The sequence below is a fragment of the Paraburkholderia phenoliruptrix genome, from assembly GCF_902859825.1.
Lineage (GTDB): Bacteria > Pseudomonadota > Gammaproteobacteria > Burkholderiales > Burkholderiaceae > Paraburkholderia > Paraburkholderia phenoliruptrix.
In genome coordinates this window covers 1-113,612 of the sequence record NZ_CADIKB010000004.1, presented here as the reverse complement: position 1 = coordinate 113,612, position 113,612 = coordinate 1, and the positions used below count along the sequence as shown (strand labels likewise).

The 113,612-nt window shown below is 63.5% G+C and carries 105 protein-coding genes, 1 tRNA gene and 3 pseudogenes (1 of these 109 running past the window's edge); 50 read left to right on the top strand and 59 right to left on the bottom strand.

The genetic code is table 11. The annotated features are described in order from the left end of the window. The 4 genes from HV711_RS06840 to HV711_RS06825 form a co-directional block, all read right to left on the bottom strand. Positions 1-684 carry the 5' portion of a YoaK family protein gene (locus HV711_RS06840; RefSeq protein ID WP_035479883.1) on the bottom strand. It extends 63 nt beyond the left edge of the window, so only the first 684 of its 747 coding nucleotides appear in the window; the start codon lies at positions 682-684; its stop codon lies beyond the left edge, outside the window. A 116-nt stretch (positions 685-800) separates the two neighbouring features. After that, the gene (locus HV711_RS06835) at positions 801-1,505 is read right to left on the bottom strand and encodes a glutathione binding-like protein (RefSeq protein WP_035479885.1); all 705 of its coding nucleotides are present in this window, start codon (positions 1,503-1,505) and stop codon (positions 801-803) included. A gap of 159 nt (positions 1,506-1,664) precedes the next feature. Further along, positions 1,665-1,886, bottom strand: a complete 222-nt coding sequence (locus tag HV711_RS06830) for a hypothetical protein (RefSeq protein ID WP_035479888.1) — start codon at positions 1,884-1,886, stop codon at positions 1,665-1,667. A gap of 167 nt (positions 1,887-2,053) precedes the next feature. Further along, positions 2,054-2,245, bottom strand: coding sequence for a CsbD family protein (locus HV711_RS06825; RefSeq protein ID WP_013587611.1), 192 nt, complete (start codon positions 2,243-2,245; stop codon positions 2,054-2,056). Positions 2,246-2,412: 167 nt separating this feature from the next. Here HV711_RS06825 and HV711_RS06820 point away from each other — a divergent pair, with 167 nt between their 5' ends. Together HV711_RS06820 and dcm are read left to right on the top strand one after the other, a co-directional pair. Further along, entirely contained in the window at positions 2,413-2,739 is a 327-nt protein-coding gene (locus tag HV711_RS06820) for a hypothetical protein (RefSeq protein ID WP_015002073.1), read from the top strand. 288 nt (positions 2,740-3,027) lie between these two features. Further along, on the top strand, positions 3,028-4,302 hold the full coding sequence (dcm, locus tag HV711_RS06815; RefSeq protein ID WP_244142666.1) for a DNA (cytosine-5-)-methyltransferase: 1,275 nt from the start codon (positions 3,028-3,030) through the stop codon (positions 4,300-4,302). 62 nt (positions 4,303-4,364) lie between these two features. Here the strand turns inward: dcm and HV711_RS06810 are convergent, their stop codons facing one another. Together HV711_RS06810 and HV711_RS06805 are read right to left on the bottom strand one after the other, a co-directional pair. Further along, positions 4,365-5,060 (bottom strand): alpha/beta hydrolase, encoded by a 696-nt coding sequence (locus HV711_RS06810; protein WP_013587608.1) that lies wholly within the window; start codon positions 5,058-5,060, stop codon positions 4,365-4,367. Positions 5,061-5,210: 150 nt separating this feature from the next. Next, positions 5,211-6,137, bottom strand: a complete 927-nt coding sequence (locus HV711_RS06805; protein WP_035479893.1) for a LysR substrate-binding domain-containing protein — start codon at positions 6,135-6,137, stop codon at positions 5,211-5,213. Positions 6,138-6,303: 166 nt separating this feature from the next. Here HV711_RS06805 and HV711_RS06800 point away from each other — a divergent pair, with 166 nt between their 5' ends. The 7 genes from HV711_RS06800 to HV711_RS06770 all read left to right on the top strand — a co-directional run bounded on the left by HV711_RS06800 (position 6,304) and on the right by HV711_RS06770 (position 12,939). After that, positions 6,304-7,626: a hypothetical protein gene (locus HV711_RS06800; protein WP_175145030.1), complete on the top strand. Its 1,323-nt coding sequence runs from the start codon at positions 6,304-6,306 to the stop codon at positions 7,624-7,626. 86 nt (positions 7,627-7,712) lie between these two features. Beyond that, positions 7,713-8,657: a glutamate/aspartate ABC transporter substrate-binding protein gene (locus HV711_RS06795; protein WP_028360478.1), complete on the top strand. Its 945-nt coding sequence runs from the start codon at positions 7,713-7,715 to the stop codon at positions 8,655-8,657. 65 nt (positions 8,658-8,722) lie between these two features. After that, a complete protein-coding gene (locus HV711_RS06790) occupies positions 8,723-9,460 on the top strand; it encodes an amino acid ABC transporter permease (protein WP_035479896.1) in 738 nt (245 codons plus the stop codon). 1 nt (position 9,461) lies between these two features. Then, positions 9,462-10,139, top strand: a complete 678-nt coding sequence (locus HV711_RS06785; protein WP_035479897.1) for an ABC transporter permease subunit — start codon at positions 9,462-9,464, stop codon at positions 10,137-10,139. Then, positions 10,136-10,861, top strand: a complete 726-nt coding sequence (locus HV711_RS06780) for an amino acid ABC transporter ATP-binding protein (RefSeq protein WP_035479900.1) — start codon at positions 10,136-10,138, stop codon at positions 10,859-10,861. Before HV711_RS06785 ends, HV711_RS06780 begins: the two co-directional genes overlap by 4 nt. Before the next feature lie 28 nt (positions 10,862-10,889). After that, positions 10,890-11,780, top strand: coding sequence for a LysR family transcriptional regulator (locus tag HV711_RS06775; protein ID WP_035479902.1), 891 nt, complete (start codon positions 10,890-10,892; stop codon positions 11,778-11,780). Between the two features lie 208 nt (positions 11,781-11,988). Beyond that, positions 11,989-12,939: a LysR family transcriptional regulator gene (locus HV711_RS06770; protein ID WP_013587600.1), complete on the top strand. Its 951-nt coding sequence runs from the start codon at positions 11,989-11,991 to the stop codon at positions 12,937-12,939. Positions 12,940-12,994: 55 nt separating this feature from the next. On the opposite strand, the gene HV711_RS06765 is transcribed toward HV711_RS06770, so the two are convergent. Continuing rightward, positions 12,995-13,618: a hypothetical protein gene (locus tag HV711_RS06765; RefSeq protein ID WP_013587599.1), complete on the bottom strand. Its 624-nt coding sequence runs from the start codon at positions 13,616-13,618 to the stop codon at positions 12,995-12,997. Between the two features lie 420 nt (positions 13,619-14,038). On the opposite strand from HV711_RS06765, the gene HV711_RS06760 reads away from it, so the two are divergent. From HV711_RS06760 to HV711_RS06740, 5 genes are all read left to right on the top strand, one after another. Next, the gene (locus HV711_RS06760) at positions 14,039-14,308 is read left to right on the top strand and encodes a hypothetical protein (protein WP_013587598.1); all 270 of its coding nucleotides are present in this window, start codon (positions 14,039-14,041) and stop codon (positions 14,306-14,308) included. Between the two features lie 94 nt (positions 14,309-14,402). Beyond that, positions 14,403-14,882, top strand: coding sequence for a hypothetical protein (locus HV711_RS06755; protein WP_013587597.1), 480 nt, complete (start codon positions 14,403-14,405; stop codon positions 14,880-14,882). A gap of 272 nt (positions 14,883-15,154) precedes the next feature. Continuing rightward, complete coding sequence (locus HV711_RS06750; RefSeq protein WP_035480510.1) at positions 15,155-15,601, top strand: very short patch repair endonuclease; 447 nt, start codon at positions 15,155-15,157, stop codon at positions 15,599-15,601. Positions 15,602-15,762: 161 nt separating this feature from the next. After that, a complete protein-coding gene (locus HV711_RS06745) occupies positions 15,763-16,266 on the top strand; it encodes a YbhB/YbcL family Raf kinase inhibitor-like protein (protein ID WP_013587595.1) in 504 nt (167 codons plus the stop codon). 147 nt (positions 16,267-16,413) lie between these two features. Then, positions 16,414-17,880: an MFS transporter gene (locus HV711_RS06740; protein WP_082201452.1), complete on the top strand. Its 1,467-nt coding sequence runs from the start codon at positions 16,414-16,416 to the stop codon at positions 17,878-17,880. 117 nt (positions 17,881-17,997) lie between these two features. Here HV711_RS06740 and otsA read toward each other — a convergent pair whose 3' ends face one another. From otsA to HV711_RS06715, 6 genes are all read right to left on the bottom strand, one after another. Then, complete coding sequence (otsA, locus tag HV711_RS06735) at positions 17,998-19,425, bottom strand: alpha,alpha-trehalose-phosphate synthase (UDP-forming) (protein ID WP_035480512.1); 1,428 nt, start codon at positions 19,423-19,425, stop codon at positions 17,998-18,000. A 228-nt stretch (positions 19,426-19,653) separates the two neighbouring features. After that, positions 19,654-19,938 (bottom strand): hypothetical protein, encoded by a 285-nt coding sequence (locus HV711_RS06730; RefSeq protein WP_035480513.1) that lies wholly within the window; start codon positions 19,936-19,938, stop codon positions 19,654-19,656. 154 nt (positions 19,939-20,092) lie between these two features. Continuing rightward, on the bottom strand, positions 20,093-20,320 hold the full coding sequence (locus HV711_RS33425) for a hypothetical protein (protein WP_013587591.1): 228 nt from the start codon (positions 20,318-20,320) through the stop codon (positions 20,093-20,095). A gap of 109 nt (positions 20,321-20,429) precedes the next feature. After that, the gene (locus HV711_RS06725) at positions 20,430-21,830 is read right to left on the bottom strand and encodes a sigma-54-dependent transcriptional regulator (RefSeq protein ID WP_013587590.1); all 1,401 of its coding nucleotides are present in this window, start codon (positions 21,828-21,830) and stop codon (positions 20,430-20,432) included. Positions 21,831-22,128: 298 nt separating this feature from the next. Continuing rightward, complete coding sequence (locus tag HV711_RS06720; RefSeq protein WP_013587589.1) at positions 22,129-22,395, bottom strand: hypothetical protein; 267 nt, start codon at positions 22,393-22,395, stop codon at positions 22,129-22,131. Between the two features lie 131 nt (positions 22,396-22,526). Next, positions 22,527-22,844 carry an ElaB/YgaM/YqjD family protein gene (locus tag HV711_RS06715; protein WP_013587588.1) on the bottom strand — a complete coding sequence of 106 codons (318 nt, stop codon included), beginning with the start codon at positions 22,842-22,844 and terminating at the stop codon, positions 22,527-22,529. Between the two features lie 312 nt (positions 22,845-23,156). Between HV711_RS06715 and HV711_RS06710 the strand changes: the two genes are divergently transcribed. From HV711_RS06710 to HV711_RS06700, 3 genes are all read left to right on the top strand, one after another. Continuing rightward, the gene (locus tag HV711_RS06710) at positions 23,157-24,215 is read left to right on the top strand and encodes a sigma-54 interaction domain-containing protein (protein ID WP_028360469.1); all 1,059 of its coding nucleotides are present in this window, start codon (positions 23,157-23,159) and stop codon (positions 24,213-24,215) included. A gap of 241 nt (positions 24,216-24,456) precedes the next feature. Then, positions 24,457-25,095 (top strand): hypothetical protein, encoded by a 639-nt coding sequence (locus tag HV711_RS06705; protein ID WP_244142667.1) that lies wholly within the window; start codon positions 24,457-24,459, stop codon positions 25,093-25,095. Further along, positions 25,092-25,634: a hypothetical protein gene (locus HV711_RS06700; protein ID WP_028360467.1), complete on the top strand. Its 543-nt coding sequence runs from the start codon at positions 25,092-25,094 to the stop codon at positions 25,632-25,634. Before HV711_RS06705 ends, HV711_RS06700 begins: the two co-directional genes overlap by 4 nt. A gap of 116 nt (positions 25,635-25,750) precedes the next feature. Here the strand turns inward: HV711_RS06700 and HV711_RS06695 are convergent, their stop codons facing one another. Both HV711_RS06695 and HV711_RS06690 read right to left on the bottom strand, forming a co-directional pair. Further along, positions 25,751-27,097, bottom strand: a complete 1,347-nt coding sequence (locus HV711_RS06695; RefSeq protein WP_013587584.1) for an ABC transporter ATP-binding protein — start codon at positions 27,095-27,097, stop codon at positions 25,751-25,753. Positions 27,098-27,187: 90 nt separating this feature from the next. Beyond that, positions 27,188-28,939, bottom strand: a complete 1,752-nt coding sequence (locus HV711_RS06690) for an ABC transporter permease (RefSeq protein WP_035480515.1) — start codon at positions 28,937-28,939, stop codon at positions 27,188-27,190. A gap of 751 nt (positions 28,940-29,690) precedes the next feature. Here HV711_RS06690 and HV711_RS06685 point away from each other — a divergent pair. Both HV711_RS06685 and HV711_RS06680 read left to right on the top strand, forming a co-directional pair. Next, positions 29,691-31,382 carry a sensor domain-containing diguanylate cyclase gene (locus HV711_RS06685; RefSeq protein ID WP_013587582.1) on the top strand — a complete coding sequence of 564 codons (1,692 nt, stop codon included), beginning with the start codon at positions 29,691-29,693 and terminating at the stop codon, positions 31,380-31,382. A 122-nt stretch (positions 31,383-31,504) separates the two neighbouring features. Further along, positions 31,505-31,771, top strand: coding sequence for a double-stranded DNA-specific endonuclease (locus tag HV711_RS06680; RefSeq protein WP_028360464.1), 267 nt, complete (start codon positions 31,505-31,507; stop codon positions 31,769-31,771). A 203-nt stretch (positions 31,772-31,974) separates the two neighbouring features. On the opposite strand, the gene HV711_RS06675 is transcribed toward HV711_RS06680, so the two are convergent. Together HV711_RS06675 and HV711_RS06670 are read right to left on the bottom strand one after the other, a co-directional pair. After that, positions 31,975-33,291, bottom strand: coding sequence for an ATP-binding protein (locus HV711_RS06675; RefSeq protein WP_013587580.1), 1,317 nt, complete (start codon positions 33,289-33,291; stop codon positions 31,975-31,977). Next, a complete protein-coding gene (locus HV711_RS06670) occupies positions 33,275-34,000 on the bottom strand; it encodes a response regulator (RefSeq protein ID WP_013587579.1) in 726 nt (241 codons plus the stop codon). Before HV711_RS06670 ends, HV711_RS06675 begins: the two co-directional genes overlap by 17 nt. A gap of 219 nt (positions 34,001-34,219) precedes the next feature. On the opposite strand from HV711_RS06670, the gene HV711_RS06665 reads away from it, so the two are divergent. Continuing rightward, entirely contained in the window at positions 34,220-34,753 is a 534-nt protein-coding gene (locus tag HV711_RS06665) for a Spy/CpxP family protein refolding chaperone (protein WP_028360463.1), read from the top strand. Between the two features lie 195 nt (positions 34,754-34,948). Here HV711_RS06665 and HV711_RS06660 read toward each other — a convergent pair whose 3' ends face one another. Continuing rightward, positions 34,949-35,659: a pirin family protein gene (locus HV711_RS06660; protein WP_013587577.1), complete on the bottom strand. Its 711-nt coding sequence runs from the start codon at positions 35,657-35,659 to the stop codon at positions 34,949-34,951. A 507-nt stretch (positions 35,660-36,166) separates the two neighbouring features. Between HV711_RS06660 and HV711_RS06655 the strand changes: the two genes are divergently transcribed. The 5 genes from HV711_RS06655 (at position 36,167) to HV711_RS06635 (ending at position 41,227) form a co-directional block, all read left to right on the top strand. Beyond that, positions 36,167-36,943, top strand: a complete 777-nt coding sequence (locus tag HV711_RS06655; protein WP_013587576.1) for an ABC transporter substrate-binding protein — start codon at positions 36,167-36,169, stop codon at positions 36,941-36,943. Between the two features lie 319 nt (positions 36,944-37,262). After that, the gene (locus HV711_RS06650) at positions 37,263-37,952 is read left to right on the top strand and encodes an ABC transporter permease (RefSeq protein ID WP_013587575.1); all 690 of its coding nucleotides are present in this window, start codon (positions 37,263-37,265) and stop codon (positions 37,950-37,952) included. After that, on the top strand, positions 37,949-38,662 hold the full coding sequence (locus HV711_RS06645) for an ABC transporter permease (protein ID WP_013587574.1): 714 nt from the start codon (positions 37,949-37,951) through the stop codon (positions 38,660-38,662). The genes HV711_RS06650 and HV711_RS06645 overlap by 4 nt, the downstream gene beginning before the upstream one ends. A 41-nt stretch (positions 38,663-38,703) precedes the next feature. After that, positions 38,704-39,483 (top strand): ABC transporter ATP-binding protein, encoded by a 780-nt coding sequence (locus HV711_RS06640; RefSeq protein WP_028360461.1) that lies wholly within the window; start codon positions 38,704-38,706, stop codon positions 39,481-39,483. 619 nt (positions 39,484-40,102) lie between these two features. Further along, positions 40,103-41,227, top strand: a complete 1,125-nt coding sequence (locus HV711_RS06635; RefSeq protein ID WP_013587572.1) for a porin — start codon at positions 40,103-40,105, stop codon at positions 41,225-41,227. A gap of 177 nt (positions 41,228-41,404) precedes the next feature. On the opposite strand, the gene glnK is transcribed toward HV711_RS06635, so the two are convergent. Beyond that, positions 41,405-41,743 carry a P-II family nitrogen regulator gene (gene glnK / locus HV711_RS06630; protein WP_006048444.1) on the bottom strand — a complete coding sequence of 113 codons (339 nt, stop codon included), beginning with the start codon at positions 41,741-41,743 and terminating at the stop codon, positions 41,405-41,407. A gap of 114 nt (positions 41,744-41,857) precedes the next feature. Then, positions 41,858-43,639, bottom strand: a complete 1,782-nt coding sequence (locus HV711_RS06625) for an NAD+ synthase (RefSeq protein ID WP_035480518.1) — start codon at positions 43,637-43,639, stop codon at positions 41,858-41,860. A 136-nt stretch (positions 43,640-43,775) separates the two neighbouring features. Between HV711_RS06625 and HV711_RS06620 the strand changes: the two genes are divergently transcribed. Together HV711_RS06620 and HV711_RS06615 are read left to right on the top strand one after the other, a co-directional pair. After that, entirely contained in the window at positions 43,776-44,945 is a 1,170-nt protein-coding gene (locus HV711_RS06620) for a GNAT family N-acetyltransferase (protein ID WP_035480584.1), read from the top strand. A 9-nt stretch (positions 44,946-44,954) separates the two neighbouring features. After that, a complete protein-coding gene (locus HV711_RS06615) occupies positions 44,955-45,284 on the top strand; it encodes a GIY-YIG nuclease family protein (RefSeq protein WP_028360458.1) in 330 nt (109 codons plus the stop codon). 14 nt (positions 45,285-45,298) lie between these two features. On the opposite strand, the gene HV711_RS06610 is transcribed toward HV711_RS06615, so the two are convergent. Further along, positions 45,299-47,422, bottom strand: a complete 2,124-nt coding sequence (locus tag HV711_RS06610) for an FUSC family protein (RefSeq protein ID WP_035480520.1) — start codon at positions 47,420-47,422, stop codon at positions 45,299-45,301. A gap of 314 nt (positions 47,423-47,736) precedes the next feature. After that, positions 47,737-48,264 carry an inorganic diphosphatase gene (gene ppa, locus HV711_RS06605; RefSeq protein ID WP_013587567.1) on the bottom strand — a complete coding sequence of 176 codons (528 nt, stop codon included), beginning with the start codon at positions 48,262-48,264 and terminating at the stop codon, positions 47,737-47,739. Positions 48,265-48,541: 277 nt separating this feature from the next. On the opposite strand from ppa, the gene HV711_RS06600 reads away from it, so the two are divergent. From HV711_RS06600 to HV711_RS06590, 3 genes are all read left to right on the top strand, one after another. Next, positions 48,542-49,981 carry an aldehyde dehydrogenase family protein gene (locus HV711_RS06600; RefSeq protein ID WP_035480521.1) on the top strand — a complete coding sequence of 480 codons (1,440 nt, stop codon included), beginning with the start codon at positions 48,542-48,544 and terminating at the stop codon, positions 49,979-49,981. 68 nt (positions 49,982-50,049) lie between these two features. After that, positions 50,050-50,808, top strand: a complete 759-nt coding sequence (locus tag HV711_RS06595) for an SDR family oxidoreductase (protein WP_035480523.1) — start codon at positions 50,050-50,052, stop codon at positions 50,806-50,808. A 195-nt stretch (positions 50,809-51,003) separates the two neighbouring features. Then, positions 51,004-52,323: an MFS transporter gene (locus tag HV711_RS06590; RefSeq protein WP_035480525.1), complete on the top strand. Its 1,320-nt coding sequence runs from the start codon at positions 51,004-51,006 to the stop codon at positions 52,321-52,323. 203 nt (positions 52,324-52,526) lie between these two features. Here the strand turns inward: HV711_RS06590 and HV711_RS06585 are convergent, their stop codons facing one another. From HV711_RS06585 to HV711_RS06540, 10 genes are all read right to left on the bottom strand, one after another. Next, positions 52,527-52,895, bottom strand: coding sequence for a cupin domain-containing protein (locus tag HV711_RS06585; protein ID WP_028360453.1), 369 nt, complete (start codon positions 52,893-52,895; stop codon positions 52,527-52,529). 34 nt (positions 52,896-52,929) lie between these two features. Then, positions 52,930-54,231, bottom strand: a complete 1,302-nt coding sequence (locus tag HV711_RS06580; RefSeq protein ID WP_035480526.1) for an NAD(P)/FAD-dependent oxidoreductase — start codon at positions 54,229-54,231, stop codon at positions 52,930-52,932. A 171-nt stretch (positions 54,232-54,402) separates the two neighbouring features. After that, complete coding sequence (locus tag HV711_RS06575; protein ID WP_035480586.1) at positions 54,403-55,581, bottom strand: porin; 1,179 nt, start codon at positions 55,579-55,581, stop codon at positions 54,403-54,405. A 243-nt stretch (positions 55,582-55,824) separates the two neighbouring features. After that, positions 55,825-57,273, bottom strand: coding sequence for an APC family permease (locus HV711_RS06570; RefSeq protein ID WP_035480530.1), 1,449 nt, complete (start codon positions 57,271-57,273; stop codon positions 55,825-55,827). Positions 57,274-57,558: 285 nt separating this feature from the next. Continuing rightward, positions 57,559-58,497: a helix-turn-helix domain-containing protein gene (locus HV711_RS06565; RefSeq protein ID WP_013587559.1), complete on the bottom strand. Its 939-nt coding sequence runs from the start codon at positions 58,495-58,497 to the stop codon at positions 57,559-57,561. 94 nt (positions 58,498-58,591) lie between these two features. Continuing rightward, complete coding sequence (locus tag HV711_RS06560; RefSeq protein ID WP_035480532.1) at positions 58,592-60,091, bottom strand: aldehyde dehydrogenase family protein; 1,500 nt, start codon at positions 60,089-60,091, stop codon at positions 58,592-58,594. Positions 60,092-60,236: 145 nt separating this feature from the next. Continuing rightward, positions 60,237-60,974, bottom strand: coding sequence for a helix-turn-helix transcriptional regulator (locus tag HV711_RS06555; RefSeq protein WP_035480534.1), 738 nt, complete (start codon positions 60,972-60,974; stop codon positions 60,237-60,239). Between the two features lie 191 nt (positions 60,975-61,165). Next, positions 61,166-62,032, bottom strand: a complete 867-nt coding sequence (locus HV711_RS06550; RefSeq protein WP_035480536.1) for a MoaF C-terminal domain-containing protein — start codon at positions 62,030-62,032, stop codon at positions 61,166-61,168. Between the two features lie 149 nt (positions 62,033-62,181). Next, entirely contained in the window at positions 62,182-63,120 is a 939-nt protein-coding gene (locus HV711_RS06545) for a PLP-dependent cysteine synthase family protein (protein ID WP_035480538.1), read from the bottom strand. Positions 63,121-63,399: 279 nt separating this feature from the next. Then, complete coding sequence (locus HV711_RS06540; protein ID WP_035480540.1) at positions 63,400-64,266, bottom strand: NmrA family NAD(P)-binding protein; 867 nt, start codon at positions 64,264-64,266, stop codon at positions 63,400-63,402. Positions 64,267-64,475: 209 nt separating this feature from the next. Here HV711_RS06540 and HV711_RS06535 point away from each other — a divergent pair, with 209 nt between their 5' ends. Continuing rightward, positions 64,476-65,408 (top strand): LysR family transcriptional regulator, encoded by a 933-nt coding sequence (locus tag HV711_RS06535; RefSeq protein ID WP_035480542.1) that lies wholly within the window; start codon positions 64,476-64,478, stop codon positions 65,406-65,408. Between the two features lie 99 nt (positions 65,409-65,507). Here the strand turns inward: HV711_RS06535 and HV711_RS06530 are convergent. After that, a pseudogene (locus HV711_RS06530) lies at positions 65,508-65,840 on the bottom strand (helix-turn-helix domain-containing protein); the annotation flags it as partial. Positions 65,841-65,846: 6 nt separating this feature from the next. Between HV711_RS06530 and HV711_RS06525 the strand changes: the two are divergent. The 6 genes and pseudogenes from HV711_RS06525 (at position 65,847) to arsN2 (ending at position 69,789) form a co-directional block, all read left to right on the top strand. Then, complete coding sequence (locus HV711_RS06525) at positions 65,847-66,725, top strand: SDR family oxidoreductase (protein WP_051224142.1); 879 nt, start codon at positions 65,847-65,849, stop codon at positions 66,723-66,725. A gap of 179 nt (positions 66,726-66,904) precedes the next feature. After that, a pseudogene (locus tag HV711_RS06520) lies at positions 66,905-67,099 on the top strand (helix-turn-helix domain-containing protein); the annotation flags it as partial. 100 nt (positions 67,100-67,199) lie between these two features. Continuing rightward, positions 67,200-67,523, top strand: a complete 324-nt coding sequence (locus HV711_RS06515) for an ArsR/SmtB family transcription factor (RefSeq protein ID WP_028360441.1) — start codon at positions 67,200-67,202, stop codon at positions 67,521-67,523. Between the two features lie 61 nt (positions 67,524-67,584). After that, positions 67,585-68,079 carry an arsenate reductase ArsC gene (locus tag HV711_RS06510; RefSeq protein ID WP_035480550.1) on the top strand — a complete coding sequence of 165 codons (495 nt, stop codon included), beginning with the start codon at positions 67,585-67,587 and terminating at the stop codon, positions 68,077-68,079. 22 nt (positions 68,080-68,101) lie between these two features. Next, positions 68,102-69,172 carry an ACR3 family arsenite efflux transporter gene (gene arsB, locus HV711_RS06505; RefSeq protein ID WP_035480552.1) on the top strand — a complete coding sequence of 357 codons (1,071 nt, stop codon included), beginning with the start codon at positions 68,102-68,104 and terminating at the stop codon, positions 69,170-69,172. A gap of 152 nt (positions 69,173-69,324) precedes the next feature. Beyond that, positions 69,325-69,789 carry an arsenic resistance N-acetyltransferase ArsN2 gene (gene arsN2, locus HV711_RS06500; protein WP_082201453.1) on the top strand — a complete coding sequence of 155 codons (465 nt, stop codon included), beginning with the start codon at positions 69,325-69,327 and terminating at the stop codon, positions 69,787-69,789. Between the two features lie 201 nt (positions 69,790-69,990). On the opposite strand, the gene HV711_RS06495 is transcribed toward arsN2, so the two are convergent. From HV711_RS06495 to HV711_RS06470, 6 genes and pseudogenes are all read right to left on the bottom strand, one after another. Further along, a complete protein-coding gene (locus HV711_RS06495; RefSeq protein ID WP_035480553.1) occupies positions 69,991-71,370 on the bottom strand; it encodes an amino acid permease in 1,380 nt (459 codons plus the stop codon). An 85-nt stretch (positions 71,371-71,455) separates the two neighbouring features. After that, positions 71,456-72,511: a 4-hydroxy-2-oxovalerate aldolase gene (gene dmpG, locus HV711_RS06490; protein WP_035480555.1), complete on the bottom strand. Its 1,056-nt coding sequence runs from the start codon at positions 72,509-72,511 to the stop codon at positions 71,456-71,458. Beyond that, positions 72,508-73,470 (bottom strand): acetaldehyde dehydrogenase (acetylating), encoded by a 963-nt coding sequence (locus HV711_RS06485; protein WP_035480557.1) that lies wholly within the window; start codon positions 73,468-73,470, stop codon positions 72,508-72,510. Before HV711_RS06485 ends, dmpG begins: the two co-directional genes overlap by 4 nt. A gap of 20 nt (positions 73,471-73,490) precedes the next feature. Further along, positions 73,491-74,258 (bottom strand): 2-keto-4-pentenoate hydratase, encoded by a 768-nt coding sequence (locus HV711_RS06480; protein ID WP_035480559.1) that lies wholly within the window; start codon positions 74,256-74,258, stop codon positions 73,491-73,493. Further along, a complete protein-coding gene (gene mhpD / locus HV711_RS06475; RefSeq protein WP_035480561.1) occupies positions 74,255-75,064 on the bottom strand; it encodes a 2-keto-4-pentenoate hydratase in 810 nt (269 codons plus the stop codon). The genes HV711_RS06480 and mhpD overlap by 4 nt, the downstream gene beginning before the upstream one ends. Further along, positions 75,061-75,279: pseudogene (locus HV711_RS06470) on the bottom strand (tautomerase family protein); the annotation flags it as partial. The gene mhpD and the pseudogene HV711_RS06470, both read right to left, overlap by 4 nt. Positions 75,280-75,399: 120 nt before the next feature. Here HV711_RS06470 and HV711_RS06465 point away from each other — a divergent pair. Next, positions 75,400-76,305, top strand: a complete 906-nt coding sequence (locus HV711_RS06465; RefSeq protein WP_035480563.1) for a LysR family transcriptional regulator — start codon at positions 75,400-75,402, stop codon at positions 76,303-76,305. Between the two features lie 190 nt (positions 76,306-76,495). Further along, on the top strand, positions 76,496-77,098 hold the full coding sequence (locus tag HV711_RS06460) for a phosphatase PAP2 family protein (RefSeq protein ID WP_035480565.1): 603 nt from the start codon (positions 76,496-76,498) through the stop codon (positions 77,096-77,098). A gap of 350 nt (positions 77,099-77,448) precedes the next feature. On the opposite strand, the gene HV711_RS06455 is transcribed toward HV711_RS06460, so the two are convergent. Then, a complete protein-coding gene (locus HV711_RS06455) occupies positions 77,449-78,285 on the bottom strand; it encodes a hypothetical protein (RefSeq protein ID WP_035480567.1) in 837 nt (278 codons plus the stop codon). A gap of 130 nt (positions 78,286-78,415) precedes the next feature. After that, complete coding sequence (locus tag HV711_RS06450) at positions 78,416-79,036, bottom strand: hypothetical protein (protein WP_035480569.1); 621 nt, start codon at positions 79,034-79,036, stop codon at positions 78,416-78,418. 434 nt (positions 79,037-79,470) lie between these two features. Here HV711_RS06450 and HV711_RS06445 point away from each other — a divergent pair, with 434 nt between their 5' ends. Further along, positions 79,471-79,923 carry a hypothetical protein gene (locus tag HV711_RS06445; RefSeq protein ID WP_035480571.1) on the top strand — a complete coding sequence of 151 codons (453 nt, stop codon included), beginning with the start codon at positions 79,471-79,473 and terminating at the stop codon, positions 79,921-79,923. A 68-nt stretch (positions 79,924-79,991) separates the two neighbouring features. Here HV711_RS06445 and HV711_RS06440 read toward each other — a convergent pair whose 3' ends face one another. The 4 genes from HV711_RS06440 to HV711_RS33420 form a co-directional block, all read right to left on the bottom strand. Continuing rightward, on the bottom strand, positions 79,992-81,182 hold the full coding sequence (locus HV711_RS06440) for a heme biosynthesis protein HemY (protein WP_035480572.1): 1,191 nt from the start codon (positions 81,180-81,182) through the stop codon (positions 79,992-79,994). 2 nt (positions 81,183-81,184) lie between these two features. Continuing rightward, positions 81,185-83,206 (bottom strand): fused uroporphyrinogen-III synthase HemD/membrane protein HemX, encoded by a 2,022-nt coding sequence (gene hemDX, locus HV711_RS06435; protein ID WP_035480574.1) that lies wholly within the window; start codon positions 83,204-83,206, stop codon positions 81,185-81,187. After that, complete coding sequence (gene hemC / locus HV711_RS06430; protein ID WP_035480576.1) at positions 83,206-84,255, bottom strand: hydroxymethylbilane synthase; 1,050 nt, start codon at positions 84,253-84,255, stop codon at positions 83,206-83,208. Before hemC ends, hemDX begins: the two co-directional genes overlap by 1 nt. A 420-nt stretch (positions 84,256-84,675) precedes the next feature. Beyond that, complete coding sequence (locus HV711_RS33420) at positions 84,676-84,951, bottom strand: hypothetical protein (protein WP_244142668.1); 276 nt, start codon at positions 84,949-84,951, stop codon at positions 84,676-84,678. On the opposite strand from HV711_RS33420, the gene ppc reads away from it, so the two are divergent. After that, a complete protein-coding gene (ppc, locus tag HV711_RS06425) occupies positions 84,929-87,877 on the top strand; it encodes a phosphoenolpyruvate carboxylase (protein WP_244142669.1) in 2,949 nt (982 codons plus the stop codon). The genes HV711_RS33420 and ppc overlap by 23 nt on opposite strands. A gap of 130 nt (positions 87,878-88,007) precedes the next feature. Here ppc and HV711_RS06420 read toward each other — a convergent pair whose 3' ends face one another. Continuing rightward, positions 88,008-88,760 (bottom strand): class I SAM-dependent methyltransferase, encoded by a 753-nt coding sequence (locus HV711_RS06420; RefSeq protein WP_015002012.1) that lies wholly within the window; start codon positions 88,758-88,760, stop codon positions 88,008-88,010. 178 nt (positions 88,761-88,938) lie between these two features. Here HV711_RS06420 and HV711_RS06415 point away from each other — a divergent pair, with 178 nt between their 5' ends. From HV711_RS06415 to HV711_RS06395, 5 genes are all read left to right on the top strand, one after another. Continuing rightward, positions 88,939-89,763: a helix-turn-helix transcriptional regulator gene (locus tag HV711_RS06415; RefSeq protein ID WP_028360422.1), complete on the top strand. Its 825-nt coding sequence runs from the start codon at positions 88,939-88,941 to the stop codon at positions 89,761-89,763. Between the two features lie 199 nt (positions 89,764-89,962). Then, a complete protein-coding gene (gene argH, locus HV711_RS06410; RefSeq protein WP_035484769.1) occupies positions 89,963-91,369 on the top strand; it encodes an argininosuccinate lyase in 1,407 nt (468 codons plus the stop codon). A 177-nt stretch (positions 91,370-91,546) separates the two neighbouring features. Then, positions 91,547-92,083 (top strand): energy transducer TonB, encoded by a 537-nt coding sequence (locus HV711_RS06405; protein WP_028360421.1) that lies wholly within the window; start codon positions 91,547-91,549, stop codon positions 92,081-92,083. A 397-nt stretch (positions 92,084-92,480) separates the two neighbouring features. Continuing rightward, positions 92,481-93,788, top strand: coding sequence for an MFS transporter (locus HV711_RS06400; protein ID WP_035484788.1), 1,308 nt, complete (start codon positions 92,481-92,483; stop codon positions 93,786-93,788). A 151-nt stretch (positions 93,789-93,939) separates the two neighbouring features. Continuing rightward, positions 93,940-94,119, top strand: a complete 180-nt coding sequence (locus tag HV711_RS06395) for a hypothetical protein (protein WP_013587520.1) — start codon at positions 93,940-93,942, stop codon at positions 94,117-94,119. Between the two features lie 98 nt (positions 94,120-94,217). On the opposite strand, the gene HV711_RS33800 is transcribed toward HV711_RS06395, so the two are convergent. Continuing rightward, the gene (locus tag HV711_RS33800) at positions 94,218-94,352 is read right to left on the bottom strand and encodes a hypothetical protein (protein ID WP_013587519.1); all 135 of its coding nucleotides are present in this window, start codon (positions 94,350-94,352) and stop codon (positions 94,218-94,220) included. 584 nt (positions 94,353-94,936) lie between these two features. Further along, positions 94,937-95,941 carry a lipopolysaccharide heptosyltransferase I gene (gene waaC, locus HV711_RS06390; protein WP_013587518.1) on the bottom strand — a complete coding sequence of 335 codons (1,005 nt, stop codon included), beginning with the start codon at positions 95,939-95,941 and terminating at the stop codon, positions 94,937-94,939. Between the two features lie 211 nt (positions 95,942-96,152). Between waaC and HV711_RS06385 the strand changes: the two genes are divergently transcribed. Further along, positions 96,153-97,667 carry a chloride channel protein gene (locus tag HV711_RS06385; protein ID WP_035484771.1) on the top strand — a complete coding sequence of 505 codons (1,515 nt, stop codon included), beginning with the start codon at positions 96,153-96,155 and terminating at the stop codon, positions 97,665-97,667. Between the two features lie 61 nt (positions 97,668-97,728). Here HV711_RS06385 and minE read toward each other — a convergent pair whose 3' ends face one another. From minE to HV711_RS06345, 8 genes are all read right to left on the bottom strand, one after another. Further along, positions 97,729-97,983, bottom strand: coding sequence for a cell division topological specificity factor MinE (minE, locus tag HV711_RS06380; protein ID WP_006048489.1), 255 nt, complete (start codon positions 97,981-97,983; stop codon positions 97,729-97,731). Positions 97,984-97,997: 14 nt separating this feature from the next. Continuing rightward, a complete protein-coding gene (minD, locus tag HV711_RS06375; protein WP_013338516.1) occupies positions 97,998-98,813 on the bottom strand; it encodes a septum site-determining protein MinD in 816 nt (271 codons plus the stop codon). A gap of 99 nt (positions 98,814-98,912) precedes the next feature. Continuing rightward, complete coding sequence (gene minC / locus HV711_RS06370; protein ID WP_013587516.1) at positions 98,913-99,743, bottom strand: septum site-determining protein MinC; 831 nt, start codon at positions 99,741-99,743, stop codon at positions 98,913-98,915. Positions 99,744-99,961: 218 nt separating this feature from the next. Beyond that, positions 99,962-100,495, bottom strand: a complete 534-nt coding sequence (locus tag HV711_RS06365) for a GNAT family N-acetyltransferase (RefSeq protein ID WP_013587515.1) — start codon at positions 100,493-100,495, stop codon at positions 99,962-99,964. Positions 100,496-100,687: 192 nt separating this feature from the next. Further along, entirely contained in the window at positions 100,688-101,473 is a 786-nt protein-coding gene (gene map / locus HV711_RS06360; RefSeq protein WP_035484775.1) for a type I methionyl aminopeptidase, read from the bottom strand. Between the two features lie 268 nt (positions 101,474-101,741). Next, positions 101,742-101,831, bottom strand: a tRNA-Ser gene (locus HV711_RS06355). Between the two features lie 198 nt (positions 101,832-102,029). Next, the gene (serS, locus tag HV711_RS06350; protein WP_028360414.1) at positions 102,030-103,325 is read right to left on the bottom strand and encodes a serine--tRNA ligase; all 1,296 of its coding nucleotides are present in this window, start codon (positions 103,323-103,325) and stop codon (positions 102,030-102,032) included. A gap of 107 nt (positions 103,326-103,432) precedes the next feature. After that, entirely contained in the window at positions 103,433-104,746 is a 1,314-nt protein-coding gene (locus tag HV711_RS06345; RefSeq protein ID WP_015002006.1) for a replication-associated recombination protein A, read from the bottom strand. A gap of 235 nt (positions 104,747-104,981) precedes the next feature. On the opposite strand from HV711_RS06345, the gene cytX reads away from it, so the two are divergent. Next, entirely contained in the window at positions 104,982-106,298 is a 1,317-nt protein-coding gene (gene cytX / locus HV711_RS06340) for a putative hydroxymethylpyrimidine transporter CytX (protein ID WP_035484777.1), read from the top strand. Positions 106,299-106,390: 92 nt separating this feature from the next. Here the strand turns inward: cytX and speB are convergent, their stop codons facing one another. Further along, positions 106,391-107,383, bottom strand: a complete 993-nt coding sequence (gene speB / locus HV711_RS06335) for an agmatinase (protein ID WP_035484779.1) — start codon at positions 107,381-107,383, stop codon at positions 106,391-106,393. Between the two features lie 182 nt (positions 107,384-107,565). Here speB and HV711_RS06330 point away from each other — a divergent pair, with 182 nt between their 5' ends. Beyond that, positions 107,566-108,477 (top strand): LysR family transcriptional regulator, encoded by a 912-nt coding sequence (locus tag HV711_RS06330; RefSeq protein WP_035484780.1) that lies wholly within the window; start codon positions 107,566-107,568, stop codon positions 108,475-108,477. A 161-nt stretch (positions 108,478-108,638) separates the two neighbouring features. On the opposite strand, the gene lolA is transcribed toward HV711_RS06330, so the two are convergent. Together lolA and HV711_RS06320 are read right to left on the bottom strand one after the other, a co-directional pair. Then, the gene (gene lolA, locus HV711_RS06325) at positions 108,639-109,382 is read right to left on the bottom strand and encodes an outer membrane lipoprotein chaperone LolA (RefSeq protein ID WP_035484782.1); all 744 of its coding nucleotides are present in this window, start codon (positions 109,380-109,382) and stop codon (positions 108,639-108,641) included. A gap of 375 nt (positions 109,383-109,757) precedes the next feature. After that, positions 109,758-112,073 (bottom strand): DNA translocase FtsK, encoded by a 2,316-nt coding sequence (locus HV711_RS06320; protein ID WP_035484784.1) that lies wholly within the window; start codon positions 112,071-112,073, stop codon positions 109,758-109,760. A 322-nt stretch (positions 112,074-112,395) separates the two neighbouring features. Between HV711_RS06320 and trxB the strand changes: the two genes are divergently transcribed. Continuing rightward, a complete protein-coding gene (gene trxB / locus HV711_RS06315) occupies positions 112,396-113,397 on the top strand; it encodes a thioredoxin-disulfide reductase (protein WP_035484786.1) in 1,002 nt (333 codons plus the stop codon). Positions 113,398-113,612: the final 215 nt, after the last annotated feature.

Here is a 113,612-nt window from a genome sequence, read left to right as displayed (position 1 = left end):
TGCGAGCGGCACCGTCGACACAAAGCCCAGATGCTTGAATCCGACGGCGCCCGCGAGGCCGCCCGCGACAAACGAAAGCAGCAGCGATCCCAGCAGAACCAGTTTCTCCCGGTCCGCCTGCACCAGTTCCTGACCTGCAGCCGGCCGTGCGTTCCAATAGACCATTTTGCCGAGTTCGATGCCCACATCCGTGACGAGGCCGGTTACATGCGTGGTGCGAATTTCCGCGCGCGAGAGCTTCGTAATCATCGCGTTCTGCAGGCCCATGACGAAGCAAAGAATACAGACCGTCACCGGCACAAAGAGCACGCGATGCTGCTCGAGATTCGCCCCGACCAATCCGAAACAAAGCAGGAGCACCGCTTCGATGGCAAGCGGCGTGGCGTAGACGCTGCGCAGCTCCCGTCGACGGCCCCAGTTGATCAGAATCGCCGATGCCGCCGCGCCCATCACGAATGAAAGCAGCGAACTCAGCCCCGCAAAGAAGAGGCTCACGTCGCCGAGCACCGCATTGTCCGCGAGCGACGACACGATGCCGGACATGTGCGACGTGTACTGGCCGACGGCGAGAAAACCGCCCGCGTTGGCCGCACCCGCCACGAATGCCAAAGACCGGCCGAGACGCCGATTGGTCGCGTCCGTCCGTTCGGGGGCGGTGAAGCCGCGCAAATAGTTGATGGGCATCGTAAAAACTCACTTCTCGTCGCGTGCGCCGGCCGACCGGCGGGCGCTTCGTCGCGGAAAATCGTAGCACGGACGGCGGGCCCGGCATGCCGCGGCGCCGTCGCGCCCGCTCGCGACTATCCCCGCTTCGGACTATCCAGGCCGCGGATCACCGCCGGCCGCGCGGCGAACGCCGCCAGCACGCGCCTCACGTTCGGAAAGTCCTCGATGCGCACCAGTTCGCCCGCTTCATAGAAACCGATCAGATTGCGCACCCACGGAAACGTCGCGATATCGGCAATCGAGTACTGATCGCCGAGAATCCACTCGCGTCCTTCCAGACGCTGTTCGAGCACACCGAGCAAACGCCTCGATTCGGCCACATAGCGATCGCGCGGGCGCTTGTCTTCATACTCCTTGCCCGCGAATTTGTGGAAAAAGCCGACCTGGCCGAACATCGGGCCGATGCCGCCCATCTGGAACATCACCCATTGGATGGCCTCGTAGCGGCCGGCGGCGTCCTGCGGAATCAGCTGCCCGGTCTTGTCCGCGAGATAGATCAGGATCGCGCCGGATTCGAAGAGCGGCAAAGGCTTGCCGTCAGGGCCGTTCGGATCGATGATCGCCGGAATCTTGTTGTTCGGATTCAGCGACATGAACTCCGGCGTCATCTGGTCGTTGGTGTCGAAACGCACCAGATGCGGCTCGTAAGGCAAGCCGGTTTCTTCGAGCATGATCGACACTTTCACGCCGTTCGGCGTGGGCAGCGAGTAAAGCTGAAGGCGCTCGGGATGCTCGGCAGGCCATTTTTTCGTAATCGGAAAGGCGGACAGATCTGTCATGTGATGAGGTAGCCCTGTGCGGAATGGCAGACGAAAAAACATCGGGACAACGAGCGCAGCCGGCTCGCCGGCGCGGCTCGTCCCGATGCGGACCGCTCAATATAAACCGACTCGGCGCAACGCGTGCGCGAGCCGGCAGGTCCGCGCCTCAGGCGAGGTTCACCACAAATCCTTCGTCGCGCCGCCCGCCCGCACGTTATACCCCTCGCGCCACAACGCGGCGCCCACGGTCACGAGCTGCGTGCGCTGCCCGGCCTCCAGCTGCTCCCACGCCGAGGCGAGCCACGCCGCAAAATTCGCGCAGGTTTCCTCGATGTCGACGGGCGCTCTGCCCTCCAGATACTGTCGTTCAAACATCGAAAGCACTTTTTCCGGTGTCATTGGCGCGGTCTCCATGTAGGGTGTATTGAGTCTAAAGGCGCCGCGGTGCGCGCGACACATTCGACGCGCCAAAGCCGGGTTACTCCCAGGCCGCGCATGCAGTGGACAAAGGCCGCAAAAAGGAAAAGGCGCACGAGGCGCCTTTCCGTGAAGACCCATCACACGCATTACGGGTTATTGCGTTTCGCCTCGTCCTTGGCGTCTTCCTTCGCGTCGCCGTAGCTCTTCTGCACCTTGCCCGCGCCCTGCTGGAGATCGCCCTTCAGTTCCTTGCCGGGGTTGTCGGTGGCTTTGCCCACGGCTTCGTTGATCTTCCCCTTCACCTGTTCACCCACGCCTTTTACCTGGTCCTTGTTCATCTTCGACTCCGCTTTAAAAAGGAATGCCGACGCGAGATTGCGCCAGTGCCCGCTTCGAGCAACGCGCATGCCCGACATCTCATCAGATGAAAAACGGCCAGAAAAATCTTTCACCGGAACCCTAAAGTTCCCCTCCAGCCCGCCGTTATAGCGGCCATGGAGGAGCCATGGACCGCACACCCATCACCCAGTCCGCATCATCGAAAGCGGCTTTGATCGACGGCGACATCACGCACATCGCGCGTGCCATGCGGCTGTCCCTGCAAGGCGACCTTGCCGGCCCCATCCTGCCGCCGTCCTACTGGCGCGAGCGCCTCAATAGGCTGCTCGACATGGGCAATCTGACGCACCCGCAGCTGTGCGCGGTCGACAGTCTTCTCCTGCAGCTCGACCAGTTCGAAGCCGAACCGCCCGTCCCGTGGGACGAACTGGCGCCCGCCACAGCCGCGCTCTTTCCGCCCACGCACGAAACCGGCGCCGGCCACCCGGCCTGACACACCGCTACGGGCTTTGCCGAGGACCGCGCCGCGCGAGCCCGAAACGCGCTCTTCGCGGACCTTTGTGCCTAAAAAACGGCCGCGAACCACGCCGCGGCCCCAACACGTCGCAACGCAGGGACTTCGCGTCACGGCGCAAGCGTACACATCCAACTGTGACAAGCGCATTTCGCGGCTGAGCCTGCAAGTGGGCCGCATTGCGCCCCAAAATTCCTGGACAGGCGGTTATCGAACGGTCAAAATGTCCGCCAAAATTCCCAGCGAAACAGCAATATGACCCGCGACATGACTCTGGCCACACGGCAGGACCTGCTCACACAAGCGTTGCAGGTGTATAGCCAGACGGAAATCGCGGCGCGCTGCGGAAAAAACGTTCGCACCATTCGCCGCTGGAAAACCGATCAGCGTTGTCCCCGCATTGCGGAAGCGGCTTTGCGCGAAATGCTGCAGGCCGGGCCGCGCACGAGGCTCGCCGCAAGCGAGCCCGATTTTCGTTTCATCGACCTGTTCGCGGGCATCGGCGGCATTCGGCGCGGCTTTGAAGCGCATGGCGGCCGGTGCGTGTTCACGAGCGAATGGAACGAGTTTTCGAAGAAAACCTACCAGCAGAATCATCGCGATGGGGACGGCACACACCAGTTCGTCGGCGACATCGTTTCCTTCGCGGAGAACGACGTCCCCGCGCACGATGTGCTGCTCGCCGGTTTTCCGTGTCAGCCTTTCAGCATTGCGGGCGTGAGCAAGAAAAATTCGCTTGGCCGCCCGCACGGTTTCGCATGCATGACGCAAGGCACGCTCTTTTACGACGTCGCGCGCATCATCGATGCAAAACGGCCCGCGGCGTTTCTGCTCGAGAATGTGAAGAACCTCGTATCGCACGACAAAGGCAATACACTGCGGACCATTCTCGAAGTACTGTGCGACGAATTGAAATACGACGTTCACTATAAGGTCATCGACGGCCAGCATTTCACGCCGCAGCACCGCGAGCGGATTGTGATTGTCGGCTTCCGCGAGGAGACAGGATTTTCTTTCGACGACCTGCGCTTGCCTGCGAACGGGCCGCGCCTCGCGTCGATCCTCCACAAAACCGACGGCAGCGAGCCGCTGCTGCCGCACGACGGCGAGCGTTTCTTCGACCACGTTCGCCGCAAGGTGCAGCCGAAATACACGCTAACGCCGAACCTGTGGGCCTACCTGCAGGCTTATGCGGAGAAACATCGCGCGGCCGGCAATGGATTCGGCTTCGGTCTGGTCACGCCTGCCAGCGTCACGCGCACGCTGTCGGCGCGCTATCACAAGGACGGCTCCGAGATTCTGCTCGCGCAAGGTAAAGGCGAACGGCCGCGCCGCCTGACGCCGCGTGAATGCGCGCGTCTGATGGGCTTTCCCGACGACTTCGTGATTCCCGTGAGCGATACGCAGGCGTATCGCCAGTTCGGCAACAGCGTGGTGGTGCCGGTCATGCAGGAAGTCGCGCGCATCATGACGCCGCATATCGGGGCGCTGCTCGCGCGAGACGTTCAGTCTGCGCGAGCAGCGGCGCGCCTGCGCGCATAGCCGTTCGTGCAGCGCGGTTCGATCAGACCTCAGCACATGACCGAACCGCGTGCCGGCAAGACCTAGCCTGCCGAGTCGATCGCAGCCTCGTGAATCAGCGCTGCCACTTCCACCGGCCGCGAAGCGAGCGACGCGTGACTTGCGCCGAGCGTCACGATCTTCCTCGCGTTGAGCCGCGCGGACATCATCTTCTGATTCTCCGGATGAATCATTCTGTCTTCACTGGAAATCTGATACCAGGAAGGCTTCGTGGCCCATGCCGCAGAAGTAATTGGGTCTCCGAACGTTCCGGCAAGCGGCGCCTTCTGCGTCACGGCCATGACAAGCGCCTCGTCTGCCGCCAGATCCTGGCAGAAACTCTGGTGATATTTCGCCGGTTTGATCCACAGGTAGCCGTCGCTGTCGGGCTCGAGATTCGCCGCGGCGTCCGGAAGACGCTGCTGGGTGATGGCGCCGGGACTCTCACCCTTGTCCGGCGCAAACGCCGCGATGTACACGAGCCCGGCCACATTCGCATGGTTGCCCGCCTCGGTGATAACCGCTCCTCCATACGAATGCCCGACCAATAGAACCGGTCCGGCACACTGCGCGATCATCTTGCGGGTTCGCTCGACGTCATCCGCGAGCGACGTCAACGGCAATTCAACGGCACGAATCGACTCGTGACCTCTCCGCGCGAGCTCAACGATGACCTTGCTCCAATGGGCGGCGCCGCCCCAAAAACCATGTACCAGCAAGATCGTAGGCTGATTGCTCATTACAGTACTCCTGTTATTCGAATGGTAATTGCTCTGCACTGAACGCGGCATCAATCGAGGCCGCGCTCGGCACGAGACGCTTCAACCGCTGCCCTGAAAGACAGTGGTCGATACCAGCATAGGTCCAATAAAACAAAAAACGAAAAAGTTTTATCGGTGTGTGGAGACGTCGGGCGCAGTCCGGCCGAGTGCGTCCAGATGGGAGCGGAGAACCTTGATGAAATGCCGTGTCAGCAGGGACGGTGCTGTGTGCGCAGGCATCGCCATGCGCACAGGCACGTCGATCGCCGGCTCGAACGGTTTGACCAGCAACTGGCCGGCAAAGGTGCCGGCGACATAAGGATTGACGATGCCTACGCCGTTGCCCGCGCTGACGAGCGCGCAGATGGTGATCGACGAAGTGGTCTGGATCGCGAAGTCGGTCGGCATGTCATGTGCTTCGAGCACGGCCTTGATCGCAATGGTGAGGTCGTCCATTTCGCCGAGCGAAAGCAGACGCTCGCCCCGCAGCGCCTCCGCCTGCACGGTGCGCAGCGCTTCCAGGCGATGGCCGAGCGGCAGCACGCAAACCGCCGGCACGGTCTTGATGATCTCGGTCTCGAAGTCGAGTTCGTCGAGCTTGCCGGTCGTCAATATCAGATCGAAGAGGTCTTGCCGCAGCAGGTCGGTCAACTGGGGCGTCGCGGCCGTCTGCACATTCAGATACGCCTGCGGGAAGCGCCCACGGAACTCGCGAATGACCTGCGGCAACAGGCCGGTGCCAAGCGTGGGCGTACAGCCGATGTGCAATGCGCCCGTACCTGAATTGCGCAGAATCGACACGACGGATTCGATGCTTTCCAGACCGTTGAAATGCTTCTGCACCGTCTTGTACAGCAGTTGCCCTTCGCTCGTCGGCCGCAGCCGCCCATTGTGCATCTCGAACAGCTTCAGCCCGGAGGAACTCTGCAGTTCGGCAAGACGCCGGCTGATGGAGGGCTGGGTGGTATTGAGCGCGGCGGCAGCCGCGGTCGTCGTACCCATCTGCATGACGGCGCGAAATGCCTGTATTTGCTGGAAGTTTAGTGGCCGTGTCATGTAGGGCAAATCCGATCGACTTGTCGGGCGCGACTATACCAAAAATGAATAGTCATACAGCAAAAATGAATTATCCGACGTTGCAATGTGTCGATATTCTTCAGCCATTGTTCGCCCCGGCACAGCCCGACGGCGTTTTGCTACCTGCACCAGACTCAGCCCGCTCATGACCCCTTCGCCGCATCGCACTATTGCCCCTCTTCCGCTGCATGCGCGATCTGTCAGGCGTCTGTGCCCCATCCGACGGCTGGGCACCGGCGAGCGCCACCATTTCTTCGGCTACTACAACAAGAGCGTGTGGGACCGCACCGGACGCTACGTGCTCGGCAACGAAGTCGCCATGATGGATGCACCGCTTGTTCCGGAACTGCCGGCGGCAGTGGGCTATTTCGATGTTCAGGAAAACGAATCGTTTCATCCGATCGACACGACCACTGCGTGGAACTGGCAAATGGGCTGCCAGTTGCAGTGGCTCGACGGCGACGCCGGCCGCAAGGTGATCTACAACACCCGCACCGGTGACCTGTCCGCGCGCTATCCAGGCTTCGGCGCGACAGTTTTCGACATCGACAGCGGCAGGAAAACTGCGCTCTGCATGCCGGTCTACGTGTGTTCCCCCGATAGCCGCTACGCTCTGTGCGTCGATTACCGGCGCCTTTACGTCACGCACGAAACCATAGGCTACAGCGAGCACGGCGGCCCATTTGCGCTCCAACTCGCACCGGCGGACGACGGCATACACCGTCTCGATCTCGCAACAGGCGAAGCCGCATTGATTGTCAGCTACGACGATTTGCGCCGCTTTCACCATGTTGAGTCGATGGAGCGCGCCATTCACTGGGTGAGCCACATTGAAATCAATCCGGCATCGTCGCGCGTGCTGTTTCTGCACCGCTGGACCGAACGCACCGCAGACGAAACCTGTTTCCTGCACCGCCTCATTACCATGAACCCGGATGGCTCGGACATGCGCCTGCTCGAATGCTCGGATCATCCACTGCCGCAATTAGCGGATGATTTCGATCCTTCCGCGGTCGGCACCTTCGACTATGAGAAGTCCGAATACCAGATCTCGCATCCGTTGTGGCAAGACGATTCGCACATCGTCGTATGGGGCCCACACGCGGGCAGCATCCACTACCACCTGTATGAAGACAGCGATAACGGCCGCGTGCAAGTTATCGGCCGGGATCTGCTGACCGAAAACGGACATATGAGTTTTTCGCCCGTCGACACGCGCTGGCTGCTATCCGACACCTATCCGGACTCGCAAACGAACACACGTATTCTCTTTCTGTACGACATGCACGAAGGTCTTCGCTACGAGATCGGCAAATTCTATGCACCGCCGGATCTGAAGAAGGAAAACCGCTGCGATCTGCACCCCCGCTGGAACCGCGACGGCCTCGCCGTGTGCATCGACTCGGTTCACGAGGGCGCTCGCCAGATGTATGTGATCGACGTATCGCAGATTACCGGCGCACGCTGAAGCCGCGCCAGCACGCAGGAATCGACGCGTGGTCCGCCGCCGCGCCTGTCGGAGAACCGACAACAAAGCATGTTCAGGAGACCCTCATGAAACAGCAGCAACCTGCCCGTGCCGTATCGAGCCGCCGCGGCGCGATCAGCGCCTTCGCCGTGTTCGGCCTTGTCGCGTTGCATGCGCCGAATGCTGCGCGAGCGGCGGAAGCTGAACTGACAGGCACACTGCTCAGGGTCAGCAAAGAACGTGTGATTACCATCGGCTATCGCGACGCATCGGTTCCCTTCTCTTACTACGATGCGAACCAGCAGCCTATCGGCTACTCAATCGACATCGCCAATCTGATCGTCGAGCGCATCAAGACGGAAGTCAAGCTTCCGGACCTGAAGGTACGCACCATTCCGATCACCTCGCAAAACCGCATCTCGCTGCTGCAGAACGGCACGATCGACTTCGAATGCACGAGTACCACAAACAACGCGGAACGCGCGCAACAGGTGTCCTTTTCGAACACCTTCTTTGTGATCGGCACGCGATTGCTCGTCCGCACGAAATCCGGCATCAAGGACTTTGCGGATCTGAAGGACAAAACGGTGGTTGTCGGCGCGGGAACGACTTCCGAGAAAATCCTGCGCAAGATGAATGTCGAAAAGTCGATGAACATGGACGTCATCAGCGCGAAAGATCACACCGAATCGTTTCTCATGCTTTCCACCGGTCGCGCCAAAGCGATGATGATGGACGACGCGTTGCTCGCCGGCGAACGTGCGAAGGCGCGCAATCCAGAGGACTACGAAATTGTTGGCACCCCGCAAACTTATGAAGCCTACGGCTGCATGCTGCGCAAGAACGACGCAACGATGAAAGCCGTCATGGACGCAGCAATCGCCGATGCCCAGAAATCCGGTGCTGCCGCAAAACTGTATCAGCGCTGGTTCCAGCAGCCCATTCCTCCGAAACGCGTCAACCTGGGCTTACCGCTGTCTCCGCGCATGCAGACCCTGTTCGCCCATCCCGACGACAAGCCCACGTCCTGAGCCGCACCGAACAACGATGACGACATACATTCACCGCGCGCCGACGCGCGCAGATTGAGGCACTCATGGATTACAGATGGCACTGGGACGTCCTGCTGCAGCCCGTTGCTACCGGCGAGCCCGCGACCTATCTCGACTGGCTGCTGTCCGGGCTCGTCAACACGGTCGAATTGACGCTGCTCGCTTTTACACTCGCACTCGCGATGGGCACCGTGTTCGGCGTTCTGCGTACATTGCCCAACCGCGCCGCACATGCCGCGGGTGCCGCGTACGTTTCAATCTTTCGCGGCGTGCCGCTGATCGTGCAGTTTTTTATCTGGTTCTTCGCCGTGCCGGAACTGCTCCCTACCGCTTCCGGCGACTGGTTCAAGAGTCTCCCGTCGCATCCGCAGTTTCTGCTTGCGTCGGTGGTTTCACTCGGCGTCTACACAGGGTCGCGAATCTGCGAACAGGTACGCGCCGGAATATCGGCGCGCCCCGTCGGGCAGTTCCATGCGGCCTTCGCACTCGGACTCACCCGCACACAGGCATATCGCTATGTGCTGCTGCCCGTCACCTTTCGCACGATCCTCGGACCGCTGACCTCCGAGTTTCTGATCATATCCAAGAACTCCGCCGTGGCTTCCACCATCGGCCTGCTGGAACTGTCAGGTCAGGCGCGGCAACTTGTCGACTACACCGCGCAGCCATATGAGTCGTTTATCTGCGTAACACTCGCGTATATGGGACTCAACTTCGCGATTCTGCGCGGCATGGGCTGGGTGCGCCGGCGCACCGCGCTGCCTGGAATGATCGGGAGCTGATATGTTCGAGATGGACTGGCAATCCCTCATCGATTCGAGGGACGTACTGTTATCAGGCATGCTAATCACTTTGCAGATTACCGTGGTGGCGATCCTTTTCGGTCTCGCCTGGGGCACAGTGCTGGCGATATTCAGTTTATCCACTCACAGCGCTCTGCGGGTCTTCACGCAAGCGTATGTCTCGCTGTTCCGTTCGATTCCGCTCGTCATGCTGCTGTTGTGGTTCTTTCTGATCGTGCCGCAATTGCTGAAGACGCTTTTCAATCTGCCGTCCACGATCGACTTGCGACTCATTTCGGCACTGACCGCTTATTCGCTGCTCGAGGCCGCATTCTTTTGCGAAATCATTCGCGCGGGCATTGCAAGTCTGCCGCGCGAACAGCTTCAGGCCGGACACGCACTCGGCATGACGTCCGGGCAGACGCTGCGCTATGTGATTCTGCCGCAGGCATTTCGCGCGATGGTGCCGCTCGCGCTCACGCAGTGCATCGTCATCTTCCAGGACACATCGCTCGTCTATGTGATCGCGCTGGGCGACTTCTTCCGGCGAGTGACCGCGATCGGCGAGCGCGACGGCAACATCGTCCCCATGCTGATCGTTGCGGGCGTGGCTTACTGGGCGATCACGACCATGCTGATCGCAATCACCAACGGCGTTCGGATGAGATTTGCAAAATGATTGCATTGAAAGACGTGTCGAAATGGTACGGGCAATTCCAGGTCCTCGACAATTGCTCGATGCGCGTGAGCAAGGGCGAGGTGGTCGTCATCTGCGGACCTTCAGGCTCGGGTAAATCGACGTTGATCAAGACGGTCAATGGTCTTGAGCCTATTCAGCAGGGTGAGATCGCGGTTGACGGAATGTCGCCCGGCCGTAAAAGTGCCCACCTGTCGAAGCTGCGCGCGAAGGTCGGCATGGTATTCCAGCACTTCGAGCTGTTCCCCCATCTTTCCGTCGTAGACAATCTTGCGCTTGCGCAGATCAAGGTGTTAGGCCGCCATCGCGACGAGGCGGCGGCCAGAGGCCTGAAGCTGCTTGAGCGCGTGGGTCTACGAGCGCACGCGGACAAATATCCGGGCCAGCTCTCCGGCGGTCAGCAACAGCGCGTGGCCATAGCGCGAGCACTGTCGATGGATCCGATTGCCATGCTCTTTGACGAGCCGACTTCCGCACTCGATCCGGAAATGATCAACGAGGTACTCGACGTGATGATCGAGCTCGCACAGGAGGGCATGACCATGATGTGCGTCACGCACGAAATGGGCTTCGCCAGAAAGGTCGCCCACCGCGTCGTTTTCATGGATCGCGGACGTATTGTAGAAAACGCCCCGAAGGAAGAGTTCTTCGGCGCACCGAGCACGGATCGCGCGAGAGAGTTTCTCGCGAGGATTCTGCATTGAACACCAGACGCTCTTCTCAGCGCAGCCGATGACGATCAGCGCAAGCCATGACACGCAACTGCGTATGTTTGTCGCCGTGGCGAAATGCCATTCGCTGCGCGCAGCCGCCGACGCTGTCGGCATCACGCAGCCAGCCTTGAGCCGGCATATTCAGTCGCTTGAGCTGAAACTCGGTCACGCACTCTTCAGGCGTCATGGGCGCGGCATGCAACTCACGTCGGACGGCGAAGCGCTGTTTCGCACAGTCGAACCGCTCCTCGATGCACTCGACGAGTCCATCTCGCACGCCGCCGCGCACGGGCCGGGCTGGGGACTGTCGCTACGCATCGCCACGGTGCAGACGTTAATCGGGCACTTCATACCCAGTTTCAGCAAGGAACTGCTGCGAATCTACCCGCAAACGCGCCTTTCGCTGCAATGCGACAGCTCCAGCCACGTGGTGGAAATGGTTTTACGAGGCATGGCCGATCTGGGGCTCACGTATTCGACGGACCTGAGCACCACCGACCTTCAAAGCGTAGCGCTTCACGAGGAACGCCTCGCGCTCTACCACTGCACCAAAACCGATCTCAGCCGCGAGGCCCTGTCGCGGCTCTCGGAGTTGAAGCTTATCTTGCCGCCCCGTCATTTCGGAGTGCGACGCTACGTGGAGCGCGTGCTGGGCTGCCCGATACGGCCGTCGATTGAATGCGACTCGCTGGAGCTCTCATTGCGTATGGCATCCATTAGCCGATCTATTGCCCTGTTGCCGGAACATGTGCCGGAAGATCTAATAGCAAGCTGCAATTTAAAGCGCATAATTCTCGCGGATATTCCCCCCCGGCGGCTTGTCGCCTTCTGGCGTGTACAAAGCAGAAAGCCTGTCGTACTGGACGCGGCGATCGACATCGCCATGCGGACCCGTCCCGTCAAACAATAACATTACGTTAATTCAGCATTATTTCTGAGAGCATGGCACTGCCCCTTGGCCACGCTCATAATTGCACCGCGTTGCTTGACATGCACGCGAACGCTAAACACCTCCTGAAGCCGACAGATAATCAGGCCCAAATTGTCGAAGAAGATCCATTGCATCGTCGAGCGGCTTCATCGGGCAGCAACGCATATTTTTAAACGGTGAGGACACGATGAAGAATCATCAACTTCGCGCGCTCGTCGCCATTGCAGACGCCGGCAGCGTTCGCGGCGCAGCCCGCGCTCTGGGACTGTCGCCCTCCGCGATCACCCAGGCGCTGAAAGATCTCGAAGACTATGTGAACGCGCCCTTGTTGCAGCGCGCGTCGTCGGGGGCGACGCTGACCGAATGCGGCAATACGCTTCTCACTCATGCAAGGCTTATCGTGTCGCAAGTCGAGCGTGCTCATGGCGCGTTGAATGAGATGCGTGGTGAACCGTGCGGCAAGCTCTCCGTCGCGATCACGCCCTGGATTGCCTTATGTTTTCTGCCGGAGATCTTTATCCAGTTCCGCAAGCGCATGCCGAATGTGCAACTGGAGATGTTCGAAGGCCTCATGTCTATTGCGTACCCGCGCCTGCGCGATGGCAGTGTCGAGGTATTCGTCGGCCAGCAGGCACCGGACACGGTCAATACGGAATTCAACTTCCGCCCGCTGTTCTCCTGTGGAGTCACCGTCGTTGCGCGGAAGGGCCATCCACTCGCGCAGTCCCGCTCGCTTGCCGATCTGCTGGATGCGGACTGGCTGGTGTGTCTCGACTCTGACATGGAGTGCCGCCTCTCAAAGAAAATGTTCTATCGCAACGGCTTGCCGGAACCCCGCAACATTCACTTCACCCATTCATTAACGGTAGCGGCGTCGGTACTGCAAAGAACCGATGCAGTCAGCATTTTCCCGTGGCCGCTGGCAGAACTCTGTGTCTCGCGCTTCAAGTTCTGCGCATTTCCGCTGAGAGAAGAGCTGGAAGACACTTCCATCGGCATCGTGTCGCGCAATGCGCATCCTCACAGCGCGGCGGCGAACTGCCTGATCGATATACTTCTGGAAACCATCCGCAATAGCGATAAGACAGGAAGCGTGGAGGCGAGGCGGGTTCTGCAATCCACCGAGTTATTGTTCTGACTCGCGCAGCCGCGAGACCGGCGGCTATGCCCTCTCCGCCGGCTTATCGCTACATTCAGCGAATCGGTTTGCCGTCGCGCGTAATGAGAACCGCTGTTTCGGCGCGATATTTCGCATGCACGCTGTCGCCCACGGCAATCTTGTCGAGCGGTACATCCGGAGCGATTTGCAGCAGAACGCTGCGGGTCGGCCCGCGCAATACCACCTGGCGACGCTTGCGATCGAGGCTTTGCACCGTCGCGACCACGTCGACGTTGCGAAGCTTGACGGACATACCATGCGACATGGGCGTGGCCGACTCTTGTTCGACCCGCGAGCGCACGCCCTTCGCCTCGACTTTTTCCGCCGACAACAACAGTGCGCCTTGATATTCGACGTGAACTTCGTCGCCCACCTTGAGGAGCCTCACATCGGCGACCTCGGGGTCGACCGCGATGATCACAGTCTCTCCGCGCGATCCTTGCACGGTGATACGGCTCGTCGCTGTGTCGACGTTGACGATGCGGCTGGTGAGCCGGGCAATCGCCTCCGCGCCCGGGGCACTGGCCGGCGCGCCGGCGCTCGCGTGTTGAACCTGCGGCGGCTGCTGCGCGCGACTCGCCGACGGATGGACCACCACGATGGCCGCGGCAAACGCTAGGTTCAGCATACTCGACGATCGCACTGTAAGTGCACGCATATCTTGCTCCCTGTTTGTGATGAGTAGGTGTGACGGACAGCGGTCGTGACAACATCAGCGCGTCGAGCAATCAGTCGCCTGTCAACTGTCAGTCGCAAACGTATCGCGCGCACCTGTAGCCTGGGAAGACGCGCATCCGTGAACACGTTAATTGCCTGCGAACAGCGCCGGAACCCGCACGGCAACTTGCGCATTCCATCCATGTCGAAGGCGCCGTCTGTTCACGTCGTCTTCAACGAGCCGTGTTCGGTTTTTCTTTACGCGTACGCCATTCCTGTTCTTCCCGCCCAGAGTTGCTTGCATTAACTTTCCAACACGTTGCAGCGAGTAACGAACCCCGAGCCGCCACTTTCCAAGGTCTGAGTGGTGGACTTTCGCGGCCGCTTAACGCGGCCGCTTTTTTTTCGAGCAGGAGTGTCCATGAAAAAGATCGTTTCCACTTTGTTGTTCTGCATGTTCAGCGCCGCATCCGCATGCTGGGCACAGACGGAAGTCGATAAGACGCCGGCGGGCACGAACGATCAGATCGTCCAGATGCATCAGCGCATTTCCGCGGCTAACCGCACGTATGACGCAAAGGTAGCCGCCGCCAAGCGCGTGTATTCGCGGCAGAAAGCTGCGGCAGCGAAGGAGCGCGACGCCGCGGTCGCCGCCGCGCGCGACGGCGTTCCCTCCGCCGAAACGCAGTAAGCGGCTTGATCGGCGCGCTCGGAGATGCCGATTCCAGCGCGCGATGTGAAGACGATCCAGCACTGGTAAAACAGGTAGAGAAGAGGCGTCGAGCATGAGACGGGACAGCACTGCACGAGCGTTATCGCGCGGCATCAAGGCAAGCACCGACGAGAGCGAACTTCTTGATTCGGATAGCCAACTAATGGAGAACGATCCAGCAAAGGAAAGTAAAAAAGAAAAGGACAACGACGCAAAGAACCGGGAGGCGGCAAAGCGCAAAAGGCTCACTGCATCGAACCTCGATGCAATCATGACGCCCGGCGTCCGCTACACCTGCGTTGCCCTCGCAAGTCAACTGAACAGCAGCACGCGACAAATCAAGGCCTCACTGAGCCAGCTTGTCGACGCCGGCACCGTTCGTCACGTGCAAGAAGCCCGTACGGGCATCTACTGGGTCCCGACAAACGACGAGAAGCAGAGATTCGAGCAACGGCGCAGCGCACGCAGACAGCAGCTCGGCCATACGCTCGAAGGCTATGACGCGGAGTTGCGCAGGCTTCAAAGTCTGTGCATGCTGGTACGCCGGTCTTGAGCCCGCGTCAGCGCTCCTCCGACGCCGCGCGCAATACACCTGCAATCCGCAGCCGACTCCCGCAAGCCACGCGATTTTGCGTAAACTGGCAACTGCCGGTTAGAGCCGGCTTGCCTGCGCGCGGTTTTCATTGAATACCGAGCACGCCCCACGTGGCGCGCATCGTGCTCCCGACCAGGCAATCGCTGCCTAACGAGGAGCCGCATGAGTCCACCGAAGTGCCTTCCCTCCACGCCAGAGCGCTGCCGTTGCGCACACTCGCGTAGCTAGCCATGGTCGATATCGTCGACAGCGCGACGCGCAGCCGCATGATGTCCGGCATTCGCGGCCGCAATACGAAGCCGGAAGTGCTGATCCGCAGCCTGCTGCATCGGCGGGGTTTTCGCTTTCGGCTCGACGCGCGCGATCTGCCCGGACGCCCGGACATCGTGCTGCCCCGCTACCGTGCGGTCGTGCTGGTGCACGGCTGCTTCTGGCATGGCCACGACTGTCATCTTTTCAAATGGCCGCAGACCCGCCCGGACTTCTGGCGCGACAAGATCGGCCGCAATCGCGCGAACGACGACGAGGTCCACGCCGCGCTGCTCGCCGGCGGCTGGCGCGTCGGCGTCATATGGGAATGCGCTTTGCGTGGCGCCAATCGCGATATCGGGGGCGTGCTCACGCGGCTCGAGCAATGGCTGAAGAGCGACGCGCCGAGCTTCGAGGAACGCGGCTAGAGCCGCTCCAAACCCGGGGCGTTGTGCGAGCGAACCGGAAGCCCTCGGTGATACACTCGATTGGCTAACCCGAAGCGGCGCTCACGCGCCGGGCATCGCGAATGCGGCGCGCCGTACCGTTCGCTTCGGCCGTCAAAACCCGCCAAGAAGGGAGGCACACAATGGCTGATTTTCGTCTCTGGTCCGACGATTTCCCCAACAACGGCTTTATGCCGAAAGCGCACGAATACGACGACAAGGCGTTCGGCGTCGACGGCGAGAACATCTCGCCCGCGCTGCAGTGGGAAGGCGCGCCGGCCGACACGCAAAGCTTCGCGCTGACCGTGCACGATCCCGACGCGCCGACCGGCAGCGGCTTCTGGCACTGGGTGATCGTGAACATTCCCGCCGACGCGCGCTCGTTGCCGCGCAACGCGGGCAAGGCCGACGGCTCGCTGCTGCCGCAAGGCGCATTGCAGGTGCGCAACGATTACGGCACGGTGGGCTTCGGCGGCGCGGCGCCGCCGCGCGGCGACAGAACGCACCGCTATATTTTCCGGCTGCATGCGCTGAAGGTGCCGCATCTGCCGATCACTGCCGAAACCACCAACGCGGTCGCGCGTTTCATGACGCACATGAACGAAATCGACTCGACTACGCACACCGGCCTGTACGAGCTCAAATAACGACGCGCTTGCCGCTTGTCGGGTCGACCCGATAAGCGGCGCGGCACTGGCGCGCGCTACGAGCCGCGCGCAAGCCGCTTGCGACGGCATGCATGACCCGCGGCTCGCCGCCACGCGGCGGACCGCTCAAGGCGATTCGACTGATCGATGCACGCACAACCATCCCGCAACGACGGGACAGCCCTGCCCGACGCAGCGGACACGCTTGCCCCGGACAGCGCGCGGGCACCCAATACGGAACACGGCCTGCCGACGCCGCAACGCTATTGGGCGATGCTCGTCATCGCGCTTGCGCTGACGCTGGCAGTGCTCGACAGCGCGATTGCCAACGTCGCGCTGCCCACCATCGCGCGAAATTTGCGGGCGAGCGCGGCCGGCTCCATCTGGATCGTCAACGCCTACCAGCTCGCCATCACCATTTCGCTGCTGCCGCTCGCCTCGCTCGGCGACCGCATCGGCTACCGTCGCATCTATCTCGCCGGGCTGATCCTGTTCACGCTGGCCTCTTTCGGCTGCGCGCTATCCACTTCGCTGGCTACGCTCGCCATTGCGCGCGTCGTGCAGGGCTTCGGCGCCGCTGGCGTCATGAGCGTGAACACCGCGCTCGTGCGCATGATCTATCCGCCGACGCAGCTCGGCCGCGGCGTCGCCATCAACGCGATGGTGGTCGCGGTCTCCTCGGCGGTCGGCCCGACGGTGGCCTCCGGCGTGCTCGCCGTGGCGCCGTGGCCGTGGCTCTTTGCGATCAATGTGCCGATCGGTATCGCGGCAATTGCCGGCGGCTTCAAAGCGCTGCCGATGAACCGCGGCCACGAGTCGCCCTACGACGTGCTGAGCGCGCTCATGAACGCGCTGGTCTTCGGCCTGCTGATTTTCGCCGTCGACGGCCTCGGCCACGGCGAACGGCTCGGCTACGTCGCCGCCGAAATGATCGGCGCCGTGGTGATCGGCTACTTCTTCGTGCGCCGTCAGTTGAGCCGCCCAGCCCCGCTCTTGCCGATCGATTTGCTGAGGATTCCGATCTTCGCGCTGTCGATCGGCACCTCCGTGTGTTCGTTCTGCGCGCAGATGCTCGCGTTCGTGTCGCTGCCCTTCCTGCTGCAGGACGCGCTCGGTTTCTCCCAGGTCGACACGGGCCTCCTGATGACGCCGTGGCCCGCCATCATCATCATCGCCGCGCCGATTGCGGGCGTGCTGTCGGACAAGGTCTCGTCCGGCTGGCTCGGCGGCGTGGGGCTCGCCGCGATGACCGTCGGCCTGCTCCTGCTCGCCACGCTCGGCGCGCATCCCGACGCATGGCAGATCGCGTGGCGCATGGCGCTGTGCGGCGCGGGCTTCGGCATCTTCCAGTCGCCGAACAACCGCACGATGCTGTCGTCCGCCCCGCGGGAGCGCAGCGGCGGCGCGAGCGGCATGCTGGGCACCGCGCGCCTGACCGGTCAGACGCTCGGCGCGGCGCTCGTCGCGCTGATTTTCGGCGTTACGCCGCAGAATGGGCCTGTGATTGCCCTCTACGTCGCCGCCGGATTCTCCGCGGTGGCCGCAGTGGTCAGCACGATGCGCGTCGTGCAACGCGTCGAGCCGCGCCCGGCGTCAGGCTCGCGAAGCGGATAAGCAAAGGGCGCGCATCCTGCGATGCACGCCCTTTCTGCCGTTACCGCCAGTCTTCTTGCCCGCTGCGACGTGACCCGCTCACGCGGCTGAGCAAGCGCCGCGCAACCGCCGAACCGCTTACGACGATGCCGTCACGTCAGCGAGCTTTACCGCTTTGGCCGTCACCGAGGACGCCGTTGCCACGTTGCGCAAGTCGCCGAGGAAGGTATCGCGCCACACGGACAGGTTGTTCTCGCGCATCGGCGCCATCATGTCGGCGTGCCGCGCCTGGCGCTCGGCGAGCGGCATCGAGAGCGCGCGCTCGAGCGCCTCGGCCATCTGCGAGAGATCGAACGGATTGACGACCAGCGCGCCCGGCAACTGCTCGGCCGCGCCGGCGAACTGCGAGAGCACGAGCACGCCCGGATCGGCGGGATCCTGCGACGCGACATATTCCTTTGCGACCAGATTCATGCCGTCGCGCAGCGGCGTCACATAGCCGACCTGCGATTGACGGAACAGCGCCATCAGCAGATTGCGCTCATATTTGCGGTTCAGGTATTGGATCGGCGTCCAGTCGAGCTGCGCGAAGCGGCCGTTGATGCGCCCGGCCTCGCCTTCGAGCGTCTGGCGAATCCGCTGATAGGTCTGCACGTCGGAGCGCGTCGGCGGCGCGATCTGCACGAGCGACACGCGTCCGTGCCAGCCGGGCGCATTCAGCAGCAGACGCTCGAACGCCTGGAAGCGCTCGACGAGCCCCTTCGAATAGTCGAGACGATCCACGCTCATGATCAGCTTGCGGCCGCGCATGCCGTCGCGCAGGCTGCGTACCGGCTTGCGGTCGGTGAACTGCTCGGCGGCTTTGGCGATCGCATCCGGATAGATGCCGATCGGATACGCGGCCACCTTCAGGAAGCGGTTGTACGCGTGCACCATGCCGTCTTCGCTCGAGGTGCCATGATGGCCGCGCTCGATGAAATCGACGAACGACTGGCGATCGGCTTCCGTCTGAAAACCGATTACGTCGTAGCTGCACATCGCCTTCACAAGCTCGTCGTGCGGCGGAATGGTGCGCAGCACTTCGGGAACCGGAAACGGAATGTGCAGGAAGAAGCCAATCGGATTCTTCACGCCCAGATCGCGCAGGCAGCGCGCGAACGGCAGTAGGTGATAGTCGTGCACCCAGATGATGTCGCCGGGCTTGAGCAGCTCCTTCAGCTGCTTGGCGAGCGTCGCATTGACGCGCTGATAGCCCGCATATTCCTGACGGTCGTAGCGCGAGAGGTCGTTGCGATAGTGGAATGTGGGCCACAGCGTCGCGTTCGAAAAACCGCGGTAGTACTGGTCGTAGTCGCGTTTGGTCAGCCCGACGGTCGCATAGGTGACGTTGCCCTGCTTCTCGATCACGGGCGCGGACGGTTCGCTCACCGTCTCGCCGCTCCAGCCGAACCATACCCCGCCGGTTTCCTTCAACGCGTCCAGCACGCCGATCGCCAGGCCACCCGCTGCGGGCCGGCCTTCCTGGGTCGGCGCAACACGATTCGATACCACGATCAGTCTGCTCATTGGCGCTCCACCTGGTTCAGTTGTTTCGTTGCATACGGACATGTGCAAGAGCAATTGCACGCAAGTCGCGTGCCTTTTTTTCGTGCACCGAAAATAAAAATGTATGCAATTGTGACGAACAAGCAGGAACTCGCGATGCAAGTTCAATCTGCGGAATTTTCTTCCAGCCAAGCGATTGCCAGGGAAGATACGTTGCTCGCGGCAAGACGAACTTCGGCGTCGGCCCGTTCAGGCGTCCTGTTCTGAGCCGAGGTCGCGCTGATAGTCGATGCCTTCCTGGCGCACGCCGCCCTGGTTGAACTCGCCGTCGGGCGGCGCGTCCGGGGCGACGCGGTTCTGCGCGGACGGATCGTGGTGCTGTGCGGCCGAAGGCGCCGCTGGCGTGACGGGCGCGCCGGGCGCGGCCTGAGAGTCAGGAACAGGGGCGGAAGACGCGGGTGGAGCGTCCTTGCTCGCAGGACGGCCGTCGCGCTTCGAGTGGCGTGCGGAGCGCCGCAGCGCTGGATGTCTCATGATCGATGCCTCCGGGCAAAGCCGCGCCGCCAGGCGACGGCGGCATCAACACAGTCTAGGAGCGGCAACGGTAAATTGCCGGTAAAACCTGCGTCGCATTTGTAACATGTACACAAAATCCCTACGGGAGGCTAGAGGCGCAAGCCACGATCACTCAGACGCGCAGAGAGATTGGCGGACGCCGACTGGCCTGGGGAGTTTGCGTGGGCTGCGGCGGCGGATCGCCGATCGGCGGCTCGACCGGCTCGATGGGTTGCGGACTCGGATCGGGCACGGTGTCGGGCTCGCCCGGTGTCGGCGGCGCGGTGGGCGGCTCGATCGGCTCCGGACGATGCGCGTGCTTGCGAAGGGGCTGCGCGGGAGCGGCGGCGGATTGCGGCATTGTCGGTGATCCTCGCGATGCGTGTCCGTTCGGATTCAGCAAGGCCTGTGCCGGCTTGCCGTCTGTGAGAGTCGCAGCCGCGCTCCCGGCTGAAGGGCGGCTTGCGGCGCTACGCGTCCGCGCCGCCCAACGCGCGCGATTCGTCGGCGGAATCGCCCTCTTCGCGCGCGTCGTTGCCGTATTCCACGAGGCGGTTGTACAGCGTCTTCAGGCTGATGCCGAGAATCTCGGCGGCACGCGTTTTGACGCCGCCGCACTGCTCGAGCGTGGCCAGAATCAGCTGACGGTCGGCCTCGGCGAGCGACGTACCGAACGGAATCGTGATCGCCGTGCCCGCCGCGGGCTTCGACAACGTGATCTGCAACGGCACCGTCGCGGTGCTGTCCGAGTCGGCGCCCGACATAATGTGCGCACGCTGCACATAGTTCTTCAGCTCGCGCACATTGCCGGGCCACGGGTACGACAGCAGCATCTCCTTCACTGCTGGCGGGAAATGCTTTTTCGTGCCGTGCCGCTCGTTGAGCTCGTCGAGAAACGCCTGCGCGAGCAGCTCCACGTCCTTGCCGCGATCGCGCAGCGGCGGCAGGCTGATCGGAAACACGTTCAGCCGATGGTAGAGGTCGAGCCGCAGCTTGCCCTCCAGCACCGCCTGCTCCGGATCGCGGTTGGTCGCCGCGATGAGACGCACGTCGGTCTCGATTTCCTTCGTGGTGCCCACCCGCATGAACATGCCGGTTTCGAGCACGCGCAAGAGCTTTACCTGCAGCTCGATCGGCATTTCGGTGATTTCGTCGAGGAACAGCGTGCCGCCGTTCGCGCGCTCGAAATAGCCTTTGTGCTGACGGTCGGCGCCCGTGAACGAACCGCGCTCGTGGCCGAACATTTCCGACTCGATCAGATTCGGCGAGATCGCGCCGCAATTCACGGCGAGAAATGCATGTTTGCGGCGCAGGCTCAGCTCGTGCAGCGTCTGCGCGGCCACCTCCTTGCCGGTGCCGGATTCGCCGACGAGCATCACCGAAGCCGCCGTCGGCGCGACGCGGCCGATCTGGTCGTAGACCTCCTGCATGGCCGGCGAATTGCCGAGCATCAGGCCGAAGCGGCCCATGCGGCGCAGTTCGCCGCGCAATGTGCCGATTTCCGCCTTCAGGTCGCCGGCGCGCGGCAGGCGCGACAGAATCGCCTTCACGCGCTGCATGTTGATCGGCTTCACCAGATAGTCGGTGGCCCCCATCTTGAGCGCGTTCACCGCCGACTCGACGGTGGCATGGCCGGTAATCACGATCACTTCCACGCCGGAGCGCGGGTCGAGATCTTCGAACAGTTCGACCCCGCTGCCGTCGGGCAGCTTGAGATCGGTAAAGACAACGTCCGGCATCTGCCGGACCAGTTGAATGCGCGCTTCCCGCAGATCGCCCGCGGTGGCGGTGGTGAGGCCGTCTTCCCCGATGATGGCGGAAAGCGCCTCGCGGGTACTCGCGTCGTCATCGACAATCAGTACATGTGGCATCGCGTCTCGAAAGCCTGCAAGCGTGGGAGGAACAGCATGCGGCGGGGCATGCTAAAAACGGCGACGACCTCGCGCGAGAAGCGGGCATCTATCTCTCAAAGTGAGCATACGCCAACTTCCGTAGACCGCTTGGTCACCGATTTCGCTCAATATTGCAACAATGCACGCGAAAAATTGGGCGTGATCGGCACTATTGTTGTGTATTTACCTATTATAAGGCTTTACTGAGACAATTTAACAGTCCCGGCCCACGCCGCACGCCGGAAGGGCCGGCGCGGCGCGGGGCCGCGAAGCAGCCTCAGCTGCTGTGCGGGAAAGGCCAGGCGTCGGGGTGGGCGGAGCCGTTCGGGCCGTGTGCGCCGGGACCCGCGGTTGCCGCGACGCTTCCGCCGGACTGCGCCGACGAGGCCGACGGCGTCACGACCGCGCCGCCCTCGTCTTCCCAGCGGTTCAACTCGCGCCCCGTCGTCGACTGGGCCGCGCGGCTGCGCTGCACATAGCGCACCGCGAGATAGCCGCCGAGCGCCATGAGCGCACCGAAAATGCCAATTTTGGGTCGAGCCATCATGAACTCCTTATGTTGGGCTGGGGTGGGGCCGGGGTGGGGCTTGCGTTGGCTTGTGCTGATCAAGCGCCAGGCAGGTAAGCACCGGCGCGCGTCCGCGGCGATCGCGGAGGCAGCCGGCCGAACTGCGCTCAGCGCGCGGTCAGCACGCCGAGCACGAAGCCGACGCCCGCAGCGATGGCGACCGAGCTCCATGGGTTCTGTCGCACGTAACGTTCCGTGTTGACCGTCGCGTAGCGGTAGCGCCGGTGCGCGTTTTCCTGCGCGTCGCCGAGCGCGGATTGCAGCGTCTCGACGTGATTGCCGAGCTTCTGGCGCAGTGCGCCGACGCCCTCGCCCGGCACGTTCGCGGCTAGCCGCAGCATTTCCTCCGAATCCTTCAACAGCACTCGCAGATCCTCGACGATCTTCTGGCCGCCGAGTGCAAGCTGTTGCGTCGTGTCAGTCATCTTTCGCTCCTCGTCCAGGTTCAGATGTTCGCGTCGCGCGGGAGCCGCGCTATGTGGCCCAGCGCACGCATGTCGCGGCCGAGCCGCAAGCGCTGTGCCCGGTAAATCTGGGCCGCCCGGGTCGCAACGCGATGACGTCGAAAGCACTTTCGACCGACTTTGTGCGGCGCTTGCCCGAACGCTGTCACATAGATTGCAGGAAGCGCCGCCAAAGTGGTTAAATCGACCTTTGTGAGATAGGACTTTTGCCATCTCGTTCCCAGGCCTGCGCGCCGCAACAACGAAATTCATTTGCACAGGACTTCCCCGTTTATGGCGTCAATCGATCTGGACTCGCCCACTGTGTCCGCCGGCGGCAGCGCTTCCGCCCAAGCGAAGCAGCGCGTCGCCGACGGCATCGCGGGACTCAAATCGTACGGCCTGCTGTACGGCTCGTCGCCGGTGATGCTCGATCTGTACGAGCAGATCGAGCGCGTCGCGAGCACCGATGCAACCGCGCTGATCATCGGCGAATCGGGCACCGGCAAGGAGCTGATCGCCCGCACGATCCACGACCAGAGCAGCCGCCGCGAGGCGCCCTTCGTCGCCGTGAATTGCGGCGCGATTCCCGACGAACTGATCGAAGCCGAGTTGTTCGGCCATGAAAAAGGCAGCTTCACCGGCGCGGTGCAAGGGCGCGTCGGCTACTTCGAGCATGCGAACGGCGGGACGCTCTTTCTCGACGAAGTCACCGAAATGGCGCCCGTGCGCCAGGTGAAACTCTTGCGCGCGCTCGAAACCGGCACGTTCTATCGCGTGGGCGGAAATGAGCTGATCAGCGGCAATGTGCGCGTGATCGCCGCGACCAATCGCGACCCGGCCGTGGCGGTCAAGGAAAACGGTTTGCGCGAAGACCTCATGTACCGCCTCGCGGTTTTTCCGTTGCGCGCGCCCCCGCTGCGCGAACGCGAGAACGACCGCGAACTGCTCGCGCAGCACTTTCTTGCGCAGCTCAACCAGCAGGAAGGCACCAACAAGAGTTTCAGCAAACGCTCGATCGAAACGCTGCGCACGTGGTCGTGGCCGGGCAACGTGCGCGAGCTGAAAAACGCCGTGTACCGCGCGTTCATTCTCGCCGAGAAGACAGTCGAGCTGCCGCATCCGCACCTCGCGTCGAAAGTGAAGCGGCCCGTCACGCAAGGCGATGCGATGAGCGTGTGGATCGGCACGCCGCTCGCCGACGCGCAGAAGCAGATCATTCTCGGCACGCTGAAGTACTGCGGCGGCGACAAGCGGCGCGCGGCAAAAGCGCTCGGCGTCAGCCTCAAAACGCTCTACAACCGCCTAAGCGCATACGGCGACGAAAGCACGGAAGAAGATACAGAACAGTAGACGGGCGCGCGCAGCACTTTCCTCTCGAAACAGTTCGCACCACCAATCAAACCGGCCTGCAGGCCGAGCAGAAACCGGTTTGACGCGCATCATCTTTTGCAATTGCTTGCACTTTCCCTCTGCCATTTACAAAACGCATCCTGCAAAATGCAGCAGCCCATTTTTAACGATGGGACGATCTGCCGCGGGTTCGACGCTTCCTTCGCGCGAACCGCGGCACTTGCAAGAACAGAGACAGGGAATGCAAAACAAAACAGTGTGCGGCGCGTGGTTCGGAGCGCGCCTGGAAACGCTCCTGACACTGCGCTTCGGGTCGCGCGTTGAAGCTGGCGGCCAGCAACCGGCTGCCCGTGGACGTCGTGGGGCCACGGCGTTCGCGGCCCTCGCCGTGGCGCTCGGGTCGACGCTCTCCGGCTGCAGTTCGGTCTACACGGAAGGCGCGACTGCCGGTGCGGGTATCGCCGGCGCCGCGCTCGCCGCGAAAGTCACGAGCAATGCCGCCGTCGCGACCGGCATCGGTCTCGGCGCGGTGGCCGCGGCGCGAGCCGGCGTGCAGTACTCGGAGCGCGTGGTCCACAAGAACACGCAGGACGGCATCGCGAAAATCGCCGGCCCGCTCGACGTCGGCGCAGTCGCCCCGTGGAGCGTCACGCATTCCATGCCGATCGAAGACGACGAGCACGGCCGCGTCACGGTCAGCCGCACGATCAGCGCGGGCGCGCTCGACTGCAAGGAAATCGTCTTCTCCGTCGACCACATCGCCACGAAAAACGTCCCGGCCAGCAGCGCGTTCTACGTCGCGTCGATCTGCCGCGACGGCGATACCTGGAAGTGGGCGTCGGCCGAACCCGCCACCGAACGCTGGGGCGCATTGCAATGACGGCGCGTGCGCTCGCGGCTGCCAAGCCGCTTCGTCGCGTGAGCCTGACGGCGTTCGCCGGTGCGCTGTGCATCGGCGCGAGTGTGCTGATGAGCGGCTGCTCGTCGATCGGCGCGGCCAGCGGCGCGGCCGCCGGTGTGGCGTCCGGTCTCGTCACCTCGAATCCGGCGGTGGGCATCGGCGTCGGTATCGCCGTGCAAGCGGCAACCGACGAGGCCGTCGGCCGCTACATGCGCACCATGCACAGCGATCAGCAGAACCTGATCGCGGCATTGGCCGGCGCCATGCCGGTCGGCGAAACACGGCCGTGGTCCGTCAAACATACGCTGCCCATTGAAAACGGCCACGGCCAGGTGCGCGTCACGCGCGCGTTCGGTTCGGCGCTCGCGCTGTGCAAGGAATTCGTGTTCTCGGTGCAGGACGGCGACGGCCCCAACGCGCACGAAGACTGGTACACGGCCAGCGCGTGTCAGCAGGACAAGGGCTGGAAATGGGCGTCTGCCGAGCCCGCGGTGGAGCGCTGGGGCACTCTGCAGTAGCCGCGACGCGCATGGCGCCCGACGCAGGACAATCCACGGTCCGCGCGGCAGAACGAAAAAACGGCAGGGTCTCCCCTGCCGTTTTCATTGAACCGGGCGCATGAACACGCGTGCGATCACGACTCCACGTCTTCCAGACTGAAGATTTCGGTCTGGTCGTTGTACGAGAAAATCTCGCCGTAGCGGCCCCAGTTGATGACCGCGTCGAGCGTCTCTTCCGCGGCGCTATCCGACAAAAAGTCTTCCAGTTCCTGCTCGAAGCGCACGCGCGGCGCGCGGTGCCCCGGGCGCTCGTTGAGCACCTTCTTGATTCGCGCGGCAAGCGGCACATGGCGCAGCAGATGCTCGGCGAACATCATCTTGCGCTCCTGGGTGCCGAACTCGGCGAACACGCGCGCGGGCGGCGTCAGGAAAATATCGCCCTCGCGCACGTCCGCGAAACCGAGATGCTGGAGCACTTCCGCGACCGGGAACAGATCATCCACTTCCAGGTGCAGCGAACGCGCAATTTCCGGCATGTCCGCGCGGCCGTGGTACGGCGCCGCGGCGAGCGTCTCGATCAGGCCGGCCATCAGGTTGGTCGACACATGCGGCAACCAGCTGTGCAGTTCCAGCCCCTTCCTCGTCTTCTCGTCGGTCTGACGCGCGGTCATCTTCGCGTAGATTTCGTCGACCAGCCGCCGGAACGCCGGGTCGAGACGATTGCGCGGATGCTTGAACGGCACCTTGATTTCGGCAATCACGCGGCCCGGATTCGACGACAACACGAGAATCCGGTCGCACATGAAGACGGCCTCTTCAATGTTGTGCGTGACGATCAGCACCGACTTGATCGGCATGCGGCCTTGCGTCCACAAGTCGAGCAGGTCGGTACGCAAGGTCTCGGCGGTCAGCACGTCGAGCGCGGAGAACGGCTCGTCCATCAGCAGGAGCGTCGGGTCGACCACCAGCGCGCGCGCAAAACCGACGCGCTGGCGCATGCCGCCCGACAGCTCGCGCGGATAAGCGTTTTCGAAGCCGTCGAGGCCGATCAGGTCGATTGCCGCGAGCGCGCGCTCGCGCCGCTCGCGCGCCGCCACGCCCTGCGCCTCCAGTCCGGCTTCCACGTTTTGCAGCACGGTGAGCCACGGGAACAGCGCGAACGTCTGGAACACCATCGCGACGCCCTTCGCCGGGCCCTCGAGCGGCTTGCCCATATAGGTGACTTCGCCGTCGGTCGGCTCGATCAGACCGGCGATGATGCGCAGAAGCGTCGACTTGCCCGAGCCCGAACGCCCGAGCAGCCCGACGATCTCCCCTTCGCGCAGCGACAGGTTCGCGTCGTCGAGAACAAGCAGTTCGCCCTGCGTCTTGTTGAAACCGCGGCACACGTCCTTGACGCGCAGGATTTCTTCGCCGAGGCGCGGCGGCTTCGGCGGCGTCTGGATCGGCGCAGCGGTCATTGCAGCTTTAGGATTTTGCATCGCGTTATGCCTTCAATTCTCAGGAAAACGCCGGGCCGCCCAGGTCTTCGTGCTTCCTCGGGGCCGGCGCGTAGCGGCAGCGGCGGGGCCTCAGTCCAGCCGAAGCTTGGCTTCCGCGTAGGCGTACATCGGGCGCCACAGCAGGCGGTTGAACAACGTCACGAACAGCGACATCACGGCGATGCCGACAATGATCTTCGGATAATCGCCCGCGGCAGTGGACTGCGCGATATAGGCGCCGAGCCCGTGCGCGGCAACCCTGGTGTCGCCCCACTGCACGAATTCCGCGACGATGCTCGCGTTCCAGGCGCCGCCCGACGCGGTGATCGCGCCCGTCACGTAGTACGGGAAGATGCCCGGCAACATGGCCTGACGCCACCATTGCCAGCCGCGAATATGAAAATTCTTGGCCGCCTCGCGATAGTCGTTCGGATACGACGTCGCGCCGGCAATCACGTTGAACAGGATATACCACTGCGTGCCGAGCACGATCAGCGGCGAGAGCCAGACGTCCGGGTTCAGATGGAAGCGCACGATCACGATCACGAACACTGGAAACAGCAGGTTCGCCGGAAACGCCGCCAGGAACTGCGCGAGCGGCTGGATCTTCTCGGCGAGCGCCGGCCGCAAGCCGATCAGCACGCCGACCGGCACCCAGATCACAGAAGCCAGCGCGATCAGCAGCACCACGCGCAACAGCGTGATAAGACCGAGCAGAAACACGTGGCCGACCTCGTCCAGCGACACGCCGGTGCGCACGTAGATGAACACGCGATACACCACATACACGGTGCCGAGCAGCACCAGCGCGCCCCACACGATGTCGCCGACGCGCGAGCTCTTCTGCATCTGCGGAATCGGGAAGCGCGGCCCTTGCAGCGCGGGCAGGCGGAACGGCACGCGCGCCGCCTTCGCGAACATCCAGCCGAGCGGCACGAGCAGCCGGTGAATCAGGCGCGTGCGGCGAATCAGGTCGAGCAGCCAGGATTCGGGCGCGTCGCCGGAACTGGTGTTTTCCATGCGGAACTTGTCGGCCCACGCCACCAGCGGGCGGAACAGGAGCTGGTCGTACGCGAGAATCACCACGGTCATCGCCAGAATCACCCAGCCGATCGCGTGCAGGTTCTTCTCCGTGATGGCCGCTGCGAGATAGGCGCCGATGCCGGGCAGCGTGATCGTGTTGTTGCCGACCGTGATCGCCTCGGAAGCGACCACGAAAAACCAGCCGCCCGACATCGACATCATCATGTTCCAGATGAGGCCGGGCATGGAGAACGGCACTTCCAGCTTCCAGAAGCGCTGCCACGACGTCAGATGAAAACCGCGCGAGACTTCGTCTAGATCGCGCGGCACCGTGCGCAGCGACTGGTAGAAGCTGAACGTCATGTTCCACGCCTGGCTCGTGAAGATCGCGAAGATTGCCGCGAGTTCGGCGCCGAGCACGCGCCCGGGAAAGAGCGCAAGAAAGAACGTGACGGTAAACGAGATGTAGCCGAGCACCGGCACCGACTGCAGGATGTCGAGAATAGGCACCAGCACGAGGCCGGCGCGGCGGCTTTTCGCGGCGAGCGTGCCGTAGACGAGCGTGAAGATCAGCGACGCGACCATCGCCGCGAGCATGCGCAAGGTGGTGCGCATCGCGTACTCGGGCAGATTCGCCGGATCGAGCGAGATCGCCTGGGTTTTCAGTGTCGACATCGGCGCGAGCGTCTCGTGAAAGCCGATCGCCGCCATCGCGATAATGCAGATGATGAGCGGGAACGCGACGAAGTCCCAGCGATTGGGCAGCACGCGCCATGCGGACGCATTGGCGGTGCGCTTCAGGTCAAAGCTGAAATCCATCAGACCCACTCCTTATGTATACAGGCGCTCGAACGCGAGAAGGAGGCCGCGGCTGCCGCGCGGCGGTCTGAAGATCGGTCCGGAAAGCGGAAATCAGGCATGGCAAAACGCGTGTGAGCGGTAAATCGTTAGCGTAGGAGACATCTGGACCGGCAACGCGAGCGCCGCTGGGCAAGCCGCCCCGGAGCGTCGATCGTCAAGCCAGAGTCCTGTCGCCGCAGGCGCCGCCCGTAGGCTGGCGAGCTTTCCTTTGTTTTGGACGGCACGACACTACACCATCCTATGTTTCAGGCACAACCTTTGACGGCAATTCTTGGCAACTTGCAGTGGCCGCCTGACAACGGGCCCGCAATGCGCTGACAGGGGCCTTCCGCCGAAGAGCGTCGGCCATGCCGCGATCATTGGCGCGTGCGCCTCGGGCATCCCTGCGCGCACCATCAAGAAACGTGCGCGGCTGCCGTTAAAAGCTGGATGGATGCCGCCACAATATGGATTTCATTCCCCAATAACGATGCCGTCTGGCCCCATGGCGGTTAAAATCCACAAAGATGCACCTTTATTGGTGGTTTTATCCCGGGCCGCTGCGGCGGCGTACGACCGCCTGGTGCAATAACGGCAAAAACCGACGCGGCCAGAAGGCGCGCGGCGCAACCCCGAGCGAAACGCGGGGCGAGGCGTCGGACCGATCGGCGCCGCGGCGCTGCCACGAATAAGCTAGTTGCATGTCTCAGCCAGACGGATCAGAGGGTCGATGAACAGGACAACCTTGCGCCAGGCAACCGGCCCGATCGGCTTCATGCTGATCGTACTGGCTTGCTGGTTCGTGGCCGGCATGGTCGCGGACCGGATGGTACAGCAAGAGCTCGACGCGGCGCTGCGCGCGCAACGCCAGATGGCCGCGTCGATCGTCGACAACATGGCCGAGGTGATCGCGAGCGACCTTGCCATGTCGCGGGCTATCCCCGCAACCATGGCCGAAATGGACGTGGTCCAGAACGCCCTGGTGCAATCCCGGAATTATGCCGCGAACGGCGAGGCGACGGAACCCGCGCTGCGCGCCGCGTTGCTCAAAGACGCGCGCATGAACGCGGTGAACACCTTTCTGCACCGGGCGCAGGGCTTCTCCGGGCTCGATCAGGTGTGGCTCGTCAATGCAAACGGCATCTGCGTGGCCTCGAGCGACGTGGTAGGCGGCTCACAGGCGCGAGGCGCTTCTTTCGTCGGCGTCGACATGCGCGTGCGCGCCTACCTCACCAACGCGCTGCTGGGCGCGTTCTCGGAGACGTATGGCGTGGGCCGCACGAGCGGCGAACCCGGCATCTTCATCGCGGTGCCGGTCTATGCGGACGGCGAGCTGGCGGGCGCGGTCGTCGCCAAGGTCGGGATCGCGCGGCTGCGCCACTGGGTCGCGCACGTCGGCACCTTCGTCGCCGACGACAACGGCGTCATCATCATGGCGCACGACAGCAAGCTCGAAGGCCGCGCGCTGCCCAACTCTCGCGTCACGAAAATGAGCACCGCCGAGCGCAGCGTGACCTATCGGCGGGACGTATTCCCGGACATCGAGATTCGCGTCGATCCCCTCATGCGCGAGCAGGCGCCGTGGGTCTCCCCCGCGATCGCCGAGCAGCTGTTCGGCTCGACCGGACGGCCGGGGCCGTCGCTGTATCAGACGCGCGGCGGCCTGAATTCGGGGCTCTCGGCGCATCTCGTCGAGCCGCTGTCGGCCTGGCCCGAGCTCCTGCGCAACCATAAACGCGATCATCTGCTGGTGTTTCTGACGCTTGCGGGAACCGTGGCGCTCGCGTGGGTCATCACCGTGTCGTATGTGCGCGAGCGGCGGCATCACCGGGCCACGCGCGATCTCGCCGAGCAGCTGCAGTCGGCGAATACGCTGCTGTCGGCCGAGGCGCGCCACGACGCGCTGACGGGCGCGCTGTCGCGGCGCTATTTCCTCGACCTGCTGCGTCACGAGATCGACCGCGCGCATTTGGGGAACCAGCCGCTGTGCATGGCGATTGCCGACCTGGATCACTTCAAGCAGATCAACGACCGCTTCGGCCATGCGGCCGGCGACCGCGCGCTCGAACATTTCGTCGACACCTGCCGTGCGGAACTGCGCGGCGCCGACGCGATCGGCCGGCTCGGCGGCGAGGAGTTCGGACTGCTGCTGCCGGCCACCGACCTGGCCGGCGGCCGCGAAGTGGTTGAGCGCTTGCGCTTGCGTCTGAAGGCCGTGCCGTCGGCGCAGTTGCCGGCTTCGGTCACGCTCTCGGTGAGCATCGGCATCACCGAGCTTTCCGTCGACGACCTCCCGGAGCGGATCATGAGCCGCGCCGACACGGCGCTCTACGCGGCCAAAACCGGCGGCCGCGATCGCACGGAGGCGCTGCCGCCCGACGACACCGCCCCGCCGGCGCGCACGGTCGCCAACGTCTGGTAACGTCCGTGACGGCGAGTCCGCCGTCTGGTGCCACGCAAGCCGGCCACCGAGCCTCCCGCGAACGAGCAGGTATGATCGACACTGAGTTCGAGTTGTCGCTACCGCTTTAACGGGAGATTCGCATGAAGGGAAATCTGGTCATTGTCTGCCGCGATCAGGACGCTGACGCGTTCGACAATTTGCTGGCCGAATATGGCGCGTTCCAGACGCGGCTGTCGTCCACCGCGTGGTATCTGAAGCTGGACGTCGCGCCGGAAGTCATTCAGGAAGAAATACTTGAGCGCCTCGGCAAATATACGACCCACTATATTTTCGAGGCCGAGAGCGCGACGTGGAATACGGTGGACAGCGAGGCGGCGAACGCGCTGAATACACTGTTCTCGGATTAAAACGCGAGGGTTTGAAGCGGCGGCGGCCGAGGTCGAGCTCGTGGTCGTGGCGGGCAGCCGCGGCGGCGATCAGGAGCCGCATCAGGAGCGGCATCACAGGTCAGCAAGAAGGCCGCCCGGCGAGCGCCGCGAACCAGGGTACAAACCATTCCACAAACCACTCGCGAGGCGGCCGGGCGACCCACGCCGCGCCTGCATCCGAATCACCAGACCGTTTCCGAAGCCGCCCTCGCCTGAGGCACCGCGGCAAACGGAAAGCTCATCAAGACGCGCAAGCCACGGCCTTCGTGATTGCCGATCTGCCACTCGCCGCCGGCACGCCGCACCAGCCGCTCGACAATGGCGAGCCCGAGTCCGCTGTGGCCATTGCCGCCGCGCGCCGGATCGAGCCGCACGAAAGGCCGGCTCGCATTGACGAGGTCTTGCGCGGCGATGCCCTTGCCGTTGTCGCTGACCGACAGCGTAAAGCCCTCCGCGGTGCGCGCAGTGGCGACCACGATGGGCGGCGCGCCGTACGCATGCGCATTGTCGAGCAGGTTCGACAGAATCCGGTCGAGCGTGGCGGCGGGCAGCAGGAAACCCGGGCCCGCCCGCAGGTCGGTTTGCACGGTGGGCGCGCCGGAGGCCACCGCCCGATAGCTGCGCACCACGCGCTCGCACTGCGCGTCGACCTCGACGGCTTCGCTGCGATCCGCGCCGTCGTGCGCGAACACGAGAAACTGTTCGACGATGTGCGTCATTGAATCCACGTCGCGTACGACGCCGTCGCGCATCTTCGCCTCGTCCATCATTTCGGCGCGCAGCCGCAAGCGCGCAAGCGGCGTCTTCAGATCGTGCGCGACGCCCGCGAGCATCACGGCACGGTCGTTTTCCGTGCGCGCGACTTCCTGCACCATCTGGTTGAAGCCATGCGTCAATTGCCGCAACTCGCGCGGCCCGCGCTCGGGCACGGGCGGCACCGGCAGGCCGCGGCCGAAGCGCGCCACCGCCTGCGCGAGAGAGCGCAACGGCTGCTGCAGCGCCCACGCGGCGAAGAGCGCTGCCATCACCGCGAACGAGAAGATGATGACGAGCCACAGCACCGTGCGGTCGAGCGAACGCGGCGGCCGTAACGGCTGCACCGGTACGACGATCCAGCTGCGGTCGGCGGGCGCCCGCACCCACAGCGTGGGCGGACGGCCGGGCAGACCGACGCGCACCTGCGTTCCGGACGGCATGCGGTCGCGTACGTCTTCAATGAAGCGCTCGAGCGGCGGCGGCATGTCCGCCGTGTCGGGCGGCACCTCGGGGCTCGCCGGGTCGACGAGCTTCACGCGCGACGGCAGCGGCTGATCCGGGTTGCGGGCCACGTGCTGACGCACCGCGTCGACGAGAAACGTGGCTTCTTCGACGGCGTAGCGGGTTTGCAGCTGGCTGCGCTCGAGGCGCATGAGCGCATACCACGCGAAATGCGACAGCAGCAGCACCGCGACGACCAGCAACGCCAGCCGTCCGAACAGTGAGTCAATGGGCCGGCGCATGCTGTTCGCCGTCCGGCACGAACACGTAGCCCCGCCCGCGCACGGTCTGGATGAAGCGCGGCGTGGACGGGTCGGTTTCGAGGATGCGCCGCAGACGCCACACCTGCACGTCGATGCCGCGGTCGGTGCCGTCGTATTCGGGACCATGCAGCAGCTCGAGTAGACGCTCGCGCGTGAGCGTGCGCATGGGGTGATTGACGAAGATCTTCAGCAACGCGAACTCGCTGCCCGACAGCGTGAGCGGCTTGTCTTCCTGATGCAGCGTGCGCGACTGGAAATCGAGCGTGAAGCGGCCGAAGCTGAACGGCTCGCGCTGCTCCGGCGCGGCGGCCGAAGGCGACGTGCGGCGACGGCGCAGCACCGCCTGCACGCGCGCGAGCAGTTCGCGCGGATTGAACGGCTTGCCGAGGTAGTCGTCCGCGCCGAGTTCGAGACCGACAATCCGGTCGACGTCGTCCGCGCGCGCGGTCAGCATGATGACGGGAATGTCGTCGCCCGACGCGCGCAGCTTGCGCAAAGCGGTGAGCCCGTCCACGCCCGGCATCATCAGGTCGAGCACGATCAGGTCGGGACGCTCGCGTTCGAGTCTGCGCTCGAGCGAGCCCGCGTCGTGCAGCACCGACACCTCGATCCCCTGGCGGGCCAGATAGTCGCGCAGAAGATCGCGCAATTCGACGTCGTCGTCGACAACAAGTATTTGAGTAGCCATGGAATGGAGTTTAACGCGCGGCAGGAGCGGTTTTCGATTTCAGGCAGGCCTCAAGGGTTACCGGGTGTTACGGTGAAAGCTGCACGTAATGACCCGTAACAGCGGCGCGAAGCCGCGTAACACAGCGCGGCAGGCAGTTCTCTACGCTCTGTCTTACCGAATGCAGGCCGTCAACTGGATCGGATGCATCGTCGGCTATTCCATTACAAGGAGCCTTACATGTCCAACCAAAAAATCTCGCGCGCTCTCGCCGTTGCCGCCACCGCTCTCGCCATCGGCGCGGGCGCGGCCTACGCCGCGCAACCTGCTCACGAGGTGCACGGCGGCCCCGGCGGCTGGCACGGCCACTTCATGAAAGAGCTCACGCAGCTGCACGACCAGTTGAAGCTGAACGCAGACCAGGAAAAGCAGTGGCAGGCCGCGCTCGACACCATGAAGCAAAACCATGAGGCGATGCGGACCAACCACGAGCAAATGAAGAGCCAGTTCAAGGCCGCGCAGCAACAGCCGATTCTGGATCTCAACGCGATGGCCGCGGCTCATCAGCAGATCGAGCAGAAAGACGCGCAACTGCGCCAGCAAACCACGGACGCCTGGCTCAAGTTCTACAACAGCCTGAACGATCAGCAGAAGACCACCGTCAGCACGGCGCTGAAGCAGCGCTTTGCGAAGATGGAAGCGCGTCATGAGAAGATGCGCGAGCGCTGGCAGGAACATCGCGGCGCGGCGTCGGCGCCGGCTGCGAACCAGTAACCCCGCGCCGCCGGCACGGCGGCTTGCGGCTGTCAATGCAGGAACGCCACGGGAACCTTGCGATCCCGTGGCGTTTTCTTTCTTTGTATAGCGGCAGCGCCCCTGTCAGTGCCTCCCGGCGCACGGACTGGGCGGCGCCCGCGCACTCGTTGCGCGCTCAACCATCTGTCGACAGGCGGCGCGCTACAACCCGCTTCAGCCATCCAGCCGGCCCAGGTCGAAGAGCAGCACTTCGGCTTGATTGCCCTGTTCCAGCGTCACCGTGTCCGTGTCGCTGAGCTTGGCGGCGTCGCCGGCCTGCAACACCTCGCCGTTCACCGTCAGCGAACCGCGTGCCACGTGCACGTAGACAAGCCGTCCGTCAGGCACTGCGAAGCTGGCCGTTTCCGCACCGTCGATGAGCGCGGCGTAAATCGACGCGTCCGCATGAATTGTCACCGAGCCGTCGCGGCCGTCGGGCGAGGCAACGACGCGCAGACGGCCGCGCTTGTCCGCGGCGTCGAAGCGCTTTTCCTCGTAGCCCGGCTGATCTCCCGCGCGGCGCGGAATCACCCAGATCTGCAGCAGATGCGCCTCTTCGTCCGGCGACGCGTTGAACTCGCTGTGCATGACGCCCGTGCCGGCGCTCATGCGCTGCACGTCGCCAGGACGGATGGTGGAGCCGTTGCCCATGCTGTCGCGGTGCGCGAGCGCCCCTTCGAGCACGTACGTGACGATCTCCATGTCGCGGTGTCCGTGCGTGCCGAAACCCTGCCCGCCCGCGATGCGGTCTTCGTTGATCACCCGCAGCGGCCCGAAATGGACGTGCTCGGGGTCGCGGTAATCGGCAAACGAAAAGCTGTGATACGAGTCGAGCCAGCCGTGGTTGGCGTGGCCCCGTTCTGCGGAGCGGCGAATTTCGATCATGACGTACTCCCGGTCAAATTGGCGATGACGAGAATGTATGGGCTCGCCGCGCGCCGGACAATCGGGCGCAAGCGCACCGGATCGTTTCGTAAATCCGCGTAATCCGACACGACCTTGCCGTGGCACGCCGCTGAGCGCGGCGGCGCAGGGATACGTCGCGCATACGCAACGCCCGCAGCACGGGGCGGGCGCGGGGGGCATCGCGCACTGGCGCCCGGCCCCTCTTCGGGTAAAATACCGCGCTTTTCTATGCTTGCCGTGGCGCAAGGCGCGTCCGGCACACCCGGACACCGCGCCGAGAGCAGGCCAGCACGATGCCAACGCGGGTCTAACGCGAGGCCCACACCCGGCCAACAGCGGGGCAACGTCAGGCCGACACCGGGCCAACCGCAGGCAAAAAAGCGCGGCGGCGCGGGAATTTTGACCGCCTAGAATAGCGACGGCCGGCCACAAGCCAGGCTCAGTCGGGATCGGACGCGAGGCCGATCAGTTTGACCCAGGAGAAACATGAAGAAGCTCGCACTGTGCGTAGCGCTCGCCGTCATGGCCACCGGCGCCATGGCCAAAGAATGGAAAACCGTACGCATCGGGGTTGACGCCAGCTATCCGCCGTTCGAATCGAAGGCGGCCAGCGGCCAGGTGGTCGGCTTCGACGTCGATCTGACCCGCGCGCTGTGCGCAAGAATGAACGTCAAGTGCGTGTGGGTGGAGCAGGATTTCGACGGCATCATCCCGGCGCTGAAGGGCAAGAAGTTCGACGCGATCGTGTCGTCGCTGACCGTCACGGACAAGCGCCGCGAGCAGATCGATTTCTCCGACAAGCTGTTCGACGCCCCCGCCCGCATGATCGCCAGAACCGGCTCGCCGCTTCTGCCCACCGCTGACTCGCTGAAGGGCAAACGCGTCGGCGTCGAGCAAGGCACGACCCAGGAAGCGTACGCCAAGGCGTATTGGGAACCGAAGGGCGTGACCGTCGTGCCCTACCAGAATCAGGACCAGGTCTACGCCGACCTCACCTCCGGCCGGCTCGACGCCGCGCTGCAGGACGAAATCCAGGCCGACGCCGGGTTTCTGAAAACGCCGCGCGGCAAGGGCTTTGCCTGGGCCGGCCCGGAAGTGAAAGACCCGAAGACCATCGGCGAAGGCACGGCCATCGGTCTGCGCAAGGACGATGCCGAACTGAAGGCGATGTTCAACAAGGCGCTCGCGCAGGTTCATCAGGACGGCACGTTCAGGAAGCTCGAAAAGCAGTACTTCGACTTCGCGATCTATCCCGAACACTGAGCGCTGCGGGTACGCGTCGCGCGGCCGCCGTCTCGCACACCCGCTAAGGGACCTGACTGAGGGCTCCCGTCGAATGCAGCAAAAAGGAGACTCGGGGCTCGCCCGCATGGGCGTGTCCGGGGCTTCGTAATACAGTCGGTCTGGTTTCAAAGAGAGTCGAAAAGCGCGCTGCAGGTCCGGCAACGGCCATGCAGTCATGATTTGCACAGCGGTGCGCTGTGCGCCGCGGATCACGGCGAGCCATGCTCGCGGTACTTGCGGCGCCACGCCGCCCGCGTCTTTCGCGGTGTGTCGCAAACGCATCGTCAAGGACCCCCTTATGTTCCTTCAAGGCTACGGCCCGCTGCTTCTCAACGGCACTTGGCAAACCGTCAAGCTGGCGGTGTTATCGCTGGCGCTCGCTTTCTTGCTGGGCCTGCTCGGCGCGGCGGCGAAACTGTCGAAGAACCGTCTGTCGTACGGCGCCGGCACCGTCTACACGACCCTCGTGCGCGGCGTGCCCGACCTCGTGCTGATGCTGCTGCTCTTCTACAGCATCCAGATCTGGCTCAACAATCTGACCGACATGCTCGGCTGGGATCAGATCGACATCGACCCGTTCGTGGCCGGCGTCGCGGTGCTCGGCTTCATCTACGGCGCGTATTTCACCGAGACCTTCCGCGGCGCGTTTCTCGCCGTGCCGCGCGGCCAGCTCGAAGCCGGCGCGGCCTACGGCATGACGAGCTGGCAAGTGTTCTCGCGCATCATGTTCCCGCAGATGATGCGCTTCGCGCTGCCCGGCATCGGCAATAACTGGCAGGTGATGGTGAAGGCCACGGCGCTCGTGTCGATCATCGGTCTCGCGGATGTGGTCAAGGCTTCGCAGGACGCGGGCAAAGGCACCCTGCGGTTTTTCTTCTTTACCCTGCTTGCGGGCGCGATCTACCTCGTCATCACCACAGTGTCGAACTTCGTGCTGATGTACCTCGAAAAGCGTTACTCGACCGGCGTGCGAAAGGCGGATCTATGATCGAGATCATTCAGGAATACTGGCGTAACTATCTCTACACGGATGGCTACCGCTTTACGGGCCTCGCCATTACGTTGTGGCTGCTCGTCGTGTCGATCGGCCTCGGCTTCTGCCTGTCCATTCCGCTCGCCGTGGCGCGCGTCTCGAAGAAGAAATGGCTCGCGGGTCTCGTGTGGCTCTACACCTACATCTTCCGCGGCACGCCGCTTTATGTGCAGTTGCTGCTGTGCTACACGGGCTTGTACAGCCTCGAAATTGTCCGCAATCACGAGCTGACCAACGCGTTCTTCCGCGACGGCATGCATTGCACGCTGCTCGCGTTCACGCTGAACACTTGCGCGTACACCACCGAAATTTTCGCCGGCGCGATCAAGGCGACGCCGTATGGCGAAATCGAAGCGGCGCGCGCGTACGGCATGTCGTCGTTCACGCTCTACCGGCGCGTGATTCTGCCCTCGGCGCTGCGCCGCGCGTTGCCGTACTACAGCAACGAAGTGATCCTGATGCTGCACGCCACGACCGTCGCTTTTACCGCGACCGTGCCGGACATTCTGAAGATCGCGCGCGACGTGAACTCGGCGACGTATCAGTCGTTCAATGCATTCGGCATTGCCGCCCTGCTCTATCTGTGCATTTCTTTCGCGCTCGTGTGGCTGTTCCGCCGCGCGGAGCGCCGCTGGCTCGCTTACCTGCGGCCGCAAGGCAAATAACCGGGCCCGCGCCCAGCACGTAAGCACGCCCAAGGATTCTGATGAACAACACGAAGCAAAAGCTTTTCGTCGACGAGCTTCATAAACAATATGGCGACAATGAAGTCCTCAAGGGCGTTTCGCTGAAGGCGAATGCCGGCGACGTCATCAGCGTGATCGGCTCGTCCGGGTCGGGCAAGAGCACGATGCTCCGCTGCATCAACTTCCTCGAACAGCCGAACGCCGGGCGCATCTTCGTGGACGGCGAAGAAGTCCGCACGCAGATCGCGAAGAACGGCGCGCTGCGCGTGTCCGACCCGAGGCAACTGCAGCGCGTGCGGACCAAACTGTCGATGGTGTTTCAGCACTTCAACCTGTGGTCGCACATGAACGTGCTCGAGAACATCGTCGAGGCGCCCGTCAATGTGCTCGGTCTCAAGCGCAAGGAAGCGGAAGACCGCGCGCGCGAGTACCTGGAAAAAGTCGGCCTCGCGCCGCGTCTGGAAAAGCAGTATCCGTCACATCTGTCGGGCGGCCAGCAGCAGCGCGTGGCGATCGCCCGCGCGCTGGCCATGCACCCCGACGTCATGCTGTTCGACGAACCGACCTCCGCGCTCGATCCGGAACTCGTCGGCGAAGTGCTGAAAGTCATGCAGACGCTCGCCGAGGAAGGCCGCACGATGATCGTCGTCACGCACGAAATGGCGTTTGCGCGCAACGTGTCCAACCACGTGATGTTCCTGCATCAAGGCCGCGTGGAAGAAGAAGGCCACCCCGACGAGGTGTTCAGAAACACTCGCAGCGAGCGCCTGAAGCAGTTCCTTTCCGGCAGTCTCAAATAGCACAACCTATCGCACAACCTGGTATTTGAGATTCGTCGACGTATCTTGATAACGGGTTGTAGTCGAAGTAGTTTTACAAGGCGCTTACGAGCGCCTTTTTTTGTTTCGGTCACCTGTGTAATCGCCTCGTTTCGGCCCGCCGAACCCCATCCCATGGGCCTCCCAGGCCGCCTTTTGCGCACTAACCTGCCGTATCGCAAGCGTCAATAGTGGCAATCCTTAATCTTGCTGCGCGCGATCCGTGATTCCCTTGTCGTGTAAGGGGTTTCGCCGTTTTAGCGAACCGTGCAACGGGTCTTTGCGCACATCGGTATTGCAATTTGGAGACACAGGTCAACGCCGGTACTAATTTCTTCTCACACTCAAGTCTATTTTTGATAAATTAGTAACCAAAGTAGCAAAACTAAGTTCATTAAAAGTAGTTTTACTTCAAAGCACAGAGGAGAACCGGTCGGCGAGGGATCGGCATGACCACCAGACAGCCCCAAGGCTGCAGGTCAGGACAGGAGACCAATCCGCCCGCTAATCTCCCTGGTACCGATTTCTGTTCGGCGCGGCTCGCGTCCGAACACCATTCGCAGTACTGGGTTTCACTTTTTGACAGGGTATGGAGGAGAAGATGAAGAAAGCTTTGCTCGCCGCTGCGCTGATGTCGGCCGGTGTTGTTGCGCATGCTCAAAGCAGCGTGACGCTGTATGGCCGCCTGGACGCAGGTCTCGAATACATCAGCGGGCTGCCGAACGCCAACTATACCGGTTCGACCTCCCGCTTCCGCGCGGAAAGCGGTGACTGGGGTACCAGCCTGTGGGGTATGAAGGGCGTCGAGGACATCGGTGGCGGCAACAAGGTCCTGTTCCAGTTGGAAGGCTCGTTCAACACGATGAACGGCCAGGGTCCTGGCGGCGGCGGTCTCTTCAATCGCTGGGCAACGGTCGGTCTGTCGAACAGCGCATACGGTACGTTGACGATGGGCCGCATGCTCTTCATCTCGAACGGCGTGTGGGACTTCGACCCGTTCGGTCAATCGAACTGGTCGTCGGCATCGCTGGTGCGTGGCCGCAACTGGCCGCAATCGAGCAACAACATCGCTTACCAGTCGCCGAAGTTCTACGGCTTTGACGTGTACGGCCAGTACGCGCTGTCGAACGCGACGAACTGGAACGGTAACGGCACGACGCCGCAAGGCCGTGAAGCCGGCCTGCAACTGACGTACACCTCGTCGCTGTTCCAGGTTCGCGGCATGTACGACGAAATCCGCAACTCGGCAAACGGCAACTTCACGAACCCGTTCACCGCATCGCGTGAATACACGGCTGCCTTCAACGTGTTCCTCGGCCAGTTCAAGGTCCAGGGCGCGTACCAGGCAGTGCGCACGTCGTCGGCTGCCAGCGCGGCAGGCACCTCGCCGACGTCGCTCGATCACGAATGGGGCGGTGTGACGTGGCAAGCCACGCCGGCTGCTGCACTGATCGCGGCGGTCTACCACGTGAACGCGAACAAGGGCGGCGGCAACGCAACGATCTACACGATCGGCGGCTCGTACAACCTGTCGAAGCGCACGCTGCTCGACATCCAGATCGCAACCGTGCGTAACAGCAAGACGGCCAACTTCGGTCTGGACGCCAACAACGCAGGCAACGGCGGCAACATCACCGCCTCGGACGGCACGGTCTCCTACAACGAGAACCCGCTGCCGGGCCACAGCCAGACTGGCGTGTACGCAGGTATTCAACACTCGTTCTGATCAAACGGTGTTCCCCGAAGGCATTGCCTTCGGGGCTTAGATGGTCTTCAAGAGAATCTTTTTCACGCTGCTGCGAGAGGCGCGTATCGGTGCGATGTCCGCAAGGGTATCGCACCGTTTTTTATTGGCGCGCAAGTTTTGCGATGCGCCGGCGCACCGCTTCGGTGCGCGAATGACTTAGACCGCCGCCTCGTTTTCCTCGCCGGTGCGTATGCGGATCACCCGCTCGACGTCCGCGACGAAAATCTTGCCGTCGCCGATCTTGCCGGTGCGCGCCGCGCCGATGATCGCGTCGATCACCTGATCGCACTGGTTGTCCGCCACCACCACTTCGATCTTCACTTTCGGCAGGAAGTCGACCACATACTCTGCACCACGATAGAGCTCGGTATGGCCTTTCTGCCGGCCGAAGCCTTTGACCTCGGTAACGGTCAGGCCCGTGAGGCCGACTTCTGCGAGCGCCTCGCGCACTTCGTCGAGTTTGAACGGTTTGATGACTGCGGTGATGCGCTTCATGGCGAACCTCGTCTCGTGACTGGAAGAGTGAAAGGAAAGGGGATGATTTTTATTCTACGCCGCGCCGGATGCCTTGAGGCAGTCCGGCGCGCATCGGCGCGCCGCCGCGACGGCTCACGCCACCGGTTCGGTGTAGCGTGACGTGATCGGATAACGCCAGTCGCGGCCGAACGCGCGATGCGTGACGCGAATGCCAATCGGCGCCTGGCGGCGCTTGTACTCGTTGATCTTGATGAGCCGCGTGACGCGCTTCACGTCTTCGGCCGCGTAACCGGCCGCGACGATTTCGGCGAGCGAGCGGTCCTCTTCCATGTACATGCGCATGATCGCGTCGAGCACGTCGTAGGGCGGCAGGCTGTCCTGATCGGTCTGGTTCTCGCGCAATTCCGCGGACGGCGCGCGCGTCAGAATGCGCTCCGGAATCACGTCCTGCTTCTCGAAGCACGCAGCCTGATTACGGTAATGGCACAGGCGATAAACCAGCGTCTTCGCAATGTCCTTGATTACCGCGAAGCCGCCCGCCATGTCGCCGTAGAGCGTGCAATAGCCCACCGCCATCTCGCTCTTGTTGCCGGTGGTGAGCACGATCGAGCCGAACTTGTTCGACAGCGCCATCAGCAGCGTGCCGCGAATGCGCGCCTGGATGTTCTCCTCGGTGGCGTCTTCCGGGCGTCCTTCGAATTCCTGCGCGAGCGAGCTGCGGAATGCGTCGAACATCGGCGCAATCGCGATTTCGTCGTAGCGCACGCCCACGCGGCGGGCCATGTCGGCTGCGTCGGTAGTGGAGATGTCGGCCGTGTAGCGCGAGGGCATCATTACCGCGCGCACGCGCTCCGCGCCGAGCGCATCGCACGCGACGGCCAGCACCAGCGCCGAATCCACGCCGCCCGAAAGCCCGATGATCGCGCCAGGAAAGCCGTTTTTGTTCACGTAGTCGCGCACGCCCATGACGAGCGCCGCGTAGACCTGTGCCTCGAGCGAAAGCTCGGGCGCCGTTGCGCTGCTCACTCCGCTGCCCGCGTTCGCTATGCCGTCGGCCTCGCCGCGCACCGGCGCGCCGTTGTCGAAGTCGACAAGTGCGGTCGCTTCTTCGAACTGCGCCATCTTCGCGACGAGTTCGCCTTGCGCGTCGAGCACGAAGGAGCCGCCGTCGAACACGAGCTCGTCCTGTGCGCCGACCATGTTCACGTAGACCATGGGCAGCCCGGTTTCGCGAATCCGCGCGCGCAGAATGTCGAAGCGCACCGCCTCCTTGTTCAGGTGGAAGGGCGAGCCGTTCGGAATGAGCAGCACTTGCGCGCCCGCCGCTTTGGCCATTTGCGCGGCCGACGCATGCCACGCGTCTTCGCAGATCACCACGCCGTACTTCACGCCGTCGAGTTCGAACACGAACGGCTGCGGGTCGGACGCGAAGTAGCGTTTCTCGTCGAACACCTCGGTGTTGGGCAGATCCTGCTTGCGATAAGTGCCCGCAATCCTGCCGTCGACGAGCAGCGAGGCCGCGTTGAACGTGTCGACCGGCGGCAGGCCGCGCTCGATCGGCCTGTTTGCATTACCATGAGCCTGGTTCGCCCCGCCGTTTGCACCACCGTTTGCACCGCTGTTCGCCCCGCCGTTTGCATCATCACGCAGCGGATGGCCGACGATCACATGCAGCCCCGCAAATTGCTTCAGCTGCGTGGCGAGGTCCGCGAGCGCCGCGGCGCTTGCGGTGTAGAACGCGGGGCGCAGCAGCAGATCTTCGGGCGGATAGCCGGACAGCGCGAGTTCGGGCGCGATCAGCAGTTTTGCGCCGGCATGGTGCGCGTCACGCGCGGCAGCGACGATCTTCGCGACGTTGCCGGCGAAGTCGCCGACGGTGACATTGATTTGAGCAAGAGCGATTCGTGTCTTCATGGCAGGATCGACGGGCAAGCGAGAGCTTGCGCGTCACGCGGCGTGTTATTGGCTCGACGGAACGGACAACTCGGATAAACGAACGACGCAGTACGTGCTTGACGGACCGCGTCGCTCATTGGAACTGTCACACAGATTGAATCAGGAACGCTTTGATTATCGCACGGGCATTCTGGCGTCGCCCTCCGACGTGGACGCCGCCGAATGGAACGCCCTCCTCGCGCGGCAGCCGCAACCCACGCCGTTTTTGCGGCACGAGTTCCTGAGCGCGCTGCACGCCACGCGTTGCGCGGTCGCGGACACCGGCTGGGCACCGCAATTCGTCACGCTGACGGACCCGCTGACGGGCAAGCTCGCGGCGGCCGCGCCGGTTTATCTGAAGGGCCACTCGTACGGCGAGTATGTGTTCGACTGGGCCTGGGCCGACGCCTACAAGCGCAACGGGCTGCCGTATTACCCGAAGCTTCTGTGCGCCGTGCCCTTCACGCCCGTGCAAGGCACGCGTCTCCTTGCCGCCGACGCCCGTGCGTTGCGGCATCTCGCGGCCACCTTGATGGCATTCGCCGAGCAGGCCGACGTGTCGTCGCTGCATGTGCTGTTTCCGACCGAAGCCGAGGCGAACGCGCTCACCGACATGGGCATGATGCAGCGCGAAGGCGTGCAGTTTCACTGGCTGAACGACGGCTACCGCGACTTCGACGATTTTCTTTCGACGCTCGAACAGAAGAAGCGCAAGAACATTCGCGCGGAGCGCCGCAAGGTGCGCGACGCCGGCATCACGATGCGCCGCATCCGCGGCGAGGACATTCAGGACGCCGACTGGCGCTTTTTCAGCAAGTGTTACCGGCAGACTTACCGCGAGCACTTTTCGAGCCCGTATCTGAATCTCGACTTTTTCCGCATGATTGGCGCGTCGATGCCGGAGAACCTGCTGCTCGTGATCGCGGAATACGAGGGCAAGCCGATTGCGAGTTCGCTCGTGGTCTATCAGCGCGACGCAAAAACCGGCGGCACGCTGTACGGCCGTTACTGGGGCGCGCTCGAACACGTGCCGTGCCTGCACTTCGAGACCGCGTACTATCAGCCGCTCGAGTTCTGCATCGAAGAAAAGCTCGGCGCGTTCGAAGGCGGCGCGCAGGGCGAGCACAAGATGGCGCGCGGCTTCCTGCCCACGGTCACGCGCTCGGCCCACTGGCTCGCGCATCCCGCTTTCGCCGATGCGGTCGGCCATTTCCTCGACAATGAAAAGAACAGCATCCACGCGTATGTGGACGAGCTGCGCGAACACAATCCGTTCAAAGGCTGACGCGCGTCCATGGCGTGGTTTCTCTATCTGCTCGAATGCTCCGACGGCAGCGTCTATACGGGCATCGCCACCGACGTCGCGGCGCGCTTCGAAAAACACGCGAGCGGCCTCGGCGCGCGCTACACGCGCTCGCGCAAACCCGTGCGCGTGCTGGCGTCGTTCGAACTGACGGACCGCGCGAGCGCTTCGCGCGCCGAGTATTGGGTCAAGCGGCTCACGCCGGCCCAGAAGCGCGGGCTGGCGGCCGGCGAACGAACGCTGGAATCGGTGTTGCCTTTGCCCGAGCCGGAGTTGGCGGCCGACGCCGACGAAAGCGCGAAACAAGGCGATGCGTCGTAAGCCGGGCGCTTAACCTAACCCCGTGCTTCGCGCATCCGTTCGGTGAGCAGACGCTGCATCAGTGCAAGCTCGCCCACCGCGTCCGCTTCCAGCGAGCTCAGGCGCTCGCGCGGCGGCAGCTCGTGCCGCAGCGGCACGATCGTCCGATTCAGCGCGGCCTCGATATCCGCGCTGACCGCCGTGACCCATGCGCGCAACTGCGCGTCCATATCGTGCTGTTCGTGCCGGTTGGCGCTTAGCCGCAGCTGCGTCGCCGTCCCCGCCATCTTGCGCAGCAGACTCAGCACCGTCAGCGTGACGGTATCGACCATCGAGTCCTCGAGCTTTTCCAGCCGAACGCGCGCGACCGCTTCCTCCGCATTGTTGCTGCCGAGCCCCGCCGCCCTGCGCAGGCGCTCCACGTCCTTTTCGTTGCGGCGCGGCGACTCCAGCGCGGCGAGCAGGTAGGCGAGATTGGCGCGCACGGCATCGCCGAGATACGCGCGGTAGTCGGTTTTCTCGCGCGTCGGCCACAGGTAGAAGGTGGCGAAGAGCGCCAGCACGCAGCCGAGCACGTTGTTGCCGAGGCGCGTCAACGCAAACGCGAACTCGCTCGCGCCGGGCGTCGCGAAGTCGGCGACAAGCACGAAGGTCGGCGTGAGGAACAGCACGAACAGGCTGTAGCTGACAGGGCGCAATGCCATGGTGGCCATGACGAGCGGAAAGACGGCGAGCGAAATGCCGAGCGGCGAATGAATCGCATAGCCGATGCCTGCCGCCAGCACGCCACCGACAATGCTGCCTGCCGCGCGCTCGATGCTGCGCGGCCAGGTCGCGGCAATCGACGGCTGCAGAATCAGCAGCGTCGCCATGGTCGCCCAGTAGCCGAACGGCAAACCCAGCGCGCGAATCACCAGAAAGCCGGCCGTCGTCGTGACGCCGACGCGCGCCGCGTGGCGCAAACCCACGGACTCGAAAGACAGATTCGCCTTGAGCGTCGACCACACTCGCGCGAGCGTGACTGCGACGCTCCCGGCGAACCGCGGCGGCGCCTGCACCGGCGTGAAGTCGACCAGTTCGAAATCGGACTTCAGCTTGACCGGCTCCATCAGCGCGGGTTCGAGACGCCGCGCGAGCCGGCGCAAACGCATCTGCAGCCAGGCGAGATGGGTCCAGCGCGCTTCGTTCGCGTCCACGCCGATGTTGCGCAGCAGTTCGCCCATGCCCGCGAGCAGACGGGCCGCCCGCACGGTATGGCGCGCGGGCGGCTCATTGTTCGCGCCGGCGGGCATCTTTTCGCACGCGCCCGAGACGGCGATCAGATAGGCGAACAACGCCTCGCCTTCGGTCAGTAAGCCGAGCAGCGTGTCGTATGTCTCGCGCGCGCCGGTGCGCGTGGCCGGCACGCGGGCCAGCGCCTTGCGCGAGCGCTCGAGCGCGGCGCGCGCATCGGCGCGAAACTGCGCGGCATGGGTCGCCCACTCGCGCGGCGTGCTGCGCTGCTGCAGCAGACGGGCGCTGTCGAGCGCAATGTCCGCGAGCCGCCAATACACCGTGCGCAACGAAGCGCGGCTCGCGCCGAACGGATGAATGCGCCACACCGTCAGGCTCAGCGCGACCGCGAACAGGCAGCCGAGCAGGTAGACGCCGAGAAACGCGAGTCCTTCGCGGACGTCGCGCATGGGCCGGTCGACCATCACGACGCAGGCGGTGGCGGCGAGAATCGTCACCTGCGAAGTCGCCGCGCCCCAGATGCGGCCGAACGCGCCGAGGCTCGTGAAGACCAGGACTGCGAGCGCCGCGACCGCCGTTCCGCTCGCCGACGCCAAGGCGGTGAGCCCGCCGCATAGCGTGGAAAGCAGCGCGAAGCCCATCATCGACGCAAAGCGCGCGCGGTTGGAACCGGCGGCATCGGCGAGACAGGTCCAGAACGCGCCGATGGCCGCCCAAGCAAAAGTCGGGTCGTGCAGCAGGTTGCCGACCGCCAGCATCGCCGTCGAGGCGCACGCGGCCCGCAAGCCTTCGGCGAGGCTCGCCTCGCTGGCGGAAAACGACACCATCCACACCGGCCGCTTGCGATAGATCGCCGAGGCGATCGCATACAGCCGATTCGACCAGCGGGGCGAGAAAGACGGCGGGTGCGACTTGCGGTTCATCATCCGGACGGTGGGTTCCTGAAGCGGGCGTGTGAGCGGCGCCGGAGCGGCAACCACGAGCCACGAATCTTAAGGGTTTACACCAGGATATAAAAATGGCTTTGGTTCATCCACGCGATGCGTTTCGGCTATGCGAGCGTGCGCGAGGCTGGGCGAATGCCTGGCAGGTCAGCTTGCCCGGCCCCTGGGCGCAACAAAAAACCGCGCGGCCCTGGGCAGGCTCGCGCGGTTTTCTGCTGCATGCGCCGCGGTCAACGAACCGATGACCCGGCCCGACCGGCGCCTAGGCGAATGACATCGGCGACCGAGACGGTGATTTACTTCTTGTAGTTCGCCACGCCTTCGCTGATTTCCTTGTGTGCGGCGTCGATGTCGGCCCAGCCTTCGACCTTCACCCACTTGCCCTTTTCCAGCGCCTTGTATTGCTCGAAGAAGTGCTTGATCTGGTCCTTCAGGTACGCCGGCACGTCGTCGATGGACTTGAGGCTCGCGGTCATCGGGCAGATCTTGTCGTGCGGAACGGCGATCAGCTTCGCGTCCACGCCCGATTCGTCAGTCATTTGCAGCATGCCGAGCGCGCGTGCGCGCACCACCGAGCCGGCCAGCAGCGGGAACGGCGTGATCACCAGCACGTCGACCGGATCGCCGTCGCCCGACAGCGTTTGCGGAATGAAGCCGTAGTTGGCCGGATAGCGCATGCCGGTGCTGATGAAACGGTCGACGACGAGCAGGCCCAGGTCCTTGTCGGCTTCGTACTTCACCGGGTCGCTTTGCGCCGGGATTTCGATGATGACGTTGAAATCTTGCGGAAGGTCTTTCCCTGCGGGGACGTTATTGAAGCTCATGAGCGCTCTCTGGTCAGATGGAATTCGGAGCACGGCATGCGGCGCGCGGGCTCGAAGCGATAGCGATACGGCGAAACTCGCCTCGAACGGTGCGCTGCGGCCGCACAGTGCGGAATGCGCCATTATAGCCAATCGGCCGATGGCATCCCGCGGCGGATCGGCGCGATAATCGTCTGGCGTCTTTCGATTGTGCCTCTCGTTTGTGAACACCGCGCAGCGGCGTTCAGCTCCGTGCTGGTTCGCACGAGCGCCGGCTGCGCGACCTCAAGGAGTCTGCATGCAAGAAGCCCGGCATTTCATCGGCGGCGAGTGGGCCGCTGCCTCAGGCGGCGAGACGATCGCCGTGCTCGATCCCTCGGACGGTCAGCCGTTCACTCAACTCGCGCGCGGCACCGCGGCGGACATCGACGCCGCCGTGCACGCCGCCCGCCGCGCCTTTGAAGGCGCGTGGGGCGCGGCGAGCGCGGCCGAACGCGGACGCGTGCTGTACCGGCTCTCCATGCTCGTCGCCGCCCATCAGGAAGAACTGGCGCAGCTCGAAGCGCGCGACACCGGCAAGCCGCTCAAGCAGGCGCGCGCGGATTCCGCGGCGCTCGTGCGCTATTTCGAGTTCTACGCGGGCGCGGCGGACAAGCTTCATGGCGAAACGCTGCCCTACCAGGCCGGCTACACGGTCATGACGATCCGCGAGCCCCACGGCGTGACCGGCCACATCGTGCCGTGGAATTATCCGATGCAGATATTCGGACGCAGCGTCGGCGCCGCGCTCGCGGTGGGCAACGCCTGTGTCGTCAAACCTGCCGAGGACGCGTGTCTGTCGGTGCTGCGCGTCGCCGAACTGGCGGCCGAAGCGGGCTTGCCCGCAGGCGCGCTGAATGTCGTCACCGGCTATGGCCACGACGCCGGCGCGGCGCTCGCGCGCCATCCGGGCATCGATCATATTTCGTTCACCGGTTCGCCGGAAACCGGCAAGCTCGTCACGCAAATGGCCGCTGAGAACCACGTGCCGGTCACCCTGGAGCTGGGCGGCAAGTCGCCGCAAATCGTGTTCGCCGATGCCGATCTCGACGCCGCCCTGCCCGTGCTCGTCTCGGCCATCGTGCAGAACGCCGGGCAAACCTGCTCGGCGGGCAGCCGCGTGCTGATCGATCGCGCCATTTACGAGCCGCTGCTCGACCGGCTGAGCGGCGCGTTCAATGCGTTGCGCGTCGGGCCTTCGCATGCCGACCTGGATTGCGGGCCGCTCATCAACGCGAAGCAGCAGCGGCGCGTGTGGGACTTTCTCTCCGACGCGCAGCACGACGGCATTGCCATGGCCGCGCACGGCGAGGTGATTCCCGAAGCGCCGGAACGCGGCTTCTACCAGGCGCCCACCTTGTTGCGCGATGTGCCTGCGAGCCACCGTCTCGCGCGCGACGAAGTGTTCGGCCCCGTGCTCGCCGCCATGTCCTTCAGCGACGAAGACGAAGCGCTCGCACTCGCCAACGGCACGCCATTCGGCCTCGTGGCCGGCATCTGGACCCGCGACGGCGCGCGGCAGATGCGTCTTGCGCGGCGCATCCGCTCGGGGCAGGTGTTCATCAACAACTATGGCGCGGGCGGCGGCGTCGAATTGCCGTTTGGCGGCGTCAAGCATTCGGGCCATGGGCGCGAAAAAGGCTTCGAGGCGCTGTACGGCTTCACCGTGCTGAAGACTATTGCGATTCGGCACGGCTAGGTCGTGCGGGGGTTGTCGCTTCATGGTTCACCAGGTCGCGACGTCACAACATAAACAGCGGAGACATTATGCGGTTGACAGGTAAAACGGCCATCGTCACGGGTGGCGGCTCGGGTTTCGGCGAAGGCATCGCAAAGACTTACGCGCGCGAAGGCGCGAACGTCGTGGTCAACGATCTGAACGGGCCGGCCGCCGAGCGCGTCGCAAGCGAGATTGCGCTGGCGGGCGGCAAGGCGATTGCGGTCGCGGGCAACGTCGCGCAACGCGAGGACTGGCAGAAGCTGCGGGAAGCGGCGCTGGAAGACTTCGGCAGCGTGCAGATCGTCGTCAACAACGCGGGCACCACGCATCGCAACAAGCCGGTGCTCGAAGTCACGGAGGCGGAGTTCGACCGCGTCTATGCGGTGAACGTGAAGAGCATCTACTGGAGCGTGCAGGAATTCGTGCCGTATTTCCGCGAGCAAGGCGGCGGCACTTTCATCAATATCGCCTCCACGGCGGGCGTGCGGCCGCGGCCGGGGCTCGTCTGGTACAACGGCAGCAAGGGCGCGGTGATCATCGCGAGCAAGTCGCTTGCCGTGGAACTCGGACCCGACCGCATCCGCGTGAACTGCGTCAATCCGGTGATCGGCGAAACGGCGCTGCTGTCGGAATTCATGGGCGTCGAAGATACGCCCGAGAACCGCAAGCGCTTTCTCGCCGGCATTCCGCTCGGGCGCTTCTCGACGCCGCAGGACATTGCCAACGCCGCGCTGTATCTGGCTTCGGACGAAGCCGAGTTCATCACCGGCGTGTGTCTGGAAGTGGACGGCGGGCGCTGCGTGTAGCGGTACATTCCGTGTTCCATCCGCACTTGCTTGCGTTTGCCAATGAGCCCTTGAGCCCTTGAGCAAGCACCGTTCACGCCCGGCGCTTGCCGGGCTCAGTGTTTTCCCCCGGTATTCAATAGACGTGCGAGCCGCGCCGCACAGCTAGAATCGATTGACGCGGCACTTCAATTCCACAAGAAAAGAGGAGACACCATGGCTAGTCCCGCAGATCCGCTCCACCATCCCGGCGCGGGTGCGCCGCCTTCCACGTTCGAGGAGGCGACCTACCGCAAGGTCAACTGGCGGCTCGCCCCGCTTCTCATGCTCTGCTACGTGGTCGCGTATCTGGACCGCGTGAACGTCGGCTTCGCGAAACTGCAAATGACGAGCGACCTCGGCTTGAGCGACGCTGTTTATGGCTTCGGTGCAGGCATTTTCTTCGTCGGCTATTTTTTCTTCGAAATCCCAAGCAATGTGATCCTGCACAAGGTGGGCGCGCGGGTATGGATTGCGCGGATCATGGTGTCGTGGGGCGTGATCTCCATGCTGACCATGTTCGTCACCACGCCGACCCTGTTTTACGTGATGCGCTTTCTGCTCGGCATTGCCGAAGCAGGCTTCTTCCCCGGCATTATTCTTTACCTCACCTACTGGTATCCGGCGCATCGGCGCGGGCGCATGACGACGTGGTTCATGACGGCAATTGCGCTCTCGGGCGTGATCGGCGGGCCGGTGTCGGGCTATATCCTGAAGACGTTCAACGGCATGAACGGCTGGCATGGCTGGCAGTGGCTGTTTCTGCTCGAAGGCGTGCCTTCGGTGCTCGTCGGCATTCTGGTGTTCTTCGCGCTTGACGACCGCATTGCGAAAGCCAAGTGGCTGACGAAGGAAGAACAGGAGTTGCTGCAGCGCCACGTTTCCGCGGAGGAAGCCACCAAGCACGACATGCCGATCCGCCAGGTGCTGACGAGCGGCCGAGTGCTGATGCTGAGCCTCACCTACTTTTCGTTTGTGATGGGTTTGTATGGCGTGAGCTTCTGGCTGCCGACCATCATCAAGGCGACCGGCGTGAAGGATGCGTTCGCGATTGGGCTGCTCTCGGCGATTCCGTTCGCGGCAGCGGTAATCGCAATGGTGCTCGTCGCGCGCAGCGCGGACCGCACGCGCGAGCGGCGCTGGCACATCGCACTGCCCGCGTTGGCCGGGGCGATCGGGCTCGTGCTCTCGGTGGTCTGGGCGCAGAACACGTTGCTCGCAATGGCCGCTCTCACGCTCGCGACCATGGGCATTCTGACTACGTTGCCGCTCTTCTGGAGCTTGCCGACGGCGATTCTGGCGGGAACGGGCGCGGCGGCCGGCATCGCGATGATCAATTCAATCGGCAATCTCGCCGGGTTCCTGAGTCCGTATGCGGTGGGCTGGCTCAAGCAGGCGACCGCGGCTAACGATTCCGGCATGTATATGCTCGCGGCGTTTATGGTGTTGGGCGGGTTGCTGGCGCTCAGCGTGCCGGCGCGGATCGTCAACCGGTGAGTTGAAGCAGATTGCCGGTGTTCAAGCCCTGGCGGCGACGTGCCGCCGGGGCTTTGTGTTGATGGATGGCGCCGTTACGTTGCTGCGCCGCCAATCGCACAGGACTCGACATGAGAACAACGTTATTCGCAGTCTCTCTTCTACTGTTTACAACGCTTTGCCATGCGGCTGGAATCAGGTTGAGGTAAAGGGTGAGGCGCCGATCACGAAAACGCCAGATAGTGCTTCGTAAAACTGTCGCTTAACACTTCCCATAGCGTAGACGTTCCCTTTTCCACAAACCATGAATCGCCTGCACGGAATAGCGCGCTTCGCCCGGTCGACTCGTCGGTGATACGCACTTCTCCCTGCAGGATCGTTGCCTGTTCACTGAACGGGTACGCGAGGCGGTATGTGCCTTTCGACGTACCGAAGTAGCCCGCGTTGATGGGATCGGCGGGCGCGCCGTGCGTCGCGTCGCCATACGCCTGTACGTCTCCCCCTTCGAGAATCTCGGCTCCGAGCTTGCTCAGGCTGCCCCACGGATGAAGACGCGCGATTGTCATGCTGCGATCGATGATGGTCAGACTCATGATAAAAAATCCCGTGTCGAAAAAAGAATGAAACTCAACGGCGTCCATTCCAGCAGCCGGAGATCTGGTGAAGCGCCTTGCCAAGGCTGACGAGCAACGCGCGATAGCGGTCCTTGCCGCTGATTTCCGCTCGACTTATCGCGCTGATCAGTCGATACCGCTCCGAGCCGCCGAGGACACCCTCCGCAAGAATCTTGCAGATGATCTGGCTCGGCGTGACGCCGAAGCCGGAATAGCCCTGTATGAAGAAGACGTTGCCGTGTCCCGGCAAGGAGCCGATCTGTGGAAAAAGGTTGCGCGTTGTCGCCATAGGACCGCCCCACGCGAGATCGATACGGACATCGTGCAGGTACGGAAATACCTCCAGCATCAAGCGCCGGTTCCATTGCTTGAGATCGGTGGGTACGCGTTCTATCAGCTGCGTCGACGAACCGAACATCAGCCGGTTATCGTTCGTCACCCGGTAGTAATTGATGATCGGCCGGATATCGCTATACGCACCGCGAATCGGGCTGATCTGCTCGATCAGTTCCTGGGTGAGCGGTTCCGTCACCGAGTTGAATGCATACACGTTGATCGTGCTGCGATGCAACTCCGGCTCGATCCTGTCATTGAATCCGTCTACGGCCCACACCAGCTTGCGCGCGCTCACCGAGCCCTTTGCTGTTCTGACTCTGATGCGGTCGCCATAGGTAACCTCCAGCGCCGGGCTGTCTTCGAAAATGCCGACGCCGTAGATTTCTGAAATCGCCTTGGCCTCGCCCAGCAACAGATTCAGCGAATGCACATGCCCACCGCCCATATGCAGCAGCGCGGCTTCATAGACGCTAGAACCGACGATCTGCATGACGTCGCGCCCTTCCATAAAACGTATTTCGTACGGAGAGCCAAGCGACTTGAATTCCTTCTCCCAGTTGCGCAGGGTCTTCGCCTGGCGCGCGTTATAGGCGAGATAGCCGTATCCGCTGCGGAAGTCCGCATCGATGTTGTATCTGGCGATGCGCTCACGCATGATCTGCGGTCCGAGGTCGCTGAGCGCGAATATCGCCCGCAGGCCCTCTTCGCCGACATCGGCCTTGATCGCGTCGAGATCGTGTCCGATCCCGGCCATGACCTGTCCACCGTTGCGCCCCGTGCCGCCATATCCCAGGTAGCGCCCTTCGAGAACCACGGTGTCGGTCACACCCTGCTCCGCCAGCTCGAGCGCCGTGTGAATCCCGGAAAATCCGCCGCCGACGATTACCACGTCTGTTTCAATATCGCCGTCGAGCGACGGGAAACTCAAATCGTATTTCCTGGTTGCCGTGTAGTACGTCGGCGTTTCGTCCGTGTGCATTGCGCGTTCCGTCTGTTTGGAAAGCGTGCGGGCCGGCAACGACCCGCACAATCCTGATGTGCAAACGATCTTAAGCAGACACAACCCACGCCGTTATCACAAATCGGCAGCCGCTCGACCGAAACAAGAGCGCTCTGCTCGCGTTGTTATTTCCCGCGCGGGTCCGCCCTTTCAGAACATCACCCTGAGTCCCGCCATTAACGCGAGCTGGCGATTCGAATTGCTGTTCACGAGGTTCGGAATCTGCGCGTAATTGGCCGTGCCGCCTGTCGCCGGATCGATACCTAGTCCCTGCCCGGAGGCCACCTGCCCGATCGCGACGCCGTACAGCGCCGTGCGCTTGGACAGCGCGTAGGTGGCGCCCAGATTGACCTGATGCAAGCGTGTCGAACCGCCGCCTTCAACGTGCGCGCGGTTGAAGATGTATGCTGCGCCAAGCGTCCATGCCGGCGTCAGGTTGTACGTGGTGTTTAATTCGGCGATATCGAAAGTCACGTCTGCTCCGTCAGGACGTGCGCTGCTCGCGAAGTACGCGCTTTTTTCGAGCTTCGTGTGCGTATAGACGAGCGCGACCATCGCCGGGCCTAACGTGATCGATCCACCGACACCTGCCTCCTTCATGGTGCGGGCATTCTGCAGATTGCAGTACATCGCCGCCGCGTTGCTGCAGGAAAAGTCGCCTATGTAGCCGGAGGTCCCGCCGAGCGCGGCATCGAGCGGATTGTTCAGAGCGAGATAACCGGCGCTCACCGACACGGGGCCGTGGGTATAGGCCGCGGCAACTGCATAGCCGCGCCGTGCGCTGAAGTCGCCGGCCTGGCCGCCCAGACTGAACGTGCCGCCGAAAGTAAACCCGCTAAAGTCGGCGCTTGCGAACTTCACGGCATTGTTCATGTTGAACGCTTCGTTGAGGTTATCGACATCACCGAAGTGCGACCCGTAGAGCGTCGACCACGCGTTGCTCGATGCATAGACGCCGAGAAAGTCGGAGTACGAATCGTATTGCCGGCCGAGGCTGAGGGTGCCGTAGCGATCGTCTCGCAGACCGACCCACGCCTGGCGGCTGAAGAGCGCGCCGTTTTGCAGCATCGCGCCGTTGCCGGTCAGGAACTGGTTCTCGAGCGCGAACATCGCTTTAAGTCCTCCTCCCAGATCCTCGGTCCCCATGAGCCCCCACCTTGACGGCATCAGATAACCGCCTCCGAGCTGCACCGCATGCCCGCCGTGCACGGCGCCGCTCGCGTCGGTGACCTGCTGGTTGGTCGAGTAGATAACCCCGGCATCCACCGATCCATACAGCGTCACGCTGCTTTGCGCGTGTGCGTGGTGAACCGCCGCGCCGAACAGCATGGCGCACACGGCGGCACGTCTCGCTTTAGCTTTCACTTTCTACCTCCTGTGTTTTATCAAGAATTCTGTTGTCCGAACTACTTCGATCTCGCGTGCGACGAACCGCGGGCAAAGCCCATCCCGCTGAGCGGCGCAGAGCGCCCTCATCTGGCGTGCAAGCAGCGGGAATAAATCGGTCGCTACGCGGTGGATCAGAGCGGTGACCTAACGCGGTGACTTAAAGCGGTGACCTGAAGCGATGGGTTACAGCCGCGAGTTGCCGAGTGCGTCGAACGCACGGGGATTGCGCCTCTTGAGCCGGCGAGCAGCGGCGATTCCGGCAATCGCGAACACCGGCATCAACACGGTGAGCCCGTACGAGAGCCCGACGCCTGCGCCGGTCAGAACCGGGAAGTTGACGATGGCGAGCACGAGTACGCCGAGGAGCGCCATACCCGAGAGCACCGGGAACACGAACACGCGCAACGCGCCTTCCTCTCGCTTCGCCGTCCGCGTAAAGAACCGCAGCACGGCCGCGGACGACAGCACCATCAAGGCGATGATGCAAAGCGTCGCAAGATTCGTGAGCCACGAGAACAGCGTGAGCACGGGATCCGACTTGCCGACGATGAACGCAATGACGACACACGCGGCAATCACGGTCTGCAGAACCGAGCCGACGTGTGGGCTGCTATGCGTGGCATGCGTATGCCCGAGCGATGCCGGCAACAGACCTTCGCGCCCGCTTGCATAGAAGTAGCGCGCCGCCGAATTATGGAAGGCGAGAAGACCCGCGTAGACACTCGTGATGAACAGCACGCTCATCGCGTCGGTCAACGCATGGCTCGCGTAGTGATCGGATAGCGAATAGAGAAACGTTGTCGGGTCGGCAAGTCCGTTCAGGGTCTTCACGATCTCGTCGGCGCCCGCGCCGAGCACCATGCACCACAGCGAGAACGCGTAGAAACCGCCGATCAGCAGCACCGAGATATAGGTTGCAAGCGGCACCGTGCGGCGCGGGTCTTTCGCCTCCTCGCTATAGATCGTGGTGGCTTCGAAGCCGACAAAACTGGCAAAGCAGAACAGAAATCCGATGGCAGGCGTGCCGCTCAGAAACACGTGCGGCGTGAACGACGCGAATGTGACGCCGTGCGCGCCGCCCGACTTGAGGATTGCCACGTCGAGAATTAGCACAACGATGTATTCGCCGAACACGAGCAGCGACAGCAGCTTCGCCGACAGGTCGATTTGCCGGTAGCCGAGCACCGCTATGCTGGCCAACGCGACGAGCGAACAGACCCACCACGGCACCGTGACGCCGAGACGCGCGGACAGAAAGCCGGACGCCACTGCCCCGAACATTCCGTACAGCCCGATCTGCATCGTGTTGTAGCCGAGCAGCGCGAGAAACGCCGCAGCACCGCCCGCGGTTCCGCCGAGCCCACGGGACGTGAAGGCGTAGAACCCGCCGGCGTTCGTGACGTAGCGCGACATCGCGGTGTAGCCCGCGGCGAACATCAGCAGGATCAGCACGGTCGCAATGAGCAGTGCCGGCGTGCCGGCTCCGTTGCCCAGCATGATGCCAATGGGGAAGCCGCCCGCAATGGCGACGAGCGGGCCCGCGGCCGAAATGACGAAGAAAACGATGAAGCCGAGGCCGAGCGCGCCCTTGCGTAGCTCGGTCGACGGTGTAGGGTCCATTGCGACACTCATTTGATTCGCTCCCGATGGAATTGCCTGTCTGCTGTCGTAGTGCACGGCAGCGGGGCTCGTCGTGGGCGGTCCAACCGGACCGCACGCTAGCCCGCCGTGTGAATGGCACTGTATGAAGCCAAAAATCGGGTCCGGCAGCACAGATTGGCAAGACGTCGCACGCCTGGGGTTTACGTGTTTGCGTAAGCGCAGGCCGCACGACGAAGTGGCACGAGCGAGCCGGCATTCATACACAGCCGGCCGTGCGGGAGAAATGGGAAGCGGCACTGCATGGCGCCACGAGCGTCAACTTTTTCTCGGCGTCTGCGAGGGCAATTCGCCGAACAGGTCGCGATACTCCCGCGCGAAGTAGCTTAGATGGGTGAATCCCCAGCGGGCGGCGGCATCGCCGATCAGCAATTCGCCCGCCGCTGTGGAGCGCAACAGCTGGCGAACCGCGTTCAGACGGATGGAGCGCAGGTATTCGACCGGCGTGACATTCGCGACGCGCTGAAAGCTCGTCTGAAGCGTGCGCCGGCTACAGCGCAGATGACGGCACAAATCCAGCACCGTGAGAGGCTCTTCGGCCTGGTCCTGAATCAGACGTTCGCAACGCCGCACGATTTCACTGTAAGTGCTGTGCGTCAGGTCGCGTGTCTCATCGGTGGCGGCCTCGAGAAGACCGAGCATGAGGCTCACCACCTCGTCCTGGAAAAGCCGTGTGGCCGCCGGGTTCACGAAGCCAGCCGGGTTGCGGGCCGCGGCCTCGAAATAACGCGTCAGACCTTCGCGCAGGATGCCGACGCGTTCGCCGGGCACGGGCAACACGTGCTTCCTCAACTGACGCACGGCAGCGTCGCCGACCGTGATTCCGACGAGCTCCTCCATCGTGCCGGCCGCGAGGCTGACGACGGCGTAATGCATCGACTCCGGGGTGTAGAGGCGAAACTCCTCGCGCGTGCCGAGTGCCATGATGGCGTAGCCATCGACACGCTGCCCCTGGAACGTGCCCTCCATGGGCGCGGTCAGCGGCACAGCGATAGACGAGAGGCCGTCCGGCGAGACGCCCGACTGCACGACCCGCCGGTTGGTCGCTTCCAGGAAAAACTGGAAGCCGGGGCTGTTCACCTGGAACAGCGTGCCTTCGAAGCGACCGGGCGTGATCTGGCGATACACCTGCTCCCAACCGTTGACGGCATGCGACAGATCGTGGACGTCGGCGAGGGCGGCAATGCGGAATTCCATGGTCCTCTCCTGCGAAACTCAACGCATCGTGCCCGATCAAAATTCGGATTGCGACAAGGTCTTCGGAATTTTCGTACCGCCGATGCCGCGCGCTTCAGTGCGCAATACAGACCGATTTCGTTTCGGTGAAACCCTCGATCGCGTGCCGGCCAAACTCGCGCCCGATGCCCGACTGCTTGTAACCGCCAAACGGCATGCCGGGATCGAGCGGCACATGGCAATTGACCCACACGGTACCCGCTTCGATCTGTGGAACGAGGTTCATCGCCGCGCGCAGGTCGTTGGTCCAGAGGCTCGCGGCCAGTCCGTATGGGCTGTCGTTCGCAAGACGCAAGGCATGAGCCACATCGTCGAACGGCGCGAGCGCCAGCACGGGGCCGAAGACTTCGTCGCGCACGATAGCCGCGTCGGGCGGCACATCGGCGATGACGGCGGGCCGCACGTAATAGCCCGGCTCTTCGACCCGCGCGCCGCCTGCCGCAAATCGCAGCCCCTCGGCGCGGGCGCGCACGAGGTGCTCTTCCACGCGTGCGCGGTGGTGCGCGGAAACCAGAGGGTTGATCTGCGCAGACGGGTCGAGGCCGGGGCCCATCGTCATGGCGCTCACGCTGTCAGCGAGTCCCTCGACCACCTTCGCATATTTGCTGCGATGCACATAGATGCGCGACACGGCCGCGCACACCTGCCCCTGGTTAAGGAGCCCGCCAGCCAGTGCACCTTGCACGGCCTGCTCGACGTCGACGTCCGCCAGCATCACCGCCGGATTCTTGCCGCCGAGTTCAAGCGAAAAGCGCGTCATGTTCTGCACGGCCGCTGTGCCGACCCGCTTGCCGGTGGGCGTCGAACCGGTAAACGAAATCTTGTTGATACCGGGATGCGCCGCCAGCGCCGCCCCGCATTCGGCGCCGCCTGTTACCACGTTGAATGCGCCCGCCGGAATCCCCGCCTCGACGGCAAGTTCGGCCAGCCGCAGCGCCGTGAGCGGCGTTTCGGGCGACGGCTTGATGACGACCGAGCATCCAGCCGCGAGCGCGGGAACGAGCTTCCAGACCGCGATCATCATTGGAAAATTCCACGGCACGATGCCGGCTACGACGCCCACCGGCTCATGCCGCGTAAAGGCGGTATAGCGCGCGCCGGGTGGAAACGGAATCGACACGTCCAGCGTCTCGCCGACGATCTTCGTCGCCCAACCCGCCATATAGCGGACATACTCCAGCGTCGCGCCCACGTCGATCGCACGAGCGACGTTGATCGACTTGCCCTGGTTGAGCGTCTCGAGTTGCGCGAGTTCCTCGGCGTGCGCCTCCAGCACATCCGCGAAACGAAGCAGGATGCGCTCGCGGTCCGCGGGCCGCAGCCCCCGCCATACGCGCGCCTCGAATGCCACGCGAGCGCTGGTCACGGCCCGGTCCACGTCGGTCGCGTCGGCATCCGGCACGGTGGTCAGCACATTGCCCGTCGCGGGATCGAATACGTTCGACCGGCGCGGCGAATGCGCGAGGCAAGCGGCGCCGTCGATGAAAAGGCCGTGTTCCCGTCCGACGAATGCACGGACGGCGTCGCATAGCGCGACTTTCGCATCGATGCTCATATCGTTGATCTCTCGACTCTGGGGTGAAATGGCGTGCCCGGTGTATGTCGGCTCGCGGCGTTCGCGGATCGGACGCCGAGCGCTGCCCCCGACTGTAAAGAACCGGCGCGACGCGCGTTAGCGCAAATCGGCAGATGCGGATTCCTCAGTGGAACAGCACACCGACCAGTTCGGTGCGACTCGATACGCCGAATTTGCGGAACATGCGCAACAGGTGGGTCTTGACCGTGGGCTGGGCGAGCGCCAGATCGCGGGCAATCTGCTTGTTGGAGAGCCCGTTGCGCACCAGCCGCGCGACCTGTTCCTCGCGGTGCGTAAGCCGCGCCGCACGGTTCGCCGCCTCCGGTCCGGCCTGGGAGAAACGCAGCGCAGGTTCGCGGCGCAGCCTGGACGCCAGTGCGACTTCGAGCAACGGCGCAAGCGCGTTCGCGCTTTCCACCTCCGTCCGGGAAAAGGGCGCCTGCGGCGCGAAGCGCAGCAGCGAAAATGCGCCGACGACGTGGCCGTCGGCTCGCAAGAGGACTTCCATCACGTCGACCACCTGGTGAGGTCGCAAGAAGCGCTGCCAGTAGACCGACCGGGCGCGCAGCGTCTCGGGCAGTTCACCGGCGAGCGTGAGCACGCTGGCTTGCTGTTGGACACAGCGCGACGGATGTAACGGGTCCAGCGGGCAATAGCGCTGCAGGTAAGTGCGATGCATGCCCTCTGCCAGGCCGAACAGTTCGAATCCCGATGGCTCGCGATCGCTGCCGATCCGGTAGAACACAGTCGCGCCGGGCCGCACGAGTCTGGCGAGTGTGGCCACCGCGGCTTCAAGCGCATGATCGTCGTGCTTTGCGTGCTGCCGAACGGGGCGAGGACGGATACCGCGGTCACAGATCATGACGTCTCCTTCATGAGCCAATCGAGGCCAGTCGAGGCTTTGCCGATCGATAGTAATGACCGACGCCTCGAGGCCGTGAGCCCAAATCGGCAAATCCCCTGCCCTTCGCCAACATATCGCCTCGCGTTGTCGCGCTCTTCGCGGGCCGGCGCGCGTACCGGTGCCCCTTGCCCGCCGTCAGGACGACATGTTCATTCGGGATGCCGCGTGACGTTGAGCACCCGGGCGTGCGCACCGACCGGGAAATTGGAAAGAGCGTCGAAGCGGTCGCCGTGATAGCCGAAAATCTTGCCGTCGGTCTTCATGCGATCGAGGTCGATCATCACCACGCCGAGCGTCGGCACGATCTTCTCGCGCCAGATGAACAGATACAGCGCGGTGTCGATACCGATTGTGTGGCAACGGTCGACATCACCGAGCCCCGCCTCCACGCCGGACAGACATTGCCACGCGTAGAAGTTCTCGTTCAGATAGATGTGCTCGTAGCGCTCGGTCGCGCTGTAGATATACAGGTTACGCATGCCGATCAATTCCGTCGTCGGCTCATGGAGCGCGGCGCCCTGGGCGCCAGCCTCGGCACCGATCCGGCCGTGGCGTATCTGCGCCTGCACGCCCGTCAGTTCCATTCCGCGCTCGATGCGCGTGAATGCGTCGATCCGCGTTTCCTTTTCGCCCGGCAGCACACCCACGACCACCGTGCAGAGTTGTTTGTTCAGGTCGAGCACATAGCTGGTGCTGGACGCTCGCGCCTCGCCTTCCCCATCCACGAGCGGCTCGTCGGCGCCGATGTAATCCACGAAGTAGATGCCTGCGCGCACCGAGGTCACGCGGCACGCGTGCCGCTCGCGCGGTTGTGCCGGCCGCGCGGCCCCCGGCAGGACACGTTCGACTTCCACCGATTGCGCGGTGTCGAAATGCAGCGTGTCGACGCCTCCGTCTGCGAAGGTCAACACCAATGTGCGTCCTTCGAGATCGCCGACGGGCGCAAGAATGTGACTATTGGGCGCAAAGCCGTCGGCGAGCGCGCCGACTTGAATGAAGGTGGGTTGGGAAGTCATGACGAAGCGGCTCCTGTGGGACGAAGGCTGAACATGCGCCGCTCATTGAACGGCGGCACATGCACCCACTCTACAGACGCGGCGCCGCGCTCGACATCGACCAGAAGGATGACAACGGCTGCTGGGGCTTCATTACATCAAGGAAGCCATCACCCCAGGGTCTGCGCGAACGACTTCAGATACTTCATGCCTGTGTCGCACATGATCGTCACGATGGTGGCGTCGGGGCCCAGCCGTTCCGCGAGTCGCAATGCGCCGGTTACGTTGGCTCCCGTCGAGGTTCCGCAGAGGAGCCCCTCCTCAGCGGCCAGCCGGAACGCCATAGCTCTCGCATCGTCCGTCGAGACACGCTCGAGTTCGTCGGCGATGCCGTCGTGCCAGAGCGGCACGACATAGCCCGCGCCGATCCCGTCTATCTTGTGCGCCCCAGTCGGGCCACCCGACAGCACCGCGGATTCTGCCGGCTCGACCCCGGTGATCCGAATGCGTGCATCGTGCTCGCGCAAGCGCCGCGAAGTCGCGCGCAGCGACGCGGCCGTGCCGACGCTCTGAACGAAGCCGTCGAGACGGCCGCCGGTCTGCTCCCAGATCTCGTCGGCCATCTTCGTATAGGCGTTGAGTTGATCGGTGTTTTCCATCTGCGCAGTAATGTAGGCGCCCATCTCTGCGGCAATCCGATGCGCTTCGCGAATCATGTCCTTGGTCAGCTTTTCGGTCTGCTTGCCGTTGTCGCTGGGGACGATCGTCAGCTTCGCGCCAAGCAGGCGCATGTGGTCCAGTTTCTCCTCCGAGAACGCATCCGATGAAACCAGATGCAGCGGATGCCGCTTGACCGCGCACACCAGTGCGAGCGACACGCCTGTGCTGCCGCCGGTGTATTCGACCACTGCGCCGCCGGGCTTCAGACGCCCGTCGCGTTCGGGCGCTTCGATCATCTCGAGCGCGATCCGGTCTTTCATGCTGCCAGTCGAATTCTGACTTTCGAGCTTGACGAAAACGCGCGCGCCGTTCTTCGGGACCACGTTTCGCAAAGGGACGAGCGACGTGTTGCCGATCGTGTCGAGGATATTGCCGGGAGTCGATTTCATGGTGACCTCTGGAGTAGGCAAACCGGTAAGACGCAAAGGGGCGGCGGAACGACGGGAATGCCTGCGACGTAGACCACGCAGCGAACGCGCCGAGCGCCCAGTTGGAATGCCTCGCAGTCTAGACTCGCGGCGGGGCCGTGCGCCATAGTCAGAAATGACATTAATGGCGACAATTGCGACATTCCTCCCGAGGTGGAATGCCGCCCTTCGTTTGGCGTGGAGCCCGCTGCGCAGGCGGAGCGTCGCGCGCTCGCGCCACGCGTCGCCCGCCGAATGGGTTCAGACCGTACGCGACACAAGTTCGCCCAGAACCGTCTCCAATGCGACGTGGCCGTGCAAGATTTCGTCAGGAGAACTCTCGAAATCGATCCAGCCTTCGTTGAAGCCGTCCAGCATGCGCATGCGCGGTAACGGATGCTTCATGCCCTGCGCGCGGAACAGCGCCTCCCAGGTTCGCCTGTCGACCGCTTCCGCGCGTACCTCACGGCTCAACACGCGGGCGAAGGCCGACGCGAGGTCGTTCGGACTCACCCGGCGGGGGCCTTCGAGCTCGACGGTGCGCACACCGTGCCATGTCTGCTGGAGTAGTTCTGCCGCGACGCGGCCGACGTCCGCGGTGGCGACCATCGGCACGGGCTTGTCGAGCGGCTGGAGGTAACTGGCGACGACGCCGTTGTCGCGCGCGGACGCGACGTCCCACGCGGCGTTCTCCATGAACCAGCCAGGTCGCAGGAACGTCACCGGCATCGGCATCTCGCGCAGCGCCTGCTCCATCAGCGTGAGTTGCGTGAGCAGATTGGGCTCTTTAGCCTGCGCGCCGATTGTCGACAGGCAAACGACCCTTTCGGGGAGCGCCTTCATAAGCGCTGCGGAGACGGCTTCGATCACCTTGCGTGCTTCCGGATACCCGAGCTGCGGATCGAACTCCGGAGGCAGCAGGATAAAAACGCCCGTCGCGCCTGCAAACGCGTCGGCGAGCGATGAAGGGTCTTCCATGCGAGCCGTCGCGATCTCGCAACCGCGCTCCGCCCACGATCCGGCCCGCGTCGCGTCGCGCGCGACTGCGCGCACCGGCTGACCTGCTGCCAGCAGCTGGCGGGCCAGCGCGCCGCCGACCTTGCCGGTGATTCCTGTTATTGCATACATTGCTCATCCTCCAGGTGTGAATACGTCGTTCGCATTCTGGGCAAACACCGAACGAAACAAAACAACATGGATGGCATTAGATAAGTGACAACGAGTCACCAATTCGGCATGATCGACGCGGACGGCACGCATTGCTGCACCGGGTGCCGTCGGCGCGCCGGCCTTCAGTGGCCGCTCGCGATTGGCCACCCCTATTCACTGGAACCACCATGAGATCCAGTAGCGAGAAGCTGTCCGGCAGCATCAGCGTGTTCGCCGCCGTGGTGGATGCCGGGACGTTCGCGGCCGCCTCGGAAGTGATAGGCATGACGCCGCCGGGCGTCAGCCGGGCGATTGCGCGGCTGGAAAAAAGGCTGAACATCCGGCTCTTCAACCGAACCACGCGCTCCGTCTCGCTGACTGAAGAGGGCCGCCGCTTTTACGAGCAGGTCATGCCCCACCTCGCGGGACTGGAGGAAGCGGCCGCGGCCGCGGCAGGTGGCGCCTCCGCGGTGCGCGGAAAGCTGAGAATCAATCTGGACCCTGTCGTCTACCGGACCATTCTCGGGCAACCACTCGATGCGTTCATGGATGCGCATCCCGAACTCGACATCGAGTTCATCGCGCGAGACAGTTTGGGCGACCTCGTCATGGATGGCTTCGACCTCGCCGTGCGATTCGGCGAACCGCAGGCGTCGACGCTGATCGCGAGAAAGCTGCTCGATACCCCGATTGTGACGGTCGCGGCGCCCTCGTACGTCGCGCGCCGTGGACGGCCAGCAAAACCCGAGGACCTCGAAAGCCGAAGCCACCGATGCCTCGAATTTCGCAACCCGGAGACCGGCAAGCCGTTCCAGTGGGAATTCCATCGCAGGCGCAAACGCCTTGTGGTCGACACTCGGGGGCGCCTCACGGTAAACGATCCGGGCGCCCTGCTCAACGCGTGTCTCGCCGGTTCCGGAATTGCGCAGATGCTGCTGCTCGGCGCCGAGCACCTGATTGCCGACGGCCGGCTGATCAATCTCTTTCCCGAGTGGACCGACGAGCGGTACCCCTTATACGCCTACTACCCATCCCGGCATCACGTACCGGCAAAGACCCGGGCGTTTCTTGACTTCATCGTCGAACTGACGGGCAACCAGGAGCGAGCCCGCACGCGCTAGTGCATCGCAGCGCAGGACCGCGCCGGTGCCGACGCAGCGACGGTCCTCGACGCTGCGTCTCTCCACGTCGGCGAGAAATGCCGATCCGTGCCGCGGACGCTACCGATTGCTCGCGCGCAGCTCCCGCACGCCACGGCCGAGCCTGCGACGCAGCAAGGCTCGCAACGTCGCGGAATCCGCGTAGCCCACCTCGCTTGCGATTTTCTCCAGGTCGTAACCCATGGAGACGAGACTCTGCGCCCGCTCGATGCGCAGATCCTGGAAGAACGCCAATGGCGACTTGCCCAGTACCCCCTCCGTACGGCGCTGCAGCGTGCGCGGTCCGACGGCTAATGCGGCTGCCGCGCTCTGAAGCGAAAAACCCACGGAAAGGTTCTCGCGAGCCCATCGCTCGAATCGCGCGACCAGGGGATCGGCGTGTGCAAGGTAATCCACAGCATGCCTAAAAATATTCTGATAACCGGCGCCAGCAGCGGCTTCGGCCGCGACACTGCACAGACGCTCGCACGCGCCGGGCACCGGGTCTTCGCGTCGATGCGCGACAGCGCCGGCCGAAACCAGCCTCATGCCGATACCCTCAGGGCGGGAGGCCTGCATGTCATCGAACTCGACGTGACGGACGATGCGTCCGTCGAACGCGGCGTAGCCTTAGTACTGCAAAATGCGGGTCGTCTCGATGTTCTGATCAACAACGCAGGTATCGGGTCAGCTGGCGTTTCCGAGGCATTCACGACAAGGCAGGTACAGGCACTCTTCGACGTGAATGTATTCGGCATCCAGCGAACCTTGAGAGCGGTATTGCCGGCCTTCAGGAAACAGGGTGAAGGCCTGGTCGTGAACATCGGCTCGATACTCGGCCGCGTGACGTTTCCGTTCTTCGGTCTCTATGGCGCATCGAAGTTCGCCATTGAAGCTTTAACCGACAGCTACCGTTATGAGTTATCGACGTTGGGCATCGACGTCGTCCTCGTTCAACCCAGTCACTATCCAACGAATATCTTCGTCAGCGCGCAGTGGCCCGCCGACGCCGCGCGTGCGCCTGGCTACGGTGAAGCCGGTGCGATTCCGGACAAGATGGTACAGACGTTAATGGCGCTGTTCGCGAGCGACCACGCGCCGAATCCGCACGATGTGGCCGATGCAATCGTGCAGCTAGTCGAGCAGGCAAACGGTACGCGCCCTGCACGTTGGGTCGTGGGGCAGTCATTCGGCGCGGATGCCGTCAACGCTCAAGCGGCATCGGTTCAGGCGCAGGCGCTCGAGAGCCTCGGACTGGCCTACCTCGCCGAGACGAAAAGGCGGTCCGCCACGGCTTGAAGATACGTCCGGGGGAAGGCCAATACCGGTCCGAGTCGCTGCACCTCCGGTGCCGCTTCGCGCAGGCTAACGGCCGTAAGTTGTGTCGAGCGGGTTCTCAGCGTTGAAAACCCTCTCCCGGACCGTTGCGGCGATAGGCTGCGGGCGGGTACATGAACTGTCCGAGGATCTCCCAGCTGTTGAGCATCACCTGCGCACTGAAGGCAGGGGACGAACCGCTCGCCGCCATTGCGCGGCAAATAGGCTATGAGTCGGCAACGGCGTTCAGCCTTGCCTTCAGGCGGATGTACGGGGTGAGTCCGGGGCGCTAGCGGGTTCGATCGCGCGTGGGGCGTGGTGGCGGCGCTGGCGCCGTGAGCATCGCTGAGGCCTAGGAGGTCATCCATAGCGAGCCTTCGAGAAGCTGGGCGGGTTGGTGTGCTTTAGCTGCCGCAGCGATTTGCTTTCGCACAATATTTCGAATATATTGGAAATATGGAAAATAAAGACGTTATCCGCGCACTTGCGGCGCTCGCCCACGAGCTACGCCTGCGTGTGTTCCGCATGCTGGTCGTCGCTGGTCCGAGCGGCTTGACGCCGGGCGCCATGGCGGAGCAACTCGGCGTTCCCAACGCGACGCTCTCCTTTCACCTGAAGGAGTTGATGCACGCGGGGCTCGTCACGCAGGAGCGCGACGGGCGGAGCCTGATCTATCGGGCCGCCTACGACCAGATGAGTGCGGTGCTTGGCTTTCTGACCGAAAACTGCTGCCAGGGACAACCTTGCCTCCAGCCAGGCGCGGACTCGTGCAAATGTTGACGGAGAACCACCATGAAGGGGCTTCACGTCCACGTCTACTCCACGTTGACGATATAACGCCATGACCACGAACGTACTCATTCTGTGCACACACAATTCTGCACGCAGTGTGCTTTCCGAGGGCATGCTGAACCACTGGGCGAAGAAGCTCGGCAAGGACGTCCGCGCGTATAGCGCCGGCAGCGCCCCGAGCGGGCGCATCAATCCGTTCGCACTTGAAGCGCTGACGAACGCAGGTATCGATATGCAAGGCTATCGCAGCAAGAGCTGGGATGAATTCGCGCAGGATGGCGCACCGCACATGCGCATCGTCATCACGGTCTGCGACAGCGCAGCGGCCGAACAGTGCCCGTTCTGGCCGGGAAGCCCTGTCAAGATTCACTGGGGCTATGCCGATCCGTCGAACGTGCCGGGCGGCGATGAAGGCAAGCGGCACGCCTTCAACCTCACGCGCGAAGCGATTGGCTACCGCATGCTGCAACTGCTGGCACTTCCCCTCGAAAGTCTGGACAACGCCGAGTTGCAGCAGGCGCTGAACGACATCCTTCAAAGCTGAACCCTTCCCGTCGAGTCACACAATGAACACCCCCAATGTTGCCGCTTCGGGAACGCCGGCCGCAAAACCGGCCATCAGCTTCTTTGAGCGATACCTGACCGTCTGGGTCGCGCTGTGCATCGTCGCAGGCATTCTGCTTGGGCAGGTCCTGCCCGGTGTGTTCCAGACGATCGGCCGGTTGGAATATGCGCATGTCAATCTGCCGGTCGGCCTGCTGATCTGGGTGATGATCATCCCGATGCTCGTCAAGGTCGACTTCGGCTCGCTCCATGAAGTGCGCCAGCACGTCAAGGGCATCGGCGTCACGCTCGTTGTGAACTGGCTGGTCAAACCGTTCTCGATGGCGCTGCTCGCATGGATCTTCATCAAGCACATGTTCGCGCCGATGTTGCCTGCAGAGCAACTCGACAGTTACGTCGCGGGTCTGATCCTGCTTGCCGCCGCGCCCTGCACGGCGATGGTCTTTGTCTGGAGCCGGCTGACCGGTGGCGATCCGCTGTTCACACTTTCGCAGGTCGCGCTGAACGACAGCATCATGGTGGTCGCCTTTGCGCCGCTCGTCGGCCTGCTGCTCGGCATCTCGGCGATTACGGTGCCGTGGGCGACGCTGCTCACGTCCGTCGTGCTCTACATCGTGATTCCGGTGATCCTCGCCCAGGTTCTGCGCAAGGCGCTGCTCGTCAGGGGGCAAGCGGCGTTCGAAGCCGCGATGGCGAAGATCGGCCCGTGGTCCATCACCGCTTTACTGGCGACGCTGGTGCTGCTCTTTGCGTTTCAGGGCGAGGCCATCCTGAAGCAGCCGCTCGTCATCGTGATGCTCGCCGTGCCGATCCTGATCCAGGTGTTCTTCAATTCGGCGCTTGCCTACGGGCTCAATCGCGCGGTCGGCGAAAAGCACAACATTGCCTGTCCGTCGGCGCTGATCGGTGCGTCGAACTTCTTCGAACTGGCCGTCGCCACTGCAATCGGCCTGTTCGGCTTCAACTCGGGGGCCGCGCTCGCGACGGTCGTGGGCGTGCTGATCGAGGTGCCCGTCATGCTGCTCGTGGTGCGCATAGTGAACCGCTCAAAGGACTGGTACGAATGCGCCTGACGAATATGGAATCAATCACAGAGGGCAAACGTGTCCGATCTCGCTCCTGACCTCCCGCAGGTGGACCCTGCGCTGTTTCGCGTGTCTGACATCAATCGCCTGCAGAAATTGTTCCGGCTGTTGAGAGTCACTGGCACACCAGGACCCGCATCATGCATCTTCGATCAGCAGTCGCAACCGACCTCGCCGCGATAGAGGCATTGCTCAAAGCCAACGAATTGCCTACGGCCGGCGTTGCGGAGCACCTGCCCCATTTCGTCGTAGGAGTGGGTCCATCTGGGACCATCGCGTGTGGCGGCGTTGAATATTACGCCGAGTTCGCTCTCATGCGCTCGATCGTTGTGGCACGGGACGCCCGTGGTCGCGGCCTCGGCGAAACCATCATCGCCCATTTGTTGGCAGCGTGCCGAACGCGGGCGGTTCGATCGGTAGCATTGCTAACGACAACGGCAGAGCACTATTTTGCTGGTCAAGGCTTTGCCCCCGTTGCGCGCAACGAAGTGCCTCCGCCTCTGCTGGCATCCAGCCAATTCCGGGGCCTGTGTCCGGCGTCTGCTATCACAATGCAGAAGGTGCTGATCGTCGACGCTCGGCCCCCACGCCCTACCCCATCCTGAACACCCGAACCACCTCCTCCCATTCCTGCGACTGATGCCGCAAGCTCTCCGCAGCCGCCGCGGCCTCCTCCACAAGCGGCGCGTTCAACGCGAGGATTGACCTCCCGGCAGGCGAGCGTACAAGTGGCGTCCTAAGCATTTAATAAGTTTCGACGGCTAAGATCGTGCTGTTCGACCGAATGCACATCCCGGTCCGCGTCGTCAGCGCAGCTTCGCGCCGGACGTTTGCCCGAACGACGGATGCCTGCGCCGCACGAAGTACGACGCGACGATCGCAAGCGCCGTGGATACTGCAAACCAGAACTGAAAGCGCGATTCGGGGTTGAATGCCTGCGACCCGAGTACGGCGGCGAGCGCAAGCAGCGCGACCCAGTTCGACACGGGATAGAACCACGCACGGAACGCGCTCGGGTCGCGTTGCTCATGCTTCGTCTGCCGGCGCATCGCGAAGTGCGCGACGATAATGAAGATCCACACGATCATAACGAACGCGCCGCTGCTCTTCGCGAGCGTCAGGAACAGGTCGCCGCCGCTCACGAAGTGAATGCCGAGGATCGACACGCAAATCGCAAGGCACAGCGCGAGCGCGTTCATCGGCACGCCTTTCGAGTTGGTGCGACCGAACATCGCGGGCGCATGGCCGCGCTGGCTCAGCGAGAACAGCATGCGCGAATTGGAGTACAGGAACGAGTTCATCACCGACATGAACGACACGAAGAGCACGACCTTCAACGCGACGGCCGCGCCGGTGAAGCCCGCCATGCTGAACAGCGATACATACGGCGACTTCAGGTTGGCCTTGTCGGTCCACGGCATGCACAGGATCAAGATCGATACCGAGCCGACGTAGAACACCATCACGCGCAGAATCACACTCTTGATAGCGCGGATCACGTTCTTACCCGGGTTCTCGGATTCGCCTGCGGCCACTGCCGCGATTTCGCTGCCGCCAAGCGAGAAAATCACGACCATCACGCCGGCGATCACGGGCGAAATGCCGTTCGGCATAAAGCCGCCATGGTCCGTCAGGTTCACGAGCCCGGGCGCGGGGATGCGCGGCTGGAGGCCGAACAGGATCGAGGCGCCGAGCGCCATGAACACGATGATCGTTGCCACCTTCGCGAACGACAGCCAGTACTCGGCTTCGCCGAACGCGCGCACCGAGTACGCGTTGCTCGCGATCAGCGCGGCCAGCATAAACAGCGCGCCAGCCGGGACCGGTAGCCATGGCAGGAAATCGTGAAGGATCACGCCGAGCAGGATCGCCTCGACGGTAATCGTAATCATCGATTTGAACCAGTAAAGCCAGCCGACCGCGAAGCCGGCCCATTCGCCGAGATAGCTGCTCGCATACGTGGAGAACGAGCCGCTGTCGGGATTGCGGGAAGCCATTTCGCCGAGCATGAACATGACCAGCGTCACCATGATGCCACCGATCAGATACGACAGAATCGCCGCGGGGCCGGCGGTTGCGATAATGGATCCGGAGCCGACGAACAGGCCCGCTCCGATGACGCCGCCGAGCGCGATCATCGTGATGTGTCGTTGTTTCAGGCTTTTCTTTAATGAGTAGTCCTGCATGTCTACCTCCATGGTTTGTCTGGATTTATCAATGAATGTGTCTACACCTTGTCTTTTGCGCTAGCGGGCCGGGATGCGTCGGATTCTATGCAGTATGTGACGCGCTTCCATCACGCTCCTGTCCGCCGCGGCTCAAAAGATCCAGAGCCACGTCGACGATCATGTCTTCCTGGCCGCCGACCATCTTGCGCCGGCCGAGTTCTACGAGGATATCGACTGTTTTTAAACCATACTTGCTTGCAGAAAGCTCGGCATGCCGCAAGAAGCTGGAATACACGCCGGCATAGCCGAGCGCCAGTGTCTCCCGGTCAACGCGCACTGGACGATCCTGCAACGGGCGCACCAGATCGTCTGCTGCATCCATCAGGCGGTACAGGTCGCAACCATGATTCCAGCCCTGACGTTGCGCCGCGGCGATGAACACTTCAAGCGGTGCGTTTCCTGCACCTGCACCCATTCCGGCGAGACTGGCGTCGATGCGATCGCAACCTTCTTCGACGGCGACCAGCGAGTTTGCAACGCCAAGGCTCAGGTTATGGTGTGCGTGCATGCCGGTCTGGGTCTGCGGGTCCAACATGTCCTTGAAAGCGCGGAAACGATCCCGGATGTCCGCCATGCCAAGGGCGCCGCCCGAATCCACGACATAGACACAGGTCGCGCCGTAGCTCTCCATCAGTTTCGCCTGCTGCGCAAGTTTCTGCGGCGTCGTCATGTGGCTCATCATCAGGAAACCGACGGGATCCATGCCGAGTTCGCTAGCATATTCGAGGTGTTGGCGCGACACGTCGGCTTCGGTGCAGTGCGTGGCGACGCGCACGATGCGTGCGCCCGCATCATATGCGTTGCGAAGATCATGGATGGTGCCAATACCGGGAATCAGCAGCGTCGCTATCTTCGCAGTCTTGACGCTCTGCGCCGCTGCAGCAATCCATTCGACGTCGCTGTGCGCGCCAAAACCATAGTTGAAACTCGACCCTTCGAGGCCATCGCCGTGCGCGACCTCAATGCTGTCGACACCGGCTTCATCGAGCGCCCTCGCGATAGCCCGGACGTCGGCAATGCTGTATTGATGGCGGATTGCGTGGCTGCCATCACGCAACGTGACGTCGGAGATATAGATTTTCTTGTCGGGCGATGTCATTGAATAGTCTCCTTCCGGCCTCGGACGATGCCGGCAGCTAGGCGTCGGCGTGCCATCATGTCGCCGCATGCGAGCGCGGCCGAGGTCATGATGTCGAGATTGCCCGCGTACGAGGGCAGGTAATGGGCGGCACCTTCTACTTCAAGGAATACCGACGTCTTCAGCCCGTGCTTTGCGCCGACACCAGGCACATTCAGCGGCTTTTCCGGCGAGACAATGTCGAACTGAATCTTCTGTTTCAGGCGATAACCGGGAACATAAGCCTGCACGCTGGCAATCATCTGCGCGACGCTATCCTCAACGGCGCTAACATCTACCAGATCAGACAATACAAACACGGTATCGCGCATGATCAATGGCGGCTCCGCCGGGTTGAGCACGATGATTGCCTTGCCGCGAGTTGCTCCACCCAGCGTCTCGATTGCACTGCGGGTGGTCTCAGTGAACTCGTCGATGTTTGCCCGCGTGCCCGGCCCCGCAGATTTGCTCGAGATAGAGGCGATGATTTCGGCGTAATGGACCTTCGCGACACGCGACACGGCTGCAACGATCGGAATCGTCGCCTGGCCGCCGCACGTGACCATGTTCATGTTGGACGCATTTTCGGTCTCGAGATTGATCGCCGGAATCACATAGGGGCCAACCGCAGCCGGCGTCAGGTCGATAACCTGCACGCCGTGCTTTTGCAGCACATCGTTGTGATGCTTGTGCGCACTGGCCGACGTGGCATCGAAGACGATATCGATGTTCTTGAATGCATCGAGTTTCAAGAGCCCGTCGATCCCCTGCGCTGTCGTCGCCACGCCCATCCTTCGAGCGCGCGCGAGTCCATCCGATTTCGGGTCAACACCCACCATCGCAGCCATTTCGAGGTGCTGGCTGTTGCGCATCACCTTGATCATGAGGTCTGTCCCGATGTTGCCGGGACCGATGATCGCAACTTTCACCTTTTCGTTCATATCCACTCCGAGATTTGGGGTTACGCCGCGGCGTGAAATCCCACACGGCCGAGCTGCTCTATATCGACTGATATGTACTGCCCTGGCTTGATCCACTCCGCTGGCGTCGCACCGCCCGCCATCACAACCCATCCGGCCTGAAGGGGCTCGCCAGCCGCCGCCGATAAACGCGCGGCCGCAACGAGCGAACGTAAAGGATGGCCCAGCAGCGCGGCCGTGGATCCAACCTGGACGACCCGCCCGTCGACGCACACTATCAGCCCGAGGTTAGAAAAGTGGATCTTCGGGTCGCACCAGGCGCCGATTAAAAACCCGCTAGAGGACGCGTTATCTGCGATCACTTCTGGCAACGAGAACTTGAAATTCTTGTAGCGCGAATCGATGATCTCGATTGCAGGAGCGATCGCTTCCACGGCCGCGAGAGCTTCAGGTCCGGTGGCGTTCCCTTCGAGCGGCCGCTTTAGTATGAAAGCGAGCTCCGGTTCGCAGCGAGCATGAACGAAGCGCGAAAGATTAATCGCCGTTCCCTCCTCGATCTGCATTGCATCGGTCAGTCGTCCCCAGATCACATCGGACAGCCCCATCTGAACCATTTTGGCCCGGCTGGTAAAACCCATCTTCACACCGACACGGCGTTCACCGCGTTCGAGTCGGCGGCGGATCGATTCGGCTTGAATACGGTATGCCTCGTCAAGTGACAGACGGCCCTCGGGATCGAACTGCGTGACCTCCGTTGCGTTGAGTGCCGCGTCGTCGAGCAGCGTGGCGAGTTCGGCAATGTTGCTCATGCGTGCACCTCGTTTGTTGATAGCGGTTCGAACACGGCGCGCACGGACCCTAGTCCGTGGATCCGCGTTTCGAACACGTCCCCGGGGATGACGGAGACCATGGGTCCCAAGGCGCCTGATAACACCAGGTCTCCGGCTCTTAAGGGCTGGCCTAGCGATGCCATCGTCCGGGCCAGCCAGACAACTGCATTGACGGGATTTCCCAGACAGGCGGCACCTGCGCCGACCGATACGGGCTCGCCGCGACGCTCCATCACCATGCCGCACAGGCGGAGGTCGAATTCGGACAATTTGCGAGGGATGGTGCCGAGCACGTACGCCGACGAGGACGCGTTATCCGCAATCGTGTCGGTGATGCGAATATTCCAGTCCGCTATCCGGCTGCCGACAACCTCCAGCGCTGGCAACGCGTACTCGATCGCGTTGAGCACCTCAACCTGGGTTGGGTTGTCCATCGCCAGGTCACGTCCGATGACAAAGGCGACTTCGGATTCAATCTTGGGTTGCGTGAGTATCGATGATGGAATTGGCTCACCGTCGCCATATCCCATATCGTCGAAGAGGATTCCGAAGTCGGGCTGGTCCACACCGAGCTGCTTCTGCACGGCGACCGACGTGAGGCCGATTTTGCATCCGACGACGCGGCGGCCTTCGGCCTGGCGACGCTCGGTGTTCACGCGTTGGATCGCGTAGGCATCGTTGATACTTAGTTGGCCATACGTTTCGCGCAACGGCGGGACGTGTTGGCCGCTGCGCTGCGCCGTTGATAGCGCAGCCGCTGCTTCCTCGATAAGGAGCGGCGTCATTTGACGCTCTCCAGAGCGGCGGTGTTGAGTTCGTCCTTGGTGCGCTCGCCTATTGCCCAGTGTGTCGAGGGCACCTCGTTTGCATAGACCCGAATGCTTTCCAGCGGCACATGGAGGGTCTCGTGCACGCTACGGGCGATTGCCTTAAGGCACGCCTTGACGGCGTTGGCGTCGCGGCCCTCGATGATCGAGATGTGGATGATTGGCATGACTCGTTTCCTGGCGTGATATGTGCGACGTCATGATGTACGATGCAAGCCATGACGGTCCAATACCGTTTAGACTCATATTGATACCGAGCCGGTATCGGATCCTGCGCATTGCCTGGAGGAAAGATGGACCTGAAGCAGATGCGCTATTTCATGGCGCTGGCGGAGGAGGCGAACTTTGGACGGGCGGCGGAACGCCTGCACATGGCGCAACCGCCGCTCACACGCAACATCCGTGCACTCGAAGAAGAACTCGGTACGCAACTGTTCGTCCGAACCACGAAGGGCGCCGAGCTGACCGAGGCGGGCCGCGCGTTGATGGAAGAGGTGCCCAACATTCTTGCTCTTGCCCGGCGTGCGGAGGAACAGGCTCAATTGGCCGGGCAAGGCTACCTGGGACGGCTCGATGTCGGCATTTTCAGTTCGGGGATTCTGAACGTCATTCCCCGGCTGCTCGCCGAATTCCATACCGAACGGCCCGAGGTCAAGATTGGCTTGCACAATATGTCGAAGGCCGAGCAGATCAGTGCGCTGCGTGAGCGGCGCATTACGATCGGTTTTAATCGTCTCGTGCCCGACGAGCCCGACATCGCGGTTGAATGGGTTCTAAGAGAACCGTTTCTGGTTGCTCTGTATGAAGGACATCGGCTGTGCGCGAAGAAGACGGTCACGCTGCGGGATCTCGACAACGAGCGGATGATTCTTTATCCCAACGCACCCGTGCATGGTCTCGCGCAAGAGGTGGCCGCTGCGTTTCGCGCCGAGAATCTGCAACTGCGTGTTGAGCAGGAAGTCGAGGACGTGGTGACGTGCATCGCATTGGTTGCGAGCCGTTTCGGCATTTGTGTGACGACAGAATCGGCAGTCAATCTTCGGCTGCCTGGGGTTGTGTACCGCCCGCTCAGATCGACACAGTTGCGGGAAATAGAGTTGACCTGTCTGTATCGTCGTGGGGACAACTCCCCTATTCTGCAAGCGTTTTTGAACCTGGTGCGGAAGTCGCGAGCACACCGGATTCGTGCGCGGCTTTGAGCTGCGGCGGCGAGTTATTCCGGGAGCGTCGAGCAGGCGTGCGGTCGGCAGAGCATCACTTGGTTTGCTATTCCTGATGCTTGAACTCATGTTGGCTTGCTCGCGTCTGTCTGCGTCGTTTGAGTAGCGCCATAAGCATTTCATAAGTTTCGATGGCTAAGATCGGCACATTTCACTGCGATCTAGACCGATGAATGCACTGGAAGCGCTGAACCGCGCACTCTTTCTGTCGATCAACGCGACGCCCTCGACGCCCGTCTGGCTCATCGACGCGGCGCGCTTTATCGCCGATGACGTGATTTACCTCGTGCCGCTCGTGCTCGCCGCGTTGTGGCTCGCGGGCGGCGAGCACCGACGCGCCGCCGCCGTGCGGGTATGCTGCGTGGTGCTGCTGGCGCTCGGCATCAATCAGCTGATCGGTCTTGGGTGGATGCATCCGCGGCCGTTCATGATCGGCTTGGGCCATACGTTTATCGAGCACGCGCCGGATTCATCGTTTCCGAGCGACCACGGTACCGTGTTGGCAAGTGGTGCGTTGACGTTGCTGCTCGCAGGCGAGCGGCGCTACGGGCTGGCGATGCTGCTGGCGGGGTTTGCGGTGGCGTGGGCGCGCATCTTCATCGGCGTGCATTTTCCGTTGGATATGGCCGGCGCTGTTGTTGTCGCTTGCGTCGCATATGCGGTGGTTGCTCCGCTGTGGGGGATGTCCGGCGCGGCGCTGACTCGTGGGCTCGTTGCGGTGTATAGGAAGGTGTTGGCGTGGCCTATTGGGCGGGGGTGGATTTCGTCGTGACGGGGGGCGGTGGGCGGCGTATCGGGTCATCGACGGGATCGGTCGCCGATCATGAGCGAAGGTCACACTTCCTCTGGCACGCGCTAGGCCGCGTCGCGGTTGGCAGCACACAATCCTGTGCGGGTGCTGCTTCCTGAGGTCGAATTAACGGACGTATCGGCAGCAGTCAGCCCGAAGGGGGTTATTTAAACTTGGATTTCGAGCGGCCGTTCGCGAGCGTCTACCTGCCTCCCCGCAGTTAACGGAGTTCGCACGTATCGTCTCAGGCCCCCGGAACGTCTGGTTCGCCCAGCTAAACCGCTTTCGCAACACTAACTGGGATTGTCAGAGCAAGCCGTCGGCGCAGTTGCTTATGAAAGCGGGCAAGATAGTCCTTTGAGACAGGCTACCCGTATGGCCACGTCCCATTTCCCGCGACGGGCGTATGAAACGACGCCGTTTTCAAGCAGACGAACTGCGTCCTTCTCAATGCCTGGATATGCCGTAGGCGTTTCGTAGTCTGCCCAATAAGCAAAGAGCCGAACGAGGTTAGGTTGATCAACTACCCTATACCATCCCGTCAATGAATACGCTGCGATCACCGACAATATTGCCGCAGCGAATGCATCTGCAAACATAACCATTGTCAGCCTCCATCGACTATTCACGAGACGTTTCTGCGAATCATATTTAGAAGGCAGCAGATTTAGCGCCCCCCGAATAAAACCGTCGATGGGCGGTTGCGTGGACAGGGCAATCAATGCGGCGATGATCAGGAGAATTACATAGACAGCGAGGAATACGACTGTGGCGAAGCTGATTGCGACTGCAGGATAGCAAAGAATTGTCCAAAACGTCAGAGTCGTCGGGAAATCATTCGCCGGCAGACTCATTGCTCCGGACACGACGTGCCTGGCCGGCACGCTAGCGATGACCGCAGTAAACGCACTGCAAAATGCCAGCAGCAGTTTGCCGAATGCAGTTCCCCAAATTTGAGCCAAAATCGGCTGCACCCGAATCAAGAATCCGAGTGTCAGGGACACCGCGCAGAGCGCGGCAAGGCCGCTGCTGAAAATTGTGGCCTGAAAATTTTTGCCCATGGCGAGCAAAGAAAGAATGCAGCACAGTAGGGCCACTCCATAGAGCGAATACGCCACTTTCGTTTTATTTTTTTGAGACTGCTGCTCGAGTATTAAGTCGGCTTTCATTCTGTATCTGCATTTTTTCTCAGCATTCGCGGTGCTCATTGCAACCGGTTATATCTAGCACCGTGTTCTGCAAAAACGGCCTTGGCGCACTCCTACGTGACCAAGACGCTATAAACGCTCTACAACCCGCTCACAACTTCGCCGACTTACTCTGATCCGCAGTCGCCGGCGCCACCGGCGCAACCGGCTGATTGTGCGTCCAATTAATAAACCCATTCAGCATCGGATGAAACAGCGGATCATCCAGTCCAGCCATGTTGAAAGCCGTCATATCGATCAGCAAAACAGTTTTTCCGGTGCTCGCATCCGTCGCCTTCAAAGTCCCTTCGAAGTTATAGCCGCCCTTGAACACGGCATTCGGCTCGACGATCAGAAAAGGACCGATCTCTTTACTGAGGTTATTGAGGCCGACCAGATCCGACACGCTCGGAACCTTGCTGCCCAAGTTGCGCTCGATAACAATCGCCTGCAAGTCATCCTTCGTCACGATCTTCTTGAAGGTGTGCATTTCCTTGAAGGCCGCCATGAAGAAATCCACGAAACGCGGGTTGGGATTTTCCGCGTTGATCTTCAGATAAACCATCTGGCTGTAGGCCGGATCGAACTTCTCGGCTACGCGCACGTCCGCGGGCTTAAGGACCGTGTGAGTTGCGTAAAGGCCGGACGTCGGGTCCGGCTTCTCGACGTGCAGCGTCGAATTGCAACCTGCGAGCAGGGCGGCGAACAGAAGTGCAAATGCGATACGAATCATGGACCCCTCGAATTAGTTAGTAATTGGTCGTCATATCGGCATCGCGCGTAAAAACTTGAGTCCTCGCATGGGCAAGCGGCTCTGTCTCGCCGCGTCCACTTTGCCGCCAGGAGTTGACAACCCTTCACAAACCGCAACCATCCAACCGCTAAAAACCAAATCCGAGACAGCCACGCCTTTATAATTATCAAGTCGCCGGGAAACACTCGGCGACCAGGTTTAGCAGCCTGACGTTCCAACCGCACACCCGCCCAGGCGGGTCGTGCGTCCGCTGCTGCACGTCTATATTTCTATGGGCGGGCTGTGGTGGGGGAGCCGCGAGGCTCGCCGGATTGTTGGAACGCCGGTCTGCTAACCCCGCCACGTGCCCGCTCACCCCTTCCCCAAAAAGCGGTTGTCCGGGCGATCCAAAAAGCATCACAGGGAGATCGCACATGACCAAGCCCATCAAAAGCCAACAAGCGCAACGCGCCCCCGTCGACGCCCTCCAGTACGAAAAACTCGCCCTCTCCGCATTCGATCTCTGCGACCGGCAGGTAGCTCAACTGGACACCTTGATTACACTCGCGTCCTCAATACTTAGCAATCCTGCCATTTCACGCGACGAACGGCGTCGCCGTCGAACGCTTCTTGAACTCCTGCTGGACACAGCAGAGCAATACCAACAGGAACTGGAATGCGACCGCGAGCTATTCCAGGTCATCGCGCTCGACGCCAAAGGCGTCCCGCACAGCCGCCTCACCGCGCACCACGCGACCAGGCTGCTCGCCGAGACATCGCAGAAAGCCCAAGCCGCAGAGAACAAAGAAAGCACCACTGCGGCCTGCAAAGAAGCACTCACCAAGCCCGCGCACCTCGCCCAACCGCCGCACACCGCGCCCCACTAACGCGGCAGCACCAAAAAAAATGGCCGCAGCACACGCTGCGGCCATCCATCAAAACAGGCAAAACCACCTCAAACGATATTCATCGCCAACGCACTCTCGCGATAATGCAGGCTCGCCTTCTCGGCATCCCCGAGTTGCTCGTGCAAGCGAGCCAACGCGCGATGCGAGCGGATCTTCAGCGTCTCGTTATCGGCGAGCTTCAACGCGCGCTCCAGGAACGATTGCGCCTTGCCCCACAACTGCTGATGCAGGCACAACCGCCCCAACGCAAACAGCAAGTCCGCATCTTCGGGACGATCCTTCTGCCACGCCTCGGCCTTCTGGATCAGCGGCAATGCGTCGCCGCCCGCAGTGTCCGGATAACGACGCAGCAAGCGCGCATCCCAGTTTTGCGCGAGCGCGTCCTCGACAATCTTGCGCGCTTCCTGCGGCCGATTCAGCGCGACCAGCAGCTCGGCGGCGAGATCGGCGAGGCGCGGCGAATGGCGCTCCGTCGGCGTCAGCGAATTCCACAGCTCCAGCAGCGCATCCGCGTTATGCCGACGATCGCGCAGCAAGTTCTCCGCTGCCAGTTGCCGCAGACGCACAGCCACAGCCGGGTGAATCGCCTCGCGCTTTTCCAGCGTCTTGACGAGCTTCAGCACTTCGGCCCAGTTCTTCAATTGCTGTTGCGCGCGCAACGTGATCTGCTGCGCGTGAATGCGCCGCCCGCCCTGCGATTGCATTTCCTTCAGCGCGGCCAGCGCGCCGTCGGCGTCGCGGCCGTCGGCGCGCATGTCGGCGGTGGCCATGAGACGCGCGTCCTGCCAGTCGGCGCCGTCGATCTGCGCGAGCCATTCGTCGCGCCGCGCATATTCATGCATGCGATGCGCCGCCGTCGCCGCAATCAAACCGGCCGCGCCCTTGTTGTCGCCATTCGCGAGCGCGTCTTTCGCGGCCTTTTCGGCGCGCGAAAAACGCCCGGCGTACAGATTGCCGATCGCGTCACGCAGCGCCGCGCGTGCCTTCGCGACCCGCGCGCGCGCACGATACGCGGCCACCCGCTGCGGCATGTGCCAGATACTCCGCACGATGCGCAAAAGCGCATACAGCAGAATGAACAGCACGACGAGCCCGACCACGAACAGATTCAGCGACATGTCCACGCGGTACGGCGGATACACGAGCAGCACCTGCCCCATGTCGAAGCGCCCGACCACCGCGAGCACGACCGCGACGGCGAACAGCAACGCGAGCCATAGAAGTCCCCGGATCGCCATGATTAACCTCGGCTCCGGTATTGATTAACGGCTTGCAGGCTCGTATTCAGATTAGGCAATTCGACGGCGGCGGAGCCGGCCTCGACCTGCTTGACCAGATCGACCACATTCTGCGTTTTCTTCGACGATGCATCGAAATAACGCGTCAACGCATTCTGCGCCGCCTGCAGGTCGGACTTGAGCGTGGTCTCGTTGCGCGACAACAGCGCGAGCCGCGCCGACAGCAAACGCAGCTTCACATTCTCACGCACGAAATAGCCCTGGTCGGGCGCGACCATCATCGCGTCCGCGTTGTCGATGCGGCGCACCTGCACGAGGCTCGTCAACTGCTGACCGATGCCGCTCGTCACTTCGCGCCACCACACTTTCCAGCGCGGCTCGCCGGTGGCCGCCGAGACCTTCGCCGTGTCGGCCCATGTCGTCGCGTGCGGCGTGGCGCGCGCGATCTGCGCCTCGCCCGAGAGCGGCAGGCTGTCGATCTGATCCACCGCGTTGTCGAGCTTGATGGCAAGACCCGTGAGATCGGTGGAAGGCGCAGCCTTCAGCTTGTCGATGTCCTGCGCAATCGCCTTGCGCACCGCCACCGCCTGCGCGCTGTCCGACGCCGCGAGCCGCGTGTCGGCGCTTTGCAGCGCGAAGAGCGCGAGTTGCGTGTTGCCGGTCAGCTGCAATTGCTGGCTCGCGGCGGACAGCATCTGGCCGACTTCGGCGAGCGTCCAGTCGTCGCGATTGCGCGCGAGATCCGCGTACTGTTGTTGCAGCGCCTGCTGCGCGGCCTGCGCATCGGCGAGCTTGCCTTCCAGTTGCGCGACCTGCGAGTCGGACTGACGCACCGTGGCAAGCGCCTGCTCGGTCTTGATGCGCAGTTCGTTGGTCTGCGTGTCGTTCGCCTGCTGGCGTTGCGCGATCTGCTGCTCGGTGCGCTCGAGCTTGCGATTGAGCGCATAGCCGCCCACGCCCGCGGCGCAAGCCAGAACCACGACGACAAACCACAGCAGCGGTCCGCTCGCGCTGCGGCGCTTTTGCGCTTCGTAGGGCGTGAAGGGTGGGTTCGGCGGCAAGCTTGCAGTCGCGGCCGGCTGGGGTGCAGCGTTCGTGGATGCGTTCGTTTCAGTCATGCGTGATTGAGCCGGTGAATAAGCCGGATTGGACGGTACCGGTTGAACTTCGGTCGGCAGCGCGGAGAGCAAGGCTTGGGCGATGCGCTCGTCGCCCGTGCCGGACACCGTAATCCTATCAAAACCCAATGCCCGCGCGGTCTGCGCGATACGGGGATGCGGCGCGACGAGCGTGGCGCGCTTTAACTGCGCGATTTCGTCGGCGGTGAGGTGTTCTTGCGCGAGTTCGTGCAGATTGCGCACGCCCTCGGAACTGGTCAGGAGCCACGCGTGCGGTTCGCCCGCGAGCAGCTGATGCACGCGCGCCCAAGCGGCGATGGACGGCTCCGGCACGAGGCGCCGGTATGCCGCGACCGTCTCCACTTCGGCACCCGCTTCGCGCAGACGATCCGCGAGCCACTCGCGGCCGCCGTCGCCGCGCACGATGAGCACGCGCTTACCTTCCAGATTCGCTTCGCCGAGCGCTGCGTCGATGGCGGCGAAAAGGCCTTCGGAATCGAAGCGGCCGTTGTCGTCATCCACGCCCGCCGCCGGGCTGATCACCTGGTGCGCGGGCGCACTCACGCCGTGACGCGCGAGCGCGCGCACGCTGCCCGGCCCGACCACGCCGACCGGCAACGCATGCGGCCAGATCGCGCTGCTTTTAGCGAACGCGTGATCGATCGCATTCGGCGAGACGAACACGACGAGCGCGTAACGTTCCAGCGAACCGAGCGCGGCGCGCAGCGGCGCGTCGTCGGCAACGGGGGCGATGTCGATCAGCGGAAAGTCCAGCGCGGCGACGCCGGCCGCGGCCAGCCGCGCAATCAGTTCGCTCGACTGACCGGCCGGTCGCGTAATGACGACCGTGAACGCCGCCTTACCGGCGGTTGATGACGACGCGTTGCGCGGAATATCGGCCGCCATCAGTCGCCGGACGCCGTGCTGTCCGCCGCGCCCTTGCCGGTGCCTTGACCGGCCCCTGCGTCCGCGTTGGGGCTCGACGCTGCCGGACCGCTCGCGGTGCTAAGCGCGCGGACAATCTCCATCGCGCCTTGCTGTTCCAGCGCGCTCGCCACTTCGCGACCCAGGGCGACGGCGCGTTCCGTGGTCGGCGCGGGCGCCGACGCGTGCGCGCTCAGCACGCGCTGGCCGTCAAGCGTAGCGACGACGCCGCGCAGATGCAGCGCGCCGTCATGCCACGTGGCATACGCGGCGAGCGGCACTTCGCAACTGCCGCCGAGCGCGCGCGACACCATGCGCTCAGCCTCGACGGCGGCCGCCGTATGCTCGTGATGCAGCGGCGCGAGCCACGCCGCCAGGTCCGCGCGGTCGGCGCGAATTTCGATGCCGAGCGCGCCCTGCCCCGCGGCGGGCAAGCTGTCTTCCGGATCGAGCAGCGCGCGGATGCGCTCGGCGAGACCCAGGCGCTTCAAACCGGCCGCGGCGAGAATGATCGCCGCGTAATCGCCGCGATCGAGCTTGGCCAAGCGCGTGTCCAGATTGCCGCGCAGCGGCCGCACTTCGAGATGCGGATAGCGCATGCGCAGCATCGCTTCGCGGCGCAGGCTGGACGTGCCCACCACGGCGCCCGCCGGCAGTGCGGCCAGCGAGTCGTAATCGTTCGACACCAGCGCGTCGCGCGGATCTTCGCGCTCCATGATCGTGGCGAGCGCAAAGCCCGCGGGCAATTCCATCGGCACGTCTTTCAGCGAATGCACGGCGAGATCCGCGCGGCCGTCGGCGAGCGCAGCTTCCAGTTCCTTGACGAACAGCCCCTTGCCACCCACCTTCGAGAGCGTGCGATCGAGAATCTGATCGCCGCGCGTCGTCATTCCGAGGATTTTTACGTCGCAAGATGGATATAATTTGTGCAGCGCACATCGCACATGCTCCGCCTGCCACATGGCCAGGCGGCTCTCTCGCGAAGCAATCACAAGCGTGTGGGGTGGCGCGGCAAACGTCTCGGTGTTCATTAGCTTGTCGATTGAATGACGGGATGGAATAACAAGGAATGTTAGCACGCGCCTTTGCGTTCTCCGCTCGCTGCGCCCGCCTGCCGCCCTTGCGGATCAAGGCTCGCGTCGGGTTTCAGAGGGCGCCGTGCCGACGGTATCGATGGAGGAGACGGGCCTCGCGCCATGCGCGGCGGTCCGCGGTGTGGTGCGGCTGCCTCGCGGCCGTCTCGACGCGACGCCTTCACGCACGGTCGTTCGCGCATCGCGGCGCTGCATGCGCGATGATTCAATGCGGCGCAACATGTGCCGTATGCAGACTTGCCGACTTCGTGCGGGCGCGGCCATCCTCTCCGGCGTATCGCCATCGGTGCATACCGCTTCATGCAGTTCACGTTGCAGTTCCAGTGCAGTTCGAGTTCCGCAGTCGCAGTTCATCACTTAACAGACCCTGGCTTCCCTGAGGAAACCCATCGTGACGTCTTCCGGATCGGCGCGCTCCGCCCGCCGCAACACTGCATCGCCCAACGCTTCCCTTGACGACGCCGCCGCGTCCCCGGCCGCCGCATCGTCCACTGTCGAGACCACGCAGCCGCCCAAAGCCAAACGCGCGACATCCGGCGCGAAGGCCGCCAACGCGGCAAAAGCCGTCAAAGCCGAGAAAACTTCCGCGCCCGTCAAAGCGGACAAAACCGTGAAGACGTCGAAGGCGGACAAATCCGGCGAGGCCGCGCCTTCCGCGAAGAAGGGCAAAGCCAAAGCCGCCGGCAAAGCGCCGGTGCTGCAAGCCGTATCCGAAGACACCGTCATGGCCGCGCCAAAAACCAACGGCCGCACGCGCGACGACAAGGATCATCCGCTCTTCCAGGACATCCGCTACCTGGGACGGCTGCTCGGCGACGTGCTGCGCGAGCAGGAAGGCGACGCGGTGTTCGACGTCGTCGAAACGATCCGGCAGACAGCCGTGCGTTTTCGCCGTGAGGACGACAACGCCGCCGCGCAGACGCTCGACAAGAAGCTGCGCTCGCTGAGCCCCGAGCAAACGGTGAGCGTGGTGCGCGCGTTCAGCTATTTTTCGCATCTCGCGAATATTGCCGAAGACCGTCACCGCAACCGCCGTCACCGCATTCATGCGCTCGCCGGCTCGGCCGCGCAGCCGGGCAGCATCGCGTATGCATTGGAGCGGCTTGTCGAAGCCGGCGCCGCGGCCACGCCCGTTTTGCAGCAGTTTTTCAACGACGCGCTGATCGTGCCCGTGCTCACCGCGCACCCGACGGAAGTGCAGCGCAAGAGCATTCTCGACGCCGAGCACGACGTTGCACGCCTGCTCGCCGAACGCGACCAGCAGTTGACCGACCGCGAGCGCGCGCAGAACGAGAGGATGCTGCGCGCGCGCGTCACGTCGCTGTGGCAAACGCGGATGCTGCGCGACTCGCGGCTCACCGTCGCCGATGAGATCGAGAACGCGCTGTCCTATTACCGCGCGACGTTCCTCGAGGAAATTCCCGCGCTCTACGCCGATATCGAAGAAGCGCTCAAGGAGCACGGCCTCGAAGCGCGTCTGCCGCCCTTCTTCCAGATGGGCAGTTGGATCGGCGGCGACCGCGACGGCAATCCGAACGTCACCGCCGAAACGCTCGAGCACGCTATCGCGCGCCAGGCCGAGGTGATCTTCGAACATTATCTGGAGCAGGTGCACAAGCTCGGCGCGGAACTGTCCGTGTCGAATCTGCTGGCCGGCGCGAGCGACGAGCTGAAGGCGCTCGCCGAAATTTCGCCGGACCGCTCGCCGCATCGCACGGACGAGCCGTATCGGCGCGCGCTGATCGGCATGTACACGCGGCTCGCGGCAAGCGCGCGCGTGCGTCTCGGCGAAGGCGCCGTGCCGCTGCGCAGCGCCGGCCGCGGCGCCGCGCCGATCCGCGCCACGCCTTACGACGACGCCTCCGAGTTCGTGCGCGACCTGCATGTGCTGATGGATTCGCTCGCCGCGCATCACGGTGCGCCGCTCGCCGCACCGCGTCTCGCGCCGCTCGCCCGCGCGGCCGAGGTGTTCGGCTTCCATCTCGCGAGCATCGACTTGCGCCAGAGCTCGGACATTCACGAAGCGGTGATCGCGGAGCTGCTCAAGCGCGCGGGCGTCCACGACGACTACGCGGCGCTCGACGAAAGCGCGAAGCTCGAGGTGCTGCTCGCCGAACTCGCGCAGCCGCGTCCGCTGCGCCTGCCGTACGCCGAGTATTCGGATCTCGTGAAAAGCGAACTCGGCGTGCTGGAGCAAGCGCGTGTGACGCGCGAAAAGTTCGGCGCGCGCGCGGTGCGCAACTACATCATTTCGCACACGGAGACGGTCAGCGATCTCGTTGAAGTGATGCTGCTGCAAAAAGAAACCGGCTTGCTGCAAGGCCGACTCGGCAACGCGGACAACCCGGCCAAAGCCGCGCTGATGGTGATTCCGCTTTTCGAAACCATTCCCGACTTGCGCAACGCGCCGCACATCATGCGCGATCTGCTCGCGCTGCCGGGCGCCGATTCGATCATCGAGCACCAGGGCAACGAGCAGGAAGTGATGCTCGGCTATTCGGACAGCAACAAGGACGGCGGCTTTCTCACGTCGAACTGGGAGCTGTACCGCGCGGAACTCGCGCTGGTGTCGCTCTTCAACGAGCGCGGCATCACGCTGCGGCTCTTTCATGGGCGCGGCGGCACCGTCGGCCGTGGCGGCGGCCCGACCTATCAGGCGATTCTGTCGCAGCCGCCGGGCACCGTCGACGGTCAGATCCGCTTGACCGAGCAAGGCGAAGTGATTGCGAGCAAGTTCGGCAATCCGGAAATCGGCCGGCGCAATCTGGAGACGGTGGTCGCGGCCACGCTCGAAGCGTCGCTACTGCCGCACGGCAATGCGCCCGCCGATCTGCCCGCCTTCGAGGAAACCATGCAGCAGTTGTCCGACGCGGCCATGGCCTCGTATCGCGCGCTGGTGTATGAGACGCACGGCTTCAAGGAGTATTTCTTCGAGTCGACGCCGATCTCCGAGATCGCCGAGCTGAACATCGGCAGCCGGCCGGCCTCGCGTAAGTTGCAGGACCCGAAGCATCGCAAGATTGAAGACCTGCGCGCGATTCCGTGGGGCTTTTCATGGGGCCAATGCCGGCTGCTGCTGACCGGCTGGTATGGTTTCGGCAGCGCGGTCGCCGCCTATCTCGACAGCGCGCCGAGTGACGCCGAGCGCGGGCGCCGTCTTTCGCTGCTGAAGAAAATGCACAAGAGCTGGCCGTTCTTCTCGACGCTGCTCTCGAACATGGACATGGTGCTCGCGAAGACCGACCTCGCGGTGGCCTCGCGCTACGCGGCGCTCGTGTCCGACAAGAAGCTGCGCAAGCACGTGTTCGAGCGGATCGTCGCGGAATGGGAGCGCACGTCGAAGGTGTTGTCGGAGATCACCGGCAAACGCGAGCGGCTCGCGGAGAATCCGCTGCTCGCGCGGTCGATCAAGAACCGCTTTCCGTATCTCGATCCGCTCAATCACCTGCAGGTCGAACTGCTCAAGCGTCACCGCGCGGGCGACACCAACGCGCGCGTGCGGCGCGGGATTCATTTGACCATCAACGGGATCGCGGCGGGGTTGCGGAATACGGGTTAGTGGTTGGTGGGGCGGCGCTTTCTGGGTGCGCCGCTCGTTGATGGGTGTTTGGGTAAAGCCGGGCGTGGTCGGATGACTGCGGCCGGCTTTTGTTTTTGCGGCGTGGCATTGAATGCGATCAAGGCACCATTCAACCCGCCTCAATCATCACCGCATCCAGCTTGAACGACCCGTCTTCCTTCACGTCGAAATACTGCCTTACCTCGTCCGGCGAACCGCGCCACAGCGACTGAATCGCGACGACGCGCGGCTCGGGCGTGCGCATGCGCGCCACCCACGAGCTGAACTCGATGTCGATGCGCCAGCGCTCGCGAATCGACGCCTCGAAACCCGCGGCCTCGAACATGGCTATCCATTCGTCCTCACGGTAATCCCGAATGTGCGAGCCGTCGCGCAGCAATTCGATCGCCTGAATATGCGTGTCGAGCAGCGGATGGTCGATGCCGGCAATGTCGATGAACAACACCTTGCCGCCCGGTTTCAGCACGCGCCGCACTTCGGCAAGCGCGGGCGCCACGTCATGCCAGTGGTGCGCGCTCATCCGGCTGATCACCCAGTCGAACGTGTGATCGTCGAACGGCAGTTTTTCGGCCGCGCCCTGCTGCGTGCGGATGTTGGCGAGGCCGCGCTCCTTCGCCGCGCCTTCGACGGTGGCGAGCATCGGCGCGGCGATGTCGTACGCGATCACCTCTTTCGCGTGCGGCGCGACCGCGAAGCTCGCGTGGCCCGCGCCGCAGCCCATGTCCAGCACGCTCGCACCGGGCGTGCCGGCGATTGCCTCGGCCAGCGTGCGCAGGTCGGCGCCGGTTGCATGCGTCGGACTCGTCAAATAGGCGGCGGCGGTCGAGCCAAAGGCGTCGGCGACCTGATCGTGATGCTTCATGGATAGCTCCGTTTGTCTGCGTGGGACGAATTGTCGTGTGAGTCCGCGTGTAGCGCGTGGCAGCGCGGCCTGCCGTTCATGCCGCTACGCCGCTACAATAGAGCCCGCTCGGTACCAGTACAAGTTAAGCAATTATTCTGGTATCTATACCACCCTCCTCACGCGCCGCAAGAATCGAATGACCACGCGAACGAGCCCGTCCGTTTCCGCCGACCACCCGCCGCCGCTCGACGCCACGCCGGCCCGCGCGCTCGGCGACTTCATCCGCGCGCATCGCGAGCGCCTGTCGCCGCAAGCGGTCGGGCTGCCGCCCGGCCCGCGCCGCCGAACACCGGGCTTGCGGCGCGAGGAAGTGGCGCAACTGTGCGGCGTGAGCCCGACCTGGTACACGTGGATCGAGCAGGGGCGGCCGGTCTCCGCTTCCGCCGACGCGCTCGCGCGCATCGCCGTCGCGCTGCAACTGTCGCGCGCCGAACGCGCGTATCTGTTCGAACTGGCGGCACAGCGCGATCCGGCCGAGCCCGACCCGGCCGCCGCCGACGCGCCCGCCACGCTGCTCCAGACCGTGCAGCTCGTGGACGCGCCGGCCTATGTGCTCGACCGTCAATGGAATGCGCTCGCCTGGAACGAGCGCGCGGCCGCGCTGTTCGTCGGCTGGCTGGACGGCGCGCACGACCGCAACCTGCTGCGCTATACGTTTACCGAACCGGCGGCGCGCGAACTGATCGTCGACTGGGAAACGCGCGCGCGGCGGCTCGCCGCCGAGTTTCGCGCGGATTCGATCCGCCATCTGAACGACGCGCCCACGCGTGCGCTGATCGATTCGCTCAGCGCCGCGAGCGACGCGTTTGCGCGCTTCTGGGCATCGCAGGACGTGGGCGGGCGCGAAGGCGGACGGCGCGAGTTCAACCATCCGCGCGAAGGCAAGCTCGTCTACGATCAGATCACGTTCAAGCCCGCGCATCGCGAAGATCTGAAGCTGGTCGTGCTGGTGCGCGAGTAAGCGCGTGCCGCGGCGTCGCGGCGTCTTCTGCTCGCGCACAGCGCGCCCTTCGGTCATCGGGCGGGCAGCGCGCCAGTGTTAAAATCGTTTTCTTTCTTCGCTCCGGCGGGGCGCACGGTCGTGCCACGTGCATCCGCGCCGTCAGCCTCTGCATCGCCCGCTCCACTGCCCTTTAACCGCTGCTTAACTGCTCAACACCATGACGTCCCAACTGCACAAAAAAGGCGAAGCCTGGTCGGCTCGCTTCTCGGAGCCGATGTCGGAGCTCGTCAAACGCTACACGTCGTCGGTTTTCTTCGACAAGCGTCTGGCGCTCGTCGACATCGACGGGTCGCTTGCGCACGCCTCGATGCTGGCCGCGCAAAAGATCATCGCCGCCGACGACCTCGCCGCGATCCAGCGCGGCATGGCGCAGATCAAGGGTGAAATCGAGCGCGGCGAGTTCGAGTGGCAACTCGATCTGGAGGACGTGCACCTGAACATCGAGGCGCGCCTGACCGCGTTGATCGGCGACGCGGGCAAGCGCCTGCACACGGGCCGCTCGCGCAACGACCAGGTGGCGACCGACATCCGCCTGTGGCTGCGCGGCGAAATCGACCGGATCGGCGAGTTGCTGAAGGAACTGCGCAGCGCCCTGCTCGACATGGCGGAGAAGAACGCGTCGACCATCATGCCCGGCTTCACGCATTTGCAGGTCGCGCAGCCGGTCACGTTCGGCCATCACCTGCTCGCCTACGTCGAAATGTTTACGCGCGACGCCGAACGCATGCTCGATTGCCGCAAGCGCGTGAACCGCCTGCCGCTCGGCGCGGCGGCGCTCGCCGGCACGAGCTATCCGATCGACCGTCATGCGGTGGCAAAGACGCTCGGCTTCGACGGCATCTGCGCGAACTCGCTCGACGCCGTGTCCGACCGCGACTTCGCAATCGAATTCACGGCTGCGTCGGCGCTGATCATGACGCACATCTCGCGTTTCTCGGAAGAACTCGTGCTGTGGATGAGCCCGCGCGTCGGCTTCATCGATCTGGCCGACCGCTTCTGCACCGGCTCGTCGATCATGCCGCAGAAGAAGAACCCGGACGTGCCCGAGCTCGCGCGCGGCAAGACCGGCCGCGTGAACGGCCATCTGATGGCGCTCCTCACGCTGATGAAAGGCCAGCCGCTCGCCTACAACAAGGACAATCAGGAAGACAAGGAACCGCTCTTCGACACCGTCGACACCGTGGCCGACACGCTGCGCATCTTTGCGGAAATGGTCGCGGGCATTTCGGTGAAGCCGCAAGCCATGCGCGACGCCGCGTTGCAAGGCTTCTCGACGGCAACCGATCTCGCCGACTATCTGGTCAAGCGCGGGCTGCCGTTTCGCGACGCGCACGAAGCCGTCGCGCTCGCCGTGCGCATCTGCGCGGACCGCGGCTGCGATCTTGCGGATCTCACGCTCGACGAAATGCGCGCCGAGTTGCCGAACGTCGCGCATCTGATCGGCGAAGACGTGTTCTCGTATCTGACGCTGGAAGGCTCGGTTGCGAGCCGCAATCATCCCGGCGGCACGGCGCCCGAGCAGGTGCTCGCGGCGGTCAAGGCAGCGCGGCAAGCATTGAACTGAAGCAAGGGCGCGCCGTGATAGTGCGCGCTCATGCACGGCAAATTGCGAAGGCGAACTCATTGGCGAGTTCGCCTTTTTTCTTGCATGCGTGCCTGCTCGCACAGGGATGAACGCGGATTGAAACCGCGCGGTTTTTGACTACCATCAAGACACGTTCTGCCTTTTTCGTGGTTCATCATGCTCACCCGCACGCGCGTCCTTCACCTTCTGACTGAATGCGGCGCATGCCGCGGCCCCGCATGGTTGCTGCCCTTGCGCGGCACCGCTCTCGTCGCCTTGCTTGCCATCGCCGGCTGCAATTTCACCCTCACGCCGCCGACCCGCCCGGTCGTCGCCACGCCGCCTGCCGCGGTCAACAGCGCGACGCTGGATCAGTATCGCGAGGCCGTCGCGCGGCGCATCATCGAACGCAATCCGTCGTATGTGCTGCGCGGCACCCCGCAGGCCATGCTGCGCTCGCTCGTGGTGGTGTCGTTTACCGTCGATCGCGACGGGCGCGTGGTGCAATCGTCGGTCTATCGCACGAATGGCGACGACGATGCCGAGGGCACCGCGCTCGCCAGCTTGCGGCGCGCCTCGCCGCTGCCGTTGCCGCCGGGCAAACTGTTGAACGGCCGCGGCCAGCTCGAGCTGTTCGAAGACTGGCTTTTCAACGACGACGGCAAGTTCCAGTTGCGCGAGCTCGCCGCGCCGCAGGCACTGACCATCGACTGAACGCGGCCTGGCCGATCGGCGAGGCGCCTTGCTGCGCCCGCACCGCGCTCGCTATAATTTTCCGATTCCCTCGCCGGAGCCTTCCGGCACGGCTCAGGCCGCCCGCTCATCCGCCGGCGCGCCCGCAGCCGAGCGTCGCGGCGCCGCGTCATCCGTGCGCGCTGCGCAAGCGCCTTTGTGCCATGCGTTGTATGTTGTGCGTTGCGGCTTCTGTCGCTACGCAAACCCGGCGCGTGACCGGCACAAGCGCGCACGAAACCTCAACAAAGATACCGACTCAGCGCGCCGCTTTCCGGGCGCCGCCGCCATTGACCGGTTGACCGCGCCGCGGGCAATCAGGCTGCGGCGCGCCGCGACGCGAGCGGCCAAGCGGCATCACGACACATGGAGACCTTGCATGTCCACATCGCCGATTTCAGCGGCCAAGCCCAATGCGGCCGGGCAGACCAACAGCGCGCGGATCATCTTCGCGAGCTTCATCGGCACCGCGATCGAGTTCTACGATTTCTATGTCTATGCGACCGCCGCGGCGCTCGTCATCGGCCCGGTGTTTTTTCCGCACGGCTCGGCGACCGCTCAGGCTTTGTCGGCGTTCGTCACGTTCGGCATTGCGTTCGTCGCGCGGCCCATCGGCTCGTTTCTGTTCGGCCATTTCGGCGACCGCATCGGCCGTAAATCGACGCTCGTCGCTTCGCTGCTCGTCATGGGCCTTTCGACCACGCTGATCGGCTTCGTGCCGGGCTATGACTCGATCGGCAGCCTTGCGCCGATCCTGCTGTGCATCTTGCGCTTCGGCCAAGGCATCGGACTCGGCGGCGAATGGGGCGGCGCGGCGTTGCTCGCCACCGAAAACGCGCCGGCCGGCAAGCGCGGCTGGTTCGGCATGTTCCCGCAACTGGGGCCGTCCGTCGGCTTTCTGGCGTCGAACGGCCTGTTCTTCGCGCTCGCCATGTCGCTCACCGACGAGCAGTTCCGCAGCTGGGGCTGGCGCGTGCCGTTTCTCGCCAGCGCGGTGCTGGTGGCGCTCGGGCTCTATGTGCGCCTGAAGATCGCCGAGACGCCGGCTTTCCAGGCCGCCATCGAGCGGCAGGAGCGCGTCAAGGTGCCGATCGCGACATTGCTGTCGCGGCATGGGCTGCCCACGCTGCTCGGCGCACTGGCGATGGTGGTCTGCTACACGCTCTTCTACAACGCGACGACCTTCTCGCTGTCGTATGGCGTGTCGGTGCTGCACATTCCGCGGCAGACGTTCCTCGGGCTCCTGTGCATCGCGGTGGTGTTCATGGCGCTCGCCACGCCGCTCTCGGCATGGGCAAGCGACCGCTATGGCCGCAAGCCGGTGCTGATCGCCGGCATTGTCGCGGCTGTGCTGTCCGGCTTCACGATGGCGCCGCTCCTCGGCAGCGGCCAGACGCCGCTCGTGCTGCTGTTCCTCGTGATCGAACTGTTCCTGATGGGCGTGACCTTCGCGCCGATGGGCGCGCTGCTGCCGGAGCTTTTCCCTACCCACGTGCGTTATACCGGCGCGGGCGTGTCGTATAACCTCGGTGGGATTCTGGGCGCGTCGGTCGCGCCGTATATTGCGCAGATGCTGGCCGCGCGCGGCGGCTTGCCGTGGGTGGGCGCGTATGTGTCGATTGCGGCGGCGGTCAGCATGATCGGCGTGCTGTGCATGCGCGAAACCCGCGACTCGCGCATGATGTGAGGCGAGCGTTCGCGAGGTGGCGAGCTTCGGCAGCGTATCGCCGAAGCCGCCGCCTGGCGCCGGTTTCACCGGTGAATCCCCTGTCTTGCGCGGCTTTTTGACTTGCCTATACTCGAATCGAAATAACCCTATGGCAAGCAGGGAGGCCCGGATGAATCTTCATCTTCACAATGCAGACATCGTGATGATCATTGCGCTCGCGCTTCTGTGTTCGCTGCTGCTCGCGCTGCGTTTTCGACCCGCCAGTTGGAAAGGCATTGTGGTCGAGGCGCTGGCGGCGAACGCGGCGGCCATTACCGCAGTCGTCGCGTTCGAAATGCTGCTTGCGTGAAGCCTCGACCCTTTTTTTGCAGCGCGCCTCGCGACAGGCCGTCTGCTCGGGACGACTGAGCGGACGACTGAGCGGACGACTGAGCGGCCTGACCGATCTCAGCGGTAATAGTAGCCGTGGTGGTAATAGCCGCCACCGCCGTAGTAGTAGCCCGGCGCCGGCGCAACAATGCAGCCGCCGAGCAGGCTTGCAAGCACGGTGCCGGCGATCAGGGTCAGGATCAAGCGTTTCATGTTGTTCTCCGTCGAGTCAGATTATTCGAGTTATGTCCCGAATGACTCGATTGAACACGACGCGCGCCCGCAAGAACGTTGCCAGTTGTAAGGGAAGATCACGCCGGTGTTACACCTTGGGGTGCGTTTTGTGGAGAGGGACCGGGGGGCGGCGCCCCGCTCGCCCCGGTCAGCCGGCGCGAGTCACTCGCGCAAACCGCATGACGCGTGTAACGGCCAACGAAAAGCGACAGATTTAACAACCGTGTAATGGGGGCACTGGGGGCACACTGGAGCGACACTGGGGGCGCACGGCGTTTGGCACGCCGGCACGCGCCGCGGGCGGCACTGCAGACGGCACTGCGGGAAGGCGCTGCCACCAGCGACGCGTGCAACGAGCATCTTGCGTGCGCCGCACGTTCGCGCGCAATCCATACTCTCTTCGCCCGACGTTCCCCGACGCGGGCGTTTCTGGGCGTCACGTGACAGGGCCGGTTCGCTTCGGCACCCTGCGCGTCACGCCCTTTTCTTTGGAGCAAACGATTGCGCGGCGAGCCCTGCTCAAGCCGCAGCCGAGCCCTGCTCAAGCCGCAGCCGAGCCCTGCTCAAGCCGCAGCCGAGCCCTGGTGCACGGCGAGCGCCTGCGGCTCCATATGGACGTAGTCGATTGCGTCGAGCACGTCGCTGATAGGCGGCACCGAAAAGCCGTCGCCGACCGAGATAGAACGGAACGGCGCGTCCACGCCGCAATGCGCTGGCGAGGTGGCTACGAAGACCATCACCGTGCGCTTTTGCAGTGCATGGGCCAGATGGACGAAACCGGTGTCGGTGCCGAGCACCAGCGCGCACGCGTCGATCATCTGCGCGATTTCAGTCACGCTCATTTTCGGCAGAATCCGCGCGCCCGGCACCTGCGCGGCGATCTGTTCCGCTTCGCGGCGCTCGCCTTCCGAACCCCACGGCAGCACCACCCGGAAACCGCGTTGCGCGAGTTCCGCTCCGACCACTGCCCAATGCGAGAGCGGCCATTTCTTGTCGTCTTTCGACGTCGCGTGGAACAGCGCCGCGACGGGCGCACGCTCGCCGGCGAACGGCGGCTTTGCCGGCTCGGGCAGTTTCAGGTCGTAGACAGCCGGCCCCTGCACCTCGTAGCCGAGAGCCTCGCCGGCACTGATGCGCATGCCGTGCCACGCATTGCATTCCGGACGCGGACCGAAGCGCCCCGTGTAAGCGAACGCGGCGCCGCGCTCGCCCAGATCCTGCGACTGATAGCCGATGCGCCGCGACGAACGGGCAAGAAACGCGATGATCGCGCTTTTGTACACGCCGTGAATGTCGATGATGTAATCGTAGCGATGTGCGCGCAGCGCCGCGATGGACGCCGCGATTGCCTTGAAGTCGGCCCAGCGGCGCGCTTTCTTGAAGCGGCGCAGCGGCGCGAACAGCACGCGGTCGATGCCCTCGCACCATTGCGCCACTTCGGCGAAGGCCTCGTCCGCGGCCCAATCCACCTGAACGCCAGGAAACGCGCGCTTGATATCCGCCACGACGGGCAGCGCCTGGACGATATCGCCGAGTGAGGTGACCTTGACGATAAGGACTCGCTTCATTGAGGGCCTTTAATTGTTCCGACGTCAAAACATTTTAGCCGACGAAAGGAATAGTCTTTGCTGAACCAGGCAAGACGGCGCCCGGAAAATAATACGGCGGTTTACAACCCAATCATTACAGTTTTCCTTCGCATTATATTTCAAAATGCTTTCATACGGTTTTCCGCGATCCGCGCGCTTTATACTTCGTCCTTTGCTTTTCTAGATAGTCATGCCGCAAGCGCAACCTCTTCTTTCTTCCGGGATCGTGCGTCGAGCCCGACGCCTTTGGCGGCAATACGGGATTTTCTGGCTCGGGGCGATCGCGGTCGGCCTCATCGCGGTGCTCTACGCGCGGCTGATCGACTGGGGCTACGGCGAATTCCGCGCGGTACAGCAAGAGCATGTGTGGGCGCCGCTCGTCATCACGCCCGCCGTCGCGGCGCTCGCCGTGTGGCTCACGCGCAAGTTCTTTCGCGGCGCGGAAGGCAGCGGCATTCCGCAGGTGATCGCCACGCTTCATGCGAAACCCGGCGAGTACGGCTCGCGGCTGCTGTCGCTCCGTATTCTGCTCGGCAAGATCGCCGTGTCGTTTCTGGCGATTCTCGGCGGCTTTACGATCGGCCGCGAAGGTCCGACCGTCCAGGTGGGCGCGGCGCTCATGTTCAACCTGCGCCGGCTGTATCCGCGCTCGAATGCGCTGATCGAGCGGCAGCTCGTGCTGGCCGGCGCGGCGGCGGGGTTGTCGGCGGCATTCAACACACCGCTCGCCGGCATTGTGTTCGCCATCGAGGAATTGACGCGCAGTTTCGAGGCGCGTGCGAGCGGCGTGCTGATTACCGCGATCATCATCGCGGGGGTGATCGCGCTCGGGCTGAACGGCAACTACACCTATTTCGGCACGATTCAGATCGGCGCGCACTTTCCGGATGTGCTGGCGCTGGCGGTACTGCTCACGGCCATCGTCACGGGCATTGCGGGCGGCGTCTTCGGCTGGTTGCTGCTGAATACGGCGCGCTGGATTCCCGCGCCGCTGCGCCAGCTGCACGGCGAGCGGCCCGTCGCGTTCGCGGCGCTGTGCGGCTTCGTGATTGCAGGAGTGGGCCTGGTTTCGGGCGGCACCACGTTCGGCAGCGGCTATGCCGAAGCGCGCGGCCTGCTCGACGGACACGAGCAGTTGTCCGTGTTCTATCCGTTCCTGAAAATGATCTCGATGGTGGGCTCATACCTGCCTGGCATTCCCGGCGGCATCTTTGCGCCGTCGCTGTCCATCGGCGCGGGGTTCGGCAATCTGCTGCACATGGTGTTCGGCTCCATGCAACTGCCAATGCTGATCGCGCTCGCCATGGTCGGCTATCTGGCGGCCGTCACGCAGTCGCCGATCACGTCATTTGTGATCGTGATGGAAATGATCAACGGCCACGCGCTCGTGATTTCGCTGATGGCGACCGCACTGATCGCAAGCCGCGTGGCGCGACTTTTCGCGCCGCCGCTTTACGAAGCGCTCTCGGAGCGCTATCTCGCGCCGCTGCCGCGCCCGGCGCCTGCTCCGGTGCCGGAAGTGCCCGAGGTGGAGGCGCCTGAACCGGCGCCGCAGGAAACCGCTGCGGACACTTCCGTCGATGCGCCGGCGGACATGCCGGCGGATGCGTCCGCCGTTGCGTCCTCAGGTACGCCCGGCGTCACCGCGACCGATGCCTCGGCGCAGACCTCCGTCGAGCGCGGCCCAGCCGCGCCGCAGCCGTAAGCCACGCTCAACAGCAGCTCATTCGCGCGGCGCGCGCATCGGCATGCGCGCCGCCCGCCCGTCAGGTCTGCGGGATTTCGATCTTGACCTCGAGCACCTCGAGGTCGTCCTGGCGTTCGAGACTCACGCGGATGTCGTCATCCGAGATTCTTACGTACTTCGAAATCACGGCCACCAGTTCGCGTTGCAACGCAGGCAGATAATCGGCGGGAGCATGGCCGCCGGCGCGCTCGTGCGCGATGATCAACTGCAGGCGTTCCTTCGCTACCGACGCGGACTTCTTCTTCTCGCCCAGCAAAAACGAAAGAATCGACATAACGTGCGCTCCCCTTACTTGGTGCCGAAGAGGCGCTGCAGCAGCCCGGGCTTCTGGTAATCGATAAAGCGAAGCGATTTCTGCTCGCCGAGGAAACGCGACACCACGTCTTTATAAGCTTCCGCGACGTCCGTGCCGTCGAGGTGCACCGCCGGCAGGCCCTGGTTCGACGCATGCAGCACGGCTTCCGACTCCGGAATCACGCCGATGAGGTCGATGCGCAGGATTTCCTGGATGTCGGTCAGCGACAGCATTTCGCCTTCGCTCACCCGCTTCGGGTTGTAGCGCGTGATGAGCAGATGCTCCTTGATCGGCTCCTTGCCTTCGATCGCGCGCTTGGTCTTGGACGAAAGAATGCCGAGGATGCGGTCCGAATCGCGCACCGACGACACTTCCGGGTTCGTGACGATGAGCGCTTCGTCGGCGAAATGCATGGCGAGCAGCGCACCCGATTCGATGCCGGCCGGCGAATCGCACACGATGTATTCGAAGTCCATCGCGATCAGGTCGTTGATGACCTTCTCGACGCCTTCCATGGTCAGCGCGTCTTTATCGCGCGTTTGCGAGGCCGGCAGGATAAACAGGTTCTCGCACTTCTTGTCCTTGATGAGCGCCTGATTCAGATTGGCTTCGCCCTGAATCACGTTGATCAGGTCGTACACCACGCGGCGCTCGCAGCCCATGATGAGATCGAGGTTGCGCAGGCCGACGTCGAAGTCGATCACGGCGGTTTTGCTGCCGCGCAATGCGAGGGCCGATGCAAAACTCGCGCTCGTGGTCGTCTTGCCCACGCCACCCTTGCCCGATGTCACCACAATGATTTTTGCCATTACCCTTACCTTGTGTTCGTCAAATTCGTCAATTATGTGCGGCCCGATTTCGCGCAAAACGCCTGCCGCCAAGCTTCGGCACGGCGCGCCTCCCGGCGCTTACGTGAGCCGCAATGGTTCGATCATCAACTTTTCTTCTTCGAGCCAGATCTGCACCGGCTTGCCGAGTACGTCGGCCGGCAGCGGGTTCTCGGTCGTGCGATAGATGCCCGCAATCGAGATCAGTTCCGGTTCGAGACACGTGCAGAAAATGCGCGCGTCGTGATTGCCCTGCACGCCGGCGAGCGCGCGGCCGCGCAACGGCGCATAAATATGGATATTGCCTTCCGCGATGACTTCGGCGCCGTAGCTCACGAGCCCGAGCACGACGAGATCGCCCTTTGCGTAGATGCGCTGGCCGGAGCGCAGCGGTTTTTCCACCACCATGGTTTGCGACGACGTAGCAAGACGCACGGGCTCGGCGGCGGCCGCTGGTTCGAGCGATGCAGCGCCCGGCGCTGCGTTGGTGCCAGCGGCCGTGGTAGCGGTGCTTGCCGCGCCATTGCCGGCTTCGCCGGTGTCCGCCGACGACGCGCTCGCCGGTTCCCCGTCAGCCGGCTTGGCGGCCGCGCCGCGCCGGTCGCGCGCTTCGAGGAGCGGCAACGCCGACTCCGCGGCCCAGGACTGCTGCGTTTCCGCGACCACCCCGACCGGACGCATGCGCACGCTTTCGAGCAACTGAGCGATGTCCGCGAGCGGCACGCGCTCGTTTTCCGCGAGGCGGCGTACGTCGATTGCGACGACGTCGTTAGCAAAAAATTCGGGAGTCGCCTCGAAGCGCCGGGTCAGTTCGGCACGCATGGACTCGAGGTCGGTTGTCTTGACCACAAACAGGAGCGTGTCGACGGAACCGCTGCGGAGTTCGAAAAAAGGCGATTTCTTGGGCGACATAGCGTTCGGCAAAAAATTTTGCGTATTTTACAGGCGTCGCGGCACGCAGCGAGATTTTTTGCCCACCGTGCAGTCGATATCCGTAAGCTGCGCGCACAAAACCGGCACGCCGCACTGCGCCGCGATGGGCGCCGCGCGATGGCTGTCGGTGTCGCTGTCGGGATACGAGTGGAAAAGCGAAGGGATGGGGCGGCAAACGTCGGCGCCGCCCGGATAAATCACGAGTCGACTGCAGAGGTCGTGGAGGGCACGTGGCGAATCAGCAGGCTTTCGGCCTGCTCGGGCGCACGCGCCATGCGCCGATGTTCGCCGGTCGGCCCAAAACCGAGCGCTTCGTAAAAGCGCATGGCGTTGCGGTTGGAGTCGGCGACCCATGCGTAGATTTCCGTCGCGCCTTCGTTCGCCAGCCAGCCGCTCGCGGTGTCGACGAGCAACTCGCCGCCGCGCAAATGGCGCACCGCCGGCGCGACCCACAACTCGCACACGAAGGCGCGACGCGGAGCCGCATCTTCGAAATGCGCTTCGATCAATCCTGCCGGATGACCCTCGGTATAGAGGATAAAAGTGCTGACCGTGAGAGAAACCGCGTGCTTCGCGGCGATGACGTCAAAGCTGGCGGCATCCGCGGACAATGCGTCTTCCAGCGTCGCACCGAAGGCATAAGGCGCCTCACGCAGCGACGCTGTACGGAGTTCGCGAAAAACGGCGCCCTGATCGGCGGCGATACGGCGAACGGTCAATGACGGACTCATGCAGACGAAAACCCCTTGAAGCCTTAACGTGTAGCTTTAACCGAACCGGCGCGCGAGTCAAATCATTCTTTGCCGGGCGATCTTATCGCGCGAACCGGTTCTCGCAAAGCGCGCATTGAGTCGGCAGCATTTGCCGCGCCCGGCGCGGGGTGCGCAGAGCTGTCCACCGGATGGCGATACAAGCCTCGCGGGCTAAGGGGCCGCGTAGTGTCCGGTGCCGTCGGGCCAGGGCGTGAGGAGTTCGTAGCCGTCGTCGGTGACGGCGATCATGTGTTCCCATTGCGCCGACAGCGAGCGGTCTTTTGTGACCACGGTCCAGCCGTCGCGCAGGACGGTGGTGCCGGCGCGGCCCGCGTTGATCATCGGCTCGATGGTGAAGACCATGCCGGGCTTCAGACGCACGCCCTGCCCCGGCTGTCCGTAATGCAGGACCTGCGGGTCTTCGTGATACACCTTGCCGATGCCGTGGCCGCAATAGTCGCGCACGATGGAGAAGCCGTCGCGCTGCGCCACCTTCTGGATCGCATGGCCGATATCGCCGAGCGTGGCGTTCGGTTTCACTTCGCGGATGCCCGCGAGCATCGCTTCATAGGTCGTATCGATCAGTTGGCGCGCCACCGTGCTCGGCTCGCCGACGCAATACATGCGGCTCGTGTCGCCGAAATAGCCGTCCTTGATGATCGCCACGTCGATGTTGATGATGTCGCCGTCCTTCAGCACCTCGTTACGGTTCGGAATGCCATGGCAGACCACCTGATTGACCGACGTGCATACCGTCTTCGGAAAACCGAGATAGCCGACGTTGGCCGGAATGCACTTCAGCGTGTTGACGATGTAGTCGTTGCACAGTGCGTCCAGTTCGTCGGTGGAGACACCGGCTTTCACGTGCTCGCCGATCATGGCCAGCACGTCGGCCGCGAGGCGGCCCGAAATGCGGAGTCTGGAGATGTCGTCGGGCGTCTTGTAGGTAATGGCCATGAATTCGGTCGATGGGTGCGAAGGTAGGTCGATGTTCAATCGAACGGCCAATTGTACAGAGGATCGGGAAGGGGTCGGGCAGAGGGGAAGCTGCAAGGCGTGGAACGCAGACAAAGCGCATGGCTGCTCGGTTGTTCACGCTGCCATCGCACCCATGCCGTTAATTTAGCATCGCTTACGAAAGCGACACGCGGGCACGAATATGCACACTCAATGCAATTGCCGACCGGAAACGAAAACAGGCCCCGAAGGGCCTGTTTTCTGAATTTGGCGGAAAGGGTGAGATTCGAACTCACGGTACCCCTAAAGGTACACCGGATTTCGAGTCCGGCGCATTCGACCACTCTGCCACCTTTCCGTGTTTTCCAACTCGCCGCCGCCTTGTTAAGACAAGCGGTTTTGTCAGATCCAAGCGGGTCGTTGCTTGGGAGAGAAAGATTATAGAACAGCTGACTCGACTTTCCAAGCCCCTCGTCAAAAAAATTTCAGAGAGACTCGCTTCGACCACTCATTGACCGATGATCCGTCAGGCCGCCCCGACGCGCGGTGACGCAACTCACACCGCCGGCACTTCCAGACACTCCACGCCGCCCAGGTACGGCCGCAGCACTGCGGGGACCGTGACCGAGCCATCCGCGTTCTGGAAGTTCTCCAGCACGGCCACGAGCGTGCGGCCAACCGCGAGCCCCGAGCCGTTCAGCGTATGGACGAGTTCCGGCTTGCCTTGCGCGTTCCGATAGCGCGCCTGCATCCGGCGAGCCTGGAACGACTCGGTGTTCGAGCAGCTCGAAATTTCGCGATAGGTGTTTTGCGCCGGCAACCAGACTTCCAGGTCGTACGTCTTGGTCGCCGAAAAGCCCATGTCGCCTGTGCACAGCGTGATCACACGGTACGGCAGTTCGAGCTTCTGCAGAATCGTCTCCGCGTGGCCCACCATCTGTTCCAACGCGTCGTAGGACGTTTCGGGCGCCACGATCTGCACCATCTCGACCTTGTCAAACTGATGCTGACGGATCATGCCGCGCGTATCGCGTCCATACGAGCCCGCTTCCGAACGGAAGCACGGCGAATGCGCCGTCAGCTTGATCGGCAACGCGTTCGCTTCGACGATGCTCTCGCGCACCGTGTTGGTCAGAGAAATTTCCGACGTCGAAATCAGATATTGCGTGACCGTATTTTCGCCGCCGCCCTTTTCCACGCGGAACATGTCGTCCGCGAACTTGGGCAATTGGCCGGTGCCGTACAGAATTTCCGGATTCACAATGTACGGCGTGTAGATCTCCGTATAGCCGTGCTGCTGCGTATGCGTGTCGATCATGAACTGGGCAAGCGCGCGATGCAGCCGCGCAATCTGTCCGCGCAGCATCGTGAAACGCGCGCCCGAGAGCTTGGCGCCAGTCTCGAAATCGAGGCCGAGCGGCGCGCCCACATCCACGTGATCCTTCACTTCGAAGTCGAACTGGCGGGGCGTACCCCAGCGGCGCACCTCGACGTTATCCGCTTCGTCGCGGCCGACCGGCACGCTCTCATGCGGAAGATTCGGCACGCCAAGCAAAAGGTCCGACAGACGCTTCTGAATATTGTCCAGCTTCGCGGCCGACGCCTTCATCTCGTCGCCGATACCGCCCACTTCGGCCATTAGCGCCGACGTGTCTTCGCCCCGCCCTTTCATCGCGCCGATCTGCTTGGACAGGCTGTTGCGGCGCGCCTGCAGCTCTTCGGTGCGGGTTTGGGTATCGCGGCGTTCCGCTTCGAGCGCGGTGAAGGCCGCGACGTCGAGGGTATAGCCGCGGTCGGCGAGGCGCTTCGCGACGCCGTCGAGGTCTTTGCGCAGCAACTGGATGTCGAGCATGGGATGGGGCGGGTATTCGTTGTGTGAAGGTGGGATTTTAGCGCACCGGCGTGGCCGGATCGAAGCAGCAACGTGGGCGGCACGACGCGCGCATGGCGTGGGCGGCGTCAGCCTTTCTTCGGCTTGTTCTCGCTGCGCCACTGCGCGTCGAGCTCCGCAAGACGCGCCATCTTGTCGCCGATCTTGCCTTCGAGTCCGCGCGGCGTCGGCGTGTACCAATGCGGATCGCGCATGTTCTCCGGCAGATAGGTTTCGCCCGCCGCGTAAGCATCGGGCTCGTCGTGCGCGTAACGATACTCGTGACCGTAGCCGAGCTCCTTCATGAGCTTCGTCGGCGCATTGCGCAGATGCACCGGCACCGCGCGCGACTTGTCCTTGCCGACGAAGCGCCGCGCTTCGTTGTAGGCGTTGTAGCCGGCATTCGACTTCGGCGCGACCGCCAGATAGATGATGGCCTGCGCCAGCGCGAGTTCGCCTTCGGGCGTGCCGAGCCGCTCGTAGGTTTCGGCGGCATCCAGCGCGATGCGCGCGGCGCGCGGATCGGCGAGACCGATGTCCTCCCACGCCATCCGCACGATGCGCCGCGCCAGATAGCGCGGGTCCGCGCCGCCGTCGAGCATGCGGCAGAACCAGTACAGCGCGCCGTCCGGGCTGCTGCCGCGTACCGATTTGTGCAGCGCGCTGATCTGGTCGTAGAACGCGTCGCCGCCTTTGTCGAAGCGGCGCAGATTCTCGGCGAGCGCGCTGCCGAGCAAAGCCCCGTCGATCTCCGTCTTCTTCTGCTGGGAAGCCGCGCGCGCGACGATCTCGAGGTTATTCAACAGCTTGCGGCCGTCGCCGTCGGCGGAGCCGATCAGCGCGTCGCGCGCCTCGTCCGTGAATGTGAGGCCGCCCAGTTCGTGCTGCGCGCGCTCGAGCAACTCGCGCAGCTCGTCTTCGTCGAGACTTTTCAGCACATACACGGCGGCGCGCGAGAGCAACGCGCTGTTCACTTCGAACGACGGATTCTCCGTCGTCGCCCCGATGAACACGAACAGCCCCGACTCCACGTGCGGCAAGAACGCGTCCTGCTGACTCTTGTTAAAACGATGCACCTCGTCGACGAACACCAGCGTCTGATGCCCGTTCGCGCGATGAATCTGCGCCGTTTCGACCGCCTCGCGAATGTCCTTCACGCCGGACAGCACGGCCGAGAGCGCAATGAACTGCGCGTGAAACGCGTCCGCCATGAGCCGCGCGAGCGTCGTCTTGCCGACGCCCGGCGGGCCCCAGAGGATCATCGAATGCGCCTCGCCGGATTCGAATGCGACCCGCAGCGGCTTGTTCGGGCCGAGCAGATGCTTCTGGCCGATCACTTCGTCGATATTGCGGGGCCGCAAGCGTTCGGCGAGCGGAACATTGGCACGGGTTTCTTCGAACATGACGTTTTGGGGATAATCTCGGCTTTCCGGACGCGCTGCGCGCAGGTATCCGCGAGGGGTCCAGAAGCGGCGCGCTGCCGGACAAGCGCAAAGCCTGCGCGAGCAACGCGCGGGCAACGTCCTGCATTATGACAGTGACGGCGCCCGCGCGAGCGACGCATCCTCGCCCGGGCGCGAATTCGCTGCGAGCAGAAACAGGATCGGCAACAGACACATCACTCAGGGACACGACCCGATGACTCAAGACCCGCTCACCGGCGACGCCGGTTCCACCTACGCACCGCTCACGCCGGTGCCCGACGCGCGCCGCGCCTTCCGTACCGGCGACGCGTTCGCGCTCTGGTTCTCGCTCGGCATCGGCCTGCTCGTTGCGCAAGCCGGCGCGCTGCTCGTGCCGGGGCTGTCGCTGCCGCACGCGCTGCTGGCCATTGCGATCGGCAGTGCGATCGGCGTGGTGCTGCTCGCGCTCGCCGGCGTGATCGGCACGGACACCGGCCTCGCCGCGATGTCGTCGCTGCGTCCGACGCTCGGTGTGCGCGGCGCCTCGGTGCCCGCGGTGCTGAACGCGGTGCAGCTGGTCGGCTGGGGCGCGTTCGAAGTGATCGTGATGCGCGATTCCGCCGACGCCCTCGCGAAGCAGGCGTTCGGCTTCTCCATGCCGCTCGTCTGGACGGTCGCGTTCGGCGTGCTCGCGACGCTGCTCGCGATCAGCGGGCCGCTCTCGTTCGTGCGGCGCTTTCTGCGTACATGGGGGATCTGGCTGCTGCTGGCCGGCGCCGCATGGCTCACATGGAATCTGCTCGCGCAGCAGGACCTGGCCGCGATGATGCGCCGCCCCGGCACCGGCGAGATGTCGTTCGGCGGCGCGATCGATCTCGTGGTCGCCATGCCGCTCTCGTGGCTGCCGTTGATCGCGGACTACACGCGCTTTGGCCGCCGCGCGGGCGACACGTTTCGCGGCACGCTGCTCGGCTTCGGCATCGCGAATATCTGGTTCTACTCATTAGGCGCGATCTATGGCCTCGCCGCGGGCGGCGGCGACGCGCTGCTCACGAGCGCGCTTGCACAGGCGGGCGGCGGCCTCGCGCTGCTGCTCATTCTGATCGACGAAGTGGACAATGCATTCGCCGACATTCATTCGGCAGCCGTGTCGACCGGCACGTTCTGGGCGCGCGGCAGCGTGCCGATCCTGTCGGCGGCATTCGGCGCCCTGTGCACGTTGATCGCGCTCGCCGTGCCGATGGCAAAATATCAGAACTTCCTGCTGCTCATCGGTTCGGTGTTCGCGCCGCTTTTCGGCGTCGTGCTGGTCGACCATTTCATCGTGCGCAGGCGCCGCATCGAAGCAGCCGTGCTCGCCGACGTGCGCGGCCGCTATAGTTTTTCGGGCGGCTGGCATCTGAGCGCGTTCATCGCGTGGGCAATCGGCATCGCCGCTTATCAAGCGATCAACCAATGGCTGCCGAATCTCGGCGCGACGTTACCCTCTTTGGTAATTGGTGCGGTGTGCTATCTCGCGTTCGTGTCGACGCGCAAGACTGCTTACGCGTAAGCACGCGGTCCACTTCTGTGACGAAAAAGGCCTGCACATGCTGTGCCTTTTCGTTGCAAGCAGCCTGGTTGCGACGCCCACCTCGCGTGAGGCTAACGCGCCGCGGCGCTCCGGTATTCGACGCCCGGCAGAACGCACAACAACTCGAACGCGAGGTTCGCGCCCAGCAGTGCGGTCGTGCCGAACGGATCGTACGGCGGCGCGACTTCCACAAGATCGCAACCGACGATATTCAGGCCGCGCGCGCCGCGAATGATCTCGAGCGCCTGCGGCACCGTCAGTCCGGCGATTTCCGGCGTGCCCGTGCCGGGCGCGAAGGCCGGATCGATTCCGTCGATGTCGAACGTGATGTACACCGGCGCGTCGCCCATGCGCTCGCGCACGCGCGCCATCAGCGGCGCAAGCGACTGGTTCCAGCACGCCTCCGCCTGCACGACTTCGAAGCCCTGGTCGCGGCACCAGTCGAAGTCCTCCGCCGCGTAACCCGTGCCGCGCAGACCGATCTGCACGACGCGCTCGCAGTCGAGCAAACCTTCCTCCACCGCGCGCCGAAACGGCGTGCCGTGCGCGATCTTCTCGCCCATCATCGTGTCGTTGACGTCGGCATGCGCGTCCACGTGAATCAGCCCCACCTTGCCATGCTTGCGATGAATCGCGCGCAGGATCGGCAGCGCGATCGTGTGATCGCCGCCGAGCGTGACCGGCTTGCAATCGTGCTGGAGAATTTCGTCGTAAGCGCTTTCGATTCGCGCGATCGAGTCATGCAGGTTGTACGGGTTGATCGCGACGTCGCCGAGATCGGCCACGCGCAGCGAATCGAACGGCGCCGCACGCGTCGCCATGTTGTACGGCCGCAGCAGCACCGATTCGCTGCGGATCTGACGCGGCCCGAAACGCGCGCCCGTGCGGTTCGACGTGCCGAGATCGAACGGCACACCGACGAAACAGGCGTCGAATCCCGCAGCCGAGCCGACGTTCGGCAAACGCATCATGGTCGCGATTCCGCCGCAGCGCGGCATCGCATTGCCGGACAGCGGCTGGGGGCGCTCACCGGCTTCGGGGGAAATGAAGGAGGAAGTATTCATCGTGGCTCGGCAATGAAAAGGCGCCTGGCGGGCGGGAATCGGTCAACCGGCCAAAAACTGGCTTCCAGAAAGCAATCTGCCAATGCATGGCCGGACCGAATCCCATTCTTGAGCAGTTCCCGCGAACTTGAAATAGCCGTGCAAAAAAGTTCACATCGATCCCGGGCGATGTATCCTGACGCATGTTCTCCCAACCGACCGATCTCGACCTGCGGCTCATCCGCGTCTTTCTCGCCATTGTGGATGCCGGTGGCGTCTCGCCGGCGCAGGCCACACTGAACGTCGGACAGCCGACCATCAGCACGCAACTGGCCACGCTGGAAACGCGCCTCGGCTACCGGCTGTGCGAGCGCGGCCGCGGCGGCTTTCGCCTCACCGCACGCGGCGAGCAATTCGTGGATGCCGCTCGCGCGCTGCTCGCCGCGGTGGACAGCTTCGGCGTGCAGGCGCGTAACGTGGGACGCAAACTCGTCGGCACGCTCGACATCGGCATGATCGGGCACACGCCCGTGTCGGCGAGTGCGCGCATCAGCGACGCGATTGGCCGCTTCCGCTCGCGCGATCAGTCCGTGCGCTTTTCGATTCTCGTGCGCTCGCCGGGCGAACTCGAAGAACTGCTGCTCAACGGACGCATTCAGATCGGCATCGGCTATTTCTGGCATCGCGTGCCGTCGCTCGACTACACGGAAGTGTTCGCCGAAGACCAGTTTGCCTACTGCGCGAAAGGCCATCCGCTCTTTGCCCGTGCCGGCGATGTCACGCCCGAGCAGGCCGCGGCGCACGAATGGGCGTGGCGCAGCTATCCGTTGCCCGAGGCCGAGGGTTCGCAGGCGCCGCGCAACATCACCGCCGTCGCCGACAACATGGAAGCCGTCGCCATGCTCGTGCTTTCCGGGCATCACTTAGGCTATCTGCCGGGGCATTTCGCGGCGCCGTTCGTCGCGCAAGGGTTGCTCGCAGCGTTGAATCCGGCACGCATGCGCTACCGGGTTGCGTTTCATATGGTCGCGCGGGCACGACAGCATCGAACGGATATTGTGGAAGCGTTTCTCGAAGACATGAAGGCCACGCACGCGGCCCACGCGGACCCATAGCGCGCGGGTTTGACAGGAACCGCGCCTTGGCGGGCACGAAGACCGGCCGCACGGGTCTGCCGCAAACGTAGGCCACGAATGTCGGCCACAAATGTCGGCCACAAAAAAAGCCGCGCATTCGGCGCGGCTTTCCTCGTCAAGCGCAACCGCAGAGCGGCGCCTTAGCCGTTGATCACGTCGGCGCCCTTCGGCACCGTGAACTTGAAAGCGTCGGCAGGCAGCGGCGGATTCTTCTGGATGTTCGAGAACGTCAGCAGCGTGACGTTGCCGAACACGTCGTGCAACTCCATGGCTTGCAGATTGCCGTCCTTGAAGCCGATGCCCACGCGCTGGAATTGCGTGTCCCGCGTTTTCGGCGTCAGTTCGAGCCAGTCGATGCCGGCCTTCACGCCCGCATCGCGCAACGTGAAGTTCTTGTCCAGATCGTTGCTGCCGAACAGGATGGCGGCCGGGCTCGCGCCGAGTGCGCCGCCAAGGCTTCGCACCGTGACCTGGTTCAGGTCCTTGTCGTACACGTAGAGCTTGTCGCCGTCTGCTTGCAGCAGCTGCGCGTAGGGCTTCTCGTATTGCCAGATGAACTTGCCGGGACGCGCGAACGTGAATGTTCCGCTCGACGTGCTGCTCTTGCCGCCGCCGTTCGTCGACAGCACGCCGCTTGCGCCGCTCGCCGCCTGTGCCTTGCTGGGCGCGCGCACTTCCTGCTGCACGAAGGTGCCGCGCGCCGAGTGGACCTGCGCGACGAAAGCCCTCAACTGCTCGGTGCCGCTCGCGAAAGCCTGCGAAGCGACGAGCATCGACGCGCCGATCGCCAACGCGCCGATCCGGCGCGCGACGGTCCGTGCCAGCGTCCCTGCCGGACGACCGGCGCCGGTGGATGGTGCGTGCTGCTGCGCAAATAGCTGCATAGTTTTTTCTCCCTTGATCTGGGTTTATCGAGCGGCCGCGGTGCCTGCGGCGCATGTATTGGGCAGTGTTGCCGCTGGCTGCCGGCCGCTGGCGAACCGGGCGAGAGGCGGGGCGTCAGGCGTCACCCTTGATTTCGGGGTTGCGTGCGAACGCGCAAGTCCGTCGCGCTCCGTTCCACTGTGGTGGCTTTCGTCCCGGAGCTTAGGCAGTCAGTCTTAAGCGAACCTTAGAAGCGCACGTTTCGAAACCAACGTTACAAGCGGCAAAAACACACGACTCGGCCACGCGTCTCGGGCAGGCGGCAACGTTCAGGTTGCCAACGTAGGCCGCAAGAAACCGCCCGTGTTCCCGCCGCGAGGCGCGAGCCGCGCGCCTCACTCCGCCTCGCGCGCCGGCGCAAGAATCTCGCGATTGCCGTTCGACGACATTGCCGAGACGACGCCGGAGTTTTCCATCTGCTCGAGCAAACGCGCGGCGCGGTTATAGCCGATGCGCAAATGCCGCTGCACGAGTGAAATCGACGCGCGCCTGTTTTTCAGCACCACGTCCACCGCCTGGTCGTAAAGCGGGTCCGACTCGCCGTCGCCCGTACCGGCACCGCCCGCGCCCGCCGAGCCCTCGTCGCCCTCGCCCGTCACGCCGCCTTCGAGAATGCCCTCGATATAGTTCGGCTCGCCCTGCTCCTTGAGCTTGTCGACGACGCGGTGCACTTCCTCGTCCGACACGAACGCGCCATGCACCCGCACCGGCAAGCCGCTGCCCGGCGGCAGGTAAAGCATGTCGCCCATGCCGAGCAGCGATTCCGCGCCCTGCTGGTCGAGAATGGTGCGCGAATCGATTTTCGACGACACCTGGAAGGCCATGCGCGTGGGCACATTCGCCTTGATGAGACCGGTAATCACGTCGACCGACGGACGCTGCGTGGCGAGAATCAGATGGATGCCGGCCGCGCGCGCCTTTTGCGCAATTCGCGCGATCAACTCTTCTACCTTCTTGCCGACCACCATCATCAGATCGGCGAGTTCGTCGATCACGATCACGATATTGGGCAGACGCGTGAGCGGTTCGGGATCGTCCGGCGTGAGGCTGAACGGATTCGGCAGCTTCTCCTCGCGCTTCGCGGCCTCGTCGATCTTGTTGTTGTAGCCGGCGAGATTGCGCACGCCGAGCTTACTCATGAGCTTGTAGCGGCGCTCCATTTCGGCGACCGCCCAGTTGAGCGCGTGGCCGGCCTGGCGCATATCCGTCACGACCGGACACAGCAGATGCGGAATGCCTTCGTAAACGCTCATTTCGAGCATTTTCGGATCGATCAGAATCATGCGCACCTGATCCGCGCTCGCCTTGTACAGCAGCGACAGGATCATCGCGTTGATCCCGACCGACTTGCCCGAACCCGTCGTGCCGGCCACCAGCAGGTGCGGCATTTTCGCGAGGTCCGCGCAGACGGGCTTGCCGCCGATGTCCTTGCCGAGGCCCATGGTGAGCGGCGACGCGGCGTCCGCATAAACCGCGGAGCCGAGAATCTCGGACAGACTCACCGTCTGACGGCGCTGATTCGGCAATTCGAGCGCCATGTAGTTCTTGCCCGGAATCGTTTCGACGACACGAATCGACACGAGCGACAACGAGCGCGCGAGGTCTTTCGCGAGATTGACGATCTGGCTGCCCTTCACGCCGGTGGCCGGCTCGATCTCGTAACGCGTGACGACGGGGCCCGGATACGCGGCGACCACGCTCACTTCGACGCCGAAGTCCTTCAGCTTTTTCTCGATCAGACGCGAGGTGAATTCGAGCGTATCGGCGGAAATGGTTTCCTGCGCGGCCGGCGCGGGATCGAGCAGCGAAATGGGCGGCAGCGTCGAGTCGCCCGGCAGGTCGGTGAAGAGCGGCACCTGCCGTTCCTTCTCGACGCGCTCCGACTTTGCCGGCGTGACGACCGGCGGCACGATCACGACCGGTTCGTGCTCCTCGATGCGCACGCGGCCCTTTTCCACCTTGCCCTCGCGCTTGACCGCGGCGGCTTCGCCCAGCTTGCGGTCGCGGCCCGCCTCGCGGCGCAGCTTCGCGAAAGTCACGGCCGAGATGATCGACTCGCCGACTTTTTCGCACACGGAAAGCCAGGAAAAGCGGAAATACAGCGACAACCCGATGGCCAGCACGATCAGCAAGGCCAGCGTGCCGCCCGTGAAGCCGAGCGCATGCGACACCCCACGCGCGACCGCCTCGCCGATCACGCCGCCCGGCGCGCGCGGCAACTGGACTTTCAGCGACCACATGCGCAATGCCTCGATGCCGTCGCACGCGAGCAGCACGAGCAGGAAGGCGAAGGCGTCCGCGAGCCAGCTCGCGTCGCGCGGCGCGTCCTCCTGCAATTCCTCATGGCGCGTGATGCGCTTGTAGTTCGCGGAGATGTGCCGGCCGAGCAGCACGATCCACCAGTAGGCGGAAAGTCCAAACAGCAGCAGCAGAATGTCCGAGGTCCACGCGCCGACGCGGCCCGCCCAGTTGGCGATGTGGTCGACCTGCGCGGCGTGCGTCCAGCTCGGATCGCGCCGGCTGTAGCTGATAAGCGCCATCAGCAGGAAAACGCCGAGCGCGACCTGCAGGATCCAGCGGATTTCGGTGAAAAGGCGCGACATGCGGTGCGGCAATGCCTGCGCGCTCGCGGAATAAGGAGCTTTTGCCATTGATCCTGTTGCGTGTGTGGCCGATCCGGTGTGCCGGGCCTCGTTCGACGCGGCTGCGGTCACGGCCTCGGCGACCCGGAACTTCGATCCGGCCTATTGTAAACGCAGTGCCCCGGGTGAGGCTGTAAATGACGGTAACCTGGCCGATTGGCCACACGCGCTTGGCGCTTAAGCGAGGCGCCGGACTATCGGCCCGATCGGAAAGCTTCATGGAGCAGCCCGCCGCCCTGCCCTTTATAATGCCGGACTGATGCCCATCTACAGTTTCAGCCAAGTCGCACTGCCCGCATGGGCGGACGGTGCGCCGTAAAAGGATTCGATCATGCCCGCAACTTCCACGAAACACGCCAAGGTTCTGATTCTCGGTTCCGGCCCCGCCGGCTACACGGCAGCGGTCTACGCGGCGCGCGCCAACCTTGCGCCGGTACTCGTCACGGGTCTCGCGCAAGGCGGCCAGCTCATGACCACGACCGACGTCGAAAACTGGCCCGCCGACGCCAACGGCGTGCAGGGCCCGCAACTGATGGCGCGCTTCCTGGAGCACGCTGAGCGCTTCAACACCGAAATCATCTTCGACCATATTCACACGGCGAAGCTGGACGAAAAGCCGATCCGCCTGATCGGCGATTCCGGCGAATACACGTGCGATTCGCTGATCATCTCGACGGGCGCTTCGGCGCAGTACCTCGGCCTGCCGTCGGAAGAAGCCTTCATGGGCAAGGGCGTGTCCGCCTGCGCGACCTGCGACGGCTTTTTCTACAAGCAGCAGCACGTGGCCGTGGTCGGCGGCGGCAATACGGCGGTTGAAGAAGCGCTGTATCTGTCGGGCATCGCGAAGAAGGTGACGGTGATCCACCGCCGCGACAAGTTCCGCGCCGAGCCGATCCTGATCGACCGCCTGCTCGCGAAAGAGAAGGAAGGCGTCGTCGAAATCAAGTGGAACCATACGCTCGACGAAGTGACGGGCGACCAGTCCGGCGTGACCGGCGTGCGCATCAAGCACACGCAAACCGGCGAAACCACGGATATCGCGCTGCAAGGCCTCTTTGTCGCGATCGGTCACAAGCCGAACACGGACATCTTCGAAGGTCAGCTGGAAATGAAGAACGGCTACATCATCACGAAGGGCGGCCTGAACGGCTTTGCCACCGCGACGAGCGTGCCGGGCGTGTTCGCCGCCGGCGACGTGCAGGACCACGTGTACCGCCAGGCCATCACGAGCGCGGGCACGGGCTGTATGGCCGCGCTCGACGCGCAGCGCTATCTGGAAACCATCAACGAAATGGCCGGCGAACACGCCATGAGCCAGGAAGCGGAGCGTTGATCGAGCGCGCTCTCGCGCCCATGCAACGGTAAAATGGCGGCTGGGCCTTGCCCGGCCGGTCGATCGGGTTCGAATGAAGGCCGCGGCTCACCAGCCGGCGGCCTTTTTTCATTTCACCATGACTCCAGCACCGAACTTTGCTGGACTACGCCGAAGCCCGATACAGCAGGTTTATCAATAACTTAGGCGAGTCCAACATATGCCGGTGCTTTCCG

Bases quoted from the DNA above. Each gene is read 5' to 3' on its own strand.
- HV711_RS06835 (WP_035479885.1), bottom strand. From the start codon at position 1,505: ATGACAGATCTGTCCGCCTTTCCGATTACGAAAAAATGGCCTGCCGAG.
- HV711_RS06830 (WP_035479888.1), bottom strand. From the start codon at position 1,886: ATGACACCGGAAAAAGTGCTTTCGATGTTTGAACGACAGTATCTGGAG.
- HV711_RS06825 (WP_013587611.1), bottom strand. From the start codon at position 2,245: ATGAACAAGGACCAGGTAAAAGGCGTGGGTGAACAGGTGAAGGGGAAG.
- HV711_RS06820 (WP_015002073.1), top strand. From the start codon at position 2,413: ATGGACCGCACACCCATCACCCAGTCCGCATCATCGAAAGCGGCTTTG.
- dcm (WP_244142666.1), top strand. From the start codon at position 3,028: ATGACTCTGGCCACACGGCAGGACCTGCTCACACAAGCGTTGCAGGTG.
- HV711_RS06810 (WP_013587608.1), bottom strand. From the start codon at position 5,060: ATGAGCAATCAGCCTACGATCTTGCTGGTACATGGTTTTTGGGGCGGC.
- HV711_RS06805 (WP_035479893.1), bottom strand. From the start codon at position 6,137: ATGACACGGCCACTAAACTTCCAGCAAATACAGGCATTTCGCGCCGTC.
- HV711_RS06800 (WP_175145030.1), top strand. From the start codon at position 6,304: ATGACCCCTTCGCCGCATCGCACTATTGCCCCTCTTCCGCTGCATGCG.
- HV711_RS06795 (WP_028360478.1), top strand. From the start codon at position 7,713: ATGAAACAGCAGCAACCTGCCCGTGCCGTATCGAGCCGCCGCGGCGCG.
- HV711_RS06790 (WP_035479896.1), top strand. From the start codon at position 8,723: ATGGATTACAGATGGCACTGGGACGTCCTGCTGCAGCCCGTTGCTACC.
- HV711_RS06785 (WP_035479897.1), top strand. From the start codon at position 9,462: ATGTTCGAGATGGACTGGCAATCCCTCATCGATTCGAGGGACGTACTG.
- HV711_RS06780 (WP_035479900.1), top strand. From the start codon at position 10,136: ATGATTGCATTGAAAGACGTGTCGAAATGGTACGGGCAATTCCAGGTC.
- HV711_RS06775 (WP_035479902.1), top strand. From the start codon at position 10,890: ATGACGATCAGCGCAAGCCATGACACGCAACTGCGTATGTTTGTCGCC.
- HV711_RS06770 (WP_013587600.1), top strand. From the start codon at position 11,989: ATGAAGAATCATCAACTTCGCGCGCTCGTCGCCATTGCAGACGCCGGC.
- HV711_RS06765 (WP_013587599.1), bottom strand. From the start codon at position 13,618: ATGCGTGCACTTACAGTGCGATCGTCGAGTATGCTGAACCTAGCGTTT.
- HV711_RS06760 (WP_013587598.1), top strand. From the start codon at position 14,039: ATGAAAAAGATCGTTTCCACTTTGTTGTTCTGCATGTTCAGCGCCGCA.
- HV711_RS06755 (WP_013587597.1), top strand. From the start codon at position 14,403: ATGAGACGGGACAGCACTGCACGAGCGTTATCGCGCGGCATCAAGGCA.
- HV711_RS06750 (WP_035480510.1), top strand. From the start codon at position 15,155: ATGGTCGATATCGTCGACAGCGCGACGCGCAGCCGCATGATGTCCGGC.
- HV711_RS06745 (WP_013587595.1), top strand. From the start codon at position 15,763: ATGGCTGATTTTCGTCTCTGGTCCGACGATTTCCCCAACAACGGCTTT.
- HV711_RS06740 (WP_082201452.1), top strand. From the start codon at position 16,414: ATGCACGCACAACCATCCCGCAACGACGGGACAGCCCTGCCCGACGCA.
- otsA (WP_035480512.1), bottom strand. From the start codon at position 19,425: ATGAGCAGACTGATCGTGGTATCGAATCGTGTTGCGCCGACCCAGGAA.
- HV711_RS06730 (WP_035480513.1), bottom strand. From the start codon at position 19,938: ATGAGACATCCAGCGCTGCGGCGCTCCGCACGCCACTCGAAGCGCGAC.
- HV711_RS33425 (WP_013587591.1), bottom strand. From the start codon at position 20,320: ATGCCGCAATCCGCCGCCGCTCCCGCGCAGCCCCTTCGCAAGCACGCG.
- HV711_RS06725 (WP_013587590.1), bottom strand. From the start codon at position 21,830: ATGCCACATGTACTGATTGTCGATGACGACGCGAGTACCCGCGAGGCG.
- HV711_RS06720 (WP_013587589.1), bottom strand. From the start codon at position 22,395: ATGGCTCGACCCAAAATTGGCATTTTCGGTGCGCTCATGGCGCTCGGC.
- HV711_RS06715 (WP_013587588.1), bottom strand. From the start codon at position 22,844: ATGACTGACACGACGCAACAGCTTGCACTCGGCGGCCAGAAGATCGTC.
- HV711_RS06710 (WP_028360469.1), top strand. From the start codon at position 23,157: ATGGCGTCAATCGATCTGGACTCGCCCACTGTGTCCGCCGGCGGCAGC.
- HV711_RS06705 (WP_244142667.1), top strand. From the start codon at position 24,457: ATGCAAAACAAAACAGTGTGCGGCGCGTGGTTCGGAGCGCGCCTGGAA.
- HV711_RS06700 (WP_028360467.1), top strand. From the start codon at position 25,092: ATGACGGCGCGTGCGCTCGCGGCTGCCAAGCCGCTTCGTCGCGTGAGC.
- HV711_RS06695 (WP_013587584.1), bottom strand. From the start codon at position 27,097: ATGCAAAATCCTAAAGCTGCAATGACCGCTGCGCCGATCCAGACGCCG.
- HV711_RS06690 (WP_035480515.1), bottom strand. From the start codon at position 28,939: ATGGATTTCAGCTTTGACCTGAAGCGCACCGCCAATGCGTCCGCATGG.
- HV711_RS06685 (WP_013587582.1), top strand. From the start codon at position 29,691: ATGAACAGGACAACCTTGCGCCAGGCAACCGGCCCGATCGGCTTCATG.
- HV711_RS06680 (WP_028360464.1), top strand. From the start codon at position 31,505: ATGAAGGGAAATCTGGTCATTGTCTGCCGCGATCAGGACGCTGACGCG.
- HV711_RS06675 (WP_013587580.1), bottom strand. From the start codon at position 33,291: ATGCGCCGGCCCATTGACTCACTGTTCGGACGGCTGGCGTTGCTGGTC.
- HV711_RS06670 (WP_013587579.1), bottom strand. From the start codon at position 34,000: ATGGCTACTCAAATACTTGTTGTCGACGACGACGTCGAATTGCGCGAT.
- HV711_RS06665 (WP_028360463.1), top strand. From the start codon at position 34,220: ATGTCCAACCAAAAAATCTCGCGCGCTCTCGCCGTTGCCGCCACCGCT.
- HV711_RS06660 (WP_013587577.1), bottom strand. From the start codon at position 35,659: ATGATCGAAATTCGCCGCTCCGCAGAACGGGGCCACGCCAACCACGGC.
- HV711_RS06655 (WP_013587576.1), top strand. From the start codon at position 36,167: ATGAAGAAGCTCGCACTGTGCGTAGCGCTCGCCGTCATGGCCACCGGC.
- HV711_RS06650 (WP_013587575.1), top strand. From the start codon at position 37,263: ATGTTCCTTCAAGGCTACGGCCCGCTGCTTCTCAACGGCACTTGGCAA.
- HV711_RS06645 (WP_013587574.1), top strand. From the start codon at position 37,949: ATGATCGAGATCATTCAGGAATACTGGCGTAACTATCTCTACACGGAT.
- HV711_RS06640 (WP_028360461.1), top strand. From the start codon at position 38,704: ATGAACAACACGAAGCAAAAGCTTTTCGTCGACGAGCTTCATAAACAA.
- HV711_RS06635 (WP_013587572.1), top strand. From the start codon at position 40,103: ATGAAGAAAGCTTTGCTCGCCGCTGCGCTGATGTCGGCCGGTGTTGTT.
- glnK (WP_006048444.1), bottom strand. From the start codon at position 41,743: ATGAAGCGCATCACCGCAGTCATCAAACCGTTCAAACTCGACGAAGTG.
- HV711_RS06625 (WP_035480518.1), bottom strand. From the start codon at position 43,639: ATGAAGACACGAATCGCTCTTGCTCAAATCAATGTCACCGTCGGCGAC.
- HV711_RS06615 (WP_028360458.1), top strand. From the start codon at position 44,955: ATGGCGTGGTTTCTCTATCTGCTCGAATGCTCCGACGGCAGCGTCTAT.
- HV711_RS06610 (WP_035480520.1), bottom strand. From the start codon at position 47,422: ATGATGAACCGCAAGTCGCACCCGCCGTCTTTCTCGCCCCGCTGGTCG.
- ppa (WP_013587567.1), bottom strand. From the start codon at position 48,264: ATGAGCTTCAATAACGTCCCCGCAGGGAAAGACCTTCCGCAAGATTTC.
- HV711_RS06600 (WP_035480521.1), top strand. From the start codon at position 48,542: ATGCAAGAAGCCCGGCATTTCATCGGCGGCGAGTGGGCCGCTGCCTCA.
- HV711_RS06595 (WP_035480523.1), top strand. From the start codon at position 50,050: ATGCGGTTGACAGGTAAAACGGCCATCGTCACGGGTGGCGGCTCGGGT.
- HV711_RS06590 (WP_035480525.1), top strand. From the start codon at position 51,004: ATGGCTAGTCCCGCAGATCCGCTCCACCATCCCGGCGCGGGTGCGCCG.
- HV711_RS06585 (WP_028360453.1), bottom strand. From the start codon at position 52,895: ATGAGTCTGACCATCATCGATCGCAGCATGACAATCGCGCGTCTTCAT.
- HV711_RS06580 (WP_035480526.1), bottom strand. From the start codon at position 54,231: ATGCACACGGACGAAACGCCGACGTACTACACGGCAACCAGGAAATAC.
- HV711_RS06575 (WP_035480586.1), bottom strand. From the start codon at position 55,581: ATGCTGTTCGGCGCGGCGGTTCACCACGCACACGCGCAAAGCAGCGTG.
- HV711_RS06570 (WP_035480530.1), bottom strand. From the start codon at position 57,273: ATGAGTGTCGCAATGGACCCTACACCGTCGACCGAGCTACGCAAGGGC.
- HV711_RS06565 (WP_013587559.1), bottom strand. From the start codon at position 58,497: ATGGAATTCCGCATTGCCGCCCTCGCCGACGTCCACGATCTGTCGCAT.
- HV711_RS06560 (WP_035480532.1), bottom strand. From the start codon at position 60,091: ATGAGCATCGATGCGAAAGTCGCGCTATGCGACGCCGTCCGTGCATTC.
- HV711_RS06555 (WP_035480534.1), bottom strand. From the start codon at position 60,974: ATGATCTGTGACCGCGGTATCCGTCCTCGCCCCGTTCGGCAGCACGCA.
- HV711_RS06550 (WP_035480536.1), bottom strand. From the start codon at position 62,032: ATGACTTCCCAACCCACCTTCATTCAAGTCGGCGCGCTCGCCGACGGC.
- HV711_RS06545 (WP_035480538.1), bottom strand. From the start codon at position 63,120: ATGAAATCGACTCCCGGCAATATCCTCGACACGATCGGCAACACGTCG.
- HV711_RS06540 (WP_035480540.1), bottom strand. From the start codon at position 64,266: ATGTATGCAATAACAGGAATCACCGGCAAGGTCGGCGGCGCGCTGGCC.
- HV711_RS06535 (WP_035480542.1), top strand. From the start codon at position 64,476: ATGAGATCCAGTAGCGAGAAGCTGTCCGGCAGCATCAGCGTGTTCGCC.
- HV711_RS06525 (WP_051224142.1), top strand. From the start codon at position 65,847: ATGCCTAAAAATATTCTGATAACCGGCGCCAGCAGCGGCTTCGGCCGC.
- HV711_RS06515 (WP_028360441.1), top strand. From the start codon at position 67,200: ATGGAAAATAAAGACGTTATCCGCGCACTTGCGGCGCTCGCCCACGAG.
- HV711_RS06510 (WP_035480550.1), top strand. From the start codon at position 67,585: ATGACCACGAACGTACTCATTCTGTGCACACACAATTCTGCACGCAGT.
- arsB (WP_035480552.1), top strand. From the start codon at position 68,102: ATGAACACCCCCAATGTTGCCGCTTCGGGAACGCCGGCCGCAAAACCG.
- arsN2 (WP_082201453.1), top strand. From the start codon at position 69,325: ATGCATCTTCGATCAGCAGTCGCAACCGACCTCGCCGCGATAGAGGCA.
- HV711_RS06495 (WP_035480553.1), bottom strand. From the start codon at position 71,370: ATGCAGGACTACTCATTAAAGAAAAGCCTGAAACAACGACACATCACG.
- dmpG (WP_035480555.1), bottom strand. From the start codon at position 72,511: ATGACATCGCCCGACAAGAAAATCTATATCTCCGACGTCACGTTGCGT.
- HV711_RS06485 (WP_035480557.1), bottom strand. From the start codon at position 73,470: ATGAACGAAAAGGTGAAAGTTGCGATCATCGGTCCCGGCAACATCGGG.
- HV711_RS06480 (WP_035480559.1), bottom strand. From the start codon at position 74,258: ATGAGCAACATTGCCGAACTCGCCACGCTGCTCGACGACGCGGCACTC.
- mhpD (WP_035480561.1), bottom strand. From the start codon at position 75,064: ATGACGCCGCTCCTTATCGAGGAAGCAGCGGCTGCGCTATCAACGGCG.
- HV711_RS06465 (WP_035480563.1), top strand. From the start codon at position 75,400: ATGGACCTGAAGCAGATGCGCTATTTCATGGCGCTGGCGGAGGAGGCG.
- HV711_RS06460 (WP_035480565.1), top strand. From the start codon at position 76,496: ATGAATGCACTGGAAGCGCTGAACCGCGCACTCTTTCTGTCGATCAAC.
- HV711_RS06455 (WP_035480567.1), bottom strand. From the start codon at position 78,285: ATGAAAGCCGACTTAATACTCGAGCAGCAGTCTCAAAAAAATAAAACG.
- HV711_RS06450 (WP_035480569.1), bottom strand. From the start codon at position 79,036: ATGATTCGTATCGCATTTGCACTTCTGTTCGCCGCCCTGCTCGCAGGT.
- HV711_RS06445 (WP_035480571.1), top strand. From the start codon at position 79,471: ATGACCAAGCCCATCAAAAGCCAACAAGCGCAACGCGCCCCCGTCGAC.
- HV711_RS06440 (WP_035480572.1), bottom strand. From the start codon at position 81,182: ATGGCGATCCGGGGACTTCTATGGCTCGCGTTGCTGTTCGCCGTCGCG.
- hemDX (WP_035480574.1), bottom strand. From the start codon at position 83,206: ATGGCGGCCGATATTCCGCGCAACGCGTCGTCATCAACCGCCGGTAAG.
- hemC (WP_035480576.1), bottom strand. From the start codon at position 84,255: ATGAACACCGAGACGTTTGCCGCGCCACCCCACACGCTTGTGATTGCT.
- HV711_RS06420 (WP_015002012.1), bottom strand. From the start codon at position 88,760: ATGAAGCATCACGATCAGGTCGCCGACGCCTTTGGCTCGACCGCCGCC.
- HV711_RS06415 (WP_028360422.1), top strand. From the start codon at position 88,939: ATGACCACGCGAACGAGCCCGTCCGTTTCCGCCGACCACCCGCCGCCG.
- argH (WP_035484769.1), top strand. From the start codon at position 89,963: ATGACGTCCCAACTGCACAAAAAAGGCGAAGCCTGGTCGGCTCGCTTC.
- HV711_RS06405 (WP_028360421.1), top strand. From the start codon at position 91,547: ATGCTCACCCGCACGCGCGTCCTTCACCTTCTGACTGAATGCGGCGCA.
- HV711_RS06400 (WP_035484788.1), top strand. From the start codon at position 92,481: ATGTCCACATCGCCGATTTCAGCGGCCAAGCCCAATGCGGCCGGGCAG.
- HV711_RS06395 (WP_013587520.1), top strand. From the start codon at position 93,940: ATGAATCTTCATCTTCACAATGCAGACATCGTGATGATCATTGCGCTC.
- HV711_RS33800 (WP_013587519.1), bottom strand. From the start codon at position 94,352: ATGAAACGCTTGATCCTGACCCTGATCGCCGGCACCGTGCTTGCAAGC.
- waaC (WP_013587518.1), bottom strand. From the start codon at position 95,941: ATGAAGCGAGTCCTTATCGTCAAGGTCACCTCACTCGGCGATATCGTC.
- HV711_RS06385 (WP_035484771.1), top strand. From the start codon at position 96,153: ATGCCGCAAGCGCAACCTCTTCTTTCTTCCGGGATCGTGCGTCGAGCC.
- minE (WP_006048489.1), bottom strand. From the start codon at position 97,983: ATGTCGATTCTTTCGTTTTTGCTGGGCGAGAAGAAGAAGTCCGCGTCG.
- minD (WP_013338516.1), bottom strand. From the start codon at position 98,813: ATGGCAAAAATCATTGTGGTGACATCGGGCAAGGGTGGCGTGGGCAAG.
- minC (WP_013587516.1), bottom strand. From the start codon at position 99,743: ATGTCGCCCAAGAAATCGCCTTTTTTCGAACTCCGCAGCGGTTCCGTC.
- HV711_RS06365 (WP_013587515.1), bottom strand. From the start codon at position 100,495: ATGAGTCCGTCATTGACCGTTCGCCGTATCGCCGCCGATCAGGGCGCC.
- map (WP_035484775.1), bottom strand. From the start codon at position 101,473: ATGGCCATTACCTACAAGACGCCCGACGACATCTCCAGACTCCGCATT.
- serS (WP_028360414.1), bottom strand. From the start codon at position 103,325: ATGCTCGACATCCAGTTGCTGCGCAAAGACCTCGACGGCGTCGCGAAG.
- HV711_RS06345 (WP_015002006.1), bottom strand. From the start codon at position 104,746: ATGTTCGAAGAAACCCGTGCCAATGTTCCGCTCGCCGAACGCTTGCGG.
- cytX (WP_035484777.1), top strand. From the start codon at position 104,982: ATGACTCAAGACCCGCTCACCGGCGACGCCGGTTCCACCTACGCACCG.
- speB (WP_035484779.1), bottom strand. From the start codon at position 107,383: ATGAATACTTCCTCCTTCATTTCCCCCGAAGCCGGTGAGCGCCCCCAG.
- HV711_RS06330 (WP_035484780.1), top strand. From the start codon at position 107,566: ATGTTCTCCCAACCGACCGATCTCGACCTGCGGCTCATCCGCGTCTTT.
- lolA (WP_035484782.1), bottom strand. From the start codon at position 109,382: ATGCAGCTATTTGCGCAGCAGCACGCACCATCCACCGGCGCCGGTCGT.
- HV711_RS06320 (WP_035484784.1), bottom strand. From the start codon at position 112,073: ATGGCAAAAGCTCCTTATTCCGCGAGCGCGCAGGCATTGCCGCACCGC.
- trxB (WP_035484786.1), top strand. From the start codon at position 112,396: ATGCCCGCAACTTCCACGAAACACGCCAAGGTTCTGATTCTCGGTTCC.